This window comes from Pseudomonas sp. R3-52-08, assembly GCF_003851745.1.
Classification (GTDB): domain Bacteria; phylum Pseudomonadota; class Gammaproteobacteria; order Pseudomonadales; family Pseudomonadaceae; genus Aquipseudomonas.
On record NZ_CP027730.1, the window covers coordinates 3019716 to 3135058 of the forward strand.

A 115343-nucleotide genomic window follows, 5' to 3' on the forward strand; every position below is an offset into this window, starting at 1 on the left:
TACCTTCCGCTTCATGAGCGTCGACTGGGACGGCCAGATCCGTATGGACCCGTCTTCCAGCTACGCCATGCAAGGCCTGATCGGCCTGAAGGAGCGCTTTGATGTGGCGTTTGCCTGCGACCCGGACCACGACCGTCACGGCATCGTGACCCCGTCCGGCGGGCTGTTGGCGCCGAATAACTACCTGGCGGTGTCCATCGACTACCTGTTCCAGAACCGTCCTGACTGGCGCGCCGATGCGGCGGTGGGCAAAACCGTGGTCAGCAGTGGCCTGATCGATCGCGTCGCCGCGCGCATCGGTCGTCGTTTGTACGAAGTGCCGGTGGGCTTCAAATGGTTTGCTGACGGTTTGTTTGATGGTTCGCTGGGGTTTGGTGGCGAAGAAAGCGCCGGGGCTTCATTCCTGCGTAAGGACGGTACGGTCTGGAGCACCGACAAGGACGGCCTGATCCCGGCTTTGCTTGCGGCCGAAATGACCTCGCGCAAAGGCCAGGACCCGAGTCAGATCTATCGCGGCCTGACTGACGCCCTCGGCGAACCCTTTGCCATCCGCGTTGATGCCAAGGCCACGCCAGCGCAAAAAGCCCTGCTGGGCAAACTGTCGCCGGAGCAGGTGACGTCCACGCAATTGGCCGGCGAAAGCATCCAGCAGATCCTCAGCCATGCGCCGGGTAACAACCAGGCGATCGGCGGCTTGAAAGTGATGACCGAAAACGGCTGGTTCGCCGCGCGTCCATCGGGCACCGAGGACATCTACAAGATCTATGCCGAGAGCTTTATCGGCGAAGATCACCTCAAGCAGCTGGTGGAAGAGGCTCAAGTACTGGTAGACGGGGCAATCTCCCAGTAATCACGCAACACCCATGTGGGAGGGGGCTTGCCCCCGATAGCGATGTGTCAGTCGATATATTCGATGCTGATCCGCCGCCATCGGGAGCAAGCCCCCTCCCACATTAGAGGCTAACAAGGCTTGAGATCAGGCGAGATCAACCAACACAATCTCGCTGTCTTCAATCGCCGTCACCCGCAACACCTGCTCATCGGCAACCGCCACGCCGTCTCGAGCCTGCGCACGCAAGCCGTTGACTTCAATCGTCCCCGTTGCCGGCACCAGGTACGCCCGGCGGCCGCTGTCCAGCCGATACTCGGCACTTTCCCCGGCCTTCAGATTAGCCGCCACCAGGCGTGCATCGGCACGAATGCGCAGGCTTTGCGTGTCTCCGGCCTTGCCGCTGGCCAGGGTCACGAAGCCTTCGCGCGCACCCTGTGGAAACGGCCTGGCGCCCCAGGAGGGCGGCAGGCCGGCCTCATTCGGGATGATCCAGATCTGAAAGATCTTGGTCGGAGTGGCTTCCAGATTATATTCGCTGTGAGCGATCCCGGTGCCAGCGCTCATCACCTGTACGTCGCCAGCCTCGGTACGGCCCTTGTTGCCCAGGTTGTCGGCATGACTGATCGCGCCTTCACGCACGTAGGTGATGATTTCCATGTCGCGGTGTGCGTGCTGCGGGAAGCCGCTGCCCGGCGCAATGATGTCGTCGTTCCACACCCGCAGGTTGCCCCAGTGCATACGCTCGGGGTCATGGTATTCGGCGAATGAAAAGTGATGATGGGCGTCGAGCCAGCCATGGTGGGCGCCGCCCAGGGTGTTGAAGGGTCGAAGTTCAAGCATGATCGTCTCCTATGGATAGCGCTATGATCCATCAGTGCATGATCGATAAAAAGCGTAAAAAATGCCTGATTCCTATCTGTTTATTTGATGCTTATTTCAGGTATCCACTTTCACTTCATCGCCTAACTGCATGAGATCAAAGCATTTGGCTGGAACTGAGCGGCAATTCCGGCGACCATGGCGCACTGTAAAAACCTAGCTCATCGCAGGAGTCCGCGTGCCGCACCCACAGCCTGATCTGCCCCCTGAACTGCGCCCCCTGGCTGAAATGCCGCTACTGAAACGGCTTGCCGCGCGCCTGTTCGGCCACGGCCTCACGCGTTTGCGCGCTCAGCACCGGTTTTCGTGGTTGCATGGCCAGGCCGACGGTTTTCGCAGCGGGCATGAAGCCGGGGTGGAATATGGTTACCGCGAGGGCAAGGCGGACGGTTTGGAGGAGGGCCGGCAAGTCCTGCTGATCCGCGATTTCCGGTCGGATGAACCCCGTGCGCCAGGCATTGATGACAGCCTGTTCGACGACTGGCGATTGCCGCTTACTGCTGACATAAAAAAGCGCATCAAGGCCGACGTCGCACGTTTGCTGCCGGTGCACGCCCAGCCCAGTGCGGCGCAGTGGAAGATGATCTTCAGCGACACGCCGTCCACTTCGGTGATTGCCGGTGCCGGCGCGGGTAAGTCGACCTCTCTGGTGCTGCGCATCCTGCTGCTCACCCATTACCTGGGCTTCGAGTTGAGTTCGATGACCGTGGTGACGTTTACTCGCGAATCGCGCAAAGACTTCATCCAAAAGCTCATGCACATTCTCAGCTTATGGGGCCAGCCCCTTGACCATAAAGAGGCCCAGGCGGTGGTGCGCACCTTTCACTCACGCATCCTGCCGATGGTGCGCAGCCTGCCGGGCTTTGAGCGACTGCAAGCCTTCGAGAACCTCAGCGCCGGGTTCGAGGATGCCGACAGCAACCCGTTCGACCTGCGCATCAACGACGCCCAGCGCCAGCAGATGAACGCGTGTTACCACCGCTTGCACGGCCGTCATGCGCGTTTTCGCGAGTTGATCGCACCGCTGGCACGCCATGGGCTGCAGCTCAAGGAACTGGAGCGTGATCATCCCGATGTGCAGAAGCGCGTGGCGGTCACGGAATTGGCGGCCAAGCGTGACGAAGAACTCTGTGACGTCATCGAGGACCTGTGGTTTCGTGCCTGCGCCTGGCCCATCAAGGGCATCGAACCGAGCCGGCAAACGTTTGAGATCAATGGCGCGCAGTTTCATTGCCATGGCTATATCCCTGAACTGGACGCCTGGGTAGTGCTGGGCTTCGATTCGCGGGAAAACCCTCAGATCAGCCGGCCAAATGCCAAGCTGTCCGTGCGCGCAGAGTGGGCGGTAAAGCGCACGCTGTTTCAAGCTTTCTGTCGTAAGCCATTGATATGGTTGGAGAGCTACGATTCTTCACGAAGAGTGTTAAGTTGCCTGGCGGGCGATGCCACGGCCGGGCCCGGGTTTGATTACAAGGTCAAGGGCGAGCTTGCCTCGGCGCCGCTCCTCGACAGCTTTGTCATGGCCGCCGGCTTTATCGAGAACCTCGGGTTGGATGTGCCCACCGCCGTCGGCCGGATGAGCTTCGCCAAAGACGATCCGGACCGCTTGTTCTTCGAGGCCCTGGGTATTTTCTGGAAAGCCCTGGAAGACCACTTGCTTGAGCAATCGCCGCCGATCATGACCTACAACCGCATGTTTTCGTTGTTTGGCGAAAACACCCCGGAGAACCTCAAGCTGCTCAGCGACGCGCTGCTGCGGCCGATGTCGCATCTGATGATCGACGAATTCCAGGATGTGTCGCCGCAGATCGTCTCGTGGATCCGCGCCAGCCTGCGTGAAATCCGCAGCCGTGGCCCGGCGATGCACGTTGGTCGCGGGGCGCAGCGTTCATCGTTGCTGTGCGTAGGGGATGACTGGCAGTCCATCTATGGCTGGCGCGGTAGCTCGCCCAAGTACTTCATGGAGTTCAACAAGGAGTTCACCTCGCCGAGCACCACCCGCGTCATGCTGAGTGAGAATTACCGTAGTCACCAACACATCATCGACGCTGCCGAGCACATCGTGCGCAGTGCCCCGGCCATTCCCGGCAAGAAGGCGAAGGCCGCTGGCGAGCCCAGGCCCTTGGTGCCCGTGGTGGTGCTGGAGCGCGACGACGCGGCGTTGGCCCGGCAGTTGATCGAGCACTATCAGCGGGGCGATACAGTATTAATGTTGTATCGAAAAAGCAGCGATAAGCTGTTGATACAAGAGCATATTCAGGCGGTAGTTAATCTGGATTCCAGCTTGCCGTCCCAGGCGCGCAGGCTGAAACAGCTGACCTACCACAGCGCCAAGGGCCTGCAGGCGGATGCGGTGTTTCTACTCGGGGACTGCCAGCACCTGACCAGCTCGCCTTACAAGAACCAGGTCTACCGTATGGCGGGCCTGGGCAAGGATGGCGACAGTGAGGCGTACGACAACGCTCAAAAAGACGAAGTGCTGCGCCTGGCCTACGTCGGCATCACTCGCGCGGTCAGCCACTGTTATTGGTATGTGGAAAAGCCCGAAGGCCAGGCGGTGAATGTGCCAAGGGCATCGGAGCGAGTAGACGGCAAGAAAGTATTTTTCGACGATCAGCGCGGTTAATGTGTGAGGGGGCTTGCCCCCGATGGCGGTGTGCCAGTCGACCTTTCAGTGACTGACCCAACGCTATCGGGGGCAAGCCCCCTCCCACAATTGGATTTCACAGGTCTGCGGATATTGATCAGGCCCGCAACGACAGAGGCGGCACAAAACTCTCAAGCTCAGCCTCCACCGCCTCGATGATGCGCTCCACATCGGCGGCGTTCATCACGGTGGCGCAGGGAATGCCGGCGATCGCGATCAGCGTCTCGCCGCTGGCCCGGTCGAACAGGCGGGCAACCATGCTGCCGGGGGCGTCCATGCTCCCTTCGAAGCCCATCGGATGAAAATGCCAGCGCATCAGCTGACAGGCGTTGGGGAATGTCACTTTGTTCATGTTGCCTACCTTGTTCATTGAGCGCTTCCTTTAGCTCGCGGCAGGGGCCAGGACCTTCACTAGTCATGGCATCGAACCCTCAAAATAGCATTCGTTCGCAAGACGAGGTGTTTTTTTCAGGCCCGTTCGGCGGTTCTTTACCTGACATTGACCTGGATCATGTTCCAAGCCTACGGATTGTCCAGGTCATGCCCCAATGACTGGATAAACAACATCGGCCTGCTGGCGTTGTCGGTGATTCTGTATTGCATCAGTGGCCGGTTGAGTCCGGTCTTTCAGAAATTGTAAGGAGTGGTTATGCGCGCACGTCAATTGGGCATCACCCTGGGGCTGGGCACGCCTGGGAAATGGAATGCGATCACCGATGTGCCCGGCGTCCGCGTCGGCCATGCCACGCTCAACAGCGAGGTCGGCGGCAAGCAGGTACGCACAGGCGTCAGCGTGATCCAGCCGCGCCCTGGCGAAGCACGCCATCAACCCTGTTTTGCCGGGTACCACGTGCTCAACGGCAATGGCGACGCCACCGGCCTTGAGTGGATCCGCGAAGCGGGGCTGTTGACCACGCCGATAGCCGTCACCAACACCCACAGCATCGGCATCGTGCGTGACAGCTTGATCGCTCTTGAGCGTGAGCGCCTGGCTGACCCGGCGGTGTACTGGTGCATGCCGGTGGTGATGGAAACCTATGATGGCTTGCTCAACGACATCTGGGGCCAGCATGTGCGCCCTGAGCATGTGCGTGAAGCTCTGGACAAGGCTGAGTCGGGCCCGGTGCAGGAGGGCGCGGTGGGGGGCGGCACCGGGATGATCTGCCATGAGTTCAAGGGCGGCATCGGCACGGCGTCGCGGCGGTTGCCGGCAGAGCAGGGCGGCTGGACCGTCGGCGTACTGGTGCAGGCCAACCATGGCAAGCGCCAGGAGCTGCGGATCGATGGTTATCCGGTCGGTCGCTACTTGATGCAGATCGCTTCGCCGTTCGCCGACCGCGGCACACCGGGCATGGGCTCCATCGTGGTGATCATTGCCACGGATGCGCCGCTGTTGCCCCATCAGTGCCAGCGCCTGGCGCAGCGCGCCTCCATCGGTATCGCCCGCACCGGCGGCGGCACCGAGGATTCCAGCGGCGACCTGTTCCTGGCCTTCGCCACGGGTAATCAGGACTTGCCGCCCGCCGATTACGGGCGCAAGGATTTGCCGCACAGTACGGTATTGCGCATGGTCAACAACGACCACATCTCCCCGCTGTTCAGCGCCGCCGCCGAGGCGGTGGAGGAGGCGATCATCAATGCCTTGCTGGCCGGAGAGGACATGACCACCCAGGACGGCGTCACGATACCGGGCCTGGCCGGCGAGACGGTATTGGAGGCGCTGCACACATGTGGCTGGCGTAATGTCCCGGTAAAAGGGGACAACGCAGTTTAATGGTGTAAGTAGTGGCTCTTTAATGTTGCCAATGACACCGTGACAATATATTGGATCCCTTATTCAAGTAGGTCGCGCAACTAGCGCGGCTTTACCTGTATTTAATATTTAAATATCGCTGCGCGCTATTCGGTCACCTAAACACAACCGTCCCCAACAAACGCTACGCACGACTTCCTCAAGTTGCATCTGGGGCAGCTTTTCCCTGCTGAAATATGTGTAGACGAAAGATTTCAAATTGTGTCAGTTTTCTTACGCCTTCAAAAGAGGTGAGTGATAGGACTATCCTCGCCCGCGAGGTTCCTATCGAACAAAGACTGATGCACTTGCAAACAAGGAAGTACGTTTATGTCAAAAGTAAAAGACAAGGCTATTGTATCTGCCGCGCAAGCCAGCACTGCTTACTCGCAAATCGATAGCTTCAGCCATTTGTATGACCGTGGCGGCAACCTGACGGTCAATGGCAAACCGTCCTACAGCGTGGACCAGGCAGCCACCCAGCTGTTGCGGGACGGCGCCGCGTACCGGGACTTTGATGGCAACGGCAAGATCGATCTGACCTATACCTTTCTCACCTCGGCATCCTCGAGCACCATGAACAAACATGGCATCTCGGGCTTCAGCCAATTCAACGCCCAGCAGAAAGCGCAGGCCGCACTGGCCATGCAATCCTGGTCGGATGTTGCCAACGTGACCTTTACCGAAAAGGCTTCCGGCGGTGACGCACACATGACCTTCGGCAACTACAGCGGCGGCCAGGATGGCGCGGCGGCTTTCGCCTACCTGCCCGGCACCGGTGCAGGCTACGACGGCACCTCGTGGTACCTGACCAACAACAGCTACACGCCGAACAAGACCCCGGACCTGAACAACTATGGCCGGCAGACCCTGACCCACGAAATCGGCCACACCCTGGGCCTGGCTCACCCTGGCGACTACAACGCCGGGAATGGCAACCCGACCTATAACGACGCGACCTATGGACAGGACACGCGTGGCTATAGCGTCATGAGTTACTGGAGCGAGAGCAACACCAACCAGAACTTCAGCAAAGGCGGGGTCGAGGCTTACGCTTCCGGTCCGCTGATCGACGATATTGCCGCGATCCAGAAGCTCTACGGTGCCAACCTCAATACCCGCGCCGGTGACACGACCTACGGTTTCAACTCCAACACCGGGCGTGATTTCCTCAGCGCCACGTCCAATGCCGACAAGCTGGTGTTCTCGGTATGGGACGGTGGTGGCAATGACACCCTGGACTTCTCCGGCTTCACGCAAAACCAGAAGATCAACCTCAATGCAGCCTCGTTCTCCGATGTCGGCGGCCTGGTGGGCAACGTTTCCATCGCCAAGGGCGTGACGGTCGAGAACGCCTTCGGTGGCGCGGGCAACGACCTGATCATTGGTAACCAGGCCGCCAACCTCATCAAGGGCGGGGCCGGCAACGACCTCATCTACGGTGGCGGCGGTGCGGACCAACTGTGGGGCGGCGCCGGCAGCGACACCTTTGTGTTCGGTGCCGTGTCCGATTCCAAGCCAGGAGCGGCGGACAAGATCTTTGACTTCACCTCAGGTTCCGACAAGATCGACCTGTCCGGTATCACCAAAGGCGCGGGCGTGAGCTTCGTCAACGCGTTTACCGGGCATGCCGGCGACGCGGTGCTGTCCTACGCATCAGGTACTAACCTGGGTACGTTGGCCGTTGACTTCTCCGGGCACGGCGTGGCGGATTTCCTCGTCACCACCGTTGGCCAGGCGGCTGCCAGCGACATCGTGGCGTGATGTAAAGCGCGGCGCTCCGGCGCCGCGTTCCAGGATGGAGCCAGGCAATGCAGCGTTTTTCCAAAGGGGTCACCCTATTGATCGTGTCGGCAGGAGCCCATGCAATGGCGAGCAGTCTTGTTTTACCCACTACCGCACAGTTGGCGGGGCATTGGCAGTTGCACCAGGATGACCAGGTGTGTGCGCTGGACCTGCTCGAGCAGCCCAACAGCCTGGGGGGCGATGTGGCGTGTGCCGCGCAATGGCTGGGCGATAAACCGCTGACGTGGTCGCCGACGCCGGACGGCATCTGGCTGATGAATGCCGAAGGCAGTGGCATTACGCACTTGAATCGCCAGAAGGAAGGCGAATATCAGGCCCGCACTAAATCTGGAGCCATCGTGGTGCTGCAACGTACACCTTAGTTTCAGGTTATAAGCTTATAACTTCATTTATTAGTTGGCCGCCCGCTATTCAGGGGGTAGGGCAACTAGTGCGCGTACTTTGGGTTCATGGAAGATAAGAAGATATGGCCAAGCCCCATACCGTTGCACCCTTGTTCAAGGCGCTGGGTGAATACAAGAGCATCTTGATCAGCGTTGGCTGTTTTACCGCGCTGATTAACCTGTTGATGCTGGTGCCCTCGATTTACATGCTGCAAGTGTACGACCGCGTGCTGTCCTCCCAGAATGAAACCACCCTGGTGATGTTGACGTTGATGGTCGTGGGGTTCTTTGCCTTTATAGGCCTGCTGGAAGTTATCCGCAGTTTTATCGTGATCCGCATCGGCGCCCAGTTGGAGCGGCAGTTCAACTTGCGCGTGTACAAAGCCGCATTCGAACGCAACCTGCAACGCGGCCAGGGGCACGCCGGGCAGTCCTTGGGCGACTTGACCCATATTCGCCAGTTCATTACCGGGCCTGCGTTATTCGCGTTTTTCGATGCGCCGTGGTTTCCCATCTACCTGTTCGTGATTTTCCTGTTCAACCTGTGGCTCGGGGTGTTGGCCACGGCCGGCGCGGTGCTGTTGATCGCACTGGCCTGCCTCAATGAATACCTGACCAAAAAGCCCCTGGGCGAAGCCAGCGGTTATTCCCAACAGTCGACTCAGTTGGCTACCAGCCATTTGCACAATGCCGAAACTATCCAGGCCATGGGCATGCTCGGCGCGCTGCGCCAGCGCTGGTTCGCGGTGCATTCGCAGTTCCTCGGCTTGCAGAACAAGGCCAGCGATACCGGTTCGGTGATCACCTCACTGAGCAAGTCCCTGCGCCTTTGCCTGCAATCCTTGGTGTTGGGCCTCGGTGCGCTGCTGGTGATCAAAGGCGATATGACCGCCGGGATGATGATCGCCGGTTCCATCCTGATGGGCCGGGTACTCAGCCCCATCGACCAGCTGATCGCGGTGTGGAAGCAGTGGAGCTCCGCCAAGCTGGCCTACCAGCGCCTCGACGAGCTGCTGCGCGAATTCCCGCCGCAGGCCGAGCAGATGGCCTTGCCGGCGCCCAACGGCCAGGTCAGCTTCGAGCAGGTCAGCGCCGGCCCGCCGGGTCGGCGCCTGGCGACCCTGCACCACATCAACTTCAACCTCGGCGCCGGTGAAGTGCTGGGCGTGCTCGGCGCCTCGGGTTCCGGTAAATCCACCCTGGCTCGCGTACTGGTAGGCGTGTTGCCGACCCTGGCCGGCACCGTGCGCCTGGACGGCGCGGATATTCACCGCTGGGACCGCGACGACCTCGGCCCGCATATCGGCTACTTGCCCCAGGACATCGAACTGTTCAGCGGCAGCATCGCCGACAACATCGCGCGCTTTCGCCAAGCCGACCCGCAGCTTGTGGTGAAGGCGGCGCAACAGGCCGGGGTGCACGAGTTGATCCTGCGCCTGCCCCAAGGCTACGACACCCTGCTGGGCGACAATGGCGGTGGCCTGTCCGGCGGGCAGAAGCAACGCGTGGCCCTGGCCCGCGCGCTGTATGGCGGCCCGCGCTTGATCGTGCTGGATGAGCCCAACTCCAACCTTGACACCGTCGGCGAAGCCGCGCTGGCCAGCGCCATTGTGCAGATGAAGGCCCAGGGCAGCAGCGTGGTGCTGGTGACGCACCGTTCCTCCGCACTGGCCCAGGCTGACAAGTTGCTGATCCTCAACGAAGGCCAGTTGCAGGCCTTCGGACCCAGCCAGGAAGTGCTGCGCGCGTTGTCCGGGCAGCAAGAGGCACCGAAGGAAAAAACCGGCGTCAGCTTTAGTCGCCAGTATCAGGCCGGAAGGAATCCAGGCGCATGAGCAGCCTTATAGTTGAACAACACGACGCACGTTTCTTCGTCCGCATGGGCTGGCTGCTGACCGTGGTCGGCGCCGGCGGTTTTTTCCTCTGGGCCAGCCTGGCGCCGCTGGACCAAGGCATCCCGGTGCAAGGCACGGTGGTGGTGTCGGGCAAGCGCAAGGCCGTGCAAACCCTCAGCCCCGGCGTGGTCAGCCGGATTCTGGTGCGCGAAGGCGAGGTGGTGAAGCAGGGCCAGCCGCTGTTTCGCCTCGACCAGACCCAGCACCAGGCCGACGTGCAATCGCTGCAAGCCCAGTACCGCATGGCCTGGGCCAGCGCTGCGCGCTGGCAGAGCGAACGTGACAACCTGCCAGGTGTGCGCTTTCCGGCCGAACTGAGCGCCAACCCCGACACGGCCCTGGCGCTGGTGCTCGAAGGCCAACGCCAACTGTTCAGCAGTCGGCGCGAAGCCTTTGCCCGTGAACAGGCCGGCATCCGTGCAAGCATCGATGGCGCCACCTCGCAGTTGGGCGGCATGCGCCGCGCCCGCAGTGACTTGAGCGCCCAGGCGCAATCCCTGCGTGAGCAACTGAGCAACCTGCAACCCCTGGCCGACAATGGCTACATCCCGCGCAACCGCCTGATGGACTATCAGCGCCAGTTGTCCCAGGTGCAGCAGGACCTGGCGCAAAACGCCGGCGAGACTGGCCGCGTCGAGCAGGGCATTGTCGAGTCGCGCCTCAAATTGCAGCAGCACACCGAGGAATATCAGAAGGAAGTGCGCAGCCAACTGGCCGATGCGCAACTGCGCAGTCTGACCCTGGAGCAGCAACTGACCTCCGCCGGGTTCGACCTGCAGCACAGCGAAATCAACGCGCCGGCCGACGGCATCGCGGTCAACCTCAGCGTACACACCGAAGGCGCCGTGGTGCGGGCCGGTGAAACTCTGCTGGAGATCGTGCCCCAAGGCACGCGCCTGGAAGTGGAAGGGCACTTGCCGGTGCACCTGGTGGACAAGGTCGGCACGCACCTGCCGGTGGACATCCTCTTCACCGCCTTCAACCAGAGCCGCACCCCGCGCGTGCCGGGGGAGGTGAGCCTGATTTCCGCCGACCAGATGCTCGATGAAAAGACCGGCGCCCCCTATTACGTGCTGCGCACCACGGTCAGCGAGGCAGCGCTGGAAAAACTCCACGGCCTGGTGATCAAACCGGGCATGCCCGCCGAGATGTTCGTGCGCACCGGCGAGCGCTCGTTGCTCAATTACCTGTTCAAGCCGCTGCTCGATCGCGCCGGCTCCGCGTTGACCGAGGAATGAGCATGAAACCTGTGTTCATCGCCTTGCTCTTCAGCTGTGCCAGCGCGCACGCCGCCATGGGCCCGTTCGATGTGTACGAGCAAGCCCTGCGCAATGACCCGGTGTTCCTCGGCGCGATCAAGGAGCGCGACGCCGGCCTGGAAAATCGCACCATCGGCCGCGCCGGCTTGTTGCCCAGGCTGTCGTACAACTACAACAAGGGCCGCAACAATTCCGAAGCGCACCTGCCCGATGGGCGCGGTGGCAGCTATCGCGACGACCGCAACTACAACAGCTACGGCTCCACCTTCAGCCTGCAACAGCCGCTGTTCGACTACGAAGCCTATGCCAACTACCGCAAGGGCGTGGCCCAGGCGCTGTTTGCCGATGAAAGCTTCCGCGACAAGAGCCAGGCGTTGCTGGTGCGGGTGTTGAGCTACTACACCCAGGCGCTGTTCGCCCAGGACCAGATCGACATCGCCCGTGCCAAGAAGAAAGCCTTCGAGCAACAGTTCCAACAGAACCAGCACCTGTTCCAGCAAGGCGAGGGCACCCGCACCGATATTCTCGAGGCGGAATCGCGTTATGAGCTGGCCACCGCCGAAGAGATCCAGGCCCTGGATGAGCAGGATGCGTCCCTGCGCGAGCTGGGTGCGTTGATTGGCGTGCAAAGCGTCAACATCGACGACCTGGCACCGCTGAACCAGGGCTTCGCCGCGTTCACCCTATCGCCGGCCAACTATGACACCTGGCATGAACTGGCAATCAGCAACAACCCGACGCTCGCCTCCCAGCGCCAGGCCCTGGAAGTGGCGCGCTATGAAGTGGAGCGCAACCGCGCCGGGCATTTGCCCAAGGTCACTGCGTACGCCAGTTCGCGCAAGCAGGAGTCCGACAGCGGCAACACCTATAACCAGCGCTACGACACCAACACCATCGGCGTCGAAGTCAGCGTGCCGCTGTATGCCGGTGGCGGCATCTCGGCGTCCACGCGCCAGGCCAGCCGCGCCATGGAACAGGCCGAGTACGAACTGGAAGGCAAGACTCGCGAAACGCTGATCGAACTGCGCCGCCAGTTCAGCGCTTGCCTGTCCGGGGTGAGCAAGCTGCGCGCCTATCAAAAAGCGCTGACTTCCGCCGAGGCACTGGTGGTGTCGACCAAGCACAGCATCCTCGGCGGCGAGCGGGTCAACCTCGACGCATTGAATGCCGAGCAGCAGCTCTACAGCACCCGCCGCGACCTCGCCCAGGCGCGGTACGACTACCTGATGGCCTGGACCAAATTGCACTATTACGCGGGCAACTTGCGTGACACCGACCTGGCCAAGGTGGATGAGGCCTTCGGCCCGGAGAGAAAACTGTAGGCGTGTGAATAACAATAAACAGGAGTGTACGGATGATCACGGATTCACCACGTTTCAAACCTTTCACCGCAGGCTCATTGCTGCTGTTGTCCGTTGCGGCACAGGCGCAATACGCCGAAACCGGCCAGCCGGGTGATCCCGCCAGCTGGCGTTCCGCCGAGTACCAGAGCGACTGGGGCCTGGGGCGCATGAAGGCGGATGAAGCCTATGCCGCCGGGATCAGCGGCAATGGCGTGAAAATCGGTGCGCTGGACTCGGGTTTCGATACCAATCACCCCGAAGCGGCCAAAGACCGTTTCCACCCGGTCACCGCCAGCGGCACCTACGTCGACGGCAGCGCCTTCAGCACTACCGGCGCGCTCAACCCGAACAACGACTCCCACGGCACCCACGTCACCGGCACCATGGGCGCGGCCCGCGACGGCGTGGGCATGCACGGCGTGGCATATAACGCGCAGGTGTATGTCGGCAACACCAACGCCAACGACAGCTTCCTGTTTGGCCCCACCCCGGACCCCAAGTATTTCAAGGAGGTGTACACCGCCCTGGTGGATTCCGGCGTGCGCGCCATCAACAACAGCTGGGGCAGCCAGCCCAAGGACGTCAGCTACCAGACCCTGGACGACCTGCACGCGGCCTACGCCCAGCACTACAACCGCGGCACCTGGCTGGACGCGGCGGCGGACGTGGCCAAGGCCGGCGTGATCAACGTGTTCAGCGCCGGCAACAGCGGTTACGCGAACGCCAGCGTGCGCTCGGCGTTGCCGTACTTTCAGCCGGAACTGGAAGGCCACTGGCTGGCGGTGTCGGGGCTGGATAAAGCCAACAACCAGAAGTACAACAAGTGCGGCATCGCCAAATACTGGTGTATTTCCACGCCCGGTGCGCTGATTAACAGCACCATCCCGGACGGCGGTTATGGTGTGAAATCCGGCACCTCGATGTCGGCGCCCCATGCCACGGGCGCGTTGGCGCTGGTGATGGAACGCTATCCCTATATGACCAACGAGCAGGCGCTGCAGGTGCTGTTGACCACCGCCACGCAGCTCGACGGTTCGATCACCCAGGCGCCCAACGCCATCGTCGGCTGGGGCGTGCCGGACCTGGGCCGGGCGATGCACGGGCCGGGGCAGTTGCTCGGTGCGATGGACGTGAACCTCGCGGCCGGGCAGGGCGATGTGTGGAGCAATGGTATTTCTGACCAGGCATTGCTCCAGCGTCAGGCAGAAGACCGCGCCGAGCACAGCGCCTGGCAGCAGACCCTGCTCGAGAAGGGCTGGCAAAACGGCGTGGGCGCCACGGCCAGCCAGCAGGACCAGACCGACTACGCCGTTGGCAACGCGCGCGATCAAGCCGCAGCGAATCGCGTGTACGAAGGCAGCCTGATCAAATCCGGCGCGGGTAGCCTGGTGCTCGGCGGCGACAGCACCTATCGCGGCGCGACCACCGTCAACGGCGGCCTGCTGGCCGTGAACGGCTCGTTGACCTCGGCCGTCACCGTCAATAACAGCGCCACCTTGGGCGGTTCCGGGCGTATCGGCGCGCTGTCGGTCAACAACGGCGGGCGTGTCGCGCCGGGCAATTCAGTGGGCACGTTGCAGGTAGCGGGGGATGTGAACCTGGGCGCAGGCTCTACCTACGCGGTCGAACTGACCCCGACCAGCAGCGACCGCATTGTCGCCGGCGGCAAGGCCGTGCTCGGCGGCGGTACAGTGACCCTGGCCCTGGAAAACAGCCCGACGCTATTGAGCCAGAGCCAGGCCCAGAGCCTGATCGGCCGCCAATACTCGATCCTTGAAGCGGCCGGCGGTATCCAGGGCCAGTTCGGCCAAGTGCTGCCGAACTACCTGTTCCTCGGCGGCACCCTCGACTATGCCGCCAACGGCGTGCAACTGGCGGTCGGGCGCAATGACGCCAGCTTTGCCAGCGTCGGCGCCACCCGTAACCAGCGCGCCGTCGCCACGGCCGCCGAGCAATTGGGCGCCGGCAACCCGGTGTATGAAAGCCTGCTGCAGTCGGACTCGGTTGCCACGGCGCAGCAGGGCTTGCAGCAGCTGTCCGGTGAAATCTACCCGGCCGTGGACGCGATGTTGATCAACGACAGCCGCCAACTGCGCGACGCGGTAGGCGAACGTCTGCGGCATGTGCCGGTGGCCGGTGAAAGCAACCTGTGGCTCAAGGCCCTGGGCGCCTGGGGCAAGTCGGACACTCGCAGTGAAACGGCGGGCGCCACCACCTCCATCGGCGGCTTGCTGGCCGGGGTCGACGGCGCACTTGACGAACAGACCCGCATCGGCGTGGTCGCTGGCTACAGCGATAGCTCGTTGAGCCTGGGCGGCGGCACGCATTCATCGGCGTCTATCGACAGCTACCACTTCGGTGCCTATGCCGGGCGCGAGCTGGGCGACTGGCGGGTGAGCGTCGGCGGTGCCTACAGCTGGCATCGCGGCGATGTGAAACGTGACCTGCAATACGGCGAGGTCAGCGGCAAGCAGAAAACCAAGCTGGATGCGCGCACCGCGCAGCTGTTCACCGAAGCCGCCTACCGCATTCACCTGCAGCCGCTGGCACTGGAGCCGTTTGCCAACCTGGCCTACGTGCACCTGGACAGTGAGTCGTTCCACGAAAAAGGCGCCGCAGCGGCCCTGGAACGTGGCAGTGATCGACGTGATGCGGTGCTCGGCACCCTGGGCCTGCGGGCGTTGAAAACCCTGGCGTTGAACGACCACCAGCAGCTTGAGCTGTCGGGCTCCCTGGGCTGGCAACACAGCCTCACCGCCGTCGAATCCGAAGAGCATCTGGCGTTTGTCGCGGGAGGGCCTTCTTTCGCCGTGCGCAGCGCGCCGTTGCTGCGCGATGCGGCCCTGGTGGGCGTGCAGGCGAGCCTGGCGCTGAGCCCGTCGACGCGGGTCAACCTGGATTACAACGGCCAATTGGGTGGACGCGAGAAAACCCAGGGCGTGGGGCTGAGCCTGAACTGGCAGTTCTAGGGGGAACACCGCAGTTCAACTGTGGGAGGGGGCTTGCTCCCGATGGCGGAGTGTCAGCCACCGAATGTACTGACTGATCCACCCTCATCGGGAGCAAGCCCCCTCCCACCTTGGAAGTGGTTCACATACTGGCAACAAGAAAACTAAGGAAGGTCACCGTGAAAAAACGCAAGTCAGGGTTAACTACCGCCATCCCCACCGGCCCGGGCTATCCGCTCAAGGCCTTGAGCAGCGTGCCATACGGCGCGTTGTTGTGTTGCCTGGCAAGCCTGGGGACCGCCCAGGCCGCACCCTATGTGGAAACAGGCAAGCTGGGCGACGCCGCCAGTTGGCGCAGCAATGAGTTCAAGGCCGATTGGGGCCTGGGCGCGGTACATGCCGACACCGCGTATGCGGCGGGCTACACCGGCAAGGGCGTCAAGCTGGGCATCTTCGACCAGCCGGTGTACGCCCAGCACCCGGAATTCGCCAGCCCCAACAAAGTGGTGACGATCGTCACCGAGGGCATCCGCCAATACACCGACCCGTATATCCCGGTGAAGGCCGGTGATGCGTTTCGCTATGACGGCACGCCGTCCCTGGGCTCCAACGGCAAGCTGGGCAACCACGGCACCCATGTCGGCGGCATTGCCGCCGGTAACCGCGACGGCGGGCCGATGCATGGCGTGGCGTTCAACGCGCAGATCATCAGCGCCGAAAACGGTGACCCAGGCCCGGAAGACGGGATCATCCTGGGCAACGACGGCGCGGTGTACAAAGCCGGTTGGGATGCGCTGGTGGCCAGCGGCGCGCGGATCATCAACAACAGCTGGGGCATTGGCATCGGTGACCAGTACGCCAAGGGCGGCCGCGATCCCGCCTTTCCCAACTTCACGGTCAATGAAGCCCAGGCGCAATTCAACACCATTCGGCCGATTCTCGGCACGATTGCCGGTGGCGCCTATCAAGGTGCGATCGACGCCGCGCGCAGCGGTGTGCTGACCATCTTTGCCGCTGGTAACGACTACAACCGCAACAACCCGGATGCGATTTCGGGCCTGGCGTACTTCGTACCCGAGATTGCACCGAACTGGCTGTCGGTGGCGGCCCTGCAGCAGAACCCGGACACCAGCAGTGCCAACCCGTACGTGATCAGCACCTTCTCTTCGCGCTGCGGCTATGCGGCGAGTTTCTGTGTGTCGGCACCGGGCACCAAGATTTTCAGTTCGATCATCAACGGCACCAACCTGGACAACCTCACCACCGACTACGCCAACTTCAACGGCACCTCCATGGCCGCGCCCCACGTGGCCGGCAGTGCGGCGGTGCTGATGGAGCGCTTCCCGTACATGAGTGGCGACCAGATCTCCACGCTGCTCAAGACCACCGCCACCGACCTTGGCGCGCCAGGCATCGATTCGCTGTACGGCTGGGGCATGATTAACCTGGGCAAGGCGGTCAACGGGCCGGGGATGTTCATTACCGCCGAGGATATTCCGGCTGAGTTTCGCATTGACGGCGCCTATGGCACTGGCCAGTTCGTCGCGGACCTGCCGGGCATCGGCGCGGTGGTGGATGCCGGCAAACCGACCCAGCGCGTGTGCAACGACGTGCATTGCGGGCTGGATGTGTGGAGCAACGACATCGCCGGGCATGGTGGCCTGACCAAGCAGGGCATTGGCGCCCTGGTGCTGACCGGCGCCAACACTTACAGCGGCCCGACCCTGGTTAACCAGGGGTTGCTGGCGATCAACGGCTCGGTTACCTCCGACGTGACCGTCAGCCAGAGTGGCATCGTCGGTGGCTCCGGGCGCATCGGCTCGCTGAGCGCAAACAGCGGCGGCACCGTGGCGCCGGGCAACTCCATTGGCACGCTGAACGTGGCGGGCAATGTCACCTTCGAACCGGGCTCGACTTACGCGGTGGAATTGTCGCCCACCAGCAGCGACCGTATCGTTGCCGGCGGCACCGCCACGCTGAACGGCGGCACCGTGACCCTGGCCCTGGAAAACAGCCCGACCCTGTTGAGCGCGACCCAGGCGCAAAGCTTGATCGGCCGCCAGTACAACATTCTGCAAGCCGCCGGTGGCGTCACTGGCAGCTTCGGTGCGGTACTGCCTGACTACCTGTTCATCGGCGGCACCTTGAACTACGCGGCCAATGGTGTGCAGCTGGACGTGGCACGCACCAACAGCTTCGCCAGTGTGGCCGCCACACCGAACCAACGCGCCGTCGCCGCCGCCGCCGAGCAATTGGGCGCGGGCAACGGGGTGTATGAAAGCTTGCTGCTCGCACCGACCGCGGCTTCGGCACAAGGCGCGTTCCAGCAACTGAGCGGCGAAGTCTATCCGGCGTTGGAAACGGCGTTGGTCAATGACAGCCGCTACGTACGCGAAGCGGTAGGCGAGCGCCTGCGCAATGGTGAAATGGGCGCGACCAGCCAGGCCATCGACAGCCGTGGCAATGTGTGGGTCAAGGCGCTGGGTGCATGGGGCAAGACCGACAGTCGCAACGACACTGCGGGCTACACCACGTCTATCGGCGGCATGCTGGCCGGTGTCGACGGTGCCCTCGACGACGCGACACGCATCGGCCTGGTGGCGGGCTACAGCGATACCTCGTTGAACATGGGCAGCGATACCCATAGCCGTGCGTCGGTCGACAGCTACCACTTCGGCGCGTATGCCGGGCATGAAATCGGCGCCTGGCGCCTGAGCGGCGGCGCCACCTACAGCTGGCACCGCGCCGATGTGAAGCGCGACCTGCAATACGGTGACGTCAGCGGCAAGCAAAAAGCCAAGGTCGATGCCCACAGCACCCAGGTGTTCACCGAGGCGGCGTACCGCGTCAACCTGCAACCACTGGCCCTGGAGCCGTTCGCCAACCTGGCCTACGTGCACCTGGACACCGATGGGTTCACCGAGAAGGGCGATGCCGCCGCGCTGAAAAGCGGAGACGACAGCCGCGACCTGGTGCTGAGCACCCTGGGTGTACGCGCCTTGAAAACCTTCAACGTCAACGATCACCAGCAACTGGAAGTGTCCGGCACCCTGGGCTGGCAGCACAACTTGAGCAGCACCGACTCTGAGCAGCACCTGGCGTTTGCCTCGGGTGGCCCTTCGTTCGCGGTGGAAAGCGCGCCGATGGTGCGTGATGCCGCACTGGTCGGTGCGCGGGTGAGCCTGGCGTTGAGCAAGGATGCGCGGGTGAACTTCGATTACAACGGTTTGCTGGCCAGCAAGGAGAAGGTGCACGGCGTCGGTTTGAGCCTGGACTGGGCGTTCTAAGGCTACACACCCCCTGATGGAGTCCGTCAGGGGGTGACAGGTGTTTTCGCTTTCTCTACAAATCCAACAACAGAGAGGCAATATCATGGGTATCTTTGACTATAAAAACCTCGGGACCGAGGGCTCCAAAGCGTTGTTCGCCGATGCGATGGCGATCACGTTGTATTCCTACCACAATCTGGATAACGGCTTCGCCGTGGGGTATCAGCACAATGGCCTGGGCTTGGGCCTGCCGGCCACGCTGGTCGGGGCCTTGCTGGGCAGCACCGATTCCCAGGGGGTGATTCCCGGCCTGCCCTGGAACCCCGATTCGGAAAAAGCCGCCCTCGAAGCGGTGCAACAGGCCGGCTGGACGCCCATCAGCGCCAGCACCCTCGGCTACACCGGCAAGGTTGATGCCCGGGGTACCTTTTTCGGCGAGAAGCCCGGCTACACCACGGCACAGGTCGAGGTGCTGGGCAAGTACGATGACGCGGGCACGTTGCTGGAGATCGGTATCGGTTTTCGCGGCACGTCCGGGCCGCGTGAAAACTTGATCACCGATTCCATCGGCGACCTGGTCAGCGACTTGCTTGCTGCCCTCGGCCCCAAGGACTACGCAAAAAACTACGCTAGCGAAGCCTTCGGCGGCCTGCTCAAGAACGTCGCCGAGTATGCCGGTGCCCACGGCCTGAGCGGCCACGACGTGGTGGTCAGCGGCCACAGCCTGGGAGGGCTTGCGGTCAACAGCATGGCCGACCTGAGCGACAGCAAATGGTCGAGCTTTTACAAGGATTCCAACTACGTGGCCTATGCCTCGCCGACCCAGAGTGCCGGTGACAAGGTGCTGAACGTGGGCTACGAAAATGACCCGGTGTTCCGTGCGCTGGATGGCTACTCCTCCAACCTGTCGTCGTTTGGCGTGCACGACAAGCCCCACGAGTCCAGTACCGATAATATCGTCAGCTTCAACGACCACTACGCGTCGACGCTATGGAACGCGCTGCCGTTTTCCATCCTCAACCTGCCGACCTGGGTGTCGCACTTGCCCACCGGCTATGGCGACGGCATGACGCGCATTCTCGACTCCGGCTTCTACGAGCAGATGACCCGCGACTCCACGGTGATCGTTGCCAACCTGTCCGACCCGGCGCGGGCCACCACCTGGGTGCAAGACCTCAACCGTAACGCCGAAGCGCACCAGGGCAATACCTTCATTATCGGCAGCCACGGCAACGACCTGATCCAGGGCGGCAAGGGCGCGGACTTTATCGAGGGTGGCAAAGGTAACGACACGATTCGCGACAGCAGCGGACATAACACCTTTCTGTTCAGCGGGCAGTTTGGCAATGACCGGGTGATCGGCTATCAGGCGACGGATAAGCTGGTGTTCGACGGGGTAGGGGGCAGCACGGATTATCGTGACCACGCCAAGGTGGTGGGCGGCGATACCGTGATCAGCTTCGGCGCCGACTCGGTGACACTGGTGGGTGTGAGCAGTTTGTCGGGGGAGGGGATCGTGATCGGCTAACTATTGGAACGCGGTCAAAACTGTGGGAGGGGCGGTGCGACGATTCGACTTGCTCCCGATGGCGGTGGGTCAGCTACACATAAGCTGGCTGACAGACCGCCATCGGGAGCAAGCCCCCTCCCACAGTTTTATTGTTCCTTGCGCACCGTCGCCACGTCAGCGGCCTTGATACGGATGCGCTTGCCGGCGATATCGGTGAACTCATAGAAGCCGTCGGCGGTTTTGGCGTTGGGTGTGTCCTTGGTCAAATACTGTGTGCCGTTTTGCAACGTCACCACGGTTTGCGTGGAGCAACCGGCCAATACCAGAAAAGTGAGTGCAACCAGCGGCAGACCCAAATTCTTCATGTTCATTACCCTTACCTTTACCTTGAAAAGCCCCGCAGCGTCTGGCTGCGGGGCATAAATGTTACGCGATCAGCTCCCACATCTGATCGCTTTTTTGCAAAAAGTTGCAGGCGCCATTTATCTATTACCGATTGCAACAATGCGTTTGCGACGGCACTCTGTATGCATAACCAGTAGTTGATTGCTCTGCGCCATGGCCCACCCCCTTGAAGACCCCTTGTATTACCTGCACAACTTCCGCCAAGTGCTGATCGGGTTGCAGCAGCGCTACGCCGATTTGCTCGACCCGGACGAATTGCAGTTCATTCAGCAATTCGACAGGTTGCCGCAAGCGTCCCAGGCGTTATTGGTACGCATGGTCATGCGCAAGGGTGTGCATTTTCGTGGAGCAAAGCTCGATTACCTGGAAATCGGCTGCCCCCATGCGGCCATGCAGCCACTGCTGGCGAGCGGTTGGGTCGATGATCAATGCCTGTTGGGCTTTGATGAACTGTTCGGCTTGCTGCAAAAAGGCGAACTGCTCATGGCCTTCAAGCCCTGGATCGACCAGCCCAGCGCCAGGAAGTCCGACTGGCTGGCGCCATTGGCTGCGCGGTTCAATGAACGCCGCAGCTTTGCCCGTTGGTGCCCCGAACTGCAGGACGTGCTCTACAGCCTCACCGTGATGGAGCTGTGCGACCGCCTGCGCCTGATGTTTTTCGGCAACCTCTACCAGGACTGGTCGGAGTTCGTGCTGGCGGACCTGGGCATTTACACCTATGAGAAGGTGCCGTTCTGCGCCGAGTCCCGTGGGTTGCGCAGCCGCGCCGACGTGGAGGGCTGTGTGTTCCTGCACCAGTGCCAGCAAGCGTTTGAGGCGGGTGAGGCGCTGGAAACGGTGTTGGCCCACATCGCTAGCTTGCACACCGACAACCCCTGGCTGGAAAAACGCCGCGCCAAGTTGCTGTTCCAGATCGGCCAATGCTGTGAACGCAGCGCTGAATTGGGCTTGGCCGAGCAGATCTATCGCGGCTGCAGCTATCCCGGCGCGCGCGCACGATTGATCCGCGTATTGGAACGCCAGGAGGCTTATGCGCCCGCCCTGGCGTTGGCCGTCGCCGCGCAACAGGCGCCGGAAAGCGCCGCCGAGCAGCAACACCTGCTGCGCGTAGTGCCGCGCCTGCGGCGCAAGCTGGGTGAGCCGAAGGTGGCGAAGGCCAAGCCGCGGCCCCTCACGCGCCTGGACCTCGCCTTGGCATTCCCCGAGCCGCTGATGTCGGTGGAATATTGCGTGCAGGCCCATCTGAGCGAGCCGGACGCGCCGGTGCATTATGTGGAAAATGGCCTGATCAATTCACTGTTCGGCCTGCTGTGCTGGGATGTGATTTTTGCGCCGCTGCCGGGCGCGTTTTTCCACCCGTTCCAGCGCGGGCCGGCCGACCTGCACAGCGAAGACTTCCAGCAACGCCGCGCCGCCTTGTTCAGCGCGTGCTTCGAGCAACTGCGCGACGAGCGCTACAAAACCACTATCCGCCAACGCTATGTGGACAAATGGGGGATTCAGTCGCCCTTTGTGTTCTGGAATCTGCTCAGCGAAGAGTTGCTGGAGCAAGCCCTGACGTGCCTGCCTGCCGAACATTTGCGCTACTGGTTCGAGCGGCTGCTGCTGGACATTCGCGCCAACCGCGCCGGGATGCCCGACTTGATCCAGTTCTGGCCGGCGCAAAAAACCTACCGCATGATCGAGGTCAAGGGCCCTGGCGACCGTCTGCAGGACAACCAGCTGCGCTGGCTGGAATTCTGCGGTGAGTACCAGATGCCGGTCACGGTCTGTTATGTGCGCTGGGCAGAGTCCGCTTGAGCTATAGCGTCGCGGTGCGGGCGTTGTGTGAGTTCACGGCCAAGGTCGGAGACCTGGACCTGCGCTTTACCCCATCGCCCAGCGCCCAGGAAGGCATCGTCGGCCATCGCACGGTGGCGTCGCGGCGCAGCGCCCACTATCAGAACGAAGTGGCGCTCGAAGGCGAGTATCAGCAACTCAAGGTACGCGGCAGGGCGGACGGCTATGACCCGGACAGCAATCGCCTCGAAGAAGTAAAAACCTATCGCGGTGACCTCCAGGCCCAGCCGGCCAACCATCGGCAACTGCATTGGGCCCAGGTCAAGGTCTACGGTTGGTTGATGTGCCAGAAGCTCGGGCTCGATGACATCGAACTGGCGCTGGTGTACTTCGATATCGTCGGCGAGGGCGAAACCCTGCTCAAGCAACGCTTTACCGCGCCCGACCTCGAACATTTCTTCAACCAGCAATGCGCGCTGTTCCTGCACTGGGCCCACCAGCAGATGCAGCACCGTGAAGCGCGCAATAGCGCCGCGCAGAGCCTGGCGTTTCCCCACGCCGAGTTTCGCAGCGGCCAGCGCGCGCTGGCCGAATCGGTGTACAAAGCGGTGAGTACCGGCCGCTGCCTGATGGCCCAGGCACCTACCGGCATCGGCAAGACCGTCGGCACGCTGTTTCCGCTGCTCAAGGCCCTGGCACCGCAGCAATTGGACACGGTGTTTTTCCTCACCGCCAAGACGCCTGGGCGCAAGTTGGCGCTGGATGCCGCCCAGGTGCTGTACGACAGCAGCCCCGACTTGCCTTTGCGGGTGCTGGAACTGGTGGCGCGGGACAAGGCGTGCGAGCACCCGGATAAAGCCTGCCACGGCGATTCGTGCCCGCTGGCCAAGGGCTTTTACGACCGTTTGCCCGCCGCGCGCCAGGCGGCGTCCGGGGTTCGCCTGCTTGATCAACGTAATCTGCGCGAAGTGGCGCTGGCCCACAATGTGTGCCCGTATTACCTGAGCCAGGAAATGGCGCGCTGGACCGACGTTGTGGTCGCCGACTACAACTACTATTTCGATTTTGGCGCGATGCTCTTCGGCTTGGCCCAGCTCAATCAATGGCGCGTCGCAGTGCTGGTGGACGAAGCCCATAACCTGGTCGAGCGCGCGCGTTCGATGTACAGCGCGAGCCTCGATCAGTACAGCCTCAAGACCCTGCGCGAGAGTGCGCCCGAGGTGCTGAAAAAGCCCTTGCAGCGCCTGAACCGTGAGTGGAACGCTTTGCACAAGGACCAGCTCGCGCCGTATCTGGCCTACGCGGCCAAACCCGACAAGCTGCTCCAGGCCCTGAGCCTGTGTGCCAGCGCCATGGGCGATTACTTCAACGAGCATCCCGAAGCGCTCAACGGCGACCTGCAAGCCTTCTACTTCGAGGCGCTGCAATTTGCCAAGGTGGCCGAGCTGTTCAATGAGCACTTCATCTTCGATATCAGCAAACGCACATTCAGCGGCAAGCGCAGCAGTTCGACCCTGTGCCTGCGCAACGTGGTGCCGGCCGAATTCATCCGGCCCAGGTTGACCGCCGCGCGCAGCAGCGTGCTGTTTTCCGCAACCCTGAGCCCACGCCACTATTACGCCGACCTGCTCGGGCTGCCGACGGACACCGCCTGGGTCGACGTCGAATCGCCGTTCCAGGCCGAGCAATTGCGGGTGAGCATTGTCGAGCGTATTTCCACACGCTTTGTGCATCGCCAAGCGTCGCTGGAACCCATTGTGGCCTTGATCGCCCGGCAATTTGCCGAGCAACCCGGCAACTACCTGGCGTTTTTCTCAAGCTTCGATTACCTGCAACAAGTGGCGCAGTTGATGGCCGAGCGTCATCCGCAGATTGCGCTGTGGTTGCAGTCGCGGGGCATGGCCGAGGCGCAGCGCCAGGCTTTTCTGGACCAGTTCACCCAGCACAGCCAGGGCATCGGCTTTGCGGTGCTGGGCGGCGCCTTTGGCGAGGGCATCGATTTGCCCGGTGCGCGCCTGATCGGGGCGTTTATCGCCACCTTGGGCTTGCCGCAGCTCAACCCGGTGAATGAACAGATGAAGATTCGCATGGGCGCGATCTTCGGCGCGGGGTATGACTACACCTATTTGTACCCCGGTATCCAGAAAGTCGTGCAGGCGGCGGGGAGGGTGATCCGCAGCCAGCACGACCGCGGGGTGGTGATGTTGATCGATGACCGCTTTGGCGAGGCGCGGGTGCGGCAGTTGTTGCCCAAATGGTGGTCGATTGATACCTAGACCCATTGTGGGAGGGGGCTTGCCCCCGATAGCGGTGGGTCAGCTACACATAAGCTGGCTGATAGACCGCCATCGGGGGCAAGCCCCCTCCCACATTTGCACGGTGTTGGGGCTTAGACCACTTCCAGATAGGAGCTCTGTATCGATCGCGCCAACTCGCGCACGCTGTCGATAAAGTCCGTCAGCCGTGTGTGCAGCCCGTCTTCCAGGATCTCATCGATGCCCGTGTACCTGAGCCGCGCCTCGAACTCCGCCGCCAGGCGCTGCGCGGTGCGCCCGTAGCTGCCGGGCAGGTCGGCGAGGATATGGCTCAGTTCCTCGATGCACGCATGCAGCGAGCGCGGCACATCACTGCGCAGCAGGAGCAACTCCGACACCGAGCGTGCGTTCAAGGCGTTCGGGTACAACTCGGTATACGCCTCGAACGACGATAACGCGCGCAGCAGGGCGCTCCACTGGTAATAACCGCGTGCCGACAGGTCGCTGACTTCTTCGGACTCTTCACCAAACATCTCATAACGCGCATCCAGCAGGCGCAGGGTGTTATCCGCGCGCTCGACAAAGGTGCCCAGGCGAATGAATCGATAGGCGTCATTGCGCATGATGGTGCCGGAGGTGGCGCCGCGAAACAGGTGCGAGCGTTGCTTGACCCAGTCACAGAAGTGGCTGATGCCGTGTCGCGCCAGGCCGCCAGCGGCGATGCTGCGCATTTCCAGCCAGGTGGCGTTGAGGTTTTCCCACATGTCGGCGGTGATGCGTCCGCGTACCGCATGGGCGTTGCTCCGGGCGGCGCGCAGGCAGTTGTAGATGCTCGCCGGGTTTTCTTCATCCAGGGCGAAGAAATGCAGCATGCGTTCGGCGTCCAGTTGCGTGTGGCGCTCCAGGTAACTGTCCAGGGTGCCGCTGCTTAGCAGTGACATCGCCAGTTCATCCAGCCCATCGCTGCGCCCGGCCTGGGGCATCAACGACAGCGAATAGCTGACTTCCAGCATGCGCGCCAGGTTCTCGGCGCGTTCCAGGTAGCGGGACATCCAGTACAAGTCTGCGGCGGTTCTACTCAACATACTCAGCCCTCCACCACCCAGGTGTCCTTGGTTCCGCCGCCTTGCGACGAGTTGACGATCAGCGAGCCTTCACGCAATGCCACGCGCGTCAGGCCACCGGGCACCAGGCGCGTTTCCTTGCCCGACAGCACAAAGGGGCGCAGGTCGATATGCCGTGGCGCGATGCCGTTTTCGACAAAGGTCGGGCAGGTCGACAGGCTCAGGGTCGGCTGTGCAATGTAGGCGTGGGGCCGGGCCTTGATGCGCTGTCGGAAGTCCTCGATCTCGGCGGCGCTGGACGCCGGGCCGACCAGCATGCCGTAGCCGCCGGAGCCCTGGGTTTCCTTGACCACCAGGTGCTCAAGGTTGGCCAGTACATGGGACAGCTCCTCCGGCTTGCGGCACTGGAAGGTCGGCACGTTTTGCAGCACCGGCTCTTCATCCAGGTAGAAGCGGATCATGGCCGGGACATAGGGGTAGATCGACTTGTCATCCGCCACGCCGGTGCCGATGGCGTTGGCCAGCACCACGTTGCCGGCGCAATACGCCGCGACCAGGCCGGGCACGCCGAGCATCGAGTCGGGATTGAACGCCTCGGGGTCGAGGAACGCGTCGTCAATGCGCCGGTAAATCACGTCCACCGCCTTGGGGCCGTCGGTGGTGCGCATGAACACCTTGAGGTCGTGGACGAACAGGTCGGCGCCTTCCACCAGCTCCACCCCCATCTCCCGGGCGAGGAAGGCGTGTTCGAAAAACGCGCTGTTGAAGCGGCCCGGCGTCAGCACCACCACGTTGGGGTTGTCCAGGCGGCTCGAGCTTTTCAGGGTCTTGAGCAGCAGGTTGGGGTAATGGTCCACCGGCGCAATACGCTGCTTGGCGAACACTTCCGGGAACAGGCGCATCATCATCTTGCGGTCTTCGAGCATGTAGCTCACGCCGCTGGGAGTGCGCAGGTTGTCTTCGAGCACGTAGTAGGTGCCGTCGCCGTCGCGCACCAGGTCCACCCCGGAAATATGCGAATAGATGCCCCGGTGCAGGTCGAGGCCGACCATTGCCTGTTGATAGCCCTCGTTGCCCAGCACCTGGTCGGCCGGGATGATCCCGGCCTTGATGATGCGCTGGTCGTGGTAGATGTCGGCGAGGAACATGTTCAGCGCGTTGACCCGCTGGATGCAGCCACGCTCGATCACGCTCCATTCGCTGGCGGGGATGCTGCGCGGGATGATATCGAAGGGGATCAGGCGCTCGGTGTCCTGTTCGTCGCCATAGAGGGTGAAGGTGATCCCGGCGCGGTGGAATAGCAAATCGGCTTCGCGGCGTCGCTGGGCCAGCAGTTCCGGCGGCGTGTTGGCCAGCCAGCGGGAGAAATCCTGGTAGTGCGCGCGGCAAACGCCTTGCGCGTCATTCATTTCGTCAAAGAAAGATCGAGCCATTCCAGTACCTTGTCAGTGCCGAGGGGAGCGCGGGGGGCACTGCCGCTTTTAAACGCATTTTTTATGAGCCCGTGGTCGAGGGTGCCAACGGGCCTGGTCCTTACTTTCTTATGGGGTCGGCTCTGGGTCGGGGGGTAACGAATGCTCCTGAATGTGGGCAGATGAATGGTTTAAGCAAGGCGTGTGCCGGAACCGCTGAGACACGCTGATTCTCCCGCTGGAGTGCGCAGCTCGTTCTTTTGCAGGACCATTGCCGCCCGGCGCAAGCAAGCGCCCGCGCCACAACGCTTCAATTTGGTGCGCGACAAACTTGAACTTCACCCAGGCGCGCTTCTTCTAATAAGCCTTGAAACCTTGTGGAGCCCTTCGTCGTGCCCAGAATCATTTCGCCCAATACCCCGGAAGCGGCCCTGACCGACCACAGCGAGCACAACGCCAAGATCTTCGGTTCGCCCAAGGACCGTCTCGACTTCTATCGTCGCGAGATCCAGTACGAAACCAGCATCCTGGCCAACCGCACCGACGCCTACCTCACCGCCCAGTCATTTCTGGTCATTGCCTTCGTCTCCGGGATGGGCAATCTCAACCCGGAGTGGGGCAAGCTGTTCACCCTGCTGGTGCCGGCCATTCTCGCCGCGCTGGGGATCCTCAGCTCACTCAACGCCTGGCCGGGCATACGCGCCGCCTACGAGATCATCGATCACTGGCACTACAAGCAAAGCGAGCTGCTGCGCAGTGAACCGGTGATGGGCATGGCCTACGATGACTCGCCGTTGTTTTCCGAAATGGAGTCGACCCACAAGGGCTATCGCAAATCGCTGCTGTTTTCCATGCGCGCGCCTTGGCTATTCATGGGGTTCTGGCTGGTATTGGGCATCTACGCCTTCTACATCCAGGTCGACAACCCGTTGCGATGAGCAATCGTACGGAACTTCATCCAGTAACGCGGCGCCTTAGCATTACGGGGTATAGATTCCCCACAGGCCTGTAAGAGGTGTGCCATGACGACAAACAACGATCCCCAAACCAGTAACCGCAACGACCCAGCGATCGACGGTGGCGAGCCGGCCCCCAGCACTGGCGCCGATGCGCCCAAAGATCCAGCGCCGGCAAGCGACCCAAAGGCCAAGGAAAACGACTACAGTCCAGACTTCAAGCCTGAGCCGCTCGAGCCCAAGCCTGAAACCGATGCTGATATCGATACCCAAGGCGGTTAGAGGAGACAGTTATGTCAAAAGAACTGGATGAAGAACTCAACGATCCTGGAAATGAAGACCCAGGTTCGTTGATGGACGATGCCGAAGTGCCGCTCAACGACTTGGATGAAGCGGCGGACGTCGGCAACACCGAGGAGCAGGACTGATCCGATGGCTGCCAAGGGGGCTCGAGCTTGCAGCAAACGTCTTGCTCGGGCTGCCCACCGGCCTGCGCCCGTTGTGATTACAGCGGCCAGGCGTCACGTTTTTTGCACGGCACGGCGCTCGTACCACGCCAGCATCGGCTGAGTGCTCAGGCCATGCACGACAATGCTCAAGGCTATCACCGACACCGTAAGGTCCACGGCTACCGCGCTGCTGGTGCCGATCAGGCCGTGATTGAGGGCATAGAACAGGTAGAAGATACTGCCGATCCCGCGAATACCGAACCAGCCCATCAAGCCGCGTTGGCGAAGATCGATCAGGCGTCCCCAGGGCATCGCCAATACGCTCAGCGGCCGGATCACGCAGAACAACAACGCCGCTATCGGCAGGGCGCGCCAATCCCAATGACTGGCAAGCACGATCCCCAGCACCGTCACCAGGAACACTTCCATCGAACGCTCCACCAGCCCGCCGAACGCGAGCATGTCGCCCATCATGACCCCGGCGGCAATTTGCGTGTCCTCCAGCGCGCTGACATCGCCGTGCAAGGCTTTTTCCGGCGCCACTTCCAGATGCCCGACCACGGGTTGGGCCAGGTGCTCGGACGGTGTCTGCGCTTTGCCGCTGGATTTGAATTCGGCCTGGCGCAACCCCAGCCCGGCGGCGAATACCGCCAGGAAGCCATAGCCACCCACGGCTTGCGCCGCCACGTAGGCCAAGGCAATCAGGGCCAGGGTCAGGTAATCGTTGGGCGACAGGGTGCTGTCGGCATTGGCGATGCGCATGCGCAAGGTCACACGCCCGATGCCCCGGCCCATCCAGTAGCCAATCAACAAGCCGGCCGGCACCGCCCACAGCAGGTTCTTCAGTACCCAGCTACCCAGCCAGTCACCGTCGAAGCCGCCGTGCTGCATGAACAGCAGCGCGAAAATCACAAAGGGAAAAGCCGTGCCATCGTTCAGCCCGGCTTCACCGGACAAGCCGAAACGCAGGGGGTCATCGTCCTGGGCATTGTTGACCTGGACCAGGCCGGCCAGCACCGGGTCAGTCGGTGCGAGCATGGCGCCGACCAGCAATGACGCGCCCCATGACAACGCCAACAGATAGTGCAACGCCAGGCACACGCCGAAGATGGTCAATAGCATCACCGGCCCGGCCATGCCGAAGGCGATACGCCAGGTGCGATGCTTGAGGGGCAGGCGCAGTTTCAAGCCGCTGACGAACAGTGAAAACAGCACCGCAACTTCAGTCAGGTGCTCCATCCAGCGGGCCGAGCCCTTGATGTCCAGGTGCAGCAGGTTAGCGCCCATCGGGCCGATGGCGACCCCCAGCAACAGGCACACCGCCGAGGTAGTCACCGGCATCCAGCGCAGGTAGGAGGAGGTGAGGGCCAATATCAGCAAAATAGCCCCGAGTACGGCCATCCATAAAATAAACGTCATCAAGCGTGCATCCGGCCGTGGTCTATGCAGGTTGGAGAGGCATGGCCGGACACAGGTTCAATGTGGTTTGACGCTTGCTAGCCGCAGTATCAAGAGCGCTGGAGTCATCGGTCAACGCGCGGGTACCAGGCGCTCCAGCAGCAGACGCTCCAGGGTGGAAGCCGGCAATGGTCGGCTGAACAGGTAGCCCTGGATCTGGTCACACCCGGCCTCCTTCAAAAACGCCAACTGCTCCTGGGTTTCCACGCCTTCGGCCACCACCCGCAGGTTCAGGCTGTGGGCCAGTTCGATGATGGTGCGGGTGATGGCCGCATCCTGTGGGTTGGTGGTGACTTCGCGGATGAACGCGATGTCGATCTTCAGGGTGTCGATGGGAAAACGGCGCAGATACGCCAGGCTTGAATAGCCGGTGCCGAAGTCATCGATGGAGATTTTCACGCCCATGGCGCGCAGGCGCTGCAGGCTGGCGATGGTGCGCTGAGTGTTCTCCATCAGCGAGCTTTCGGTCAGTTCGACCTCCAGGTAATGGGCCTGAACCCCGGTCCTGGCCAGGGTATGGGCGATATCGGCAATTAGGTCGCCTTCGATCAATTGGTGACCCGAGACATTCACCGACACCTCCACTGCGCCGATAACGCCGCGTTGCCAGGTCGCGATCTGTCGGCACACGCTGTCGATCACCCAGCGCCCGACAATCACGATCAAGCCAATGCTCTCCAGTATGGGAATGAACACCGCTGGAGACACTGGCCCATAGCCTGGGCGCTCCCAGCGCAGCAACGCCTCCAGGGCGCATATCTGGCCACCGGCCAACTCGATCTTGGGCTGGTAGTGCAGGGTGAAATCCTGTTGCTCAACCGCCAGGCGCAAGTCCTTTTCCAGGTCCTGGCGCGCCAGGTCGTGCACGCTCATGCCGGTGGTCTGATCGGTTTGCCGCTGCAGTTGCTGCTCGAGCAACAGGCTATGGTTTTTCAACTGGTCGCCACGGGCCTTGAGCCGCAGCAGGTTGCGCACCCGCAGCCATAACTCGACGCGCTCCACCGGCTTGCTGAGGAACTCCTCGGCGCCGGTTTCCAGGCCACTGACGCGGGCGCTGGACTCGCTCAGGGCCGAGAGCATGATGATCGGGATGCTGGCCGTGGTTTCATCACCCTTCAAATGGCTGGCCACTTCGTAGCCGTCCATGCCCGGCATCATGATGTCCAGCAGGATCAGGTCCGGCGGCTGTTGCGCCACCAACAGCAGGGCTTCTTCACCGCTGGCGGCGCTCAGGGTCTGGTAGCCCTCATGCTGCAGCAGGGTTTCCAGCAGCTTGCGAACCTGGGGTTCGTCGTCAACGATCAACAGCGTGGCGGGTTGGCTGGCCATGGAGAGGGCTCATGTGAGGGGGTTGATAGTCTTTTGCAGCAAGCTGTCGATCACCTGGTACAGCTCTTTGTAGCGCAGCGGTTTGATGATGTAGGCATCGCAACCGGCCAGTCGGGTTTTTTCGCGGTCCTCCTTCATCGCCATCGCGGTCAGGGCGATCACCGGGATATGGGCGGTGATGGGGTCTTGCTTGAGCAGAGACGTGGCGGCCAGGCCGTCCATGCCCGGCAGTTGGATGTCCATCAGGATCAGGGCCGGTTGTTTTTCCCGGGCCAGGGTCAGGCCGATTTCGGCATCGGCGGCCCACAGCACCGTGTGCCCAGCGTTGATCAGCAGCAGGCGGGCCAGGCGCATGTTCGCCTCGTTGTCTTCGACGATCAGGATGTCGGCCATGACGCCTCCGGGGCACGATGCAATGGCAGCCACACTACGAAGCGGGCGCCCAGGCCCACGCGACTGGCCACAGCGACGCTGCCGCCGTGCAGGTCGGTCAGTTGCTTGACCATCGCCAGCCCCAGGCCCGTGCCTTCAAACTTGCGCGCCAGGCTGCTGTCGATCTGGCTGAAGGCCTTGAACAGCTTGCTCATGTCGTCTTCGGCGATACCGATGCCGGCGTCGCTCACGCTCAGTTCCAGAAACCGCTGGTGCGCGCTGGGTTGCAGGGCGAAGCCATGGGCCGGCCAATCCCCCGGCACCTGGCCGACCTGGGCGCGGCTGACTTCGCGCACCGCCAGGGTCACGCGGCCGCCGTGCTCACTGAACTTCACCGCATTGGCCAGCAGGTTGTAGATGATCTGCTTGGTCTTGCGCAGGTCCAGCGCCAGCACGCCGAAATCCGTCGCACATTCGAGCTTCAACTCGATGCGCTGCAGCGCGGCCTTTTCCCGCACGATCAGCAAGCTGTTGGCCAGCAACCCGTCGAGCGCCACGGCTTCCAGCTCCAGGTCCATCATCCCGGCCTCGACCTTGGACAGGTCGAGAATGTCGTTGATCAGCGACAGCAAGTGCTGCCCGCTGGTGAAAATATCGCCGATGTATTCGCGCTGCACTTCGCTCATATCGCCCACCAGGCCATCCTTGAGCGCTTCGGAAAAGCCGATCACCGCGTTCAGCGGCGTGCGCAACTCGTGGGACATGGTCGCAAGGAACTCGGACTTCATGTGGCTGGCGTGCTCCAGCTCCAGGTTCTTTTCTTCCAGCGCGCGCTCGAAGCCTTTGCGTTCGGCTTCCTCCTGCTTGCGTGCGGTGTTGTCGGTACCGATCAGCAGGTAGCCAATGATGGTGTCATGGCGGTTGCGCAAGGCGGTCACCGAGACCATGGCCGACAGGCGACTGCCGTCCTTGCGGATATAGGTCAGTTCATAAATGTCCTCGATGCCACGGGAAGCCTTGAACACCAGGGCTTCGAAGCCCGGTGTGATCGGCGTGTCGAGTTCCAGGCTGAGGGCCGCGGCGCGGGTGATCAGTTCGGCAGGGTCGGAGATGTCGGCGGGGGTGATGCGGTTGAGCACATCGGCAGCGGCGTAGCCGAGCATGCGTTCGGCGCCGACATTGAAAATCTGGATCACGCCTTTTTCGTCAGTGGCGATGCTGGAGAAATACGCGCTGTTGAAGATCGCATCCTGCAGCGCACCGGTCTTGAGCAAGGTTTTCTGGCGTTTGAACTCAACGATCTTTTCAGCGCGTGATTGGGGCGGGTCGGGTAGAGGGGTGTCCATTGCCAAGCATTCCGTGAACTTCAGGCCTGCCATCGGCAGAGCACGATGGCGTGGAGCATGCTCATTGACGATCGCGCGAACGCGACGCGCAGGAGATGCGTTCTTGGGACAATAGCAGAAAACATGGCGTTTTGATGGCTACGCCATCCATTTGACGCGTAAAAGCCGGCGCTACAGGGCTTTGCGTATTTTTTGGCTGGATGAAACGTTTCATCAGGCAAATAAATGCGCACGCAAGCGCTTGCGTAAGCAAATGTATCTGGACTAGAGTCGGCAGCACTCGACAACAAAAACAATAAATCCAGGAGCTCATCCATGAGCCTTGAACCCTTGCTTGAGATGCAGGGCATCAGCAAAACCTTCAACGGTTTGCGCGTGCTCAAAAGCGTCGGCCTGAAGGTCTACCCCGGCGAAATCCACGCTTTGATGGGGGAGAACGGTGCCGGCAAATCCACGCTGATGAAAATTCTCTCCGGCGCCTATCAAGCCGACCCTGGCGGCGAAATCCGCATCGATGGCCAGCCCGTCGCGACCTTCACGCCTGCTACCGCAAAAGCCCTCGGCATCGCCGTGATCTACCAGGAATTGAGCCTGTGCCCGAACCTGAGCGTGGCCGAGAACATCTACCTGGGCCGCGAGCTGCGGCGTGGCTGGACCATCGACCGCAAGGGCATGCAGGACGGCTGCGTCGAGGTGTTGCAACGCCTGGGCGCCGAGTTCAAACCCTCAACGCCGGTCAGCAGCCTGTCGATTGCCGAGCGTCAACTGGTGGAAATCGCCCGTGCCCTGCATGCCCACGCCAGGATCCTGGTGATGGACGAGCCGACCACGCCGCTGTCCTCCCGCGAGACCGACCGCCTGTTTGCGCTGATCAAACAACTGCGCGGCCAGGGCTTGGCGATCATATACATCAGCCACCGCATGGCCGAGATCTACGAGTTGTCGGACCGTGTGTCGGTGCTGCGCGACGGCCAGTACATCGGCGAACTGAGCCGCGATGCGTTGTCGGCCGAAGTGCTGGTGAAAATGATGGTGGGCCGCGACCTCTCCGGCTTTTACAAGAAAGAACACGCCGCCTATAACCCTGGCAATGTGGTGATGCGCGTGCGTGACATGGCCGACGGCAAACGCGTGCGCCAGTGCAGCTTCGACCTGCATGCCGGCGAAGTGCTGGGCATCGCCGGGCTGGTCGGGGCAGGGCGCACGGAGCTGGCGCGACTGATCTTCGCCGCCGACCCACGCACCAGCGGCACCCTCGAAGTGGTCGGCAAGCACGTCACCCAATTGCGCACCCCGGCCGATGCGATCCGCGCCGGCGTGGTGTACCTCACCGAGGACCGCAAGGCCCAGGGCCTGTTCCTCGACATGAGCGTGGCCGACAACATCAATGTGTGCGCCTGTGTGCCGGATGCCCACGCCGGCGGTGTGCTGGATCGCAGCCATGGCGCACAGCGCGCCAACGACGCGATCAAGGCGCTGTCGATCCGCGTGGCGTCGGGCAAGGTCAATGTGGGCGCGCTGTCCGGTGGCAACCAGCAAAAGGTGTTGCTGGCGCGGCTGCTGGAGGTCAAGCCCCATGTGCTCATCCTGGATGAGCCCACCCGTGGCGTGGACATCGGCTCCAAATCCGAGATCTACCGCATCATCAATCAATTGGCCCAGGCGGGTGTCGGCATCGTGGTGATCTCCAGCGAGCTGCCGGAAATCATCGGCACCTGCGATCGTGTGCTGGTCATGCGCGAAGGCCAGTTGGTGGCTGAAGTCGGCGGGGCCTCCGGTCACGTCATCTCCCAGGAACGTATTATCGACCTCGCCACCGGTGGCGATCAGGTGGTGGTCAATGGCTGAATCGAATATCGCAACACCAACGACGGGCAAGGCTGAACGCGTACGCGAGCTGATGCGCACGGTGGGCATGTTGCCGGTGCTGGTGCTGCTACTGGTGGGCTTTGCCCTGGCCAGCGAAAACTTCCTGACGATGCAGAACCTGTCGATCATCACGCAGCAGGCCTCAGTGAATGTGGTGTTGGCGGCCGGCATGACGTTCGTGATTCTCACGGCGGGTATCGACCTGTCCGTTGGCGCGATCCTCGCGGCGTCGGCGGTGGTCGCCCTGCAGGCGTCGATGTCGCCGCAGTTCGGCATGTTCGGGATTGCCGCCGGTATTGGCTTCGGCCTGTTGCTGGGCCTGGTCAACGGCGGATTGATCGCGTTCATGCGCCTGCCGCCGTTTATCGTCACCCTCGGCGCGCTGACCGCCATGCGTGGCCTGGCGCGCTTGCTGGCCGATGACAAGACGGTATTCAACCCCGACTTGCCGTTTGCCTTTATCGGCAACGACTCGATCCTCGGCGTGCCGTGGCTGGTGGTCATCGCCGTGGCCGTGGTGGCGCTGTCGTGGTTCATTCTGCGCCGCACGGTGATGGGCGTGCAGATCTACTCGGTGGGCGGCAACCCGGAAGCCGCGCGGCTGTCGGGAATCAAAGTGTGGAAAGTGCTGTTGTTCGTCTACGCCATGTCCGGCGCCCTGGCCGGGCTTGGCGCGGTGATGAGCGCCTCGCGCCTGTTCGCCGCCAATGGCTTGCAATTGGGCCAGTCCTACGAGCTGGATGCGATCGCGGCGGTGATCCTCGGCGGCACCAGTTTCACCGGCGGCGTCGGCACCATCGGCGGCACGCTGATCGGCGCACTGATCATCGCGGTGCTCACCAATGGCCTGGTGCTGCTGGGGGTATCGGATATCTGGCAGTACATCATCAAGGGCATCGTGATCATCGGCGCGGTGGCGCTGGATCGCTATCGCCAGTCCGGCGCCCGAACCTGAGTTCACTCCTACAACAATCACAAGAGAGACCGCCATGAACGTCAAACGTATCTTCCCCGTCATTGCCTTGGCTGCCCTGATGTCCCAGGCCGTGCAGGCCCGCGAACTCAAGGCGCTGGGCATCAGCATGGGCTCTTTGGGCAACCCGTATTTCGTGACCCTGGCCGACGGCGCCACGGCGCAGGCGAAGGCACTCAACCCCAACGTCAAGGTGACGTCGGTGTCGGCTGACTATGATTTGAGCAAGCAGTTCTCGCAGATCGACAACTTCATCTCGTCCAAGGTCGACCTGATCCTGATCAACGCCGTCGACCCGTCCGCCATGGCCTCGGCGATCAAGAAAGCCCGCGACGCCGGCATTGTGGTGGTGGCGGTGGATGTGGACGCCAAGGGTGTGAACGCCACGGTGCAGACCGACAACGTCGAAGCCGGCAAGCTGGCCTGCCAGTACCTGGTGGACAAGCTGTCGGGCAAAGGCAATGTGATCATCCAGAACGGCCCGCAAGTGACCGCCGTGACCGACCGCGTCAAAGGCTGCAAGGCCGCACTGGCCACCGCGCCGGATATCAAGCTGCTGTCCGATGACCAGGACGCCAAGGGCTCGCGCGAAGGCGGCCTGAACGCGATGCAGGGTTACCTGACACGCTTCCCGAAAATCGACGGCCTGTTCGCGATCAACGACCCGCAAGCCATCGGCAGCGACCTGGCGGCCAAGCAGCTCAAGCGCAGCGGCATCATCATTACCTCGGTGGACGGCGCACCGGATATCGAGAATGCGCTCAAGACCGACACACAGATCCAGGCCTCCGCCAGCCAGGACCCGTGGGCCATGGCCCAGACCGCGGTGAACGTCGGCAATGACCTGCTCAATGACAAAGCCCCGGCCGAAGCGGTGACCCTGCTCACGCCCAAACTCATCACCCGCGACAACGTCGGCACTTACAGCGGCTGGTCGAGCAAGCACTGATTGACTCAAGGGGAGCGCGCCGTGGTCACCATGGACGACGTGGCAAGCAGGGCCGGCGTGTCGCCGTCAACCGTGTCCCACGTGTTGAACGGCACCCGCAAGGTCAGTCCGGCCACGGTGCAGGCGGTACAGCGTGCAATCCGGGAGCTGGGCTATATCCCCAACACCCTGGCGCGCGCGCTGGCCCGTTCCACCACCAACACCATTGGCGTGGCGATCTCGGCGCTGTCCAACCATTATTTCAGCGAGACGGTGCACGCGATTGAAACCGAGTGCGCCCGGCACGGCTACATGATGCTGTTTGTCGACACCCACGACGACCCGGAGCAGGAATTACGCGTGGTCACCGCGCTGCATCACCGGCGGGTCGACGGGATTGTGCTGGCGCCGTCGAACGGCTCGCTGGCGCTGGACTACCTGCGCGCCAATGAGCTGCCTGCGGTGCTGGTCGATCGCATGATGAGCGAGCAGTTCGATCAGGTCGGGGTGGAGAATAGCCAGGCCAGCCAGGCGTTGATCGAGCACCTGATCGCCCACGGGCACCGGCGCATCGGCTTTATCGCCGGGCGTGCGGGCTTCAGCACCACCGATGAGCGGGTGGCGGGCTACCAGGCCGCGTTGCAGGCGGCGGGGCTGGCGTTCGATCCACGGTTGCTGGTCAACGGCGGCTCCAATACCGAGCCGGCCCGCCAGGCCACCCGGCAGTTGCTGAGCCTGGCCGAACCGCCGACCGCCATCATGGCCGGCAATAACCTGATGACCCTCGGCGCCATGCACGCCCTGCGTGATGCACAGATCGAAGTGCCGGGGCACATGGCGTTGGTCGGCTTCGATGATTTCGAATGGGCGGACTTTTTCGTGCCGCGCCTGACCTTGATCGCACAGCCGGTCCAGCAACTCGGCGCCCGCGCGGTCGAGCTGTTGCTGCAACGCATGGCGACCCCCACTGCACCCAAGCACAGCGTGCGCCTGGCGCCACGCCTGCAGGTGCGTAATTCCTGTGGCTGTGATTGATCGGACCCACCCCGTATGAACCGTCCTGTTTCCCTTGGTATTGACCTTGGCACCTCCGAACTCAAAGCCATCCTGATGGACCTCGACGGCAGCGTGCTGGCCCGCGCGGGCGTGCACTTGAGTGTGTCGCGCCGCCATGGCGGCTGGTCCGAGCAGGCGCCCGAAGACTGGTGGCAGGCCTGCCTGCAGGCACTGGATTCACTGCGCACCCATGAGGCGTTTGCCCGCGTGGCCTGTATCGGCCTGTCGGGGCAGATGCACGGCGCGGTATTGCTGGGGGCCGACAACCGCGTGTTGTACCCGGCAATCCTGTGGGACGACTCCCGCGCGGTTTCGCAGGCAGAGCAACTGGGCGCCGGCTATGCCGAAATCACCGGCAGCTTGCCGATGGCCGGGTTGACCGCGCCAAAACTACTCTGGCTGCAACAGCACGAGCCCGAGGTGTTCAAGGCGATTGATTGCGTGCTGTCGCCCAAGGATTACCTGCGCTTGCGCCTGTGCGGGGAGCGGATCAGCGAGATGTCGGACGCCGCCGGCACCCTGTGGCTGGACGTGGCGCGGCGTGAATGGTTTACCCCGATGCTGCGCGCCACCGGCCTGACGCCTGCGCACATGCCCCGGCTGGTGGAGGGCGGTGCGGCGAGTGCGCGTGTCACGGCCGCTGGCTTGGGCTTGTCGCCGCAGGTGGTGATCGCCGGGGGCGGCGGCGATAACCCGGCAGCGGCCGTCGGGATCGGCGCTATCGATGCCGGTGACGGGTTTATCACCCTGGGCACCAGCGCGGCGATTGTCGCGATTACCGCTCACGCCGCCGGCAACCCGGCCAGTGCGGTGCACAGCTTCTGCCATGCACTGCCCGAGCGCTGGTACACCATGGGCGCCATGCTGGCCGGCGCCAGTTGCTTGCGCTGGGTAACGCGCCTGACGGGCACGGCGGATGAACAAACGCTGTTGGAGCAGGTGCAGGCGCAACTGCCAATCGAACACGCGGTGCCGCTGTCCACCCCGTTGTTTCTGCCGTACCTGGCGGGTGAGCGTACGCCGCATAACGACCCCTTGCTGCGCGGCGGCTTCATGGGGCTTGGCCATGACTGCGCACCGGCGATGCTTGGCTATGCGGTGATGGAAGGCGTGGGTTTTGGCTTGCTCGACGCCTGGCGCGCGGTGCAGTCGACCGGGGCTGAGGTCAAATCCTTCGCGCTCGTCGGCGGAGGGGCGCGCAGTGAGTATTGGGCGCAACTGCTGGCGAATATTCTGCAGCGGGAGGTTTTTACCCTGCATGGCAGCGAACTGAGCGCGTGCATCGGGGCGGCGAAATTGGGGTTCATGGCCATCGGGGAGGGCGCTGATTTGCTGGCGGCGGGGATGCCGGTGAAGGCGCGGTATGTACCTGACGAGGGGGTGCAGCCAGTGTTGGCGGCGCGGTATGGCAAATTCAAGGGGTTGCTTGCTGCAGCCAAAGCCCTCCGGGATTGAACAGGATCATTCCCACGCTCTCGCGTGGGAACGATCAGTGTTCTGCGTGCTGTCAGTCGGTCAACGGCGGCAAGCGCCGTTTCACCGGGGTTTTTTTGACGATGGCGGTGTTGGTTTCGGCATACCCATTAATCCGGTCGAGCAGGCTGTCCAGGTGGTCCATGGTGCGCACATGCAGGCGGGCGATGAAGCAGTCTTCGCCGGTGACTTTATCGCATTCGGTGAATTCGGGGATCGCCTGGATCTGCCGTTCCACTTCCTGCAACTTGCCGGGCAGCGGACGGATGCGCACGATGGCTTGCAGCAGATAGCCAAAGTGTTTGGGATCGATATCGACGGTGTAGTGGGTCAACACGCCGCGCTCCTCCAGGCGGCGCAAGCGCTCGCCGACGCTTGGCGAAGACAGCCCGGTGATGCCGGCCAGGGCTTTGAGGGACAGACGCGAATCATCCATCAAGGCGGCGATCAGTTGCTGGTCGATGGTGTCAATCATGGTATTCGCCTAATAAGAAAAGGTAACTTGAGGTTTTGGCCTTTTTTAGTCGCTGGAGCGGCTGTCGGGCAGCTTGCCATAATTGCGCCTCACTTGAGGAGCATCAATCATGGATACAGCTGTCCGTCGCGGAACCTGGGAAATGATCGCCGCCATGCTGATCTCCGGCACCATCGGCTGGTTTGTGCTGGTGTCGGGCGTATCGGTGATCGAAGTGGTGTTCTGGCGCTGCGTGATCGGCGCGCTGGCGCTGCTGCTGGTGTGTGCATTGCTCGGCTACCTCAGGCTGGACTTGCTCAGTTGGGCCAAGTTCGGGCTGGCGGTACTCAGCGGTGTGGCCATCGTCGGCAACTGGCTGCTGCTGTTCGAATCCTACTCGCGTGCGTCAATCGCCATCAGTACGGCGGTGTACAACGTGCAACCGTTTCTATTGGTGATGCTGGCGGCGCTGTTTCTCGGTGAGAAAATCACCCTGCAGAAGATGGCTTGGTTGAGCGTGGCGTTCTTGGGCATGCTGGCAATCGTCACGGCCCATGGTCAACAACCGGCTGGCGAGGACTATTTGACCGGCATCGCGCTGGCCCTGGGCGCGGCGTTGTTGTATGCGATTGCAGCGCTGATCATCAAGCAACTCAAGCAAGTGCCGCCGCATTTGATGGCGTTGATCCAGGTGACTACCGGCGCGGTATTGCTGGCGCCGCTGGTGCCTTGGGACCACTTGCCCGCGTCGACCGATGCCTGGGCGGCACTCGCCACCCTCGGCCTGGTGCACACGGGGTTGATGTATGTGTTGTTGTACGGGGCGATACAGAAGCTGCCGACTGCGATGACCGGCGCCTTGTCGTTCATTTACCCGATTGCGGCGATTTTCGTCGACTGGATCGCCTTCGGGCATCGCCTTGGATGGCTGCAATGGTTGGGCGTGGCGGCGATTCTGCTGGCGGCGGCGGGGTTGCAGCGGGGCTGGTGGTGGCCCCGTAACCTCGGTAGGAGCGAGGGGGACGCCTAGTTCTTGCTCGCGAAGAACGCTAACGATAACGCAGCCCATCGAGTAAACACGCGGCGTTCTCAGGTTTTTCGCGAGCAAGCTCGCTCCTACAGAGGGTCAGTGTGTGCCCTGGAAAATGATGTTCTCGGGGTTGAAATGCTCCACGGCGCTGCCCGGCTGCGGCAATCCGAGGATGTGCCCCTTGATCTTGCCGACCACGTGCATTTCGCACGGTTTGCAGTCGAACTTCAGCGTCAGTACCTCATCGCCATGGATCAACTGCATCGGCGCCACCTTGGTTTTCACCCCCGTCACGCCCTTGGCCTGTTTAGGGCACAGGTTGAACGAGAAACGCAGGCAGTGCTTGGTGATCATCACCGGCACTTCGCCGGTTTCTTCGTGAGCCTCGAAGGCGGCATCGATCAGCTTCACACCGTGACGGTGGTAAAAGTCGCGGGCCTTCTGGTTGTAGACGTTGGCCAGGAACGACAGGTGCGCGTCCGGGTACACCGGCGGCGGCGTGGTCTCGGCCTTGCGTCCACCGCGCGGATGCGCGGCGACGCGAGCGACGGTCAGCGCTTCGATCACTTCACGGCGTAGCGCCTTGAGCTGCGAGTTGGGAATGAAGAACGCGTGCGGCGCGTCCAGTTCGATGCGGGTGGCGTGGTACTCGGTAGTACCGAGCTGGCCCAGCAGGTCGCGCAGGGTATCCAGGGCCTGTTCCGGCTTGTTGGCCACGCCAAACGGGCCGGGCAGGGTGACGCTGGCGCTGATGCCTTCTTCGCTGGTGGCGGTGATTTGCAACTGTTCTTCACGCAGGCGCGCCACCCACGCCAGGCCGATACGGCGCTCGGCCGAGGTCTTGAGCAGCGCCTGTTGCCAGTTATGGTCCAGATTGCGGTTCAACGGGTGATTCGGGCGCAGCTGGTGCAGGCCCGCCGGCATTTCGTTCGGTTCGACGCGGTAGCGATAGCGCTTCTCGCCGTCTTCCTCGAATTCGCCCTTGGGCTCGGCGATGTTGGCGCGGAACCCCACCACTTCACGCTTGACCAGTACATTGAGGCCGTCGCCGTTGGACAGCGGCTCATGGGTGACCACCTGCAAGTCGCGCTTGCCGGCTTTTTCCACCACACCCACCGGCAGGCCGGTGAAGGTCGGGGTGTCGAAGGCGCCGATATCGATCTTGCGGTCGCTGACAAAGTAGTCGGTACTGCCACGGTGGAAAGTTTTTTCCGGGTCGGGCAGGAAGAAGTGCGCGGTACGCCCGCTGGAAGCGCGGGCCAGGTCCGGGCGGTCTTCGAGGATTTCGTCGAGGCGCTGGCGGTAGTAGGCGGTGATGTTCTTCACATAGCCCATGTCCTTGTAGCGGCCTTCGATCTTGAACGAACGCACGCCGGCTTCGACCAGTGCGCGCAGGTTGGCGCTCTGGTTGTTGTCTTTCATCGACAGCAGGTGCTTTTCAAAGGCGACGACGCGGCCCTGATCATCTTTCAAGGTATACGGCAGGCGGCACGCCTGGGAGCAATCGCCACGGTTGGCGCTGCGGCCGTTCTGTGCGTGGGAAATATTGCACTGCCCGGAGAACGCCACGCACAAGGCGCCATGGATGAAGAACTCGATGGCGGCATCGGTCTCGTCGGCGATGGCGCGGATCTCTTGCAGGTTCAGCTCGCGCGCCAGTACCAACTGGGAGAAACCGGCCTGGTCGAGAAACTTGGCGCGGCCCAGGGTGCGAATATCGGTCTGGGTGCTGGCGTGCAGCTCGATGGGCGGAATATCCAGCTCCATCACGCCCAGGTCTTGCACGATCAAGGCATCGACACCGGCGTCGTAGAGCTGGTGGATCAACTTGCGCGCCGGCTCCAGCTCGTTGTCATGCAAGATGGTGTTGATGGTGGTGAAGACGCGAGCGTGGTAACGGCGGGCGAATTCCACCAGTTGCGCGATATCGCTCACCTCGTTACAGGCATTGTGACGGGCGCCGAAGCTCGGCCCACCGATATAAATGGCGTCGGCGCCATGCAGGATAGCCTCGCGTGCGATGGCCACATCGCGGGCAGGGCTGAGCAATTCCAGGTGATGCTTGGGCAAGGACATAGTTTTTTTAGTCAGGCTTGTCACGGTCGAGGCGGGCATTGTAGCTGCGAAAAGTCTTACCGGCATCTACCACAGGGCTGTCGGGCTCATGGACCTGCCGCTGATGGCGGTGGGTCAGTCACTCATGTACTTGGTGACACTGCCTCATCGGGGGCAAGCCCCCTCCCACAGTTTTGACCGAGTTCGGCATCCAGGCCCGGTTGGCTCCAAGACCTTTCGCTGTGTTTACCCAAAGCGGTCGGTATGCGCCGAGCCAATGTGGGAGGGGGCTTGCCCCCGATGGCGGTGGGTCAGTTACACATGCACTTGCTGACACTGCCCCATCGGGAGCAAGCCCCCTCCCACAGTTTTGACCCAGTCAGGCCTTGGCCGCCATCGCCGTTACTTCAACACGCATGCCTTCTACAGCCAACGCGGCAACACCCACCGCCGCCCGTACCGGCCATGGCTTGGCGAAAAAGCGTTTGTAGACTTCGTTGAACGCGGCGCGGTCCGCCATGTCGGTCAGGTAGATGGTCAGGTGCATGACCCGGTCCATGGAACTGCCGGCTTTTTCCAGCGCGACTTTCAGCGCTTGCAGGGTGCATTCGCTTTGCAGCGTGATATCGCCCAGTTCCAGGCTGCCGTCGGCGCGGGTTGGAATCTGGGTAGAGACCAAAATGCCGTTGAAGCCGATCACGTCGGAAGAGATCGAATCGGCATCCGGGTCGGGTGTGAAGGTCAGGTCGTGGTTGGCCATGGGCGCCTCGTGTTGGCAGGAACGAAAAGGCGCCATGGTCCCTGAAAAAACCACCTGGGGCAAACCAGGGGTTTACTCTTTCACGTCCATGAACTCCTCAGCCCACGCCACATAGCTCTCCGGCAATGTGTAGGTGTGGGTCAGCTCGGTCGCGCTGAGGTTCGAGGTGCTGTGGGTCAACTGCCGTTGCGCGCGCAGGCTGTCGTAAGTGGCCTTGATCGCGGCGAAGTAGGCGCCATGCCCGGCCACCACGATGCGCACGCCCAGGCTCGCCAGGCGCTCGCTGTCGTGCAGTTGGGGGTTGCCATAGGTCACCAGCATCAGCGGCACCGTGAGGTTTTCGGCGATTTTTTCCAGGTGGTCGAAGTCTTTGACGCCGACCATGCAGATTCCGTCGGCGCCGGCCTTTTCATAGGCCTGGGTGCGCGCAATCACGTCTTCGGTGGGCAATACGCCGGCGTTGGTGCGCGCGATGATCGACAGTTCAGGATCGACACGCGCCTCCAGAGCCGCCTTGACCTTGCCGATGCCTTCTTCGACGGAGATCAGGTCCGTGGATTTACGCCCGAATTGCGCAGGCAGCAGGGTATCTTCAATGGTCAGCGCCGCGACGCCAGCGCGTTCCAGCTCTTCAACCGTACGCATCACGTTCAGGGCATTGCCGTAGCCGTGGTCGGCGTCTGCAATGAACGGCAACTGTGCGACGCGGCCGATGCGGGTGGCCTGTTCGACGAACTCACTCAGGGTAATCAACGCGAAATCGGGTGCCGCCAGTACCTGCAGGGAAGCGACGGAGCCGCCGAGAATACCCACCTCAAAACCCAGGTCGGCCGCGATACGGGCGGACATGGGGTCGAAAACCGAGGCGGTTTCAACACAGATGGGCGTGGCAAGCAGTTCGCGGAAGTGACGGCGCAGCGCTGAGTGAGAAATCTTGGGCATGTTCTTTCCTGGCTTTGGTCATCGTCAAGTGACGATCAATGTCTATTCGTGGTCGCGTGAGATTACCACGCAGACGGGCAGGGGTTGATGACGTTTGAAGGCGCACGATGCGTCTTGCGCGGCGATGCGCGAATAAAATGCAATATGTGCATTTTTAGTGAATTACGTTATGCAATATAAATATTTTACATGTCTTTCTTATAACCTCATCGTAATGCCCCTTACGACTATCGCCGAGACCGCACGCGCGGATCGACTTGACGTGCCTCCCATGGCATCTGGAGACGAACGTGCGTTACCTGTCAAAACTGGCGACCGGCATGGCCGCCGCATTGATCTGCCTCACCGCCCATGCGCAAACGCTGGTAGTGGGCGATCAAAGCTATAACGCCCAAGCCGCGATGGAAGCGGCGGGGGTGCTTGAGGATCTTCCCTACACCCTTGAATGGAAGCAGTTCACGGCCGGATCGCCGGTGGCCGAAGCGCTCAACGTCGGCAGCCTGGATATCGGCCTGCTCGGCGACGCGCCGGTGTTGTTCCTGGGCGCATTGGGCGCGCCGATCAAGGTGATCGCCGTCAGCCGACAAAACCTGGCGGGCGTGGCGATTCTGGTCAAGCAGGATTCGCCGATCCACAGCCTGGCGGACCTGGCGGGCAAACGTGCAGCCATCTGGAAAGGTTCCTGGAGCCAGCAACTGCTGCTGAACGCACTGGATAACGCCGGCGTTGCCCGCGACGCGCTGCAGTTGCGTTACCTCAGCGCACTGGATGCGTCCCATGCGCTGGAAGGCGGCTCGGTCGATGTCATCGCCACCTGGGAGCCTTATGTGACCCAGCAGGAACGCCAAGGTGCACGGGTACTCGCGACGGCCGAGGGGTTGATTCCCGCCCAGAGTTTTATCGCCGCCAACGCCACGGCGGTCGACGACAAACGCGCGTCCATCAACGACTTTCTCCAGCGCCTGAAAAAAGCCCGTGACTGGGCACGCCAGAGCCCGGCCAACACCAACGCTTACGCTGACGCATGGGCCAAACGCACCCGCGCCGACGCTGAAATCGCCCGCGCCTGGTTTGCCAGGGCACGCACCACGGTCGAACCGCTGACGGCCCAGGCACCGGTCGAGGCGCAAAAGACCGTGGACTTCTTCGCCAGCGAAGGCCTGATCAAGGCTTACCCGGCCGCCAGCCTGTTCGACCCGTCATTCGCTGCGGCCCTGCAGCCCGCCGTCGCCCAGGCACAGCCCTGAATACACCAAGGAATCTCTCTGACATGACCAAACGACAGCTCAAACTGGGCGCCTTGACCATGGGTTGCGGTGGGCCGGGCCGCCACAACCTGTGGCTCGACCCGCAATTGCCGGCCGACGCCAGCGTGAACATCGACTGGTACATCGATATCGCGCGCCAGGCCGAGGCGGCGTTGTTCGACTTGATCTTTATCGTCGACAGCCAGTTCATCACCCCGGGCTCGCCTTCCCATTACCTCAATCGCCTCGAGCCGCTGACGCTGTTGTCGGCGCTGGCCGTGAGCACGCGGCATATCGGCCTGGTCGGTACGCTGACCTCCTCCTACAACGCGCCGTATAACGTTGCGCGGCGCCTGGCTTCCCTGGATCTGATCAGCAAAGGCCGCGCCGGCTGGAACGTGGTGACCAGCGGCGATGCCGGTACCGCCGGCAATTACAGCCTTGATGAGCATTATGACTACACCACGCGCTACAGCCGCGCCGCCGAACACGTCCAGGTGGTGCAAGGGCTGTGGAACTCCTATGAGGACGACGCCTTCGTGCGCGACCGCGCCACCGGCCAGTTTCTCGACCCGAGCAAACTGCATAGCCTGAATCATCAGGGCGAACACTTTGCGGTGGCCGGCCCGCTGAACATCCAGCGCTCACCCCAGGGGCAGCCGGTGATCTTCCAGGCCGGGGATTCAGAGCAAGGCCGCGACCTGGGCGCCGCCACCGCCGACGTCATCTTCACCCATGCCGCCAGCATCGAGCAGGGCCAGGCGTTTTACCGGGATATAAAGGGCAGGGCGCTGCAACGCGGACGCGATCCGGAGCAGGTATTGATCATGCCTGGCGCGGAAATCTATGTGGGCGACACCGATGCCCACGCCCGCGAAATCGAGCAGCATTATCATCAGGTCGACCATAGTTTCGCGCTTGCGCTGAAAGAATTCGGGCGTAATTTCGGCTGGCATGACTTCAGCCAGTACGACCTGGATGCGCCATTTCCTCAAGAAAGCCTGGAGGCTGCGCGCAGCAGCTTTTTCACTGCGGCCAAACGCATCGCCGATCAGGCCCGCGAGAAGGGTTTCAGCCTGCGCCAGGCCGTCGAGTTTGGTCGCCAATTGCGTCCGGGAGCCTTCACCGGCACGGCTGACACGGTGGCGCAAAAAATGGCGGATTGGCTGCACGCCCGCGCCGTGGATGGTTTCAACATCTACATCGGGCACCCGGAGCAGTTCACTCGCTTTACCCGAGAAGTCATACCGTTGCTGCAGGAACGCGGTGTTTACCGGACCGCGTATGAAGGGAGTACGTTACGCGAGCGCCTGGGGCTGGAAATTCCGCAGTTTGCACGGCGTTAAGCCGCTGCCCTCGTTTGACCTGACCGCCGTGCGGATCAAGGGATGCATCCGCCGGCGCGCTATGCCTATAGTTCACTCACCCCACAGCGCACTCAACGGCGCTGTGCAAACCAGCCGAAGACTGAGGTGAGCCTGATGAACCGTGAATTCAGCCGCGCATTGTCCGATCCCCACCAAGTGGACGCCGAGTACTTCGAGTACAGCAAGGCCGCCAACCCCATCAGTGCCAATCTCATACCGCGCATTCCCTACCACAGTTTTCCTGCCGCGCTGTATGACAGCGGCCCTTCACGCGTCGTCCCGCTGGACCTCAGCGACGCCCTGGGCTGCGAAGGCCCGGCCACAGCTCCCGGATTGTGCGCCAACTTTATGCGACTCAACCGTGGCGACACGCTGACCGTGCAACCCAACGCGACCTCCCAGGTGTTCTACGTGATCGCCGGGGAGGGCAGCGTGGTGCAGGCCGAGCATGAGATTCAATGGTCCAAAGGCTGCTTTATCGCGCTGCCGGGTTTGCAGGCGGCGCACTTCAGTGCCAGCGCGGATGCGCGCCTTTACTACGTGCACGATGAACCGTTGCTGCGCTACCTCGGGGTGGTACCCAGTGCAGATCGCTTCACACCAACGCTGTACCCCGCAGCGCTGGCCAACGCCAAGCTGCGCGAAGCGGCGGATGACCCGCGTGCCCAGGACCGCAGCCGCATCAGTATCCTGCTGGGCAATCGCAACTTTCCCCAAACGCGCACCGTCACCCACGTACTGTGGGCGATGTACGGCATTCTGCCGGCCGGATCGGTGCAAAAGCCCCACCGGCACCAGTCGATTGCCCTGGATTTCATCATTGACTGCCCGCCAGGCTGCTACTCCCTGGTCGGCACCGAGCTGGACACGGATGGGCAGATCCGCAATCCGGTACGGGTCGACTGGTCGCCCGGCCTGGCGTTCGTGACGCCGCCTGGGTATTGGCATGCGCACTTCAATGAATCCGACACCGAGGCGTTCCTCATCCCGATCCAGGACGCGGGGCTGCAAACCTACCTGCGTGCGTTGGATATTCGCTTCAGTTGATAAAACAACGCCCCAATGTGGATTGCACGATCAGGGTGAAATAGGATCGCTCGCCGGGAAGGTTTCTTCGATGGCCTCGTCAAGCTGGCTATCGCTGACAGCGCGGTCCTGCACCTTTACATGCGACTCGCAATGGCATTCGGCACTGGGGCATGCCTGACCGCGTGGGTGCAGGTCGGCGCAGGCCTGGCTGCAGTAGGCTTTACCGTCGCGTTGATAGCGCGCAGCATCGGTCACCTGGCAACTGCAGCCTGGGCAGGCGCATGGCAAATCCGGGGTGGCGTGGTTCATGAGTCCTCCAATTGTCAGTCATGGTTGAAGAGTCCACACCTAGTTTGATAAGCCGAAATCCAAGAGTTTAAAAAAACACAGGGTAGGGGTGATGAGCGGCGCGTGTGCGGGTGTGAGACAAGAAAACGAACCCTGCGCTGCCTCGTGCGTCTATGGTGATAACAACGATCACACAGACACGAGGAGGTTTACCCATGAACGATTACCCAGCGGGCGACACCGATTCAGAAGCGCGCAACCGTTCGATCGGTAATGCCATAGGCCTGGCCGCCGATGAAGTCGAGTTGTGGGTGGCTTCGGTGGAAGAAGACGGCAGCGGCATGGGCTATGTGCTGACGTTTTCCGCGGACACGCCCAGCGAAATCCTCGCCAAGGTCGAGGGGCTGGGCGCTGACCGCACGATCAATATCGGTCCGATCGATTGAATCTTGCAAGTTCGCGGGCCATTTACGGCTGCTGGTGACGAGGTAATGCGATTTCAGGTCACTGTAGGAGCGAGCTTGCTCGCGAAAAAATCGGGGCCCCCGCGTTTATCCAGAATGAACGCATTGCCTGGGCGTTTTTCGCGAGCAAGGGCTAGCCGCCCGCCTCGCTCCTACAAAAAGCCTTGACTGACCAACACGATGCGCGCCATGGAGCAGGTCAAATGATTCGCCCGCTGTTCGTTTCGCTGGACGGGCCCAAGGGCACCGGCAAGACCACGCTGCTGGAGGCTGTTACCTCAGCATTGAGGGCAGACGGCAAAAAGGTGATCCGACTGTGCGAAAAAAAGAGCGATCCGCATCGGGGTGAAACCATGGCGCTGGTCAACCAGCTCGTCAGGCATCCCAGCCCGGCACTGGAGTTGGCGGTGTGTGAGCGATTTGCTGATAGCCGTGGCTGGATTTCCCGGCATGTACTGCCCAAACAGCCTTCTGACAGCATCATCCTGATTGACCGCTGGTACCCGTCTGACGCGGCGTTTCGGCGCCTGATTCCGTTCGCGCAGATTCTAAAGTTGAACATCGAGCGAGGCGTACAGGTGCCAGACCTGCATGTCGGGGTAGTCACCGATGCTGAAACGTCATGGGCGAGGGCGGCGGCACGAACACGTGGGCTGGGCAGTACGGTGCTGCACTCCCTGGAAGAACAGGTGGCCTGCACGCTGGGGTTTGAGCGAGCGGTTGCCGATCACGGATGGGTGCGATGCCGTAACGAGGGAACGATCGAGGACGCCACGGCGCAGGTGGTTGCTGAGATCTATGGCGTGCTGAGTGGGCGCTAGCAGTTCCGTATCGCAGTGTATCTACAGGCCCTGCGGATACTTGCGGATTCAATAGACCGCTTTACCGACACATCCGCGATACCTGCAGGCGGTTCAATTGGCTCCAGCGAGGGACACCCCCTCGGCCAATTGAGCAGGTAGCGCCATGTTCTTGATCGCCTTTCTCGGCGGCATCGTCACGGTACTCAGCCCGTGCATTCTTCCCGTCGTGCCGTTTTTATTCGCCCGTGCTGACCGCTCGCCAGCGTCAGTGGTGTGGACCCTGCTTGGCCTGGCGCTGACCTTTGCCCTTGTGTCCAGCCTCGCCGTGGTCAGCAGTGACTGGGTGGTGACCGCCAACGGCATTGGTCGCCAGCTCGCCCTGGTGGTGCTGGTTCTGTTCGCCCTGTCGTTGCTTTCCGCCAAAGTCGGTAACGGGTTGATGCGGCCGTTGACGGCACTGGGTAATCGCCTCGATCCCGCCACGCGCAGATTGTCGGGGCCCGGAGCATCGCTGCTGATCGGGGTCGCAACCGGATTGCTCTGGGCACCGTGCGCGGGGCCCATCCTCGGAATCATCCTGACCGGCGCAATGCTTCAAGGCCCGAGCGCGCACACCAGCCTGCTGCTGTTGGCCTACGGCTTGGGCAGTGGCGTCTCGTTGGGCGTGCTGATCTTCGCGGGCCGAGGCCTGGTGTCTCGGTTGAAGTTGTCGCTGCCCGTGATTGCCTGGCTGCGACGCGGCACAGGGCTGGCCGCGCTGGTGGTTGCGGGGCTGATCGCCAGTGGCTCACAGAGCCAATTACTCGCCGGCACTTCATCCCAGGGCGCTGCCAAGCTGGAGCAGTCGCTGCTGAGCGGTGTGCCCAAAGTCACTGATTACCTGGTGGACAGCGTCAAGGCCGCGACCACACCTGACCTGAGTGCTAAGGGTGAAATGCCGTCCCTGTCGGGCGCCGTCCAGTGGCTGAATTCACCCGAACTGAGCAAGGAGTCGTTGCGAGGCAAAGTGGTGCTGGTGGACTTCTGGACGTTCGACTGCATCAATTGCCAGCGCAGCATTCCGTATGTGAACGAGTGGGCAAAGAAGTACGAGAAGGAAGGGCTGGTTGTCATCGGCGTGCACACCCCGGAGTATCCCTTTGAAAGGGTGATAGACAACGTGCGCAAAAACGTAGCGAAGCTGGGCCTCAACTACCCGATCGCGATCGACAATAACTATGCGATCTGGCGCGCATTCGACAATCAATACTGGCCCGCCCACTACCTCGTCGACGCCGAAGGCAAGATCCGCTACACCCACTTCGGCGAAGGCAGCTATGACACTCAGGAAAAAGTGATCCAGCAGTTGCTGGCGGAGGCGAACCCTCAGCGGTGAACACCAAGCTTTTTTAAAACTCGATACGCTCGCTGTGTTTGATTAGCTTTTCACCGCCGCAAGTCGTTGAGATTGCGGGCCAGACGATGAATAGCCCGACCACAGACGTCTATGCTCGCTTCCCAGACGTTTTTCAATCGAATTTTGCTTCCCGCAGGAAAGACCTACGATCCTCGTTCTGCTCGGCCTTCAGCATCAACTCCGCGCCCACGAGTTTGCCAGGTTGACTCCTTCCCAATACAGTCATCGGGTCCTCGAACCCGTTGACATAGCCCAAGGCGAACGCTCCGCACTGATAGCCCATAAGACGAAGCAATTCGTCCGGCAGCGTACGGGCAATTTCCAGCGGACAGGACAGAAACTGGTTCTCCTCTTGCCGAAGCCAGCCCAGCGCATAAGTCAGGTTGATGGCCGACCGGACTTGGTTAGAACGATTGGCTCCGCCGCCGTGGTACACCTTTCCGTCGTAAACGAGCACTGATCCTTTTTCCATCTCCGCAGGGAGGCTGGCTGCAATTTCAAACTCAACGCTGCGCCCCGCTCGGTGACTGCCGGGTACGACGCGTGTGGCGCCCATCTTCTCGGAGTAGTCGGTCATGGCCCATAGGGTGTTGCATTGCGCATGATAGTCGCTGGGAAAGGGGAACATATCCCAGGCTACCTCGTCTTGATGCAGTGTCTGTGCTCTTGCACCCGGATGAATGGATACGATCTGAGTGCAATGGATCTGAAACGTCGTAGCGTGGGAGAGAAAGCGCCGTGTGGTCTCAAGAATAGTAGGATTGAGGATCAACTCACGCGCCCCTATGGATCGCGCAATCAGCCCGCCGGTGCGTTTGGTCCGTCTGCCGAGAATGCCGTCGGACCCGAATGACGTCACCGCCGTATAGGGTTCGAGTTCTTCGGCGATGCGATCCATAGAGGTTCCGGGCACGAGTTTATCAATGATGGCGTAGCCGTGCTCGCGCAAACACTGCTCCACTTCTGATGCGGAAACGGTGTTGGGAAGGTGAATCAGCGACATAGAAAATACTCCGAGGCGGGTTGTTTTCCGTTGGGCGAGCCTTTGCCGGTGCCGTGCCGTGCAGTTGCTGCGCCGTAGCACTCATGGCCTGTCAGGTTTCGTAAAGTCGATCAGCGCCAATCGATATAGATCCAGAATTCGAGCGCCCATCGCGGATGGGGCATAACGTTGCTCAACGTAGGCACGCAACCGAGCCGGATCGATACTTTGCGCATGGCGTCCAGCTAGCACCGCCTTGACTTTTGCAATCAGAGCGAGCGTATCCTCTGGTGCGATCAGCAGGTCGGGAGTTATACCGCGCAGAATTTCCGAAAGGCCGCCAACGTCGAAAGCCGCTACCGGAACGCCGGTAGCCAGTGCTTCAATGCTGGCCCCCCCGAACTCCTCATACGCTGACGGCATCACGATCAGCCGGCAGGCCGCTATCGCCAGGGTTACTTCATGATGGGGGATGAAGCCCGTAATCGTCACCCAGTCCTGCAGTCCGGCCTTCTTAACGGAGTGTCGCAGCCGGTCCCGCTGTGTCCCGTCGCCAACGATCAGCAACTCGCACTCTTGCTCTCGAAGCGCCTGAGCGAGCGGGATGAGATGGTGCCATCCCTTTTCTTTTGCGATACGGCCGACAAAGCCCACCGTTTGCCGCCGCAGATTATGACGTTCGCGAAACGCAGTTACGATTTCTCGCTGGGGCGGCGCGAATTGCGTGGTGTCGACCACGTCAGGAACAACCTCGATATGACGCGCATTGTGGGTGAGTTGTGATGCGGTTCGTTGGGTTAGGGTGACTACCGCGAAGGCCGTGCCCACGGCTTTGCGTTCTAGCCACCGGGCCATACGATGCTGAAGCATATCCAGCCAGGAATGCGGTGTGTAAACCGCAAGACGAGAGCAATGCACCGTCAGGATCAATGGGCATCGTAGCAATCGAGGCGCTAAACAGGCGACCAGCAGCGCGGGAATTTGTCCGTCGAGATGCGTATGAATTACATCGAAATCATGCTTACGCCTTTTTTGGAGCAGCGCAAACAGTGTTGCCACCGCCCACGACTGCGTTAAACCTATCAAACCGCTGAATTCGGACCGTATCCGCGGCATAGGTAGTAGCATGCGCTCGACCCACAGAAGCGGAAGCAGCTGTCGCATCTTAGGCAGTCCGGGGAAACCGATAGTCATGACATGTTGATGGACACCTTGCTGAGCAAGCCAAACTGCTTGGCGCCAAGTCTGAATCTGCATGCCACCTACCGAGTCGTACGCCGCAGGCCAGGAGTCAGTATCCGGATGATGGAAAAAAGGCGTTAGCTTCAAGACTTTCATACGAATCAGGCCCTTGCTAAATGAATTAAGGTCGAGCGGTTCAAGAGTGCAGGAGGGGCAAGCGAGCGATATGTGCGCCCGTCACGATTGCCCGGTGAGACGCGTAAGCAATACATCGTCCGACGTCCTTGGCCCCCGCCAGGAATCAGAGTGGTTCAGATCACGTATCGGTCAGGTGACGATGTTGTCTGTAAGCTTCGCGTACAGCGCATGCATCAACGTCTCGATGGAGAAGGATCGCTCGACCGAGATCAACATACCGGTCTGGATATCGAGCGTTGCTTCCAACCGGCTGAAGACCTGCTCCCAGTCGCGTGTATTCAATTTGACCCACTCGAGGGTCGCAACCTCTTTGTGAGACGCACCGGTCACATTGCAGATTGTGTGAATGACGAGTTGGCGAATGAAGTGGGGAGTCATGAGTGTGGTCGCTTTATGATGATTTTCAGTTAGCAACAGGCTATAGCGCTAGCGACGCGCTCGAACGACCCGTCGCATCGCGGGCGATCTGGCGAGCAATTCTCAATGCATTGGCCTGGATCGTCAGAGTAGGATTCACTCCGCCGGGGTAGGGCATGTAGCTCCCATCCGCAACGTAGACATTATCCAGCGAATGGAGCTTGCCATCACGATCCACTACGGACGTTCGGGGGTCGTCACCTGCGCGGCAGGTGCCGTGTAGGTGAGTACTGCCCATTGCGAAGTTGGAGGCTTCATGTTGGATATTTCGCGCTCCTGCGGCTTCGAGCCAGTCGGCTGAGCGCTCCACCATATAAGCCAAGCGTGTCAGATCCTTTCGATCCGTCGTGTAGTCGATCATCAACCGTGGAAAGCCCCATGAGTCTGTACTGCTTGCTAGACGGATCCGATTCCCGAGAGACGGATGGTCAGCGAGAATGGTTTCCACACGTAGCACCAAACAATCACCCTGTAGACGACTCAAGTCGTCGTGCTTGGCCTCGTAGATCAACCCGCCGACTCCGGTCGGACAGCGCTCGTCCAGATAGTGGTCAAGCGTGCAAACTGTCGAGAACGGCCCCCGATAACCTATCGGGTGATCGTCAATTTGCTGCCGATTTGTATGCACCACGCCCTGCGAATATTCGCTGAGTTTCATGCAAAGACCCCGACCCACCATATCGTAGTCATTGCCAAGCCCTCTTGGCGCATGAGGCGTAATCGAGCGGAGCAGTAGCGCCGCTGTTTGAATTGCATTGCAGGCCAGTACAAAACGATGCCCACGGATTGAACGAACCTGACCAGTTACGGTGTCCATGCACCGCACCGCGCTGGCACGATTGCGCTGTTCCTGCGTTAGTGCGATGGCTTTCACGCCCGTCAGCAGTAGCAGGTTGGGCATATCGGCCAAGGGAACGAGTAAGGAGTTCACCACATCGCGCTTGGCGCCGCGCGTGCATTGTGTCGAGATACATAAGGAGCAGAGGTCGCACCGGCTGCGGTCGATCGCTACAGGTGTCGGGCGGGGGGACAGGCCGAGCCGGAGCGCACCTTCCCACAAATGTTCCGCAGGCAGGCTCAGCGTATTTGGAGCCTGTCTTCGCCTACACTCAAACCCAGCGTGGTCGATGGATAGAATCGACTCTATCTCGTTGTAAAAAGGGGCCAGATCGGAAGCGCCGATGGGCCATTTCACCGGTAATCCCTCGACACGGATGAGCTCGCTGGGATCGAAATCGAATTCGGTATACCGAAACGAGGCTCCGCCGTAGAAAACCGTGCCACCACCAAGATTGCGCGTGCTCCATGGCCATCCCTGTAGATTCCATCCTTGCGTGGAATTTCCAGCCAGTGCGTGCTCTGCCTGTGCGTCAACGTCTGCATTGTTCGCACTGACCTTAAGTCTGGCGCCTTCCTCCAGCAAAAGAGTGCGAAGTCCTGCTCGAACGAAGGTGTCTGCAGCAACCGCACCAGCGGCCCCACTCCCAATGATGACCACGTCAAAAGGATCATCTAACAGGGTGTTTGACCGCAGCCCATGTATATGGGACGTACCGAGTGGACGGTCTTCGACGTGCTGCTTTAATGAAGAAGTCATCGTTATGGGTAGTCCTCTGACGGTGTCACATGGAAACGCTCAGAAAGTAATAAAGGTATCTCGTATTCCTGCCGAATCAATGATTCGATATCTACAAAGTTGCAGCGCACAATAGGCAGTCTATGGAGGAGCACTGTACTCGGACCACCAGTAAAGACCCTGAAGAAACCACTCTATTCCGGCGAAGTTAAATCAATCTAGCAGAGAAATCGAAAGTAGAGAATTGCAATTTACAGTTTTTACTGCGCATAGGAAGGCGGCGTAATATCTTTCCTGTGGCGCCGTAAGAGTCTTCGTACGTATAGCTTAAGTTTTAATCGTTTAAATATGTAACTTGGTGCATCTAGTTGTTGACGCTGTAGTGATCTTGAGAGTATTGATGTTTCAAGTGTTCTTTATTTGTTCGGTCGGTACACATGAGTGAAGAACAAATAGGCTTGGTTTTTCTTATGTGTGACGCCCCCCCCGCATGGGTGCAATTGTTGAGTCGGCGCTTTGTGATCCATATGTTTTGTGGATCGGCAATGCAGAGGCTGATGGCTGTGTTGACTAGCGCGATGGCGACGACGCCAGGTTGTTAACAACGCTCTTGTATACCGGAGAGAGAGTCTTATGCGTAACCTGCGACTTCAATTCGAAAATGAGTGCTATCCGGTATGGATTGGCGTTCGATGCGTAGATGAAATCATGTCGAATCTGCGTGAGCTTAGCGCATCGAGTTATCACATGATTACCGATAGTACCGTCAGTCAGTTGCATGCTGGCGTATTGTACGAGCGGCTTTCGGCTCAAGCTGTTGCCAGCCTTTGGGTCGTCGGCAATGGAGAGTCATGCAAGTGCTTGGGAACTGTCGAGAATCTTGCTCAAAAGATGGTACAAGACGGTATTGACCGGAGCAGCGTCATCGTCGCCGTGGGTGGCGGGGTAATCGGGAATCTCGCGGGATTAATAGCCGCATTGCTGTTTCGTGGCATTCGCCTCGTGCATGTGCCGACGACATTGATTGCAGCGGCAGATTCAGTCGCCTCGCTCAAGCAAGCAGTGAATCTTTCTCTAGGTAAAAATCTTTTGGGGTGTTTTCACAAACCCACGGCTGTTCTGATTGATATTAACTTCCTGCGCACGTTACCGGCGACGCAAATTAGGTCCGGAATGTACGAGATCATCAAGAATGCATTGACCGTGGCCACCGAGAACATCCCTCTGCTCGAAAAGGGATTGAAGCCGGACGCAAACTATTCCGATACGGAATTCATGGCTATTGTCGAAGCAGGTTTGTTTGCAAAACAAAAGGTGATGAAAGACGACAAACGCGAGCGGAAAGAGGCCCTTGTGTTTGAGTATGGCCATACGGTCGGCCACGCAATCGAACTCGCAGCGGAGGGTCGAGTGCCACATGGAGAAGCCGTCGGCCTAGGAATGATCGTGGCGGCAGAAGTTGCCAGCCGTCTAGGGCGGCTGAGCGAAGCAGACCGGAGTCTTCATTATCAGCTACTCAGACGTAACGGACTGACGGTTCGGTTGCCCGTCGGGGTTACTGTCGCCGCATTGATGGCCCTGCTGCGCACGGACAATAAGCGAGGTTATCTCAGCGCTCGTACTGACCAGGTCGTCATGATCCTGCTGGATGGTCTGGGGGTTCCAGCCGGGCCGGTTGGCAGACCACTGATGCTGGTCGACGCCTCGCTAATTCAGTCTTGCATTGAGGATTGTCTAACGGGGATCAAAGAGATCGCCGTCGAGGGAGGTTTTCAGTGACAAGTGCGCTTTTCATGCGCTGGCCAATGTGGGCCATCCGATCTCTAACTGCGTCGGTGTTTCGCGCTCGGCGCGACCACGGATCTCGGTACGTGCAATAACTATGACAGACCTTCTTGTAAGCCGGCCTACCCCGTTGGGCGCTGCGGGACTCATGCGCATCGATATTGGGCGAGTACTGAGTTACCTGCGTGCCGCGGCCGCTCCTGGAAATCTGGATCAATATCTGATGGCCTGTGCCTGCGTGCAATTCTGGGCCGACCTGCTCGCGGTGGGAAAACTAGACGGCGTACTCGTCGATACCAATATGGATGAACTCGGAGAGCAACTTCGCCGCGCCGAATGCGAGGCCGATCGCGCCGCACAGGCGATGCTGGGGCGAATAGCGGCTGCGTCCGAAGACATCGATCACCTCGCACTTGCGTGTGTCGCACTCCATGAAAACTCATCGCCCGATTCCCTGAGCAAAGTGCTCCACTTGCCGATGCCGGAGTGCTGCGGCTACGACCTTGCTGATCTCGAGTTGATTGCCGGCGATGTCGACCGATTGATCGCGCAGGTGCGCCTTGATCGGGCCTTCCTGATTGTCGGGATCCGCACTGGTGGAACATATCTTGCTCCGCTCTGGAAGGCAGTTCTGAGCGGATTAGGTATCGCTGATGTGCATTGGTGTACGGTGCGGCCGCGAGAAGGATGCGTGACATTTGATGGCTTAGAAACTGTTCGAGCCTGGTTGGAGTACCACTCCGTCCCTGTGATCGTGGTGGTGGATGATCGCCCGGATACAGGGGCGACAATGGAGCGCGTAGCGGCGCAGTTGCGCAAGCCCGGCGTCGATCTATGGTTTTCGAGCGTCGGAGAGCTATGGCACGGCCCGACGACGCATCCGATGCCGCCACACCCACAGGCTTACGTGCTGCCCGATTCGCGTGCACCACGGCTTTGGGAATGCTTGCTACCCGATGGACAACCTGAATTCATCGCACGACTGCGGGAAACATCGGGCATACCTTCGATCCCCGCCCAGGCGCGCCTGCACTTCCGTTGCCCGCAAGGTGAGGTGCGTTACGGGCAAAGTTGCGCCTGGCTTCCGTGGAACGACCCTCGGGTTCTAAACGGCCATCGGCCTTTGGTGAACCCGCGCAAGACGCCGATCGAAATTCTCGGACCTGATGGTGAGGTGCTGTTACATCTGCGTTTCATCGGTGAAGGCTTGTTCGGTCGTGCGGAGTTCGAGCGCGTGCGGAAGATGGGCACCACGGCCGCAGCCTGGTTAGTTGACGGTTATGCCATTACGGTCGACATCGGGCCCACGCGATCATTTCAAGAGGAGTTTCATATCGCGAACCGGCCGAGACGAGCCGACTTATTGCTTCAAGCGGCGAACTGGCTGACTGTCCCTGCACAGCAAACCATTGCCCATACATACCATAGCCCGGTGGTAATGGACCTTGATCCGCGCTGGTCGGCAATGGCAGATACTATGCAAGAGCGCTGCGGTTGCGATCCGCTGCAGGAGATATCTGAGCCACTAAGCGCGTTTCTAGCGGAGCCGGTACCTTGGCCGGGACAGGCGGGCACAGTGTTCCGTTCGTCCCTGCGTTATAGCAGTGGCGGTTGGCATTGGCAGGTTGACCAACACGGACGGCTTCATCGTTTTCAACTGGAAGCGAACTGGGGCGACGTCAGCTTTCCCGAGTTGGAATTGGCAGCTTTCATTCTCGAAAATCACTTGTCGATCGAAGACGCCGGGCAGCTCGCATCACTGTGCGGTCTCGCTTGGTTGAGCGTCCGGGAGAGCTTGTCATTAGCTGCGCTGATGATCATCGAGTCTAGGGTACGCAGCGTGAGAATACCCAGCGACAGTGGACGTATTACCTTCTACGAAGACTTCCATAAATTGATCAGGACAACCTCCGAGTTGGCCGAAATCAGCAAACCTTCCTGGAAATGACATGGACAGACCTGACCACATCGTCACCGACATCTATACCGCACAGCCCAGGCTGCGCGCCGTCAGTTCCAGGGGCGCCACGGTGACGCTCTCGGACGGCAAGCAGTATATCGACCTGATGAATGGCAAAGGCAGCGTCACGCTTGGGCACCACCACCCAGCAGTGAATTCAGCGATTACGCGCCATTTACACAGCGGACTAGCATCGGCGACCTGCTGGAGCAACCTGCATGAGGCGATCACCAACCGGATCATCGACGACGTCGGATTGAACGGAGCACGACTTGCCCTGTTCAGCACGGGGACGGAAGCCTGTCGGGCCGCCGTTCAGGTTGCACGGGAATTCACGGGCAAGCACGTCATAGCGAGTGCGGGTTATCACGGCTGGGGTGAGTACTGGGACAGCAGCGACTACTTGCTGGAAGCCAATGCGAGTGGAGTTATTGACTTCTACTTTGTGCCGGAACTGCTGGAGCAGGTGCTCGAACGGCATCGCGGACAAACGGCCTTGGTGATCTTGTCGCCCGACTACGTCCACTTGCAACCGGATACACTTCGTCGGCTGGCGCAGATCGCTCGATATGAGGGGGTGCTGCTGTGCTGCGATGATGTCAAGCAAGGATACCGCTCGGTGCGCGCCTCCCGATTTTCAGGGGCGGTCGGCTTCCAGGCCGATCTGTACACATTTGCCAAAGGATTGGCGAATGGTCACCGGCTTTCGTGCCTGGTGGGCCGATCCGATGTGATGGCCGCGGCGAAGGAATTTACCTATACCGCCTATTTTGACACGATCCCGATCGTGGCGGCGTTGGCCACACTGGACTACATGGACAGCCATGACGGTTACCAGCGATTGGTTCAATGTGGAGCCACCCTGGCTGCGGAAATGCGCAATATTGTGCGACGGATGGAGCTGCCCATCGAGATATACGGCGATGGTCCACTGCTGCAAATCGTGGGCGCCACTGAGGCATTGGATCAGGCCCTGTACGCGAATTGCGCCATGGCGGGCCTACTTCTATACGAAGGGGACAATCAGGCTGTCTCACTCGCGACCGGCGACGTGCTTGACGAACTGCTCGAACGTTTCGAGAAAGCGCTTACTGCCACTTCGCAACGGTTCCGAAAAGGCGGCCCCGCGTCGATCAGCCCGCAGCGGCGCTTCCAAGCAGCTTTTCGCATGATGGACGGAGCCAACGATATCGTTCCTGCCGAGGAAGCGATTCGTTGGATCAAGGAGCAGCGATGAGCCCGTCATCCCTGGAGTCGATGATGGGCAAGCGCATCCTGCTGCTATCACCTCATGCGGATGATGTTGCCTACTCGATAGGAGGCATCGTTGCGCGGCTTTCCAAACGAGTGGATCTCAGTCTCATGACAATCTTCGGCTACAGCGGATGGGCACTGCCGCAGGCTTCGTGCGAGAAGTCCGCAGATGCGATATCGGCAGAGCGGGAGCGCGAGGATCGTGCGTATTGTGCGCGACGGCGGATCGATTACGACCTTCTGTTGTGTCCGGATAGCTTTGTGATGGGATATGACGAAGTGACGGAACTTAGCATTGCCGCCACCGATGATCCCAGGACCGACGACGTCGTGAACATGATCCGTAACGCTGTGGCGTGTCGGTTGCCTGAAGTCGTGCTTGCTCCGTGCGGCCTTGGCGGGCATGTCGATCATCAGATCGTACGAATTGCCGCAGATGCGCTGCATCACATCGAAGTCCTTTACTACGAAGACGTTCCCTACAGCTCAAGCTTGAAGCTCCCAAAACTCGAAAGACAGCTTGCCGTTCAAGGCCTAACACCCGTCATGGCGGTCGACATCGAAGCAGTATTAGAAAGCAAATGCAAAGACATGTGGGGCTACCGTTCGCAAACCAGCGCATCCACCATCTCTGAGATGCTGCTACATGCTGGCCGTGTCGGCACAGGCACCACACGATATGCGGAGCGCCTGTGGCGTCGCTTAAATTGAATCCGCTTTAGCGAAAGAATTGATCTGGAAAAACCGCTGGCCTGACCCCGTGGCTGTCATGGGCAGACCGATTAACCCTGATTAACGGAGGCATCCATGTTGGAAACGCTAGCAATTTACGGAGGGGCTGCGGTCCACGATGGGAATTGGCCAAATTGGCCCCAGAGCAATGAGAACACTCAACGTAATGTTAATGCTGTGCTAGGCAGCCACCGGTGGTCCATCAGTGGTCAATACCGTGGGGGACCGTCTTGGGAAGAGCGTTTCGCACAGGCGTTTGCCGTTTACACTGGCGCTGGATATTGCGTGCCGTCCGCGACTGGTTCCACCAGCTTGAGCATGGCCTTGGAGGCCTGCGAGGTCGGGGCGTACGACGAGGTGATAGTGCCGGGCATGAGTTGGGTTGCATCAGCGTCCGCAGTACTCGGAGTCAATGCTATTCCCGTCCTGACCGACGTGGAGCCCGAGACCGGCTGCCTTGATCCAGTGGCACTTGAGCGCGCAATCACATCGCGCACACGAGCCATCACTGTGGTCCATCTTGGATCGGCGGTCGCCAACCTGGATCGCTTGGTGGCGATCGCCCAGGCGCACTCCATTCCATTGATTGAAGATTGCGCCCAAGCACATGGCGCCCGGTATGCCGGTCGGCATGTTGGTTGCTTCGGCGCGGCGGGCACCTTTTCTATGCAGCACAGTAAGCTGCTGACGAGCGGAGAGGGTGGGGCGGTGATTACTAACAACGAGAGCCTCGCACGCCGCCTGGCGCATCTGAGGGCCGACGGCCGAACGCTCTCCGAGCAGCCTCCTGGAATAGACGAAATGGCGCTGATTGAGACGGCGGAGGTCATGGGTAACAACCACTGCCTCTCGGAGTTTCATGCCGCGATCTTGGTGGCGCAACTCGAGGCCTTGGACGAGCAACTGGCACATAGGCGTCGTAATGCCGCTGTTCTGGACAGCTTTCTGGTTTCTCTTGGATTCCTGCCACAGGCTACCGCCCCTTGCACCACGGAACGGGCGCACTACACCTACGTTGTGCGGTTGCCTCAGTCAATTGTGGAGACGCAGGGCGCTGCGCGGTTCGCTGCGGCCTTATCCGCGGAAATCAGGTTGCCCTGCAAGACGATGTACGGCGCACTTAACCAGAATCGCCTCTATAACCCTTCCTCGCGACATCGGTTCGAACTGGGCAAGGCATTTACCGATGCCGTAGATCCATCCCGTTATCAATTGCCTATAGCGCAAGAGTTTTCCAGGTCCTGCATCGCTTTGCCTCATCGCATGCTATTGGCCGATACGAGCGCGATAGAGCATGTGGCCGCCGCTTTCGAAAAGGTAGCCAGGTTGATTAACAATCGGCGCGCTTAAGCGGACGCGCAAACGGCGTATTAATCGCGTTGTCTTGGTATGGCAAAGCATTGCCCGACATGCAGTAGGGCGTGTGGCATCAGTCGCGGGGAGGATAAATTTTGCTTGGTTTCTTTGAAAAACTGCTCTACCCGTTCCCTTCCTCCGAGCCATCGCCGCTGCCTCGGGGATTCTTCGCCTTTCTTTGGGCCTGCACACAGGGTGTACGCGGCAAGATCGCGGCCATGGCGGCACTCACGATGATAATGTCTGCCTTAGAAGTGATGCTGATTGCCATGCTCGGACACATCGTCGACTGGCTCAGCGTCCAGGTGCCGTCGCGCCTGTGGGCCGAGCGCGGCGAGACATTGCTATGGCTAGTCGCCGTGATGGTGGCCAGCATCGCCATAGTGGCGCTGCAGACTGTCGTCAAGCATCAGGCCCTCACCGTGAACTTGCCCATGCGGCTGCGGTGGAACTTCCACAGGCTGATGCTGGGGCAGAGCATGGCCTTCTATCAGAATGAGTTCGCGGGCCGTATCACGGCAAAGGTGATGCAAACCTCACTTGCAGTGCGCGAAACCATTTTCGTGCTGGCCGACGTCACGGTCACTATGAGTGTATACGTAACGACAATGATCATCCTGGCTGGCATGCTCGATGCGCAACTGGTATGGCCCTTTGTGAGCTGGCTCTTCCTTTACGTCGCGGCGTTGTTCTATTTCGTGCCTCACCTTGGCAAGTTCGGCAAGGAGCAGGCCGACGCGCGCGCGCTCTTGACGGGGCGTGTAACCGACGCCTACACCAACATTGCCACTGTCAAACTGTTCTCTCACACGCAACGCGAAGCAGGGTTCGCGCGCGAGGCCATGCGCGAATTCATGCGCACCGGCTACGGCGAGATGCGGCTAGTGAGCGCCTTTGAGATCGTCAACTATCTCCTGAGTATTGGGCTCACGATTGGCGCGACGGGCACCGCGTTGTGGCTGTGGTCGCAAGGCGCGGTAGGAGTGGGTGCCGTTGCAGCCGGCACCGCTATGGCATTGCGACTGCAGGGTATGTCGCAGTGGCTCATGTGGGAAATGACTAGTTTATTTGAGAACGTCGGCATAGTGCAGGACGGCATGAAGACGCTGTCGATCCCACCTTCCGTTCTCGAGGCGCCTGACGCCGTCGAGTTAGCAGTAACGCATGGTGAGGTACGATTCGAACGAGTGAGCTTCCGCTACGCCGAAACCGGTCGCCGCGTAATCGACGATCTGGAGCTCACGGTCAGGCCTGGCGAAAAAATTGGTCTGGTCGGCCGCTCGGGGGCTGGTAAGTCAACGCTATTGAACTTGCTGCTGCGCTTCCATGATCTGGAATGCGGTCGCATCCTGATCGATGGGCAGAACATCGCACACGCTAAGCAGGATTCGTTGCGCACCCAAATCGGCATGGTTACGCAGGACATCTCGCTGCTGCATCGGTCAGTAGCCGAGAATATTTCCTACGGAAGACCCGATGCAACGCTGGCACAGATAGAAGCGGCGGCGCGGCGCGCAGAGGCTCACACGTTTATCCAAAATCTCGGCGATGCGGGCGAGCACCACGGTTACGAGGCGCATGTAGGCGAGCGCGGCGTCAATCTCTCAGGCGGACAACGTCAGCGTATCGCCATTGCGCGTGTGATGCTGAAGGACGCACCCATCCTGCTGCTCGACGAGGCGACCAGTGCACTTGATTCTGAGGTCGAAGCCGTTATCCAGCAAAGCCTTTACCGGTTAATGGCAGGCAAGACCGTGATCGCGATCGCGCATCGACTCTCCACCATCGCGGCGATGGACCGCTTGATCGTGCTTGATGAGGGATGTGTTGTCGAACAGGGCGACCATACGGCGTTACTCGCGCAAGGAGGTCTTTACGCGAAGTTGTGGGCTCATCAGAGCGGCGGGTTCCTGGGCGACCCGAAATGAAAGTGCGCGGCCCATTGAAGACACGCCGACACCGACAGCATAGCGAGGTTGATATCCCAGATGCTGGTCCCTCTGCGTGCTTTACCACCCCGTTCACCGAATCTTGAGTACTAAACCATGCCTACAAACGAAGAACCGATCCACGCACCCAAGGTGGATCGACTGTTGCGCATTCGGAGGATGGAAACCCTGGGGAATCTTGTCCTGCCAGTCTTTCCGATCACCCCATTGCCGACCGCAGTGCCGGGCAACCTGGCACAGGCGGATGACGCGGTATCGATTTACGCGGCCGCTTTTGAGAGGGCTTTTCCGCAGTTGATGCGGAGCGTGGAGGACGTCTGTGGCCCAGCGCCCTGGATCGTGCGTAGCGCAGGTAACGAGGACCTGACGAATCACGTCAATGCCGGCGGCTACGAAAGCCTGATATGTCCCGAGCCACAAGCGTTGATACAGTGCATTGCCGCTGTGGCCATGAGTGGATCGACCGAGCATGCACGACGCCAGCTTGCGCTCTCGGGGTGTAACGATCATGGCGGGGCAATTCCATGCTTTGTGCAGCCGCTGCTGAAGATTGATGTCTCCCGCGATGTCGGTCACGATCATTCGCCGTATCTGGACACGGCAGTTCTTGATCACATGGAAGCGGTCTGTAACGAGCTGATGCAGACGTTTGACTTCATAGCGATCGATTGTGAATGGGGCCTCGAGACGACGCTTGGTTTTGTGTCCGTGACCACCGTCATGCCGAGAAATCCACAACTGATGAACGTCGCGCATACGATTGGTTTCGGTTTTGCGAGCGCTCAGAATACCGGCTCGCGGGCGACGGCTTTGGTCCTGCGTCCGGCCTGCTCAGACCTTAGGCTATGGCGCGGACGCCATCTGCGCGAGACGACGGTGCTACAGATGCATCTGCTGCAGGCGCGGCCGGCGCATGCTGACGATGCATTTCGCGATCGTTATATGTTGACCGATGTATGCCGTGAAGCGTTGATCGGGCGCTACGATGTCGTGGAAGCAAGCTTGTTAACGCTGGGTGCCCAATCCTCGGGCCGCGCACTGGTGGCACCTGATCTTATGGGCGCTTGGCGCCGGTATCTTGCGCTCGGTCCAGGGGAGCAGGCCGACCTCGCGGTGGTGATAGTCGACGAGGGCAGTGCGGAGGAACACGCAGGTATCATGTTTCGCCAGCAGGAAATTACCTGCGTCAGGATGGACACACGACGCATGCCAGCCGGAGCCGACTGCGTTGTATTTGATCGCGGCGCCTGCATTCTCGGCGACCGGACGATGCTGCGATCAATTCAGAGTGAGCTGCGCCGAGAGTTGGTGTTGCCTGACGACTGTGCCCTTATCTTCACCGGTGAAGTGCTGGTACCTGGCGGCGAGCTGACGCGAGACTGCATCGATGTCCTCGCCCAGTTGCGTCGCCTGCCGGTCGCGCGTGAAGTCAAGGAGCAGCTGTTCGCACGTAGCGAACAGCCGATGCCGGCGAGGTGGATGCACCGCGCCAATGGCGTAGTGGAGTCACCCTCTTTGCTCGCGGCAATCGGGCGGTCAAAGCACCCACGGTATGTCGGCGAATGCTGTGCACTTACTGAATTTGCGAGAGACTACCAACGTGCCGTCCAAGTGCCACAGGATGCGCCGCCGCGCGAATTGCGCACACTGTACGCGCTGTCGTCCGTGACGCGCACGTTGGTCGCGAGTGGTGACCTTCGAATCGTCATGGCACTGCTCGACTGTGAGGTGGCGGCGTCCTGGGTACCGTCGCAAACGTTGTGCCGCCTGCTCGATTCGGCAACTGTGCAATTGACGGCGCTTCGACGCGACAACGCTGTGTTGGTTCTTGAAAGCGTATCCTTCGTCAGGACGGAGTGCGCGCAACTGCCGGTTTACGTGCTGGAAGACGCCGTCTCTTACCTCGACGCATTAGCGCACGCTCTTGAAGACGGCTTGTTTGCCGACACGATGATATCCATACGTTCATTGGAGTTGCCGATCGCAAGTGTAATCCTGCTTATGCGCCAGGCTCTCGATAATCCTACTGTCGTTGAACCGGTGGACGCATTCCAGCAATCAGTAGCGTTGTTTAGAGGCATTGTGTCGGGTGGCGATGCGACGGCAAGGCTTCCTCAGCAACTCAACGATACTTATTTGACGCTCCGGGGCACGCTGCACGAGGCAGGTCTGGAAAACGTCGCCGAGCAAATCAGAGGATCGCTGGTCGAAACGTACGACGCCTCATTGAAAGGGCTACTAGGGCGCGCGGTGGAGGAGGGCGACGCTAGCAGCTATCGCCGCTACCTCAACGTGATGCAATGCTGGATCGAATTCCTGAGCATCGGATTGCTGTCTGAACGCGATGTCGTGGTGCTTCAGTGCTTTCAAACTTGGCTGCTTCAGTGGACTGATGAGGCGATCCCTGAGTCATTCGAGATACAGGATCGTAACTGGCAGTTCGAGTTTGACGCCATTGTGGTTTCCCGCGAGACTGCGCAGCGGTACGAAAATCCGCACGTTCTACACAATCTGCTTCACCAATACTCCCTAGCGGGACTACGGCTTGATACGCTGGGGCTACCAAGACGCGTACAAGCGCTCGAACAGTTTTGCTCAACGTTTAGCAGTCGCTCGACGAAGGTACTGCGTTTCGAGCGAGAGTTGCTCGAGATCCAGATTCCGATGGGAACGCACAAGGCGAGCTACGTGTTCACGCCGAGGCAGATTTCGGTGGAGTGGACGGAGCCGCCTGATTGCCCCGAAGACGAAATCGCGCGGATCCTGGCGTTTGAGATATTCCTGGATCGATTCCGCACTTGGATGTTCCCAGCAATGACGATCCGGCGTGAGCAAGTGCTGGGCACCTGGACACTGTTCATCCGCCTCAATGCGCAAGGATCAGATCCCTGGGATTACGAGCATTTATGGCGCTTTGTGGTCGCCACGCGTTTGCTATTCGACGCCTCTTACGATTTTTCGTATGTCGCCAACGAAGCCGTCGACGCTTTCGCCGAACATTTCGACGGTTTGGAATGGAAGGAGATATTCACCACCCTAATACGGCATCGGGCGGTACTTGAGGACGCGTCACAGTACGTTGCCTTGCATGCCCTGCCGATGTCGTCGACGGTCGCCGCTATAGCGCAGAGCCGGGTCGTTCGTGGTCTGCTCTTACGTTGTCAACGCAGGGGGTTCGCTTATTGCTTGGGCTTAATTGACGGGTATGCACGTTGGCTAAATGTGGAGGCCAAGAACGATGGGCGGTGGTACGAACGCTATGAGTCGCTTCGGCAGGCCAGCCTTTTCCTGGCGGCCAAGTGGCCAAGCAAAGCACTTTCGGAGCTCGCTGGGCGGGTCGTCTTCAATATCGGCGACGACCTGATTGCGGCCTGCCTGTTCAAACGCTCGGACCTGGCGGATGACCTCCGGCAAATCGTGGCGGCGAGATCGCCAACGCTGTCGGGAATGCTGGGGATGATCGTGCGGCATGCCCCCGAAATTGCTGTAGCGGGCCGAGGTGCATCGGCCCTCGCTGAGCAACTGGTCGGCACTGGAATTCGGTTTCGCCGCGCTAAACATTTTCTGGTCGCTCGATTCGGCGACCGTCTTGATCAGGACCTGTTAGCAGCTCTACTACGGGACTTGGATGCGGTTCCATGGGGATATACCGCCGCCGCTGAGCAGGCCATCCTGACGCAGCTATTGATTCGCGGGCCTGTCTGTCGATTTGAACTGGAAAAAGGCATCGACTGGACGACGTTGGATTCGTGGCCGACTGTTATGCAGAGGCGTCCCGCCTACTTAGGGCCGACCGTGTATTGACTTATTGCGCTGACCCGAGAGCCTCGGTGGCAGTGTCAACTCCACACACAGACCGCCGCCATCCCGGTTCACCAAGCGCAGGGCGCCTTGCAGGGTAAGCGCCAGTTGTTGCGAAATCGCCAAGCCCAGCCCTGTGCCACCGGTTTCCCGGTTTCGCGAATTCTCCACGCGATAAAAAGGTTTCAGCACTTCGGGCAATTGGTGGTCAGGTATGCCGGGGCCACGGTCCAGCACTTGAATCAGCAGCCCACCGTCCGGCTGGCGCTGCGCGATGATTTGCACCTCTGACCCGAACTTCAAAGCGTTGTCCACAAGGTTCACCAACACTCTGCGAAGCGCGTGGGGGCGGGTATCGATGGCTGCGCCGCCGTCAGCTTTTAACGCCACTTGCTTGCCGGTATCGAGGTAGTCAAAGACCAGGCTTTCCAGAAAGGAATCGACATCCACGCGCCGGCTTGGCTCATTGGAACCCGCCATGCTCCGCGCGTAGGCCACGCCTTCCTGGACCAGGTGCTGCATTTCCTCCAGGTCGTTGCAGAGCTTGTCCTTTTCCACCGAATCGTCCATGAACTCCGCGCGAAGCTTCATCCGTGTGATCGGGGTTTGCAGGTCGTGGGAAATCGCTGCCAACAGCTGCATGCGTTCCTTGACGTAATTCGCAATGCGCTCCTGCAGGGTATTGAATGCCACGGCCGCGTAGACCACTTCGATTGGCCCTTCCTCCTTGAGCGGTTCGCCCTGGCCATTCGGATCCAGGCCGTCTACCGCCTGGGAAAGCCGCGTCAGTGGCCGTATGACCGTGCGTACGGCGAGCCAGGTGCAGACGAACAGCAGCAACAGTTGCGCAACCAGAACTGCCGGTAACCACGGTGATAGCGGCATCACCAAGGGTCGTACATCAATCGTCAGGGGGCTGCCGTCCTTGAGGCGCAAGTGGGCCTGATAATGAGGGCGCGCATCGGCAATATCGCTGAAGCTCAATGGGTAGTCCCGGCCCAGCGTGGCTTGCATGGAGCGCACGGAGACGGGAGCGCTGGTCATGTCCATTGGCGTGCCCGGCTGGCCCTCATCAAGTTCGTATCGGTAGTTGGGGTGTTCCAGGCGCGGCAACCAGGCCTCACGCTCATTGGCCGGTAACCGCTCCAGTATCGCCAGTGAGGTGGTCAGGTCTTGTTCGAAATTGTCCAGCATCAACATCTTGGCGCTTTGGTAGCGCTCATAGAACTGCAGCCCGAATGACAATCCATGGGCCACCGCCAGGCTCACCAGGAAGATCAGTGTCAACCGCGAGGCCAACGTGCGCGGCCAACGCGTCATGGTCATGGCTGTGCTCCTGACACTTGCACCGCGTAGGTAAAGACATAGCCCTCGCTGCGAACAGTCTTGATGTAGGCAGGATCGCGGGCGTCGTCCTGCAGCCGGTGGCGCAACCGGCTGACGAGCAAGTCAATCGATCGGTCGAAGAGGTCGGCGTCCCGGCCCTGGGTGAGGTTGAGCAACTGATCGCGGTTCAGCACGCGCTGGGGGTGATCGAGGAAGACGCGCAGCAAGCGATACTCCCCGCCACTTAACGTCACGATGGTGCCTTCGCTGTCCAGCAGGTGTCGAGCCGTGGTGTCCAGCCGCCATTTGCCGAATGCGAGCAGCCGGCCTGCTTCGGTGACGATCAGGTTGGGCGGCAACATGCGGGTGCGGCGGAGCACGGCGTTGATTCGCGCCAGTAACTCCCGGGCGACAAAGGGCTTGGCCAGGTAATCGTCGGCGCCCATCTCCAGGCCGATGATTCGATCCGTATCGTCATTGCGCGCGGTCAGCATCAGAATCGGTGTGGCCTTATGCTTGCCTGCGCGCAGTTCCCGACACAGCACCAGCCCATCGTCTCCGGGCATCATGATGTCCATCACAATCAAGTCGACCGGCGTGGACGCCAGAAAGGCACGCATCTGGCGACCGTCCGCCACTACCGTCGTGCGCAGCCCGTTTTTCTGAAGATAATTCCCCACCAGCTCTCTGATCTCGCGGTCATCGTCGACGATGAGGATGTGATCTACGTGCTCCACTTGACTCACCTTTATCCCTGTTTAACGGCGTTGAAGAAGGTGGCGTCGAGTATATCCAGGTGACGCTTTCCAGCTGATAAAACTTTTGCACCAGACTCGCCTGGGTGGGTTTGTATCGTTGTGTATCTGCGCCGCAGCCAGATACACAGTGATTCGTTCAAGGCGGTTGGTGACACATACCGGATACCTGCGGGGCGTTAAATGAACCCATCGAGAAGGCGCAGCCCCTCTCCAACTGATGGCTCATCTAACGCTCGGAGATCTCGTTATGCCCTGGAAAAACCCCGCGAGGATGGGCGTGTTTGGTTTGGCCCTGGTCGCAGGCAGCGGCGGTGCCTGGGCCGCCGAAGCGTCAGTTGCCAGTTCGGCCACGATCCAACCCGAATCGATCCGGACTTACCGAATTCATGTCGATGAAGCTCAACTGACCGATCTCAAACAGCGCATCGCCGCGACCCGCTGGCCAGATAAAGAGACGGTCAATGACGTCTCCCAAGGCGTGCAGCTGGCCCAGGTTCAGGCGTTGGTGAAGTATTGGGGCAACGGCTATGACTGGCGTAAGGCCGAAGCGAAGCTCAATGCGCTGCCTGAATTCATCACCACCATTGACGGCGTGGATATTCAGTTCATCCATGTCCGCTCGCGCAACCCGAATGCAATGCCGCTGCTCCTGACACACGGATGGCCGGGCTCGCAGTTCGAGTTCCTGAAGACCATCGGCCCGCTGACCGACCCTGTGGCTTACGGCGGTAAGGTCGAAGATTCGTTCGACGTGATCATTCCCTCGATCCCCGGTCACGGCTTTTCCGGCAAGCCCACTGAATTGGGCTGGGGGCCGGATCGCGTCGCGAAGGCGTGGGATGTGCTCATGAAGCGTCTCGGATACTCCCGCTATGTTTCCCAGGGTGGTGATCACGGCTCGGTGATATCGGATGCGCTGGGTCGCCTGAATCCGCCGGGTCTGTTGGGCATTCACTTGAACATGCCGGCCACCATCCCGCCTGAGTTGGTCAAGCCGATCAACAGTGGCGACCCGGCACCTGTCGGGCTCAGCGAGCCTGAACGGAGGGCGTTTGAGTCCCTGAGTAGCTTCTTCGGTCGCAACGCGGCATACGGCGCAATGATGGTGACCCGCCCGCAGACCATCGGCTACCTGCTGGCCGACTCGCCCACCGGTACGGCGGCGTGGATGTATGAAAAGTTCGCCGCCTGGACCGACAGTGACGGTCAGCCTGAGCGGGTACTCAGCCGTGACGAGATGCTGGACGACATCAGCCTGTATTGGCTGACGAACGTCGGCGCATCGTCATCGCGTTTTTACTGGGAAAACAACAACAACAATTTCAGCGCCGCCGCGCAGAAAACTACAAGCATCAAGGTGCCGGTGGCGATCACGGTCTTCCCCCACGAAATCTATCAGGCACCCAAAAGCTGGGCGCAACGCGCTTATCCCTCACTGGCCTACTACAACCAGGTTAACAAGGGCGGCCACTTCGCTTCCTGGGAACAACCGCAACTATTCAGCGAAGAATTGCGTGAGGCCTTCCGGCCACTGCGCGCCAAGCTCGGCGTAACGAAGACCGCTCAGTAACGCCTACCCAACCCTGTCAATACACCGGGCCGTTATGCGGCGGCTCGCTACGGAGAAACATCATGGAGATGACCTTGCTGAACAACCAGAATAAATCCGGCCGCCTGCAGGGTTTTGCCCCCTCGCTACTGGCAGCAGCGTTGCTGCAATTCGGCGCCGTGGCGGCAGGGTTTGCCCAGGCCAGCGCTGCTGACGTACCGGCCTCCACGGTGGCCGCTATTACGCCGGGCGCTCACACTTCGCTGGGTGACCTCAAGCATGTGAAAGCGGGTCTGCTGGACGTTTCCTACGCGGAACTCGGCCCCGCCGATGGCCCGGTGGTTATTTTGCTGCACGGCTGGCCCTACGATATCAACGCCTTCGCTGATGTCGCGCCGGCTTTGGCGGACAAGGGCTATCGGGTGTTGATCCCGTCTGCCCGTGGGTATGGCGACACGCATTTTCTCTCGGCCAAAACCGTTCGCAATGGGCAACCCGCTGCGCTGGCCACCGACCTGATCGACTTCATGGACGCACTGAAAATCAACAAAGCCGTGCTGGGTGGATTCGACTGGGGCGCCCGCACTGCCGATATCGTTGCCGCACTATGGCCGGAGCGCGTGAAAGCCCTGGTGGCGGTCAGTGGTTACCTGATCGGCAGCCAGGAAGCGGGCAAAGTCCCACTGCCACCCGCCGCCGAGTTGCAGTGGTGGTACCAGTTCTACTTCGCAACCGAGCGCGGGCGTCTGGGCTACGAGAAAAACACCCATGACTTCGCCAAGCTCATCTGGAAGCTGGCGTCGCCAAAGTGGAATTTCGACGACGCCACGTTTGACCGCAGCGCGGCATCCCTGCAAAACCCGGATCACGTGGCCGTGTCGATGTTCAACTACCGCTGGCGCTTGGACCTGATCAAAGGCGAGCCCAAGTACGACGCGATCGAGAAGAAGCTGGCGGCATTCCCTTCCATCAGCGTGCCGACCATCACGATGGAAGGCGACGCGAACGGTGCGCCCCATCCACCGGCTGAAGCGTATGCAAAACGATTCACCGGCAAGTATGAGTACCGCCTTATCAGCGGTGGAATAGGCCACAACCTGCCTCAGGAAGCGCCGCAGGCTTTCGCCCAGGCGGTGATTGACGCCGATCATCTCTGACAGGGAGCGTCACCATGAAACTCATGCATCTGTCCGGGGCTGTTGCAGCGCTTGCGCTCACCGTCGCTGGCGTCGCAGCGGGCGATTCCGCTGGCGGTGACGCTTCGCCGATCTACGGCGTGAAGATTCCCGAAGGCTATCGCCAGTGGCCGCTGATTGCGCCAGCGCAGGAAGCCGCGCCCTTGGATGAACTGCGCGCCGTGGTCGGCAATAACCTGGCAATCAAGGCCTACCAGGATTCAGCGCTGCCGTTTCCCGATGGCACGGTGCTGGTGAAACTGGCGTGGAAGCACGTCCAATCACCCGAGTTCGAGCCCGCCTCAATACCCGGTGCGGCCACCACGGTTCAAGTCATGGTGAAGGATTCGAAGCAGTACGCGGCGACCGGTGGTTGGGGCTTTGGGCGTTTTATCAACGGCAAAGCGGTCGACCAGGCTCAGCACGAGACGTGTTTTGCCTGCCATCAAGCGCGCGTCAAAAACCATGATTTCGTGTTCACCCGGTACGCCCCATAACCCCAAGTTCAAGGAGTTCTCCATGAAGAAAATCATTGCCTCGCTGGCAGTCGCTGCCTCTGTGTTGGTCGGTGCTGACGCGTTCGCGCAGACTGTGAAGCCGACGGTCGTGCTTGTTCACGGCGCCTTCGCCGACGCCTCGAGCTGGAACGGCGTGGTCAATATCCTCGAAAAGGATGGCTACACCGTTGTCGCCGCGGCAAACCCGTTGCGCAGTGTGAAAAGTGATGCCGCATCCGTCGCCTCGCTGATCGCGAGTATCAAGTCGCCCGTTGTGCTGGTGGGGCATTCCTACGGCGGCAACGTCATCAGCGAAGCGGCCAATGACCAGGCCAACGTCAAGGCGCTGGTCTACGTGAGTGCGTTCGCTCCCGACACCGGCGAAACGGTCGCCGGCCTGGCTGGCAAGTTTCCCGGCAGCACCTTGGGGCCGACCCTCGCGGCACCGGTGCCGTTGAGTGAGGGTGGCAAGGATCTGTACATTCAGCAGGACAAATTCCACGCGCAATTCGCCGCTGACGTGCCCGCGGCTGAAGCGGCAGTGATGGCCGCCACCCAGCGTCCGGTCACCGAAGCCGCGCTGCATGAGCCGTTTGCCACGCCAGCGTGGAAGCACATTCCAAGCTGGGCTATCTACGGCGACAAGGACAAGAACATTCCGCCCCAGGCACTGGCCTTCATGGCCAAGCGAGCGGAGGCTAAAGCCGTGGAGGTGGTGAAGGGCGCCTCCCATGTGGTGATGGTTTCAAACCCGGCGCCCGTTGCACGCTTGATCGAAAGAGCCGCGACGGCGAAATGAGCGCCCTATAAAGCCCCCAAGGTGAAGCCTATGTACACCCTCAGCACGAGCTATATAGACGGCACATTTGTCCCGGTTCGGGGCACGGAGAGCTTGCCGATTATTTCTCCCACGACCGAGAACGTCCTCGGGACGGTCACGCTGGCAAACCGCGAAGATGCGGTGCTGGCCATCGAAGCAGCCGCGCGGGCCCAACGTTTATTCGCCAGAAGTCCTAAGACGCAGCGGATTGACATGCTCAGAGCGCTGCAAGCTGCGGTATTAAGGAACGCCGATAGCATTCGCGACTCTGCCATTGAAGAGTACGGCGGGGTCTACTCGCGTACTCAATGGGTAAGCCAGTACGTCTCGCAGAGCTTTGCGAATGCTATCCAGACGCTTGAAGACTACCCTCTGGTGCGAACAATCGGCGCGGCGCGGGTATCAATGGAGCCGGTGGGTGTCGCAGCGCTGATTGTGCCGTGGAACAGTGTCGCCGGAACCGTCTGCAGCAAATTGGCCTCGGCTATCGCCGCAGGTTGTACCTCTGTGATCAAGCCCAGCGAGCTCAGCCCCCTCCAGACACAGGTGATTACCGAGGCGCTTCACAGCGCGGGGTTACCGGATGGACTGTTCAATGTCTTGCTGGGCAGAGGGCACGACGTTGGAGATGAACTGAGCACCAACCCGACGGTTGCGAAGATTTCATTCACGGGCTCTACCCCAACCGGCAAGTTGATTGCGCGTGCAGGCCTCGACAGCCTGAAGCGGGTGAGCCTGTCGTTGACCGGCAAGTGCACCTCGATTCTGCTGGAGGATGCAGATTTGGCGAGTGCCATCCCGATGATCGTGAATGCCGCGTTCATGAACAACGGCCAGGCCTGTGTCGCTGGCTCGCGACTCCTGGTGCCGAGCCAGCGGGCAGACGAGGTCGTTGCTGCCGTGAAGGCCTGTGTTGATGGGTTGGTGGTGGGCGATCCATGGCGTCCCGATACCAGCCTGGGGCCGCTGGCCAGTGCAGCGCAGTTTGATCGAGTCCAGCATTTCATCCGCCAGGGCTTGGAACAGGGGGCCCGACTCGTCGCTGGCGGGGCAGGGCGCCCGGACGGCATCGACAGAGGCTACTTTGTCAAACCAACGGTATTTGCCGATGTGACGAGTTCAATGGCGATCGCGCAGGAAGAGATATTCGGGCCGGTGCTGTCAATCATGACCTACGACTCCGAGGAACAGGCTGTCGAGATTGCCAATGACACCATTTACGGACTGCAGGCCTATATCTTCGGTAAAGATCTCGACCGCGCCAAGCGTATGGCCTCCCAGCTTGAGGCTGGCACCGTCTTGATCAATCGTGCCACTCCAGAATTACTCGCACCCTTTGGCGGAGTGAAGCAGTCGGGGATAGGCAGAGAGTTTGGCGTGCATGGCCTGGAAGCGTTTCTTGAGGCTAAATCGGTGGTGGTGGGTTAGGCGTCAGCGTTATGTCTCCTAGCTAACGACAAATGGGGATGTCAGTGAAACGGTCACAGCGCTGCGAGCGAGGACAACTCGACCTTGTGGCGGGCGAACGCACCCCAATGCCGATCAGTTAAGCGAAAGTGGTTCATTGTAGGAGCGAGCCTTAACTGGCGGGCGCCAGGGCTTGCCTGCGTTGGGGCGGAGAAATAACTCCAAAACCAGGCGCTGCAATCGCGCAGCGCCCACCCATAAATCAGGGCTGCAAACGCCGCACCCTCCAGCCCGTATCGCTGCGGTCATAGCGCAATCGCTCATGCAACCGCTCCTGCCCATTCCCCCAGAACTCCAGCGATTCAAGCCGCAACTCGAACACGCAATACCCCTCGGGACGCGGCAGCGGGCCTTGCGCCTCGGCCAGCTGCCTGGCGGCGTTGCGCATGGCTTGCACATCCTGCAGTTCTTCACTCTGGTGCGATACCGATGACATCGGGTGCGTCGCATACGGGCGCTTGAGCCACGCTTCATCGGCCTTGGCATCTGGCAGGCGCACGGCCTGGCCATTGAGGATGATCTGCTGACTGGTCTCGCGCCAATACAGCACACCCGACGCCCACGGGTTGTCGGTCAGTTCACGGCCTTTCTGGCTGCCAGCATGGGTGCTGAACAACAGCCCGGCGTCGCTGATTTCACTGATGACCACGATCCGCGTGGAGGGCCGGCCCTGGCGGTCGGCGGTGGCCAGCGCCAGGGCCTTGGGTTCGCGGATGCCCACGCGGCGGGCACGCTCCAGCCAGTTGTGCAGCACGCTCATGGGGTCGGCGGGCAGTGTCTGATATTCGCGGAAGGGCGCATCCAGTGTGCCGGTGAGGGATTCCGACATGCCTTTACCCAGCAGCGGCTTGCCTTGCAGTGAAAGATTCATAACACGATGCTCCCGCGTCCGAACGTGACGCCATGACCGGATACTTCGACTCGCGTCAGTTGATCGGCGCGGCCCTCGGCTTTGGCGAACATCAGTGAAGGGCGGCCGATTTCCACGCCCTGCAAAATCTCCACGGGTTGGCCGAACGCTATCTGGCCATGGCGCGCCAGGTGAATCGCCAACGGCCCGGCAGCAGAACCGGTGGCTGCATCCTCGACCACGCCGTAGGCCGGCGAGAACATCCGGCTGCGCCAATGCCGTCCCGCGCCGGCGAAACAGTTGATGGCCATGTCGTGGAAGCTGGACAGCGCACGGTGATCGGGATGCAGGGCCGACAAGGCTGCAATGCTCGGCAGGCCGACGAACACATGGCGCGGGCCGTTGTGATAAATCTCGATGGGAAAGGTCGACTCGCTGATGCCCAGCGCCTCGAGCAATTCGGCGTCGCGGCCCAGGGCCGTCCAGGTCGGGATCGGCTGGTCCATGCTGGCGGCGATCACGCTGCCGTTCTGGCGCTCGAGTTCAAAAGCGATGGTGCCCATTTCGGTTTCCAGGTACAGCCGGTGATTGTCGGTGTGCGCACCCAGGGCAATGGCCGTACCCAGCAACGGGTGGCCGGCGAAGGGCAGTTCGTTGACCGGGGTGAAAATCCGGATCAGCGCATCCCCACCATTACGTGGCTTGAGCACGAAGGTAGTCTCCGACAGGTTCATTTCTCGGGCGATGCGTTGCATCTGCGGGGCCGGCAAGTCGTCGGCGTCAAAGAACACCGCGACCGGATTGCCTTCCAGCGGCACGCTGGCAAAGGCGTCGATGATGACGTAGTTGTGCATGGTTATCTCCCGGCGGCCGAAACGGTGCTGTCGACAGGTGCGTGGATGAGGGCGTGCCGCAGCAGGTCGGCGATGATGCGCGGGCCTTCCTGGGTCAGCAGCGACTCGGCATGAAACTGCATGGAGGCAAACGACGGCCCGCGCAGGGCATGGACCTCGCCGGTCTCGCTGTCGCGGCTGATCTCGACCGTGCCGATGCCGTCGATGTCCAGGCGATCACTGGAGCTTTGGGCCGCGAATGTGTTGTAGAAACCCACCCGTTCGGCGTTGCCGAACAGGTCAATCTGTTTTTGCACGCCCTGGTTGGGAATGGCCTTGCGTTGCAATTGCAGGCCCAGGCACAGGCTCAGCACCTGATGACTCAGGCACACCGCCAGGAACGGCCGCTGCTGGCTGAGCAAGGAACGGATGGCCACGTGCAGATGGTCGATTTTCGGCAGTTGAACATCGCTCGGGTTGCCAGGGCCAGGGCCCATGATCACCAGGTCGTAACCGTCAAAACTGTACTCGTCGCTGAAGCTGCACACCGTCACCACCAGGCCCAGCGCCCGCAGCTGTTTGGCGATCATCGAGGTGAAGGTGTCTTCGGCGTCGACGATCAGCACATGTCGCCCGCTGAAGTCGGCCTGGGTTTGTTGGCGCTGCTGGCTGTCCATCAACCAGAAATCCGAGACGTAGGCATTGCGGCTGGCCAATGCTGCGCGCACCTGCAGATGGCCACCGAAGCGCGAAGGTGCCTGGTTTTTCAGTGCGGCGATCAGGCCGGCGGCCTTGGCCCGGCTTTCAGCAGCTTCGGTCAGAGGCTCGGAGTGGCGCACGATGGTCGAACCCACGCTGATGCGTACCTGCCCGCTGTTATCGATGTCGGCGGTGCGAATCAGGATCGCCGAGTCCAGGGAGCGTCCGCCTTTACCATCGCTGCCGATCAGCGCGGCCATGCCGCTGTAGTACGCCCGGCCTTGCGGCTCATAGCGCTGGATCACCCGGCAGGCGCTTTCCAGCGGGCTGCCGGTAACCGTCGGGGCGAACAGGGTTTCGTGCAGGATCTCGCGCACATCGCGGCGGGTCTTGCCTTCGATGAAGTACTCGGTGTGGGCCAGGTGCGTCATTTCCTTGAGGTAAGGACCGAGCACGTGTCCGCCGTCTTCACAGATGCGCGCCATCATTTTCAGCTCTTCGTCGACCACCATGTACAGCTCATCGGCCTCCTTGCGGTCGGCCAGGAAGTCCATGACGTCGGTCAGGCTGGGTCCGGCGGGAGGGTAGCGATAGGTGCCGCTGATGGGGTTCATCACCGCGAGCCCGTCCTTGACGCTGATGTGGCGCTCGGGGGACGCGCCGACAAAGGTGCGACTGCCGGTGTGAATGATGAATGTCCAATAAACGCCTTTTTCCCGCTCCAGCAGATGACGAAAGAACGACAGCGCACTGGCCGGGCCGTACTCACTGATCTCGGCCAGAAAGGTGCGCTTGATCACGAAGTTGGCGCCTTCGCCGGAGCCGATTTCGTTGGCGATCACTTGGCTGACAATGTCGGCATAGGTGGCGTCGCTGAGGTCGAAGCGTTCGTTGTTCAATTGAATCGGCACGTTGGGCAGCAACGCCAGCAACTGCTCAATGCCGATGGACTGCTGCTCGGTGATGTTCATCGCCAGCAACGGTGACCCATCGTCCACCGCCTCGAAGCCGCGTTCGGCAATCTGGCGGTAGGGAATCAGCGTCAGTACATCCAGGCGCGGGGCACCGATCGACGGGGCAGGCAAGTCGATATCGGCCAGTACCTGCGGCTGCGACATCTCGCCGATCAGCACGTTCAGCAGCCCGGGACCGCTGGATTCCGGACGATACAAGAGTGCAAACGGTTCGGGCGTCGGTTGCAGGATGCGTTCCATGAGGCGGGCGGCGGCTTGGCTCATAGCACCACCTCGTCGGTGGTGACGACCATGGCGCAACGGCTGGCGGCGTATTCCATGGCCATCCAGTGATGCTCCTTGCTGAAGTCGGCGATCGCGTCGGCAACGAGGAAGGGTTGGATGTCGTTGGAGTAGGCATCCACGCTGGAAATCAGTACCCCGACATGCGCATACACCCCGCACAGGATCAACTGATCGCGCTCGCCGGCGTGCATGCGTTGCAGCAAGTCGGAATTGAAGAAGGCGCTGTAGCGCCACTTGGTCAGCAGCCAGTCACCCGGTTGGGGCGTGAGGGCGTCGACCACCTCGCGGTCGGCCGGACTGGCCTGCATGCCTGGGCCCCAGAAATCCTTGAGCAGCCCGCGTTGCTCCGCGTTCATGCTGCCCGGTTGGGCGGTGTAGGCCACTGGCACGTCGTTGTCGGCGGCCCACTGGCGAATGCGCGCGGCATTGCTTACGACCTCTTCACGCAGGGCCTGGGGCAAGGGCCGCAGGAAGTAGCGCTGCATGTCATGCACCAACAGCACGGCGCGCTCGGGGTCGATACGCCACTGCGCGAGGTTGGAGGGCAGGTCGCGGGAGGTGGGCAGGGCGTAAGGGACGATCGATGGAATGCCGGTCATGGCGACAAACTCCAGTCAGAGGGAACCAAGGGTGGAGGAGGGCAGGTTTGCCAGGCCATCACCGCAGCAATGGCTTGCCTGGGGTTCAGGCGCGGGTCGCACAGGCTTGTGTAGTGGCTGGCAACCTGGTTCAGGCCGGCGGCATCGGAGGCGCACTCGCTGACGTCATCCGGGGTGGTTTCCAGGTGCAGTCCGCCGGCCACGCCACCAGCGGAGATCACGGCATGTTTGAAGGCGGTGATTTCCTCGGTGATGGTCTGCACCATGCGGGTCTTGTTGCCGCAGGGCGCGACGATGGTGTTGCCGTGCATCGGGTCGCTGAGCCAGATGATCTGGTGGCCGGCACGGCGCACCGCTTCAACCAGCGGTGGCAGGCGGTCGGCGACCTTGTGGGCGCCCATGCGGGCGATCAGCGTCAGCCGGCCGGGCTCGCGCCTGGGGTCCAGGCGCGAGCACAGGCTCAGCAGCTGGTCCTGGGTGATGTCCGGGCCGACCTTGCAGGCCACCGGGTTGAGCACTTCGCTGAGCAAGGCTACGTGAGCGCCGGTCAACTGGCGGGTACGCTCGCCAATCCACGGCCAGTGGGTTGAGCCGAGAAATACCCGGCCCTGCTCGTCCTGGCGCACTTGCGGCAGTTCGTAGTCGAGCACCAGCATTTCGTGGCTGGTCCAGGCGGGAGAACCGCTGAGCGACTCCTTGCCGGCCGGGTCCTTCCACCCCAGATGCTGCATGATGTCCTGCGCGGCGCGATAGCCGCGCACCAGGCGTTGCGCATCATGCTGGCGATGGCCGCTGACTGCCTCGCGACCGTTGACCATGTCACCGCGATACACCGGCAACTCGACATCGCCGATGCGTTCGCTGTGGTTGGAACGCGGCTTGGCAAACTGCCCGGCAATCCGCCCCACCCGCACCACCGGTTGCTGGGTTACCAGCCGGAACGCACCAGCCAGGATGTCCAGCACCGCGGCTTTGCGCGTCACATGGCTGGGCGCGCTTTCATCCATGTCCTCGGCGCAGTCGCCGCACTGGATGATCATCGCTTCGCCAGCCGCGACCCTCGCCAGGGTGGCACGCAGGACCAGAATGTCTTCGACGCGAATCAGTGACGCGCTGTCCCTGAGGTAGGCCTGCGCGTCATGCAATTGTGAGGGTTCGCTCCATTGAGGCTGCTGGAACGCTTCACAATTTAGAACCCGTTTCAGTAAGTCTTCCATGATGCGATCACTCTCCCAAAGGATTAAGTAGGGATGCCTTCACGCTTGATGTGCGGTACCGCAATACCCAAGGCGCGCAGTTGTTGAAAGACGTTCATGAATTCACGATTGCGTTTTACTTTGCCGTCCTCCAGTTCGAAAGAGTGCAGGAAGTGATTCTCGTAATAACCTTCCGGGTAACCCGGAAAGAGAATCTTGCCGTGACCATCGCACTCGACCCAAATATGGTTAGGGTCATCGGTTTCAAACACCTTGACGTTGTACCATTCCCAATCCGGGAAGCACTTGAGTGACCAAACAGCGTGTTCGGCCAATTTGGCTTTGCCACTGATTACAATCGGGGCGCCGGTATCCGTGGTCCATAAGCCGCCGGAACCGTCTTCAGTGAATAGTTCATGACGACGCAGGCGACCCTGGCCTTTGGTGCGCATGTATTGCTCGACCGTGGCGCGGTTCTTGCGACGTAGTTCAGTGTCATTAGTTGTCAGTTGTTGTGCTGCGCTAGTAGACATGCTCAATCTCCAATGGATAAAGGGCTTATGAGGCGGGGATCCCTTCACGCTTGATGCTTGGAATCGGGATGCCCAAGGCGCGAAGTTGTTCGAAGGGGTTCATGAATTCACGGTTTTGCGTGATCTTGCCGTTGTCCAGCTCGAAGGAATGGATGTAATGGTTTTCGCAATACCCCTCCGGGTAACCGGGCACCAGGGACTTGCCACGGCCGTCACTTTCCACCCAGAAATGGTTGGGATTGTCGGTTTCAAACACCCGGACGTTGTGCCATTGCCAGTCTGGAAAGCACTTGTCCAGCCACACGCCGAGGGCGGCGAGTTTCGCGTGGCCTTTAAACACAAGGGGCTCACCGGTTTCGGTGTTCCAGGAGCCGCCGCTGCCATCCGGCGTGAACAGCTCATGCCGGCGCAGGCGATCTGCGCCGTTAGTGCGCATGTACTGTTCAACCGTGGCGCGATTTTTTTGGCGAAGTTCGAGCTGATCATTAAAACCGCCAGTGATAAGCGAAGCAGGCATGGGCAGCGTTCTCCTTAGTTGATTAAGGTTTAAAAAATCAAGTAAATATTTAGTTAATTACGCATGGCCGTATCTAACAGTTGTTTTAACTGTCGTGCCTTCGCGGCTGTTCCGAGCGGTGTTGTTTATACACCCGCATTTCCGGGGCTTGGAACTACCAGATCTTGTAGTGGCTCAAGCCTGAGTGGTGCGGTGCGGGCTGTCGGATAGGTTGTTGCAGTATTATGAATGGGCAGGTTCATTCGTCGGCCGAGAAACAGTGGCCTATGGCTAGTTAGTTGGGTTAGTCATAAGAAATCTAGTGCTAGTGCGAAGCAGTCTATGGCGCTGGGATTTTGTGTTTGACATGAGTTCAGGTTGGTTTAGTCTCATATCTCCTTTGGAGCTTTATAGGTGTTCAAAATGGAATTAGGACAGCTGTTGGGATGGGATGCTTATTTTTACAGTATCTTTGCGCAAACCATGAACATGGAGGAATTCACGGCGGTTTCATTGAGGGTCTTGCGTGAACTGCGGTTTGATTTCTTTGCTTATGGCATGTGCAGTGTGACGCCGTTCATGCGGCCCAGAACCCATATGTACAGCAATTATCCCGAAGACTGGATACAGCGCTATCAGGCAGCTAACTACGCAACGATCGACCCTACGGTGAAACACAGCAAAGTCTCGTCGGCCCCTATTTTGTGGAGCAATGAGCTGTTCCGGGGCTGCCCGCAGCTGTGGTCTGAAGCCAACGATTCGAATCTACGCCACGGCCTGGCACAGCCCTCGTTCAACACCCAGGGGCGTGTCGGGGTGTTGAGCCTGGCACGCAAGGACAACGTCATCAGTCTTCAGGAGTTCGAAGCATTGAAGCCGGTGACCAAAGCGTTTGCCGCGGCGGCCCTGGCGAAGATTTCCGAGTTGGAAAGCGACGTTCGTGCGTTCAACACCGATGTGGAGTTCAGCGAGCGGGAATGTGATGTGTTGCGCTGGACCGCAGACGGCAAGACCTCGGAAGAAATTGGCGTGATCATGGGTGTGTGCACCGACACCGTGAATTACCATCACCGCAATATCCAACGCAAACTCGGTGCCAGCAACCGCGTGCAGGCCGTGTCTTACGCGGTCGCGCTGGGCTATATCTGAGGTTCATCGACTGCGCCGAGTCGTCCAGCAGGACGACTCGGCCGGTATCATGCGGTCTCTTCCAGAAACGCCCCGGACGTGAAGGCTGAAGGCATGCGCGCACCACGGTGGTGTTCACGGTGAGCCGAGAGTTTGATCGCGAGGATTTTTTCGTCCTGGTGCAGGGTGACCGGCCCCAGGCGTTCGTAGTTGACCCCATTGATTTTGTAATAGCGCTCCATCGTGCTGTTGACGATGCCGACGATGGCATCGGCGCCTGCCAAGCGAGCGGTCTTGAGACTTTTCCAGAACAAGGGCATGGCCAATTGCGGTTCGCGGGTGGTGAAACGTGTCATTTCCCAGATGGCGGTATGCTTGGGCGGTGTGCCTGCGCAGGTATGGCTGAAGACGCCCTCCAGCAGGTTGGGGAATATTGTGGGTATCAGGCGGGCGCAGCCTACAATGCAATGATGCTCGTTGAACGCCAGGAGGTAGCGGGCGTGCTCCGTGTCGTATTGGTCCCACTCACAACCGGCCTGATGCGGCTGGATGGGCAATCGCCATCCAAGTTTCTCGACGAATTGTTCGTGCCGAAAGCGACCTAACATGAGTTTGAGCTCGTCACTCATTTCGCTCAGCGTATGCTCTTCCATGTGCATGACAGGATGTTCCTTGGGGAGGGGGCAAGTGCGGGTTTTTATAGAGGACTTGTAGAGGCTTGGCACCTACAAGATCTTGTAGTGGGCTCTATGCGCCATTTTTACTGAACTACCGAAACCCATAATGATCTAGCGTCCATTGCAGGCTCAGAAAAGATCTTTGCGGGTGAAATGAGATTTATCTGAAGTGGAACGCCGTCTCAGGCAGAGTAGGCCCCAAGACGGTGAAAACAGATGCGTTCCAATCAGGTGTTTGAGGAATGAACGATGTTGAATTTTGATGAGCGCCCCAGAGACGCGCGCGAGCCCAGCGAGTACGAGAAGCTGGTCGCGATGGGAACTCAAACGCTCGATGCCATTCCCGGGGCTATCTATCTCTGTGACCACAACGGGTGGCTCGTCCGATTCAACAGCGAAGCGGTCGAGCTGTGGGGCAGGACGCCGGCGCTGGGGGAGGGCGCAGACCGCTTCTGCGGTTCGTATCGCCTTTATTCCACAGATGGCACGCCGTTGGCCGTTGACGAATGCCCGATGGCCTCGACCCTCAAGGCGGGCCAGTGCGCGCGTAACCAGGAAGTCTTGATCGAGCGCCCTGACGGATCGCGATTTGTGGCACTCATGAGTATCCGCACGCTGAGAGACCGGGAGGGACACATCCAGGGCGCAATCAACTGCTTTCAGGATGTCTCGACGCACCACGCCATCGCCGAGGAGCTGCGACGCAAAAGCTGCGACCTTGAGGACTTTTTCGAAAACAGCGCCGTGGGCCTTCATATCGTCAGCGGCGAAGGCATTATTCTGCGGGCCAACAAAGCCGAGTTGTCGCTGCTGGGCTATTCAGCGGACGAGTACATCGGCCGTCACATCACCGAATTCCATGTGGATGAGCCGGTTATCGGTGACATCCTCACCAAGCTTGGCAGCGGCGATTGCCTGAACAGCTATCCGGCGCGCCTTAAAGCCAAGAACGGCACCATCAAGCATGTCGCGATTACCTCCAATGGGCGCTTTGAAAACGGCAAATTCTTCAATACCCGTTGTTTCACTATCGACGTGACCCGCGTGCACGACGCCGAAACCGAGCGCCAGGAGAGCGATGACCGCTTGGCGGCGACTTACGAGGCGGCGACCATCGGCATTGCGGAAGCAGGGGAGGACGGTCGCCTGCTGCGGGTGAACGATGCCCTGTGCACCATGCTCGGTCGGTCTCGCGAACAACTGCTGGCGATGACCTTCCTGGACTACACCCATCCAGACAGTGTCGAGCAGGACGCGGCGTTATACGCACGGCAGGTGGCGGGCGAACTGGACAATTACGTGTTGCGCAAACGTGCCGTAAAGCTCGATGGCCAGCCGATCTATCTGGATATTCACAGCTCATCGGTAAGGGCTGCCGATGGCAGGTTCCGCTACGGCGTGCGGGTCATCCAGGACGTGACGCTGGCCCGAGAGATGGAACACCGCGTGCGCGAAAGCGAGCGACACATGCGCAACCTGCTGGAGGCGCTGCCGGCGGCCGTCTACACCACCGACGCCGAAGGGCGCATCAACTTCTATAACGGCGCGGCCGTCGAGTTGTCGGGGCGCACACCGCAACTGGGCGACCTGTGGTGCGTCACCTGGAAACTGTTCAACACCGATGGCACGTATCTGCCTCACGACCAATGCCCCATGGCCGTGGCGCTCAGGGAAAATCGGCCGGTGCGGGGCGTCGAGGCCATTGCGGAACGCCCGGACGGCACTCGCGTGTCCTTTGCGCCGTATCCGACCCCTTTGCACGATGCCGACGGAAACCTGATCGGTGCGATCAACATGCTCGTGGACATTACTGAGCGAAAGCAGGCAGAAGACCGACAGAAAAACCTGATCGATGAACTCAATCACAGGGTCAAGAACACCCTGGCCACGGTCCAGTCTCTGGCGGCGCAAACAGCGCGCAGCGCGCGGGACGCCAACGAAGGCTATGTCCGCTTCGAAGCCCGGCTGCTCGCACTGTCGCGTGCCCACGACCTGCTGACGAAGCGGCATTGGGGCCACACTCCACTGAGCGTGCTCGCCCATGAAGTGCTAATGCCGGTATTCGGCGATGAACCTGGGCGCATCATGATCGCCGGTGATGCCATTGATGTGGACACCCGCGTCGCCCTGAGCCTCACCATGACCCTCAATGAGCTGGCAATCAACGCCCTGAAATACGGTTCGATGTCGAACGAGACCGGGACACTTTACGTGAACTGGAGCGTTCAACCCCAACCGGACGGCGCGCTACTCACCCTGGACTGGCGCGAGGAGGGCGGCCCTGCGGTGATCACGCCAGAGCGCAAAGGGTTGGGTTCGCGTTTGATGCAGCGCTGCATCGAGCGTGATCTAGACGGTTCTTTTGAACTCGACTATGCCCATGAGGGCGTTCATTGCCGCTTCTCGTTCATGGTCGTTGAGAACACACCATGACCGTGTTCCCAGGGATCAGGGTGCTGCTGGTTGAAGACGAGGGCGCCATCGCGATGTTGATCGAGGAAATGCTCGAAGGCATGGGATGCACGGTAGTCGCCTCCGTGGCCCGACTCGCGAAGGCACTCGAAAAGGCCAGTGTGCTCGACGTCGACCTGGCGATTCTGGACGTGAACCTGGCGGGAGAACGCGTGTTTCCGGTTGCCAGTGTTTTGCGTGCACGCCACATTCCGTTTTTATTCAGCACGGGGTATGGAGCCAGCGGTTTGCCGGAAGAGTTTGCTGACTGCCCGGTTTTGCATAAGCCGTTCGCGGAAAAGGATCTTCGGTTGAAGATGGCGCTGACGTTGAATGAGGCGTGATCAGAGCGCGGTTTATTGACGTCAAATCATAATTGTGTAGGACGCCATTCAGTTGCCCGATTGTCCGCCGATACCTATTCAAGTCGTATCCGTTGGCGGTAAACCGAGGGTCAGTCCATGTTCAATAAAACTATAAAAGATGAACTGGAGGCCAGGAAGGCTGAAGTAGTGGGTTACAAGGGATTGTTCGAAGCACTGGGCCGCTCTATGGCGGTGGTCGAGTTCGATCTGGACGGCAAAGTGCTGCGAGCCAACGATAATTTTCTCGCCACCATGGGCTATAGCGCCGACCAATTGCTTGGTAAGTCGCATCGAGACTTCTGCCCCCCTGCGTTAACTCGCAGCGCGGATTACAGCCAGTTTTGGGCGCAATTGCGTGCCGGTACATTCGTGTCGGGGACTTTCCAGCGAATTAACGCGATGGGGCAGAATGTCTGGCTTGAAGCCAGTTACAACCCGGTGCTCGACGAGCGCGGCCAAGTGAACAGGATCGTCAAGTATGCATTGGACGTGACTGAAAAAGTCGCTCAAGAAGCGCTGGCGCAGGGCAAGCTGGCCGCGCTGGATCGCGCCATGGCTGTAATTGAGTTTGACCTCACGGGCAATATCCTCTCGGCCAACGACAACTTTCTACACACCATGGGCTACGGCCTGAACGAGCTCAAGGGTAAGCACCACCGGCTGTTTTGCGAGCCAAGCTTGGTCAATAGCAGCGAATACAGCGACTTCTGGCGTCGATTGAATGCCGGCGAGTTTTTCAGCGGTCAGTTCAAACGTATCGGCAAAAACGGACGGGTAGTCTGGCTGGAAGCGACCTATAACCCGGTGTATGACGCTGACGGCAAATTATCGAAGATCGTCAAGTTCGCCAGTGATATCACCGCGCGCATCGAGCGCTTTGAAGAGGACTCGCGCGGCGCTTCCCGGGCGTACCATATTTCCGCCGAGACCGAGAAAGTCGCCGAACAGGGCGCCCAAGTCATCCAGGAAACAGCCAGAGAGATGCGCCAGATAGCCGAAAACATTGGCGCGTCGGCGCGGCTGGTCGGTCAGTTAGGTGACCGTTCCGAACAGATCACGGCCATCGTCAATACTATTCGTGGTATCGCTGATCAGACCAACCTGCTGGCCCTCAACGCCGCCATTGAAGCCGCTCGAGCGGGCGATCAGGGCCGAGGCTTTGCGGTAGTGGCCGACGAAGTCCGGCAACTGGCAGGGCGCACCAGCCGCTCGACTGCGGAAATTGCCGAAATGATCGGCAAGATCCTTTCCGAAACCCGTGATGCCGTCGCCAGCATGAACGCTACTCAAGAGGGTGCGCAACGCGGCGTAGGCCTGGCCGATCAGGCTGGCTCGGTGATATTGCAGATTCGCAGCGGCACCAGCGACGCCGTCGCGGCGGTGAGCATGTTCGCCTCCAAACTCGACGAGTCGGAAGTGATTCCCAAAACTGCGGTCGGTTGGGTCGGGTAAGAGGTTAGAGCAGGTGTGCGCTTAAATTGTAGGGGTACGGATCAGGCCCATTCATGCGGGCGCAAAAAACGGTTAAGGACATTTTTAGTTATCATCACAGTGTAGAGATCATCCACTATGAGGCCGTGCACCCATTCACAGGTAGCAGCCGTAAAAACCTGTCCTTTTCCTTTATTGAAATGAACAATCATACCGGTACCGCGACTGTGCTGACGGACGCTTTCCTCGGAAAGCTGAGGCGCCAATAAAGATGCACGGTACTGGGCGTCGCGGTCGTCAAGCATGAACGAATAGGCATCTTCACCACGGCCATTTTCGGCAGAAGTAGCCCAGCCCATTGCCAAGATTTTCAGCCCTTGAGGAGCACCATCAGTGCCCAGTGGTTCAGGCAGGCCTTCAACAAAGCTGTAGTCGAGCCCGTCCACTTCATAACCGAAAATGCTCGCCTCATCGCCAAACATATCCGCATAAGAAAGGCCCGTTCCTGCAAAACACCAATGTTCAGGCCTGAACACTTGGTATCCACGGGGACTGCGCCGAGCCATGCCTCCAAAGCTTGCATAGATGCCTCGAAGTCCATTTACACCAAACGTGCTGGCGCCCGGAGAGTTCACCATAGGGTCTTCCCATGCGCTGGTCAGCCGCGCCGGATCGGTGCGAGCGAAGGGGTCAAGCGTGCGAGCATCGTATTTGTACGCGACTTGCCGCTTATGGTCATCTTCCAGCCGGATCTGCCACATGAAGTTGCCGGCGAAGCGGGCGACGTTTCCGCCGCGTTCGACAAAGGCATCCACGTGGTCGCGCATTTCCCGGGTCCAGTACTCGTCGTGCCCGACAAAAACAGCGCAAGCATAGCCCTCAAGGGCGTCGGGCTCTCGATGCAGATCTTCCTGGGTAATGATGTCGACCGAGTAGCCTTGCTCTTCTGCCCAGATCACGAACGGACGCTCGTAGGAGGCCCATCCGGCGAGTGCATAGTATTTACTGAAACCATGCAGCGAAGCCCATTCGATGAATTCGTAGCGTGCAGGCCCCGGTTTATGCGGGCGTCTGGCGTTAATCGAACGCGGTGCATCCGCTGGCAGCCAGACTTGTCCACGCGCCCAGGGACGCTGAGTTGACAGTAGGGGTGAGCGCCCTCGCGTCGTGTCCGGATGTATGCCGAAATAGTGGTTCGCGCCGCCCCAGTCGTTGTACGCCGTCCAGGTAGAAGTTGCGGCTACCAGTACTAAAGAGTCTGAGTGCTTTTGAATCGCCTTCACGAAAAACAGATGGTGCCCGAGGACGACACCTGCCGCATTCACAACTTCGACTACATAGGCGCCCGCCTGGGTGCCTCCGGCAATTGTCCATTGCGATAAGACCGGCCAGTTGCATCCACGCTCATAAGCCCGGTCGGGCAGGGGATGGAAGCGAGTATTGAGGAGGGTTGTTTCGTGCACAGTCCGCGCTACAGCGCCATCGCGGTAGATCCTCAGGGCGACTTGATCGGTGTTTGAGGAGACGTGTAACAGCACTGTGTCTCCTGGCAGATAAGAGTGGCGATCGCAGTAGCACCAAGCCGCTGCAGGCCCGTTCTCTGTCGGGACTTCTACCCAGGTTTCGCGAGCGCCCTGGCGCGATGCTGAAGTCTGACTGACAGTGATGTCGGTGCCGGCTTGCTTGACAGATGTCGGGAGCGTCTTTATCGCTGTCATGGTATTTACTCGCGAACTGCAATGAGTGATCGAATGGCTGTGCCCATACCGTTAGATGAATTTAAGCTCGGGTGTTGCGCTTATGTCAACTAATGATATATTGAGTCACCAGATGATACGATATTGAGCAGTTTCGCATTTATATGGAGCAATTTCATGGTAGATACAGCAGCCAACCCCCTGTCCAAAGTGCGCGCGGTGGAGCGCGCGATGACGATCCTGCGCGCGTTTGGGCCTAACGCGCTGCGTCTGTCGCTGGCAGAGCTGACTCGACTCACGGAGTTGGACAAGGCAACCACGCGTCGCCTGTTACACACCCTTGCAGGCGGCGACTTCATCGAGTTCGACGATGCCACCAAGACCTACGCCCTTGGCCCGGGTGTGCTGCTTCTCATGCCGGGCGTGCAATATGGCAACGACCTGCGCGCCATTGCGGCTCCAGCCCTCACGCGTCTGTCAGAAAAAACAGGCGCGACCGCTTTTCTCTGGACTTACTTCGATGGTTCGGCCCTATGTCTGGACAGAGTGAACTCGCCTGATTTGCACATCCACACGCGCTGGTCCGGCATTGGTACTCGGGTTTCGTTGAACCATAGCGGCGGTCCCAGGGTGCTACTTGCTTACCTTTCAGCCGAGGAGCGCGCGAAAGTCCTGAGCGGTCCGCTGGAGCGTCCGACCGAGCTCTCAACGGTTGATCCGGTCGCGCTGGAATCAGCGGCGGCAGACATCAGGCAGCGGGGATGGGAGTTTGCGGTTAATGACTTTACGCTTGGTATGTCAGGGCTTGGGGCGCCCATCTTGGATCACAAGGGAGACTTGGTTGCCAGCGTCAGCATTGCGACCCTGACCCCGCAGTTTGCGATGAGCAATGGTCAACCGGAACATCTTCCTCTAGTCCTGAAGGCCGCAGCCGAGATCGCTGCGAGCCTGCGGCGAGATTGATCTTCCTGCAATGAAATTCCGGATCGAAATCCAGGCGGATACCGCATGTCGAACAGATCATCCAATGAGCAACGCCGCGAGCTTGGGATCTTCCTGTCCAGCCGCCGGGCGCGTCTGACCCCGGCTGACTTCGGCCTGCCGCCAGGGCCCCGGAGGACCCCAGGGCTTCGTAGAGAAGAGGTGGCATTGCTCGCCGGGGTCAGTGTCAGCTGGTACACATGGCTTGAACAGGGACGCGATATCAAGCCCTCGACCGCAGCACTGCAACGGCTGTCGAGAGTGTTCAATCTCGACAACGTGGAGTCTGCGCATTTACTGGCTTTGGGAGCACGCACAGCGCGCCCGGTCTCGCTGAGCGGCGAGGTAAGCACCGGTCTGAAATTGCTGGTTCGCGAGATGGATCCGATACCGGCTTATGTTCGCAACACACGGTTGGACATCCTCGCCTGGAATGACGCCATCGCTCAATTGTTTGTCGATTATGGATCGCTGCAACCTGACGAGCGCAATACGTTGCGCCTTTTATTCCTCTATCAGCCTTACCGCACGCTGATCCTGGACTGGGAGAACATGGCGCGAGGCATGATCTCGACCTTCCGTGCAGCCCGTGCTCAGGCCGATGACAAGGCGCCTTTCGATAGTCTGGTGAATGAACTCAATGCCCTGAGCCCCGAGTTCCGCGACTGGTGGCCGGATACGGATGTGAAGGGGTTCGATGAAGGCTGTAAACGCCTCTTGCATCCCAAGGCAGGGCATATCGAGTTTACGTACATAGCGCTGACCCCGCATGGCCGCCCGGATCTTTCGCTGGTGACTTATATCCCGCGGCCCGTTGACTGTGAGTCTCGGTCATAGGTTCACAAGGCACCTTCTTGGGGCCGCATGTGTTGCATAAGCTCTACGGCTTGGGCAGAGCGCTCCGCAACGGGCAAGACGATCGGCTCGGCCGGCGTACGGACATTAACAATGTGCCGCGACCGAAAGCTGAAAGAGTCGGACCGCCGGATCCTGCCTTTATCAACCCAGCCTGGAAAGAGCACATCCTATGTATACACCCGATAAAAGCCCGGTTTTTCAACCTGTCACCTTAGCTGGTCTACACCTGAAAAACCGTATTGTCATGGCCCCGATGACACGCAGCAGATCTGACGATGATGGGGTCCCTGCGCACTACGCTGCCGACTATTATTCGCAGCGCGCCGGGGCCGGCCTGATCATCACCGAAGCGACGAATATTTCCGCTCAGGCCCGTGGTTATCCACGAACACCGGGTATCTGGTGCGACACGCAAGTGGCCGCCTGGAAACGCATCACCGATGCAGTGCATCGCCAGGATGGGAAGATTTTCCTGCAACTGTGGCACACCGGTCGCATGTCGCATCCCGATATGCAGGGTGGCGAACTTCCGGTGGCACCTTCGGCCGTGAAGCCGGCTGGCCAGATCCGGGTACACGATGGAATGAAGGATTTTGTCACCCCGCGGGCCTTGATGGCCGACGAGATAGGACTGATCGTGGAGGACTATCGTCGCGCCGCAGTGAATGCGAAAATAGCAGGCTTTGACGGTGTCGAGGTGCATTGTGCGAACAATTACTTGCTGGAGCAATTCATCCGTGACAGTACCAACCAACGCACTGACCAATATGGGGGCACGCTTGATAATCGCTTGAAGTTTCCTCTGGAGGTCATCAACGCGGTGATCGGGGTATGGGGAGCGGATCGCGTCGGTGTCCGAATTTCTCCTATTACCACGACGCCGGGTGACACCCCGCTTGATAGCGACACGATGAACACGTACGGCACTTTTCTGGACGAGTTATCCACTCTGGGATTGCTTTACGTCCACGACATTGAAGGCATCACGCAAATGAGTCGCGAGGAGTCTGGTGGGGTGAGCTTTGAACAGTTGCGCAAGCGTTTTCAGGGCGCCTACATAGCCAACAATCAGTACACGCTGGCCTTGGCCGAACGAGCCTTGTCCCAGGGCAATACCGACCTGGTCAGTCTGGGGCGGCCGTTCATCGCCAATCCCGACCTCGTCGACAGACTCCGCGCCGGCGCGCCACTGGCAGAAGCTCCCAAGGAGTATTGGTATGGCGGTGACGCTACCGGGTATTCGGATTGGCCTGGCATGCGATAGGCCATCAACGCTCGAGGATCGCGCCAGCGATCCTCGTCCGGCGATCAATCAGCAGATTCGCCCGTGCGTGGAGGCAATGCCCAGGCGGACCTGATCCCGGACTTCATGCAGAGGCTTGCGCTCGCAAAGGCCAGACGGCGCCACGAGACAGAAAGCGCTCGGTAAACATCTCTTCATAAGATAATGCGGCAATCAGAACGTTCTCATCGGCCCCCCGTGCACCAATGAACTGCAGTCCGACTGGCAAGCCCATACGTGTGCGGCCGCAGGGGGCGGAGCAGGCGGGTTGCTGGCTGAGGTTAATGGGAAAGGTGAATGAGGCCCACTCGATCCAACTCGTATAGCCGAGGGCGACGGGGACATCGGCTCCCGCTTCAAACGGCGCGATGGCGACCGTCGGCGATACCACAAGGTCATATTGGGCTAGAAGCGCATCCATCTTCGCGCCATAGTGTGCCCTTGCCACTTGCGATCTTGCATGGTCCACCGCACTGAGTTCCCGCCCAAGCGCAGCCGCCGCAAGGAGGCCGGGGTCACATTGGGCCTGCGCGTTTTCGTCGATCCCGGCGATTCGCGCCGCGGCCCCCACATACCAATGACTTTTGAACATCTCTGGCAAGGCGTCCTGGTCCGGAAGGCGAATCGGTTCTACGACTGCACCCGCCTGGGCCAGCGCATTGATTGTGGAACGTACGATTGCGGCGACTTCATGATCCACAGGCCCGACGCAGGGCATTTCCCAATACCCGATCTTCACGCCCTTCCAGTCGAATGGGCGGGCACGGATGCCTGAAAAGGCCGTCGGTGGTTGGCTCCAGTCGCGCAAGCTGCGGCCGCTGAGGATGTCGAGCATGACTATCACGTCGCCGACGGTTCTGGCCATTGGCGCAACGTGGGCCAGGGTTCCAAACGTACTGGCGGGGTGCGACGGTACGCGGCCAAACGTGGGCTTGTGTCCAACCACGCCGCAAAAAGAGGCGGGAATGCGGATTGATCCTCCACCATCGGTGCCGAGATGGAGCACGCCCGCTCCCGTTGCCGCTGCAATCGCGGCGCCTCCTGAAGAACCGCCCGCGGTCTTGGATGGATTCCAGGGGTTGCGTGAAATGCCGTTGCGCGGGCTGTCCGTCACTCCCTTCCATCCAAACTCAGGCGTGGTCGTCAAGCCTAGAATGACCGCGCCAGCAGCTCGCAACCGTTGAACTGAAGGCGCATCCGCCATGGCGGACGAACGGCCAGCAGAAAGACTGCCATAGCGAACATCCAGGCCTTCGCACGCGATGAGGTCTTTGACCGTGATCGGTATCCCATCGATGGCAGACAGTTGCTGCCCACGACCCCAGCGTACTTGCGCTGCTTTCGCCGCCGTCAGTGCACCGTCGTGATCAATGACCGTAAATGCGTTAAGCGTAGAATTGATGCTTTCAGCTCGCGCCAGGCACGCCGCTGTGACCTCGACCGGGGATACGTCTGCGCTGGCAAACGCGGCACAGAGATCGCTCGCTGACGCCTCGCACAGCTCAGACAGGGGTTGCGAGAAATTTCTCATAGGTCTTCAACTATTCCAGCCAAAAGCGCCACGCCGTGAGCGAAGCGCAGTGCGGGTTTCAGGTTTAACGGGCTGCGTCGCGGTGGGTATTCGCTGCGGGCAGGGAGGGCGTTGCGAGGTTTGCCGATACGTTACTGGCATCAATTTCGCTGAGGTCGACGCCGGCCGTTTCGCGGATCAGAAATCCTGCGGCAACCGCAACAAGTCCCAGGCTCATGACGTAGTAGCTATAGACATGTTCCAAGCCAATGCCCGCCAGGTAAGTATTGAGGTAAGGGGCGGTACCACCGAACACGGCAACCGAGACCGACGAGACGAAACCTACGCCCTGGGCGCGTGCCTGGGTTGGTACTTGTTCCGACAACACCGCTGGGAAAATCGAGGCAATCAGTGACCACGCGCCGAGACCGATCACCTGCGCCCAAAACAGCGTATGGGGTTCGGTAGTGACCATGATGGAGATCGGATACGTCAACAACACCACCAGAATGCCCCACGCGACAATCACCGGTTTGCGGCCGATCCGGTCCGATAACATTCCGCAGATCGGTAACCAGATCGCACAAAGAATCATGGCAAACAGACTGGCGCGATAGGCGCCCACGGGGTCCATGCCCCGAGTGATGGCAGTCGCCGGGGCGAAAGTTACCCAGGTGTAATAGGTCAGATTGGCTGAGCAGTTGAGCATCACCAGATTACGTGCAATACGGAAAAGTTCGCCCCGTGACAATTTTCGACTGACTTGGGATTTCTCTTCCTGCGCTGTAAAGACGTGCGACTCCTCAACATTGCGACGCATGAAAAGTACATAGATACCGAGCACTCCGCCGATCCCGAAACCGATACGCCAGCCATAATCATTCATCGCGTCTGGGCCGAGCATTGACGTTAACGCAGCCGCAACGATCGTCGCGGCGATGACGCCAACAATGACACCCAGATAAATCGAACTGGACCATAGACCGCGATGCTCTTTGGGAGCTATTTCAGCGACATAGGTGTACGACACCCCTGTCTCGCCGCCGTGGGCAATCCCTTGCAACAGCCGAAAGAACATCAGTGCAATTGAAGCGAGCAAACCGATATCGCCGTAACTTGGAATCAGGGCGATGCCAATGCTGCTCAGTGCCAGAAGCGACATGGTGATCAGCATGATCTTCTGTCGCCCCAGTCGGTCTGCCAGTCGGCCGAATATCAGCCCACCCACCGGCCGCGCAAAAAAACCGACTGCAAACACCGCAAGCGTCGAAAGCATGGCAGAGCGCGCATCGGTTTTATCAAAAAGATTTCGGGCCAGATACACCGAAAACGTCGCATAGAGCGTCCAGTCGAACCATTCAAGCGCATTGCCAAGCCCTACAGCGCGTAAGGATCTGATGCGCCCGCGATAGGGATTCAAATCAACCATGCCTGTTCTCCAAAATTGTTTTTATCAGGAACGGCGACCAGGCTCGTCTGGTCGCCAGTTCATTAGAGGAGTAAATGCTTGTGGTGTCAATGCATGATTCATCGTGTCATTAGATGATACGATCAAGCTTTAGAAGCCCATTTCTGGTAGTTACGCCGGGGACGCGGAGTGGGTATAAATATCGGGATACGAGCTCACCCTATTGGGTGATCTCGATGACTGCGCAGCTGTGGGACCATCCTGGTAGTTATTTGACCGAGTCTTCGCCATGGACGACGACCGGCTTTCTTCTGCGCAATCTTAGCGTGGCTTGACTGCGGCAGAAACCAAGCCACGGTCGTTCAAGTTGTCGAGCAGGGCGCGATAACCCATCTGCCATGCGGGAGCGCGGTCACTGGTGGTGACCCGGTTGACCAGTGTGCCGAACTTGGCGCTGCTGATGGCTACCAGATCACCCTCTTTATGGGTAAAGCCTGCGCCGGGCAGGTCGCGGTCCTGCTTGGGCGCAAACAGGGTGCCGAGAAACAGCACAAAGCCGTCCGGGTACTGATGATTCTCGTTAAGTGTTTGAGCAACCAGGTCCAACGGGTCGCGGCTGATCTGGTTCATGGAACTGCTGCCGTCCATGACGAAACCATCCTCGCCGACCACACGCAGTGCGACTTCTGCCGAGCGCACGTCTTCAATGCTGAAGGATTCATCGAACAGCCGGATAAAAGGCCCCAGCGCGGTCGACGCATTGTTGTCCTTGGCTTTGGACAGCAACAACGCGCTGCGTCCTTCGAAATCGCGAAGGTTGACGTCATTGCCCAGCGTAGCACCCTGGACCTTGCCGCGACTGGAAACCGCCAAAACCACTTCAGGCTCGGGGTTGTTCCAACCGGATTTGGGGTGGATGCCCACGTGTGATCCGTAACCCACCGCTGACAAAGGCTGGGCCTTGGTGAATATCTCCGCATCCGGGCCAATCCCCACTTCGAGATACTGCGACCACATGCCTTGGCTGATCAGCACTTCCTTGAGCGCGGCGGCCTGGGAAGAGCCCGGTACGATTTCTCCGAGGTCAGCACCGATGCTCTCAACTAGTGTTGCGCGAATGCTGTCGGCCTTGGCCGGATCGCCCTTGGCCTGCTCTTCGACCACTCGCTCAAGCATGCTGGTGGCGAAGGTAACGCCGGCCGCTTTCACAGCTTGCAAGTCGATCGGAGCCAACAGCCAAGGCCGTGTTTCGTCGCGAATGGATGCATCACTGTTGGTCAGTAATGCGTCAAAGCTGATCAATGGCTCCTCCAGCGATAAGCTGCGCAAGTAGGTCACGGGATCATCCAGCTCAAGCAGCGCCGAAACGGTCGCCACCCGAGCACTGATGTCATAGACCTGCGCGTCTCTGAGCAACACGACGGCGGGCCCTGCAGCGACACCGGGCACCCAGGCGCGGCTGATCCAGGTGCCTTGCGCCAGGTCCTGAGCCGGTACGTTCAACGCCGACAATGTCGTTACAGCGGATGGTTGGGACATGGGCATTACCTTCTGTAAAAGGACAAATCAATGGGAATGGCGTGGATCGCCGCTGCGTGCGATGACACGCAGGTGCAGGGTCGCAGGCTCCAGGCAGCCACCGGTCGAGAGCTGGCCAACCTGCTGTCGGTAGATTTCCTGCCACGGCGTCTGCGAGGCTGGGATGGATGGCTTGAACGCCGCTTGTCGGCGTGCTATTTCGCTTTCATCCACCAGCAGGTCGACCCGGCGCGCATTGAGGTCGACGCGCAGACGGTCATTGGTTTGCAGCAAACCTATGCCGCCGCCCACGGCGGCTTCAGGCGACATGTTGAGAATCGAGGGGCTGGCCGAAGTCCCGCTCTGACGTCCATCACCCAGGCAGGGTAGGGAGTCGACGCCGCGTTTGATCAGCGCTGCGGGCGGCGCCATGTTGACCACTTCGGCGCTGCCCGGATAACCCACGGTGCCGCAGCCCCGGATGACCAGAATGCAGCGTTCGTCGATGTCCAGCGCAGGGTCGTTGATTCGGGCTTGATAGTCCTCCGGGCCTTCGAAAACGATGGCGCGGGCTTCGAAACTGTCCTCTGCACCAGGCTCGGACAGGTAGGTTTTACGAAATGCTTCTCCCACCACCGACATCTTCATGATGGCGCTGTCGAAAAAGTTGCCGCTCAACACGATAAACCCGGCGCGTTGGATCAAGGGGTCTTCATACGCATGGATCACATCCGTATCGCTGGCGGCGCTGTTGCTGACGATCTCGCCAATGGTCCTGCCCGACACCGTGGCGCACGCTTCATGCAACCGGCCGGCATTCTTCAGTTCATGCATTACCGCAGGCACACCGCCGGCGCGGTGGAAGCCTTCGCCGAGGTATCTGCCGGCCGGCATGCAATTGACCAGCAAAGGCACGTCTTCGCCGACGCGTTGCCAGTCTTCCAGGCTTAAGTCGATGCCGGTGTGCCGCGCGATAGCGATGAGGTGCGGCGGGCAATTGGTCGAGGCACCCAGTGCCGACGCCACGGCGATGGCGTTCTCGAAGGCGTCGCGGGTCATGATGTGCGAAGGCCGGATATCCTGACGCACCATGTCGACAATGCGCTTGCCCGTGGCATAGGCCATCTGACCGCGCTCACGATAGGCCGCCGGAATACTCGCGCAACCCGGCAGCGACATGCCCAGCGCTTCGGCCAGCGCATTCATCGACAGCGCAGTGCCCATGGTGTTGCAATGACCGATCGAGGGGGAGGCCGCGGTGGTCATCTCCATGAAGCCTTCGTAGTCGATTTCACCGCTGGCCAGCAGGTTGCGCGCATGCCACAGCACGGTGCCGGAGCCAATCAACTGGCCCTTGTGGTGCCCGTCGAGCATGGGGCCGCCCGACAATACGATCGCGGGGATATCCACCGTCGCCGCCGCCATGAGGCAGGCCGGCGTGGTCTTGTCGCAGCCCGTAGTCAGCACCACGCCATCCAGCGGGTAGCCGTGCAGAATCTCGACCAGGCCGAGGTAAGCCAGGTTGCGATCCAGTGCCGCAGTGGGACGCCGGGTTTGTTCGGCCATCGGGTGCACGGGGAACTCCATCGGAATCCCCCCGGCATCGCGAATGCCCGCCTTGGTGCGCTGCGACAGTTCGAGGTGGTGGCGGTTGCACGGCGCAAGATCGCTACCGGTCTGGGCGATACCGATGATGGGGCGGCCCGATTGCAACTCCTCGCGCGTCATACCGTAATTCATGAAGCGTTCAACGTAGAGCGCGGTCATGTCGGCATGACTGGGATCGTCAAACCATTGTTGACTTCGCAGAGGCTGAGGAGTGTTTTCAGGCATGGTTTTATCTCTTGTTGTAAGCAAATCGATAGAAGTGAACACCCGCAGGGCGGTGAAGAAGTCAGCATCGCCACGTGTTCGAATGCCTTGATGTTACCGGTAACATCGTTTTTGTAAAGGCCCAATCGATACTCGAGCGGGCGCTTTCCTCAGGGTGTAACGAGCAGAGGTAGGCCAGTGGGTGCCTATGTATAATCAGCGCCCATCCGTGTTAGTGGCGTTGATTCCCAGGGTCCGCCGGTCATTTTCAGGAAAACAGGACGTTCATGAGTTACGAGGATTCAGGCAAAACCAACCCGCCGCCGCGTATGGCCGATGTCGCCAGGCTGGCCGGTGTTTCGAAGATGACGGTTTCCCGGGTCCTGGCCGGTCGCGATGTGTCGGAGCGCACGCAGAAGCTCGTCCATGAAGCGATTGAAACACTCGGCTATTTGCCTGATGCCTCTGCAGGGACGCTGGCCACCGGGCGCTCCGAATTCATCGTGGCGTTGGTGCCTTCCTTGGCCAGCTCCAACTTTGCCGACACCGTGCGCGGCCTGAATGACGCCGTCAGCGAACACGGCCTGTGCCTGCTGCTGGGGGACACGGATTACCACTTGGAGCAAGAGGCCTTGCTGGTGCGTACGCTGCTGCGGCATCGGCCGGTGGGGGTGATGTTGACGGGCAGCGCGCATCTGGACGAAACCCGCAGGCTGCTGCGCCAGGCGCAAGTGCCGGTTGTCGAGACATGGGACACTCCAGACGATCCTATCGAGCAATCGGTCGGGTTCAGCAACGTCGCCGCGGCGGCGGCACTTTACGAGCATCTGTACCAGCAAGGTTATCGGCGCATAGGCTACATCGGCGGGGCGTCGGTACTCGACCACCGTGGGCAGCAACGTCAGCAAGGCTACCTTCAGGCCGTCGCGGCGTCGGGGGCAGGGGAGCCGAGGGTGATGGAGTATGGCGAGTCGCCCATCACCATGAGCCATGGCGGGGAGTCGGTGAAGCGGCTGCTGGAAAAGTGGCCCGACACCGAGGCGGTGATGTGCGTCAGTGACCTGTCGGCGTTCGGAGCGATCATGGAGTGCCATCGACAAGGACGCCGCGTGCCCGAGGACATCGCGGTCGCAGGGTTCGGTGATTTCGAAGTCTCACGCTACTGCACGCCGTCCATCACCACCGTCTCGGTCGATCCTTATCGAATCGGCCGGCGCGCCGGTGAATTGCTGGTGGCCAGCGCGGCTGCGCAACGCCTTGGGCGGCCCCGCCCGCAGGTGTCCGATGTCGTCGAATTCAAAATCATAGCACGCGAAAGCAGCTGAATTTTTTAATCGGGCCCGCTTGCGCTGCCTCGAAATTAATGGCTAAACTGGAAATGTTACCGGTAACAGTCCACTTGCAGATTCCTTTTCCTGTCGATTGACTCAAATCAGCCCAGGGAACTCTAGGTCGCAAGCCAAAATAAAAACAATCGGCATGACGACATGCCTTGAGGTCTACAGATGGAATCAGTTTCTCAGCGTTCTCTCGAAAGAGAGGGCTCGGCGGCGCTTACCTCCGAGGACCGCACTTACCGCAAAGTCATCCTGCGTATCCTGCCAATCCTGCTGTTTTGCTACATGGCGGCGTACCTGGACAGGGTGAATATCGGCTTTGCCAAGCTGGACATGCTTAACGATCTGCAATTCAGCAACACCGTCTACGCACTGGGCGCGAGCATTTTCTTCTGGGGTTATTTCCTCTTCGAAGTCCCCAGCAATCTATTGCTGCATCGCTTTGGCGCGCGCCTCTGGATCGCCCGCATCATGATCAGTTGGGGCATTGTCTCCATGGCGGTGGCGTTCACAGTACCGCTGGCCAGGTTCTTTCACATCGAATCGGAAACCATGTTTTACGTGCTGCGCTTTCTGCTGGGGATATGCGAAGCCGGCTTTTTTCCAGGGGTGATTCTCTACCTCAACTACTGGTTTCCGACGCACCGGCAGAGCCGGGTGATGGCGGGCTTCCTGATGGCCATGCCGATCAGCCTGACGTTGGGCGGGGTTTTGTCCGGCTGGTTGATGGGGGCGATGCAGGGTGTCCACGGCATGGCCGGCTGGCAGTGGATGCTCATTATCGAAGGCATTCCATCGCTGATCATGGCCGTTGTCGTGGTGACGTTGCTGGTCGATAAGATCGACAACGCCAAGTGGCTGACGAGCGCCGAAAAGAACATGCTCAAAAACAACCTCGATCGGGAAAACACCACCAAGGCGTCGAGCCTTCGGGATGTGATCTTCAATGGTCGAGTGTGGTTGTTGGTGTTGATCCTGCTGACGTTCAACACCGGCTTTTACGGGCTGGCATTTTGGATGCCGACGATCATCAAGTCCACGGGGGTGTCCAATACCCTGCACATCGGTTTGCTGACGGCGATCCCGTACTCCATTGCCATTGTGGCCATGACCCTGAATGCCTGGCACTCCAACAAAACCGGCGAACGCCGACTGCATGCGGCCATTCCAGCGTTCATCGGTGGGGTAGGGCTGATTTTCAGCGCGGTCTTTGCCCATAACCTGCCAGTGTCGATTTTCTTCCTCAGCATCTCCGCATCAGGGTTACTGAGCCTGATGCCGATTTTCTGGACTTTGCCGGGTACGGTTTTATCGGGTGTGGCAGCTGCGGCCGGCATCGGCATGATCAACGCGATCGGCAATCTCTCCGGGTCCACCGGGTCCATGATCACGGCCATGGCGGAAACGCTGACAGGCGACATAAACAACGGCACCTATGTGTTAGGTGGCTGCCTGCTCATCAGCTGTGTGCTGATCCTGTTGATTCCCAAATCGATGCTTTCCAAACGCATCGAGAGCTGATTGACGGTCGATTGCGCATCGCCATTCGGACGGCAGCACGGTGCACCTGCATTGGTGGGACAACGCTGAGGATCGAGGCTCGGCGGTGATGGAGATCTTTCGCCTTGAAGGTGACCACATCGTCAAGCACTGGGACGTGATGCAGCCCATCCTTGCCGACCCGACCAACGCCAACACGATGTTCTGATCCTGAACGGCAGCATAGATTTTTACTTCTCTGAAATTTCGATTTTCACTTCCGGGAACCGTGGAGGGTTGATTGGAATATGCCTGTCTTGATCCAGGATTTAACAAGTGGGCGATGTCAGATGTTCATAAGACGCTCCCCAGCGCACTGCACTTGGCTCAATAGCTCAAAACGAATGCGATTGTTCATCGAGTTATGTTCATGGACGAGATTTTCCGCTCGTCTGGTCGATCCGAACTAGCGAATTCGAACCGTGAAGATTGAACTGGCGCGGCATCACTTTGTAGAAGGTGGCGTCAGTGACCTGATTGAAATTCGCGAAGGCGATGCACTTGACAGCCTTGCCAGCAACCTGCCGCGGACGGTCGATCTGTTGCTGCTCGATGGCGCCAAGGCGTTGTATGGCGACGTATTGAGTCTGGTTGAAAAACACCTGCGCCCCGGTGCACTGGTGATCGCCGACAACACTGACTATTGCCCGGAATACCTGGCTCACGTGCGCTCGCCGCAGAACGGTTATCTCAGCGTGCCGTTCGGCGATGACATCGAAGTATCGATGCGTCTGGGCTGAGTCATCACCTCGCCGGGCCTCGGGCGGCGACCCGGCGTCGCCTCAGCGCGAACGATCAGATCGCTGCCCTGGCGGGGCGGACAGCCTCAACCAGTTGAAGGTAGTTGCCCAGCATCGCCAGGCCTTGCTGGGTCATCACTGACTCGGGATGAAACTGCACGCCATAGATCGGAAATTCCCGGTGCCTCAGCGCCATGATCTCTCCCGGGTTGCCGTCGTCATCCAGCGCATGTGCCGTTGCGATCAACGGGTCGGGCAGGGTGCCTGCCACCAACGAGTGATACCGGGCGACTTGCAATCCGTCGGGCAGGCCGTTGAACAAGTCGCGACTGTCGTGACGGATACGCGACACTTTCCCATGCAGGACCTGGCGGGCCCTGCGCACCTCACCGCCAAAAGCGGCGGTTATACACTGATGACCCAGGCAGATGCCCAGGATCGGCAAGCGGCCCGCAAAGTGCTGGATGGCTGCAAGAGAAATGCCCGCTTCGGCCGGAGAGCAAGGCCCGGGCGAGATAATCAGCGATTGCGGGGCCAGGTCTTCGATTTCTGCCAGGGTGATTTCATCGTTACGACGCACTTCAATATCAGCCCCGAGCATTCCCAGGTATTGCACGACGTTGTAGGTGAAAGAGTCGTAATTATCGATCATTAAATGCATACGCCACCTCCTGGTGTTGTGCGAGTGCTTCACACCGCCCGGCTGCAACCCGGATCAACTGACTTTTCTCCATGGTTTCCTGCCACTCGCGTTCGGCGACCGAGTCCTGCACCACGCCGGCACCAGCCTGAACATAGAGGCGAGCGTCGTGCAGCAGGGCGGTTCGGATCGCAATCGCCAGGTCGGCCCGGCCGTTCCAGTCCAGGTACCCGATGGCCCCGCCATAGACTCCGCGAGAATGCGGTTCCAGTTCGGCAATGATCTCAAGCGCCCGCACTTTCGACGCCCCGCTCAGGGTGCCAGCCGGGAAAATGCTTTTGAGCAGCTCCAGGCCACTGACATGGTCAGGTATCTGGCCGGTCACCGTCGAAACGATGTGCATGACATGGGAAAACAGTTCCACATTCAGCAATTGGGTCACGTGCACGCTGCCCACGCTGGCCAAGCGGCCGAGGTCATTACGCGACAGATCGACGAGCATCATGTGCTCGGCAATTTCCTTCGGATCAGCGAGCAACTCCTCCTTCAGGCGATGGTCTTCGGCCACCGCATTGCCCCGGCGACGCGTGCCTGCCATGGGCCGGGTCGTGACCGTTTGCGCTTCCTGTCGAAACAACATTTCGGGTGATGCGCCGACCACCTGGCAGTCGCTAAGGTTGAGCAGGTAGCGGTAGGGCGTGTCACATAAGTCATACAGGGAGCGATAAAACGCGACGGCGTCTTCCTCGAAAGGAAGGCTCATGCGTTGGGATAAAACGACCTGCATCACATCGCCTGCAGCGATGTAGTCCTTGATACGTGCCACGGCCTCAACGAACGCCGGCTGCGGGAAGGCCGACTGAGCGCCAAGCGGAGTCACTTCAGTCAATTGCACGCAAGGCGCGGGCGCAACGAGCAGTGGACGCAAATGCGCAACCATCCGGTTCAGCCGATCCAGCCCGTGCTGATAATCACCCAGCGCCTTCGGGCATTCATGCACGATGCAAAAGGCCAGACGCTTGTGATGGTCCAGCACGATCAGGTCGGTGCTGATCAATTGCAGTACGTCAGGGAGATCAAAACCTGAGGGTTTGCGCGGGACTCGACGCAGACGAGGCTCGATCAGGCGAGTCGTTTCGAAACCGAAATAGCCGAAGAATCCTCCGCTGAATGGCGGAAGACCTGGGCAGGACGGGATACGAAAGTCCTTTTGTACCCGAGCCAGTTCTGCCAGCGGATCGCCGCATTCAGTCCTGATGGACAGTTCGCCGTCGCGATAAAGGCGCAGGCCCCCTTCATCAAGCTCGATACGCTGACTGCAAGGCAGGCCGATCACCGAGTACGTCTGCTCGAACACACCTTCCTGGTAATGCCCGGTTTCAAACAGGTAGTCCTGCCCGCAGTTGGCTAGTACCTCGTACAGTGAAATGGCTTCGACTCCGGGCGGCAACAGCAAGCTCTGCCAAATCGGGACATGGGAATAACCCGCTTCGCCGTAGGCAAAAAAGTCTTCCAGACTCAACATACTCGTGTCTCCTGTGAATCACGCCGCAACCGATCGCCCCTGACGAGGAGGGGCAGGGGATGAACTTACTTCAGGGGGGTATCGACAAACGCCGGCAGTTGTTCGACGCGATCAGCGTAAGTGGCAAGCGCCGTGTAGCTTTCGACATTCACCAGGCTGGAAACCCTGAACTGCGTGAAACGCCAGGCGGCGGCCACAGTGACATCGGCCTGCGATATCTGCTCGGTGGCGAGCCACAGACTGGCGCAGCCGGCAGCCTCTTCCAGAAGTAGCAGCGCGGCATGCAATTGCTCGGTCACGCGAGTCATCCAGGGTTCGTAGTGATACTCGACTGGCTTGTTGTGCTCGTATTCAAGTTGCACAGCCTTTTCGCAGACTGCGAGGCCAAGTCCAATCAGCGAAAGCACTTTTTTATGCTGACCCGGATCCTTCGGCATCAAACTACGGCCTGGTTCGACCATGGATTCCAGATAATCAATGATCATTGAGGAATCCATGATCGTTTCGCCGTTATCGCAAATCAGTGTGGGGGCTTTGACAACCGGATTGATGGTTCGGAATTCATCCGCGTTGCGAAACACCGAGATCTGTTTGTGTTCGTGCCCCAGACCCATCAAACGCATTGAAATCGCCACGCGCCGAACATAGGGTGAACCCATCATGCCAACCAGTTTCATCGTTTTCTCCAAGGTGCCAATCGTCCGTTTATCTAACTTTCACTCGGTGTGTTGCCGGTAAAAAGAGTGCGACCTACACGTGCACAAGTGACGGGAGTCGCTATGTATCCATTTTCGAAAACGAGACTGCTGATTTGTAAAATAACGAGGCTCGTTCTGAAACCGTTTCGATATCGCCGGTGGTAAAGAATCTGTTGTTCCCTGTTCTTTTGGTAGAAAGATGAGGGTTTCTCCTGAGGTGCTCAATCAGACCCCGGGCGCAAGTATCGGGTTGGGAAACAATTCGCGTTGAAGCCGGCAGTTCCGCCCGCCATAGATGCTCAACGATCGGATAGTGTGTGCATCCCAGTACGCAGACATCCGGTTTTTTCGAAGTGGCGCTTAGAAGTGCATCTACGTGTTTACGGATCTCCGCACGCAGAACTTCCTCGCAAGCGTCCTGTTCAATGAGTAACGCAAGACCATGACAGATCTGTTGATAAACTTTTATATGGGGCCGTCTGCTATTGATTTCGACGCCAAAGGCATTGGATTGCACCGTGTGTTGAGTTGCGAAAACAGCGACGCTCTCCACACAGGGATCATCTATGACATCGAACGCCTGGCTTACCGGTGTGCCTGCGATCTCTTCGGCGACAGGGACAATGACGCCAATCACTTGCCGATTCGGATACCTCTCTGGGAGCCAGGTTTCCCGCAGTTTGCGCAGGCTGGTGGCCACTGCCGTATTACAAGCGATGACGACCAGTGTGCAGCCGTGCTTGAACAGCCGGGCCACAGCGGCTTGCGTCAGATCAAAGATATGCTCGGATGAATTATTGCCATAGGGCGCATTGCCGTGATCACCCAGATAGACAAACTCTTCATTGGGTAGCGCGGATTCAAACGCGCGCATCACTGTTAACCCACCGCTACCGAAGTCAAATACGCCAATCAATTTACACCTCACTGAAATGCTTGTGATACCAAGCCGTTGGCCTAAATTGTTGTCGCAATGGCAGTCGCGACACCGATATACAGAACGCCCGTCACAACACTCATCTGGCGCTTGGTCCGAAAGACTTTTGCCGCATGCCGAGCCATCAGCATGTACATGGCGTACACCGATGTGGAAATGAAGATTGCCGTCGTCACCAGTGCAATGCACTGCGGGAGGTATGGCAGCGCCTTGTTGATGAACGTCGGGAATAAAATGACATTGGTCAGAATGCCTTTGGGATTTGTGAATGAAACAATTACGGCGCCGGTGAACATTTGCAAAGGCGTGCGCTTGCTGGAAGTTGCAACCAATACTTGAGAATGGGAACGCAATGACTTCAGCGCAAGATAGAGCAGGTAGGCAACGCCGATCCATTTGAGCCAGAACAAAATGCCAGGGTGCTCGCTGACCAGTATCCCGAGCCCCGAAAGAACAATAACGGCGTGCCCACCGCTTGCCAGTCCGAAACCAATGGCGCCCGGAAAAGATTCCTTGAAGCCATGATCAAGTGCCTGCGCCATGGAAAAAGCAACGTTCGGGCCTGGAAGAATCGCGGCCGAAAGGAAGACGATGCAAAACAAAATCCAAAGTTGAAAGTCCATGTTGCGCTATCCCTACACACGTGCCGAATTCAAATGATTTCGTACTGGATGAAGTTGTTATTAGAGTCCTGATGCCCGATCACTCAATGATTCAGGCAGGCGATCCTATCCATTCTGGAAGAAACGCCTTGATCCAGGTTTCAACTGCCGAGTCATGTCGGTGCCAACCGGCAAGATGTTCACTGGCAGGCCTTGCACCCGGCGCTTTGAGTCGTTCGGTACCACGCGTGACCCAGCCGTCGATCGTCTCGTAGGTCACTTCGGGGTGAAATTGCAACGCGTAGGCGTTGGTTCCGTATCGGTAGGCTTGCACTGGGAAAGTCGAGCCTTCGGCGAGTTGCGTTGCGCCGTTGGGCAAATCGAAACCTTCGCTATGCCATTGATAGACATGGTCCGGAAAGGGTGTGCTTGCCTCAGCGGTTATCTCGTGAGCAGCCGCGAGCGGCGTGATCGGATAATAGCCGGCCTCGATGGCGCCGTTGTCGAGCTGGTACACCCGGGAGCCCAAGTGTCGGGTCAGCATTTGCCCGCCCAGACACAGACCCAGTATCGGTTTCCCTTCTTTCAACGGTCTGGCAAGCCAGTCGATTTCTTCACGAACATACGCGTCATTGTCATTGGCGCTCATCGGGCCGCCGAAAATGATCACGCCTTCATGTTCCGACATGTTCTTCGGAAGTGGATCACCAAATCTCGGCTTGCGGATATCAAGTTCGAACCCCGATTGGTGCAGCAGGTGGCCGACACGGCCAGGCGTCGAGTGTTCCTGATGCAGAACAATCAGGACCTTGCGTATTTGATCCATTGCACAACTCCATTCATTCAGATGATCAGGCTGGATCCGGGTTTCGGTTCAGAGTGACCCCGTAAATGGAGGATTGCCGACCCACAGTTCTGCGAAGTTCTGTGCCGCCGGGCCCGAACCGAGAATGCGATCAAGCTCGGCCGTCTGAAGTCGCCGATGGAAATCAGCGTTGTCGTCGTAGCGATGCAGCAGCATGGCCATGAAGTGGGAAAACTGAACATCTCTCCACACTTGCTTCAACGCGATGTCGGAATAAGACAGCAGCAGGTCATCCTTGTCGTGGGCGTAAAACCGTTCAAAGGCCTGAGCAAGGATGTTCGCGTCGGAGACGGCGAGGTTAAGCCCCTTGGCGGCAGACGGCGGCACGATGTGGGCGGCATCCCCCGCAAGAAAGAGCCGTCCTTTTTGCATCTTCTCCGCAACAAAGCTTCTGAGTTGCACGAGGCTTTTTTCGATGATGGCGCCGCCGTTGACTTTCTCCGGCCTACCTTCGATGCGCGACTGCAGAAGATCCCAGATTTGCGAACCCGACCAATCATTCGGATCTTCGTTCTGAGCACACTGCAGATAAATTCGGGAAACACTGCGGGAGCGCATGGTGAACAACGCCAGCCCGGTTTCGTGAGGGGCGAAGATGACGTCCTCTGAAATGGGCGACATTTCGGCGAGGATCGCCAGCCAGGCAAAAGGGTAGGTGTGCGAGTGACAGGTCAGCGCGTTAGCAATATGAGGACGGCAAATACCATGGAAACCATCGCAGCCGACAACAAAGTCGCATTCCAGCGTCTGTTGTGTGCCGTCTTGAATGAAGGAAACGGAAGGGGTGCTTCCATCGGTGCCGTGAACCTGAACATCGACAATCATCGTTTCTTTGTAATGACGTCACTCATGTATTGATGCAAGTCACGCAGATCATTCACGCTCCAGGCATGTGGCGGTATCTTCACGCCATTCTCTCGCAACGTTTTTGGAATCAGGCTTCCACTGGGGCGAAGTATTATTGAGGACACAATCACGCCCGGATAATCATTGAGACGCTTCTTGAACGCAGCCGTTGTAAGGTCTGGCGTTGGTGGATTGCTTTTATTGGCCAGCGGCCCTGTTCCCTTGATGTCGGGGCCGTGACACACGGCGCATCGCTGTACAAAAAGGGCTTTTCCGTTGGCGTTGTCGGCAAAGGAAAGTGATGTCTGAAGCAGCGATAAAAATCCTAGTAAACCGATAAGTGATCTTTTCATTTTTCTGTGGCCTTGTTGATCCATCAAGTCGCAAGCGACACCGCCATGCACCGCGCTATCTCTGTGGCCAGAAGTCGCAAATGTACCGATGTTGATTCATGAGGCCGATAAAATTCGTCGCGCGCTTCAGAAAAAGAAACGAGCGGCGCGTCGTTACGCATATGTTTGAACGTCATGCCGTAAAGGCTTTATTTGATTTGAGTACTCGTCAACCGACGAGGGACGACTTCATGCCGAGGACGTAATAACGCCAATCATTGATGCGGCATCGAACAGAGGCTGAAAGTGTACGAAGTGCCCGGGAGGGAAAGGCAAGCGAAAGAGAAGATGGATTTATAACAGTGATATGAAACATGCCAATCCCTTGAGCGTTATTGTGATTATTACAATGAGTACTATCCTCACTCATGGGCGTTACGATCACATTTGTTTCTGGATATGTCAATATCAAAAATCAAATTGACAATATTGCTTTCAACGCTTCCCTGACTAGGGCGTTCGAACCCGCAGTTGACGTTGCCAGTCACGGACAGCGATACGTCCAACGAGTCTCCAGTCTGATCGAAGCCATTGATTCCTCTATCCATTGCCCAACAATAAAGCCTTCGAAATCCTACCAGTACTGTCCTCGTTTTTTTGATCTCTTCGAGAGCAGTGATTAGTTGATGTGTAGCCCAAGGAAGTCCGGCCGCGAGATTTGTACCAGGTAAAAATCGAAGGGTATCCGCGAACATTGCCGCAGTTCGAGGTGCATATTTCTCAAGTGCATAAGCCATAAAGCCTTTGCCTATTTCGATTAGCTCTGAATTCAACTGGATCGCAGTCCAATCGATTTTCATTGCTAGTCCACCGTCATACCAGGTCCACACCTTCAGTTGAGTATCGACATATCGTGGTTGGTCATTAGTGCGAGTTCGAATCGCAACGTAAGCGGGGCCCTTGAACACATAAGCTGGCAAAGAGGAGGGTGGTGACGCGTGTTCTTGATCGGCTGATTTGGTCACGGCGAACCTCCTTAACTGTCTAGTCGACTCCAGGCTGCCGAGGTGCGCTGGGCGTTATGGAGGTTGGCCGACTCGGCTAGATAACGACCTGCGTAGCGGCGTGGCATCGTCGAGGTCTCAGACCAACCGCAGACTCGCCGGAGTTCGTCCGTGGCCCGCTCGAGGTCACGCCCACGCTTTTCGACCAGGTAAGCCAAAAACCGGTCTGCAAATGTGTGGCGAAAGTCATGCGCAGAAAGTGTAGGCAACAACCCTGGATCAGCCAGTTCAATGGTCAGAAACAGCCGATCAAGAACGTTAGACAACGCGCGGATCGATAGCGGGCGGCCACGATCCGAGATGAACAAATAGCGATAGAGCAATTTCATCGGTTTACCGTCACGCAGAGGGCGCCGGTCGCTTTGGATATAGCGCTCGTAGACCTCATACAACTGTGCGGAGATGCCTACGGTCCGTCCATGTGTTTTGAGCGCAGGCTCTTCAACGCGCGGGTCGCGGGGATCATGTTCGCGATCATTGATGCTGACATAGGCGTGCTGAGAACCTTTTAGGCAGCTCATGAACATTTATGACATGGCCTGTCGTTTAACATAATATACATTATGCGTACCTATAGATATTCCATACAGGGCGTCTCCCAGGTACATTTCATACCCCAGCCACATCCCCTCAGGATTCTTCCTCATGCATGAAGCAGCCCATCAGATCATCGATCTTTACGAACGTCATGCTCAAACATGGGATCAAGTTCGTTCACGGCGCCTCGTTGAACAATGCTGGCTGGATCGTTTCCGCCAGGCCATACCGGTTGCGGCTGGTCACGTCCTCGACGTTGGCTGTGGTTGCGCCGAACCCATGGCAGCTTATTTGATCAACGCGGGTCACGCTGTATCTGGCGTTGATTCTTCCACGGCGATGATCACCTTGTGTCGGCAACGTTTCCCGCAGCACGCCTGGCATGTGGCCGACATGCGCCAGTTGGCGCTGAATCAGCGTTACGCTGGCATTCTGGCGTGGGACAGTTTCTTTCACCTGACGCCTGATGATCAGCGTCGAATGTTCCCGATTTTCCAGGCCCATGCCCAGCCTGGTGCCGCAATGATGTTTACCAGTGGCACGGCACATGGCATTGCGCTGGGCAGCTTTGAGGGCGAAACGCTTTATCATGCCAGCCTGGACCATGGTGAATATAATGCGCTGCTCAATGCCCACGGTTTCAGCGTCGTTGAGCAAATAACAGAAGATCCGGAATGTGGCGGGCATACGATCTGGCTGGCTGTTTTCGGCTGAAATCGACCTGTTGCCCTGCCCGTTTATATAGATATATCGTATAACTCAACTAAATGACTATTTAGTATAGTTATATCTACCGATCACTAATCAGCAAAGAATCTTTAATAACCACCCGCCGCCGTCATCGCTCCGCCCACGATCGCAATTCCTGAACTACTGCCCAAACGTGTCGCCCCGGCTTCAATCATCTTTAAAGCCGTCGGATAATCGCGCACACCGCCGGACGCCTTTACACCAACCCCTGCGCCCACGGTCTGGCGCATCAGTGCCACATCTTCGACTGTCGCGCCGCTTCGGCTGAAGCCGGTGGAGGTCTTGACGAACGCCACACCCAAGTCGCGGCAGATTTCGCAGGCCTGGACCTTCTGCTTGTCGTCGAGCAGACAGGTTTCCAGTATGACCTTCAACGGCACGGCGCCGCAGGCCTTGTGGACCAGGGCGATGTCTTCGCGCACGGCGTCCAGCAGCCCGTCTTTCAACCATCCGATATTGAGCACCATATCGATCTCCCCTGCCCCGGCGGCAATTGCCCGTTGGGCTTCGAAAGCCTTGGTGTCACTCAGGCCGGCCCCCAATGGAAAGCCCACAACAGCACAAATCACTACGCTTTTGTCTATCAGGCATGACGCGGCGTAAGGTACTTGACCCGAGTTCAGGCATACGGAGTAAAAGCCGTGTTCACGGGCCTCTTCGCACAAGGTTCGGATCTGCTCACGGGAGGCGTCGGGAGCCAGCAGGGTGTGATCGATGTACTTGGCCAATGCTGCGGGTGGAAGATTGTTCATTTAACGATCCCTTGCCTGTATGTTGCCAATGATTGTGGCGCGCGCGTCACAGTGCGCATATAAAATAGTTACAATAACAACATTTAATGTTACTTATTTAACAACAACAATCAACCCCCTGGAATACTCGTGGACAGTAGAAAAGCCGAGCGACTGAAGCTCATTCAACAAGCCTTGCAGGACCAGAATGCCATTCACTTGAAGGAAATGGCCGCGCTGCTGGAGGTTTCCGAAATGACCCTACGCCGCGATCTCAACCACTTCAGCGATCATTTGCGCCTGCTGGGCGGCTACATCACGCGAGTCGGCAACGAGGCCGGCGATTATCGCGTGGCGGAGCAGGACACGCGTCACGTTGAGGAAAAACGCCGCATCGGAAAGCTCGCTGCCCAGTTGATCCAGGCCGGTGACACGGTATTTTTTGACTGCGGCACCACCTCGCCTTTTGTGGTTGATTTCATTCCCGATGCGCTGGAGTTCACGGCGGTGTGCAGTTCGCTGAACGTGCTGCTCAAACTGCAGAACAAGCCCAATTGCCACATCGTGTTGTGCGGTGGCACCTTTCACCGCAAGAACCAGGTTTTTGAAAGCCGCGCCGAAAGCAGCATCCTCGACAGCGTGCGCCTGACATGGGCCTTTGTGACCGCCGCCGGCGTCAGCCAGGAATTCGGCGTGACGTGCTTCAACTTCAACGAAGTCGAGGTCAAGCAAAAGGTCATACGCCAGGCCCAGCAGCGCGTGCTGCTCGCCGATTTCAGCAAGTTCGACACGGTGCGCACCGCTCACTTCGCCGCCCTGGAAGACTTTCATTACGTGGTCAGCGACAAGAAAATCCCCCGTGGCTACAAGGAAGTCATCCAGGCCAACGGCACGCAATTGCTGGTCTAACCCAACAGCTTCCGCCGCTCCTGCGCACTCAAGTAACCGGTGGTGACACTGAACGAAGCGCTGGCTCCAGCCGCCAGCACACGCACGTGACCTTTGGCTTTCTCGGCGTTATAGCCCTCGGGTTCACAGGTGGACGGCAGGACGAACGCCGCCACTTGCTGATCCGGCGTGTACAAGATCCAACGCGCGGCGTGCTCAAACTGTTCGGGACGGTAACGGGTGTAAAACGCCGCGCCATTGGGATGATCGAGTAGAAAATGCGCCTGGCCCGCGGCGTCAGTGGCAACACCATCAAGGAAAAACACGATCTCGGGGTCGTACAGTGACGGCTGTTCAAGGCAGGCCAACTGAGTCGGGTGCTCGGCCAGTCGGGCCATGTAGGCGCTCCAGGCTGGCGTCGGCTTGACGTGGTCCGGCACGCTGGTACGCAGGCGCAGGCGTTGCACGCCCAACGGTTCGACAAACCGCGCACCGGTCACAAACGCGTAGTTCATGTGGGCCATGTACATCAGGTCCATGGGCTTTCCGGCAAGGTTCGTCACGTCCATATTGATATCGAACAAGGCCGAATCGGCGCGCAATGTGACGCTGGGGCAAGCCAGGTAACGATCGCCGAACCCCTTGGCGTACTGATACGAGCCGCCCAGGCGCAAAAAGCCCTCGCCCACTTCCAGCCAGGCCGTGTCCAGGGGCGCGCAGGGCATTTCGCCGTGCAAGGCGTGCGTGTCGTCCGGCGTCGGGCAACCATTGCGCAGCAGGCCACTGTGAAACATGAAGCAGCCATAGGTGTCGATGACCGTCGGGCTGGGCCGAGGTTGCTCGAACAGGTTGTTCATAGTCAGGTTGCAACCGTCGAACTCGGCTGACCAGATCATCTGTCCTTGATAAGGCAGTACCACCAGCTTGCCACGGCTGTTCTCCAGGCTCAGGGCCAACACACCGGACGCATAGGTCCAGGCACTGACCTTGAATGCAGGGGATTGCAGAAGGATCTTTTCCTGCTCGCCAAACACCGCTCGGTACAGTGGGATACGTGTATTCATGAGGCCACCGCCCCGGTGGCGCCCGCCGGTAAGGTGCCGGGTTGGCGCATGCACTTGAGCGCATACATCACGATCACGATAAAGCACAGTAACGGCACGCTGTAAGCCAGCTGCATGTTGCCGCCGCTGGCGTCGGACAGCAGGCCCTGGAAGATCGGGATCACCCCGCCGCCTACAATGCTCATCACCAGCAATGAGCCACCGACACCGGTGTCTTCACCCAGGCCATCGATGGTCAGGCCGTAGATGGTCGGCCAGCAGGGGCCGAGGAAAATGCTCACGCCGACTGCTGCATACACCGCCGAAATGTTCGGCACCAGAATGGTATAGGCCAGCAGCACGATACACAGCACGCCGTA

At 59.8% G+C, this 115343-nt stretch carries 96 protein-coding genes and 4 pseudogenes (2 of these 100 cut by a window edge); 54 read left to right on the plus strand and 46 right to left on the minus strand.

The features are described from left to right. Nucleotides 1–850: the 3' portion of a phosphoglucomutase (alpha-D-glucose-1,6-bisphosphate-dependent) gene (gene pgm / locus C4J91_RS13775; protein ID WP_124362831.1), read on the plus strand. It extends 794 nt beyond the left edge of the window; the window shows 850 of its 1644 coding nt (coding positions 795–1644); its start codon lies beyond the left edge, outside the window; it ends in the stop codon at nt 848–850. A gap of 126 nt (nt 851–976) precedes the next feature. Here pgm and C4J91_RS13780 read toward each other — a convergent pair whose 3' ends face one another. Continuing rightward, entirely contained in the window at nt 977–1672 is a 696-nt protein-coding gene (locus C4J91_RS13780) for a pirin family protein (RefSeq protein WP_124362832.1), read from the minus strand. A gap of 217 nt (nt 1673–1889) precedes the next feature. Between C4J91_RS13780 and C4J91_RS13785 the strand changes: the two genes are divergently transcribed. Then, nucleotides 1890–4337 carry a UvrD-helicase domain-containing protein gene (locus C4J91_RS13785; RefSeq protein ID WP_124362833.1) on the plus strand — a complete coding sequence of 816 codons (2448 nt, stop codon included), beginning with the start codon at nt 1890–1892 and terminating at the stop codon, nt 4335–4337. 118 nt (nt 4338–4455) lie between these two features. Here the strand turns inward: C4J91_RS13785 and C4J91_RS13790 are convergent, their stop codons facing one another. Further along, nucleotides 4456–4728: a DUF1652 domain-containing protein gene (locus C4J91_RS13790; protein WP_124362834.1), complete on the minus strand. Its 273-nt coding sequence runs from the start codon at nt 4726–4728 to the stop codon at nt 4456–4458. A gap of 279 nt (nt 4729–5007) precedes the next feature. Here C4J91_RS13790 and C4J91_RS13795 point away from each other — a divergent pair, with 279 nt between their 5' ends. From C4J91_RS13795 to C4J91_RS13835, 9 genes are all read left to right on the plus strand, one after another. Next, nucleotides 5008–6132, plus strand: coding sequence for a P1 family peptidase (locus C4J91_RS13795; RefSeq protein ID WP_124362835.1), 1125 nt, complete (start codon nt 5008–5010; stop codon nt 6130–6132). Between the two features lie 348 nt (nt 6133–6480). Continuing rightward, the gene (locus C4J91_RS13800) at nt 6481–7914 is read left to right on the plus strand and encodes a serralysin family metalloprotease (RefSeq protein WP_124362836.1); all 1434 of its coding nucleotides are present in this window, start codon (nt 6481–6483) and stop codon (nt 7912–7914) included. A gap of 47 nt (nt 7915–7961) precedes the next feature. Next, nucleotides 7962–8318: a protease inhibitor Inh/omp19 family protein gene (locus C4J91_RS13805; protein ID WP_124362837.1), complete on the plus strand. Its 357-nt coding sequence runs from the start codon at nt 7962–7964 to the stop codon at nt 8316–8318. 104 nt (nt 8319–8422) lie between these two features. Next, on the plus strand, nt 8423–10174 hold the full coding sequence (locus C4J91_RS13810) for a type I secretion system permease/ATPase (protein WP_124362838.1): 1752 nt from the start codon (nt 8423–8425) through the stop codon (nt 10172–10174). Next, on the plus strand, nt 10171–11472 hold the full coding sequence (locus C4J91_RS13815) for an HlyD family type I secretion periplasmic adaptor subunit (RefSeq protein ID WP_124362839.1): 1302 nt from the start codon (nt 10171–10173) through the stop codon (nt 11470–11472). Before C4J91_RS13810 ends, C4J91_RS13815 begins: the two co-directional genes overlap by 4 nt. A gap of 2 nt (nt 11473–11474) precedes the next feature. Continuing rightward, a complete protein-coding gene (locus tag C4J91_RS13820) occupies nt 11475–12815 on the plus strand; it encodes a TolC family outer membrane protein (RefSeq protein WP_124362840.1) in 1341 nt (446 codons plus the stop codon). Between the two features lie 32 nt (nt 12816–12847). Continuing rightward, entirely contained in the window at nt 12848–15805 is a 2958-nt protein-coding gene (locus tag C4J91_RS13825) for an autotransporter serine protease (RefSeq protein WP_124362841.1), read from the plus strand. Nucleotides 15806–15963: 158 nt separating this feature from the next. Beyond that, nucleotides 15964–19071 (plus strand): autotransporter serine protease, encoded by a 3108-nt coding sequence (locus C4J91_RS13830; RefSeq protein ID WP_124362842.1) that lies wholly within the window; start codon nt 15964–15966, stop codon nt 19069–19071. Nucleotides 19072–19156: 85 nt separating this feature from the next. After that, nucleotides 19157–20581, plus strand: coding sequence for a lipase (locus C4J91_RS13835; protein ID WP_124362843.1), 1425 nt, complete (start codon nt 19157–19159; stop codon nt 20579–20581). Between the two features lie 128 nt (nt 20582–20709). On the opposite strand, the gene C4J91_RS13840 is transcribed toward C4J91_RS13835, so the two are convergent. Then, nucleotides 20710–20934: a YgdI/YgdR family lipoprotein gene (locus tag C4J91_RS13840; protein ID WP_124362844.1), complete on the minus strand. Its 225-nt coding sequence runs from the start codon at nt 20932–20934 to the stop codon at nt 20710–20712. 187 nt (nt 20935–21121) lie between these two features. Here C4J91_RS13840 and C4J91_RS13845 point away from each other — a divergent pair, with 187 nt between their 5' ends. Both C4J91_RS13845 and C4J91_RS13850 read left to right on the plus strand, forming a co-directional pair. Further along, nucleotides 21122–22768 carry a VRR-NUC domain-containing protein gene (locus C4J91_RS13845; RefSeq protein WP_124362845.1) on the plus strand — a complete coding sequence of 549 codons (1647 nt, stop codon included), beginning with the start codon at nt 21122–21124 and terminating at the stop codon, nt 22766–22768. Then, nucleotides 22765–25023 carry an ATP-dependent DNA helicase gene (locus tag C4J91_RS13850; protein ID WP_124362846.1) on the plus strand — a complete coding sequence of 753 codons (2259 nt, stop codon included), beginning with the start codon at nt 22765–22767 and terminating at the stop codon, nt 25021–25023. The genes C4J91_RS13845 and C4J91_RS13850 overlap by 4 nt, the downstream gene beginning before the upstream one ends. A 113-nt stretch (nt 25024–25136) precedes the next feature. Here C4J91_RS13850 and C4J91_RS13855 read toward each other — a convergent pair whose 3' ends face one another. Both C4J91_RS13855 and C4J91_RS13860 read right to left on the minus strand, forming a co-directional pair. After that, a complete protein-coding gene (locus C4J91_RS13855; protein WP_124362847.1) occupies nt 25137–26087 on the minus strand; it encodes an alpha-E domain-containing protein in 951 nt (316 codons plus the stop codon). A gap of 2 nt (nt 26088–26089) precedes the next feature. Beyond that, a complete protein-coding gene (locus C4J91_RS13860; RefSeq protein WP_124362848.1) occupies nt 26090–27499 on the minus strand; it encodes a circularly permuted type 2 ATP-grasp protein in 1410 nt (469 codons plus the stop codon). A 371-nt stretch (nt 27500–27870) separates the two neighbouring features. On the opposite strand from C4J91_RS13860, the gene C4J91_RS13865 reads away from it, so the two are divergent. From C4J91_RS13865 to C4J91_RS27800, 3 genes are all read left to right on the plus strand, one after another. Then, nucleotides 27871–28416 carry a hypothetical protein gene (locus tag C4J91_RS13865; RefSeq protein ID WP_124362849.1) on the plus strand — a complete coding sequence of 182 codons (546 nt, stop codon included), beginning with the start codon at nt 27871–27873 and terminating at the stop codon, nt 28414–28416. Between the two features lie 84 nt (nt 28417–28500). Further along, nucleotides 28501–28716, plus strand: a complete 216-nt coding sequence (locus C4J91_RS13870) for a hypothetical protein (protein WP_124362850.1) — start codon at nt 28501–28503, stop codon at nt 28714–28716. Nucleotides 28717–28727: 11 nt separating this feature from the next. Beyond that, entirely contained in the window at nt 28728–28862 is a 135-nt protein-coding gene (locus tag C4J91_RS27800) for a hypothetical protein (protein ID WP_256658857.1), read from the plus strand. A gap of 93 nt (nt 28863–28955) precedes the next feature. Here the strand turns inward: C4J91_RS27800 and C4J91_RS13875 are convergent, their stop codons facing one another. The 4 genes from C4J91_RS13875 to C4J91_RS13890 all read right to left on the minus strand — a co-directional run bounded on the left by C4J91_RS13875 (nt 28956) and on the right by C4J91_RS13890 (nt 33388). After that, the gene (locus C4J91_RS13875; RefSeq protein ID WP_124362851.1) at nt 28956–30302 is read right to left on the minus strand and encodes a sodium:proton antiporter; all 1347 of its coding nucleotides are present in this window, start codon (nt 30300–30302) and stop codon (nt 28956–28958) included. A gap of 111 nt (nt 30303–30413) precedes the next feature. Further along, nucleotides 30414–31670 (minus strand): EAL domain-containing response regulator, encoded by a 1257-nt coding sequence (locus C4J91_RS13880; RefSeq protein ID WP_124362852.1) that lies wholly within the window; start codon nt 31668–31670, stop codon nt 30414–30416. A gap of 9 nt (nt 31671–31679) precedes the next feature. Then, complete coding sequence (locus tag C4J91_RS13885; protein WP_124362853.1) at nt 31680–32063, minus strand: response regulator; 384 nt, start codon at nt 32061–32063, stop codon at nt 31680–31682. Next, the gene (locus C4J91_RS13890; protein WP_124362854.1) at nt 32048–33388 is read right to left on the minus strand and encodes a HAMP domain-containing sensor histidine kinase; all 1341 of its coding nucleotides are present in this window, start codon (nt 33386–33388) and stop codon (nt 32048–32050) included. The genes C4J91_RS13885 and C4J91_RS13890 overlap by 16 nt, the downstream gene beginning before the upstream one ends. Before the next feature lie 315 nt (nt 33389–33703). Between C4J91_RS13890 and C4J91_RS13895 the strand changes: the two genes are divergently transcribed. Genes C4J91_RS13895 through xylB form a run of 5 tightly spaced genes read left to right on the plus strand, consistent with a single transcriptional unit; the run spans nt 33704 to nt 39669 of the window. After that, nucleotides 33704–35236, plus strand: a complete 1533-nt coding sequence (locus C4J91_RS13895; RefSeq protein WP_124362855.1) for a sugar ABC transporter ATP-binding protein — start codon at nt 33704–33706, stop codon at nt 35234–35236. Beyond that, nucleotides 35229–36212 (plus strand): ribose ABC transporter permease, encoded by a 984-nt coding sequence (locus C4J91_RS13900; RefSeq protein WP_124362856.1) that lies wholly within the window; start codon nt 35229–35231, stop codon nt 36210–36212. The genes C4J91_RS13895 and C4J91_RS13900 overlap by 8 nt, the downstream gene beginning before the upstream one ends. A gap of 34 nt (nt 36213–36246) precedes the next feature. Continuing rightward, a complete protein-coding gene (locus C4J91_RS13905; protein WP_124362857.1) occupies nt 36247–37179 on the plus strand; it encodes an ABC transporter substrate-binding protein in 933 nt (310 codons plus the stop codon). A gap of 21 nt (nt 37180–37200) precedes the next feature. Then, complete coding sequence (locus C4J91_RS13910) at nt 37201–38193, plus strand: LacI family DNA-binding transcriptional regulator (protein ID WP_124362858.1); 993 nt, start codon at nt 37201–37203, stop codon at nt 38191–38193. A 15-nt stretch (nt 38194–38208) separates the two neighbouring features. Further along, the gene (gene xylB / locus C4J91_RS13915; protein ID WP_124362859.1) at nt 38209–39669 is read left to right on the plus strand and encodes a xylulokinase; all 1461 of its coding nucleotides are present in this window, start codon (nt 38209–38211) and stop codon (nt 39667–39669) included. A 52-nt stretch (nt 39670–39721) separates the two neighbouring features. Here the strand turns inward: xylB and C4J91_RS13920 are convergent, their stop codons facing one another. Beyond that, on the minus strand, nt 39722–40162 hold the full coding sequence (locus C4J91_RS13920) for an Lrp/AsnC family transcriptional regulator (protein WP_124362860.1): 441 nt from the start codon (nt 40160–40162) through the stop codon (nt 39722–39724). A gap of 109 nt (nt 40163–40271) precedes the next feature. Between C4J91_RS13920 and C4J91_RS13925 the strand changes: the two genes are divergently transcribed. Then, a complete protein-coding gene (locus C4J91_RS13925; RefSeq protein WP_124362861.1) occupies nt 40272–41171 on the plus strand; it encodes a DMT family transporter in 900 nt (299 codons plus the stop codon). Between the two features lie 96 nt (nt 41172–41267). On the opposite strand, the gene C4J91_RS13930 is transcribed toward C4J91_RS13925, so the two are convergent. The 3 genes from C4J91_RS13930 to C4J91_RS13940 all read right to left on the minus strand — a co-directional run bounded on the left by C4J91_RS13930 (nt 41268) and on the right by C4J91_RS13940 (nt 44928). Further along, nucleotides 41268–43247 (minus strand): U32 family peptidase, encoded by a 1980-nt coding sequence (locus tag C4J91_RS13930; protein ID WP_124362862.1) that lies wholly within the window; start codon nt 43245–43247, stop codon nt 41268–41270. 358 nt (nt 43248–43605) lie between these two features. Further along, nucleotides 43606–43986, minus strand: coding sequence for a RidA family protein (locus C4J91_RS13935; protein ID WP_124362863.1), 381 nt, complete (start codon nt 43984–43986; stop codon nt 43606–43608). A gap of 72 nt (nt 43987–44058) precedes the next feature. Beyond that, the gene (locus tag C4J91_RS13940) at nt 44059–44928 is read right to left on the minus strand and encodes an oxaloacetate decarboxylase (protein WP_124362864.1); all 870 of its coding nucleotides are present in this window, start codon (nt 44926–44928) and stop codon (nt 44059–44061) included. 290 nt (nt 44929–45218) lie between these two features. On the opposite strand from C4J91_RS13940, the gene C4J91_RS13945 reads away from it, so the two are divergent. The 3 genes from C4J91_RS13945 to C4J91_RS13955 all read left to right on the plus strand — a co-directional run bounded on the left by C4J91_RS13945 (nt 45219) and on the right by C4J91_RS13955 (nt 48589). Beyond that, nucleotides 45219–46175, plus strand: coding sequence for an ABC transporter substrate-binding protein (locus C4J91_RS13945; protein ID WP_124362865.1), 957 nt, complete (start codon nt 45219–45221; stop codon nt 46173–46175). A gap of 23 nt (nt 46176–46198) precedes the next feature. After that, the gene (locus C4J91_RS13950; protein ID WP_124362866.1) at nt 46199–47521 is read left to right on the plus strand and encodes an LLM class flavin-dependent oxidoreductase; all 1323 of its coding nucleotides are present in this window, start codon (nt 46199–46201) and stop codon (nt 47519–47521) included. Nucleotides 47522–47656: 135 nt separating this feature from the next. Next, a complete protein-coding gene (locus C4J91_RS13955; protein ID WP_124362867.1) occupies nt 47657–48589 on the plus strand; it encodes a cupin in 933 nt (310 codons plus the stop codon). Nucleotides 48590–48619: 30 nt separating this feature from the next. On the opposite strand, the gene C4J91_RS13960 is transcribed toward C4J91_RS13955, so the two are convergent. Then, entirely contained in the window at nt 48620–48880 is a 261-nt protein-coding gene (locus tag C4J91_RS13960) for a metallothionein (protein ID WP_177412827.1), read from the minus strand. 194 nt (nt 48881–49074) lie between these two features. Here C4J91_RS13960 and C4J91_RS13965 point away from each other — a divergent pair, with 194 nt between their 5' ends. The 3 genes from C4J91_RS13965 (at nt 49075) to C4J91_RS13975 (ending at nt 51501) form a co-directional block, all read left to right on the plus strand. Then, nucleotides 49075–49305 (plus strand): DUF317 domain-containing protein, encoded by a 231-nt coding sequence (locus C4J91_RS13965; protein WP_124362868.1) that lies wholly within the window; start codon nt 49075–49077, stop codon nt 49303–49305. Between the two features lie 221 nt (nt 49306–49526). Then, complete coding sequence (locus C4J91_RS13970) at nt 49527–50144, plus strand: dTMP kinase (RefSeq protein ID WP_124362869.1); 618 nt, start codon at nt 49527–49529, stop codon at nt 50142–50144. A gap of 145 nt (nt 50145–50289) precedes the next feature. Then, nucleotides 50290–51501 (plus strand): cytochrome c biogenesis protein DipZ, encoded by a 1212-nt coding sequence (locus tag C4J91_RS13975; protein WP_124362870.1) that lies wholly within the window; start codon nt 50290–50292, stop codon nt 51499–51501. A 133-nt stretch (nt 51502–51634) separates the two neighbouring features. Here the strand turns inward: C4J91_RS13975 and C4J91_RS13980 are convergent, their stop codons facing one another. From C4J91_RS13980 to C4J91_RS13995, 4 genes are all read right to left on the minus strand, one after another. Then, on the minus strand, nt 51635–52525 hold the full coding sequence (locus C4J91_RS13980) for a phytanoyl-CoA dioxygenase family protein (RefSeq protein ID WP_124362871.1): 891 nt from the start codon (nt 52523–52525) through the stop codon (nt 51635–51637). An 81-nt stretch (nt 52526–52606) separates the two neighbouring features. Continuing rightward, nucleotides 52607–53842: a glycosyltransferase gene (locus C4J91_RS13985; RefSeq protein ID WP_124362872.1), complete on the minus strand. Its 1236-nt coding sequence runs from the start codon at nt 53840–53842 to the stop codon at nt 52607–52609. A 171-nt stretch (nt 53843–54013) separates the two neighbouring features. Next, entirely contained in the window at nt 54014–54262 is a 249-nt protein-coding gene (locus C4J91_RS13990) for a DUF6137 domain-containing protein (RefSeq protein ID WP_124362873.1), read from the minus strand. A gap of 40 nt (nt 54263–54302) precedes the next feature. Then, on the minus strand, nt 54303–55898 hold the full coding sequence (locus C4J91_RS13995) for a GMC oxidoreductase (protein ID WP_124362874.1): 1596 nt from the start codon (nt 55896–55898) through the stop codon (nt 54303–54305). Between the two features lie 612 nt (nt 55899–56510). On the opposite strand from C4J91_RS13995, the gene C4J91_RS14000 reads away from it, so the two are divergent. From C4J91_RS14000 to C4J91_RS14030, 7 genes are all read left to right on the plus strand, one after another. Beyond that, a complete protein-coding gene (locus C4J91_RS14000; protein ID WP_124362875.1) occupies nt 56511–57656 on the plus strand; it encodes a 2-deoxy-scyllo-inosose synthase in 1146 nt (381 codons plus the stop codon). 154 nt (nt 57657–57810) lie between these two features. Then, nucleotides 57811–59610 carry a hypothetical protein gene (locus tag C4J91_RS14005; RefSeq protein ID WP_124362876.1) on the plus strand — a complete coding sequence of 600 codons (1800 nt, stop codon included), beginning with the start codon at nt 57811–57813 and terminating at the stop codon, nt 59608–59610. A gap of 1 nt (nt 59611) precedes the next feature. After that, entirely contained in the window at nt 59612–60859 is a 1248-nt protein-coding gene (locus C4J91_RS14010; RefSeq protein ID WP_124362877.1) for an aminotransferase class III-fold pyridoxal phosphate-dependent enzyme, read from the plus strand. Continuing rightward, entirely contained in the window at nt 60856–61587 is a 732-nt protein-coding gene (locus tag C4J91_RS14015; protein WP_124362878.1) for a PIG-L deacetylase family protein, read from the plus strand. The genes C4J91_RS14010 and C4J91_RS14015 overlap by 4 nt, the downstream gene beginning before the upstream one ends. 96 nt (nt 61588–61683) lie before the next feature. Continuing rightward, on the plus strand, nt 61684–62958 hold the full coding sequence (locus C4J91_RS14020; protein WP_124362879.1) for a DegT/DnrJ/EryC1/StrS family aminotransferase: 1275 nt from the start codon (nt 61684–61686) through the stop codon (nt 62956–62958). A gap of 101 nt (nt 62959–63059) precedes the next feature. After that, entirely contained in the window at nt 63060–64892 is a 1833-nt protein-coding gene (locus C4J91_RS14025; protein ID WP_124362880.1) for an ABC transporter ATP-binding protein, read from the plus strand. A gap of 117 nt (nt 64893–65009) precedes the next feature. Next, nucleotides 65010–68717 (plus strand): hypothetical protein, encoded by a 3708-nt coding sequence (locus C4J91_RS14030; protein WP_124362881.1) that lies wholly within the window; start codon nt 65010–65012, stop codon nt 68715–68717. Here the strand turns inward: C4J91_RS14030 and C4J91_RS14035 are convergent. Then, nucleotides 68697–70040: a HAMP domain-containing sensor histidine kinase gene (locus tag C4J91_RS14035; protein WP_124362882.1), complete on the minus strand. Its 1344-nt coding sequence runs from the start codon at nt 70038–70040 to the stop codon at nt 68697–68699. The two genes, C4J91_RS14030 and C4J91_RS14035, sit on opposite strands and share 21 nt — an antisense overlap. Then, nucleotides 70037–70777, minus strand: coding sequence for a response regulator (locus tag C4J91_RS14040; RefSeq protein WP_124362883.1), 741 nt, complete (start codon nt 70775–70777; stop codon nt 70037–70039). The genes C4J91_RS14035 and C4J91_RS14040 overlap by 4 nt, the downstream gene beginning before the upstream one ends. A gap of 268 nt (nt 70778–71045) precedes the next feature. Here C4J91_RS14040 and C4J91_RS14045 point away from each other — a divergent pair, with 268 nt between their 5' ends. From C4J91_RS14045 to C4J91_RS14065, 5 genes are all read left to right on the plus strand, one after another. Then, on the plus strand, nt 71046–72368 hold the full coding sequence (locus tag C4J91_RS14045; RefSeq protein WP_256681578.1) for an epoxide hydrolase family protein: 1323 nt from the start codon (nt 71046–71048) through the stop codon (nt 72366–72368). Between the two features lie 62 nt (nt 72369–72430). Then, nucleotides 72431–73504 carry an alpha/beta fold hydrolase gene (locus tag C4J91_RS14050; protein ID WP_124362885.1) on the plus strand — a complete coding sequence of 358 codons (1074 nt, stop codon included), beginning with the start codon at nt 72431–72433 and terminating at the stop codon, nt 73502–73504. Between the two features lie 14 nt (nt 73505–73518). Further along, complete coding sequence (locus tag C4J91_RS14055) at nt 73519–74019, plus strand: cytochrome P460 family protein (RefSeq protein ID WP_124362886.1); 501 nt, start codon at nt 73519–73521, stop codon at nt 74017–74019. A 22-nt stretch (nt 74020–74041) separates the two neighbouring features. Then, a complete protein-coding gene (locus tag C4J91_RS14060) occupies nt 74042–74818 on the plus strand; it encodes an alpha/beta fold hydrolase (RefSeq protein WP_124362887.1) in 777 nt (258 codons plus the stop codon). Between the two features lie 30 nt (nt 74819–74848). Continuing rightward, nucleotides 74849–76267 carry an aldehyde dehydrogenase family protein gene (locus C4J91_RS14065; RefSeq protein ID WP_124362888.1) on the plus strand — a complete coding sequence of 473 codons (1419 nt, stop codon included), beginning with the start codon at nt 74849–74851 and terminating at the stop codon, nt 76265–76267. A 241-nt stretch (nt 76268–76508) separates the two neighbouring features. Here C4J91_RS14065 and phzG read toward each other — a convergent pair whose 3' ends face one another. Genes phzG through C4J91_RS14100 form a run of 7 tightly spaced genes read right to left on the minus strand, consistent with a single transcriptional unit; the run spans nt 76509 to nt 82792 of the window. Next, a complete protein-coding gene (gene phzG / locus C4J91_RS14070) occupies nt 76509–77177 on the minus strand; it encodes a phenazine biosynthesis FMN-dependent oxidase PhzG (RefSeq protein ID WP_124362889.1) in 669 nt (222 codons plus the stop codon). Continuing rightward, complete coding sequence (locus tag C4J91_RS14075) at nt 77174–78010, minus strand: PhzF family phenazine biosynthesis protein (RefSeq protein ID WP_124362890.1); 837 nt, start codon at nt 78008–78010, stop codon at nt 77174–77176. Before C4J91_RS14075 ends, phzG begins: the two co-directional genes overlap by 4 nt. 2 nt (nt 78011–78012) lie before the next feature. Beyond that, complete coding sequence (locus C4J91_RS14080) at nt 78013–79902, minus strand: anthranilate synthase family protein (protein WP_372238314.1); 1890 nt, start codon at nt 79900–79902, stop codon at nt 78013–78015. Between the two features lie 20 nt (nt 79903–79922). Further along, complete coding sequence (locus C4J91_RS14085) at nt 79923–80546, minus strand: isochorismatase family protein (protein ID WP_124362892.1); 624 nt, start codon at nt 80544–80546, stop codon at nt 79923–79925. Further along, a complete protein-coding gene (locus C4J91_RS14090; RefSeq protein WP_124362893.1) occupies nt 80543–81763 on the minus strand; it encodes a 3-deoxy-7-phosphoheptulonate synthase in 1221 nt (406 codons plus the stop codon). The genes C4J91_RS14085 and C4J91_RS14090 overlap by 4 nt, the downstream gene beginning before the upstream one ends. Before the next feature lie 23 nt (nt 81764–81786). Further along, complete coding sequence (locus C4J91_RS14095) at nt 81787–82275, minus strand: PhzA/PhzB family protein (protein ID WP_124362894.1); 489 nt, start codon at nt 82273–82275, stop codon at nt 81787–81789. A gap of 25 nt (nt 82276–82300) precedes the next feature. After that, nucleotides 82301–82792, minus strand: a complete 492-nt coding sequence (locus C4J91_RS14100) for a PhzA/PhzB family protein (protein ID WP_124362895.1) — start codon at nt 82790–82792, stop codon at nt 82301–82303. 402 nt (nt 82793–83194) lie between these two features. Here C4J91_RS14100 and C4J91_RS14105 point away from each other — a divergent pair, with 402 nt between their 5' ends. Further along, nucleotides 83195–83920: an autoinducer binding domain-containing protein gene (locus tag C4J91_RS14105; protein ID WP_124365155.1), complete on the plus strand. Its 726-nt coding sequence runs from the start codon at nt 83195–83197 to the stop codon at nt 83918–83920. A 47-nt stretch (nt 83921–83967) separates the two neighbouring features. On the opposite strand, the gene C4J91_RS14110 is transcribed toward C4J91_RS14105, so the two are convergent. Further along, complete coding sequence (locus C4J91_RS14110) at nt 83968–84558, minus strand: acyl-homoserine-lactone synthase (protein ID WP_124362896.1); 591 nt, start codon at nt 84556–84558, stop codon at nt 83968–83970. A gap of 267 nt (nt 84559–84825) precedes the next feature. Here C4J91_RS14110 and C4J91_RS14115 point away from each other — a divergent pair, with 267 nt between their 5' ends. From C4J91_RS14115 to C4J91_RS28170, 4 genes and pseudogenes are all read left to right on the plus strand, one after another. Then, nucleotides 84826–87009 (plus strand): PAS domain S-box protein, encoded by a 2184-nt coding sequence (locus C4J91_RS14115; RefSeq protein ID WP_124362897.1) that lies wholly within the window; start codon nt 84826–84828, stop codon nt 87007–87009. Further along, nucleotides 87006–87371: a response regulator gene (locus tag C4J91_RS14120; protein ID WP_124362898.1), complete on the plus strand. Its 366-nt coding sequence runs from the start codon at nt 87006–87008 to the stop codon at nt 87369–87371. The genes C4J91_RS14115 and C4J91_RS14120 overlap by 4 nt, the downstream gene beginning before the upstream one ends. 207 nt (nt 87372–87578) lie before the next feature. Then, nucleotides 87579–88208: pseudogene (locus C4J91_RS28165) on the plus strand (PAS domain-containing protein); the annotation flags it as partial. A gap of 159 nt (nt 88209–88367) precedes the next feature. Next, nucleotides 88368–88844 (plus strand): annotated as a pseudogene (locus C4J91_RS28170) (methyl-accepting chemotaxis protein); the annotation flags it as partial. 41 nt (nt 88845–88885) lie between these two features. Here the strand turns inward: C4J91_RS28170 and C4J91_RS14130 are convergent. After that, nucleotides 88886–90361: a N,N-dimethylformamidase beta subunit family domain-containing protein gene (locus C4J91_RS14130; protein WP_124362900.1), complete on the minus strand. Its 1476-nt coding sequence runs from the start codon at nt 90359–90361 to the stop codon at nt 88886–88888. Between the two features lie 336 nt (nt 90362–90697). On the opposite strand from C4J91_RS14130, the gene C4J91_RS14135 reads away from it, so the two are divergent. The 3 genes from C4J91_RS14135 to C4J91_RS14145 all read left to right on the plus strand — a co-directional run bounded on the left by C4J91_RS14135 (nt 90698) and on the right by C4J91_RS14145 (nt 93623). Beyond that, entirely contained in the window at nt 90698–91483 is a 786-nt protein-coding gene (locus C4J91_RS14135) for an IclR family transcriptional regulator (RefSeq protein ID WP_124362901.1), read from the plus strand. A 45-nt stretch (nt 91484–91528) separates the two neighbouring features. Then, entirely contained in the window at nt 91529–92338 is an 810-nt protein-coding gene (locus C4J91_RS14140) for a helix-turn-helix transcriptional regulator (protein ID WP_124362902.1), read from the plus strand. A 190-nt stretch (nt 92339–92528) separates the two neighbouring features. Further along, nucleotides 92529–93623, plus strand: a complete 1095-nt coding sequence (locus C4J91_RS14145) for an alkene reductase (RefSeq protein WP_124362903.1) — start codon at nt 92529–92531, stop codon at nt 93621–93623. 103 nt (nt 93624–93726) lie between these two features. Here the strand turns inward: C4J91_RS14145 and C4J91_RS14150 are convergent, their stop codons facing one another. From C4J91_RS14150 to C4J91_RS14165, 4 genes are all read right to left on the minus strand, one after another. Then, nucleotides 93727–95172, minus strand: a complete 1446-nt coding sequence (locus tag C4J91_RS14150) for an amidase (RefSeq protein ID WP_124362904.1) — start codon at nt 95170–95172, stop codon at nt 93727–93729. A gap of 64 nt (nt 95173–95236) precedes the next feature. Continuing rightward, entirely contained in the window at nt 95237–96580 is a 1344-nt protein-coding gene (locus tag C4J91_RS14155; RefSeq protein ID WP_124362905.1) for an MFS transporter, read from the minus strand. Between the two features lie 300 nt (nt 96581–96880). Next, nucleotides 96881–98098 carry a fumarylacetoacetate hydrolase family protein gene (locus tag C4J91_RS14160; protein ID WP_124362906.1) on the minus strand — a complete coding sequence of 406 codons (1218 nt, stop codon included), beginning with the start codon at nt 98096–98098 and terminating at the stop codon, nt 96881–96883. 27 nt (nt 98099–98125) lie between these two features. Beyond that, nucleotides 98126–99910 (minus strand): IlvD/Edd family dehydratase, encoded by a 1785-nt coding sequence (locus tag C4J91_RS14165; protein WP_124362907.1) that lies wholly within the window; start codon nt 99908–99910, stop codon nt 98126–98128. Nucleotides 99911–100176: 266 nt separating this feature from the next. Here C4J91_RS14165 and C4J91_RS14170 point away from each other — a divergent pair, with 266 nt between their 5' ends. The 4 genes and pseudogenes from C4J91_RS14170 to C4J91_RS14180 all read left to right on the plus strand — a co-directional run. After that, nucleotides 100177–101214: a LacI family DNA-binding transcriptional regulator gene (locus tag C4J91_RS14170; RefSeq protein ID WP_124362908.1), complete on the plus strand. Its 1038-nt coding sequence runs from the start codon at nt 100177–100179 to the stop codon at nt 101212–101214. A 180-nt stretch (nt 101215–101394) separates the two neighbouring features. Next, the gene (locus C4J91_RS14175) at nt 101395–102747 is read left to right on the plus strand and encodes an MFS transporter (protein WP_124362909.1); all 1353 of its coding nucleotides are present in this window, start codon (nt 101395–101397) and stop codon (nt 102745–102747) included. A 40-nt stretch (nt 102748–102787) separates the two neighbouring features. Continuing rightward, the gene (locus tag C4J91_RS27570) at nt 102788–102934 is read left to right on the plus strand and encodes a hypothetical protein (RefSeq protein ID WP_164484541.1); all 147 of its coding nucleotides are present in this window, start codon (nt 102788–102790) and stop codon (nt 102932–102934) included. A gap of 239 nt (nt 102935–103173) precedes the next feature. Continuing rightward, nucleotides 103174–103505 (plus strand): annotated as a pseudogene (locus tag C4J91_RS14180) (O-methyltransferase); the annotation flags it as partial. A gap of 55 nt (nt 103506–103560) precedes the next feature. On the opposite strand, the gene C4J91_RS14185 reads toward C4J91_RS14180, so the two are convergent. From C4J91_RS14185 to C4J91_RS14230, 10 genes and pseudogenes are all read right to left on the minus strand, one after another. Then, nucleotides 103561–104166: an aminodeoxychorismate/anthranilate synthase component II gene (locus C4J91_RS14185; protein ID WP_124362910.1), complete on the minus strand. Its 606-nt coding sequence runs from the start codon at nt 104164–104166 to the stop codon at nt 103561–103563. After that, nucleotides 104147–105670 (minus strand): anthranilate synthase component I family protein, encoded by a 1524-nt coding sequence (locus C4J91_RS14190; RefSeq protein WP_124362911.1) that lies wholly within the window; start codon nt 105668–105670, stop codon nt 104147–104149. The genes C4J91_RS14185 and C4J91_RS14190 overlap by 20 nt, the downstream gene beginning before the upstream one ends. 65 nt (nt 105671–105735) lie before the next feature. Beyond that, entirely contained in the window at nt 105736–106347 is a 612-nt protein-coding gene (locus C4J91_RS14195) for a glutathione S-transferase family protein (protein WP_124362912.1), read from the minus strand. 100 nt (nt 106348–106447) lie between these two features. Next, nucleotides 106448–107284, minus strand: coding sequence for a glutamate racemase (locus C4J91_RS14200; RefSeq protein WP_124362913.1), 837 nt, complete (start codon nt 107282–107284; stop codon nt 106448–106450). A gap of 41 nt (nt 107285–107325) precedes the next feature. After that, nucleotides 107326–107928, minus strand: a complete 603-nt coding sequence (locus C4J91_RS14205; protein WP_124362914.1) for a LysE family translocator — start codon at nt 107926–107928, stop codon at nt 107326–107328. A gap of 91 nt (nt 107929–108019) precedes the next feature. Further along, on the minus strand, nt 108020–108733 hold the full coding sequence (locus C4J91_RS14210) for a glutamine amidotransferase (RefSeq protein WP_124362915.1): 714 nt from the start codon (nt 108731–108733) through the stop codon (nt 108020–108022). Between the two features lie 48 nt (nt 108734–108781). Beyond that, the gene (locus C4J91_RS14215) at nt 108782–109597 is read right to left on the minus strand and encodes an FAD-dependent monooxygenase (RefSeq protein WP_256681580.1); all 816 of its coding nucleotides are present in this window, start codon (nt 109595–109597) and stop codon (nt 108782–108784) included. After that, complete coding sequence (locus C4J91_RS14220; RefSeq protein ID WP_124365156.1) at nt 109594–109971, minus strand: c-type cytochrome; 378 nt, start codon at nt 109969–109971, stop codon at nt 109594–109596. The genes C4J91_RS14215 and C4J91_RS14220 overlap by 4 nt, the downstream gene beginning before the upstream one ends. A gap of 401 nt (nt 109972–110372) precedes the next feature. Further along, complete coding sequence (locus tag C4J91_RS14225; RefSeq protein WP_256681581.1) at nt 110373–110975, minus strand: hypothetical protein; 603 nt, start codon at nt 110973–110975, stop codon at nt 110373–110375. Between the two features lie 11 nt (nt 110976–110986). Then, a pseudogene (locus C4J91_RS14230) lies at nt 110987–111523 on the minus strand (site-specific integrase); the annotation flags it as partial. 136 nt (nt 111524–111659) lie between these two features. On the opposite strand from C4J91_RS14230, the gene C4J91_RS14235 reads away from it, so the two are divergent. After that, entirely contained in the window at nt 111660–112265 is a 606-nt protein-coding gene (locus C4J91_RS14235) for a class I SAM-dependent methyltransferase (protein ID WP_124362916.1), read from the plus strand. 104 nt (nt 112266–112369) lie between these two features. Here C4J91_RS14235 and deoC read toward each other — a convergent pair whose 3' ends face one another. Continuing rightward, entirely contained in the window at nt 112370–113053 is a 684-nt protein-coding gene (gene deoC / locus C4J91_RS14240) for a deoxyribose-phosphate aldolase (protein ID WP_124362917.1), read from the minus strand. A 129-nt stretch (nt 113054–113182) separates the two neighbouring features. Between deoC and deoR the strand changes: the two genes are divergently transcribed. Then, nucleotides 113183–113941 carry a DNA-binding transcriptional repressor DeoR gene (deoR, locus tag C4J91_RS14245; RefSeq protein WP_124362918.1) on the plus strand — a complete coding sequence of 253 codons (759 nt, stop codon included), beginning with the start codon at nt 113183–113185 and terminating at the stop codon, nt 113939–113941. Here the strand turns inward: deoR and C4J91_RS14250 are convergent. Both C4J91_RS14250 and fucP read right to left on the minus strand, forming a co-directional pair. Continuing rightward, complete coding sequence (locus tag C4J91_RS14250; protein WP_124362919.1) at nt 113938–114984, minus strand: aldose 1-epimerase family protein; 1047 nt, start codon at nt 114982–114984, stop codon at nt 113938–113940. The two genes, deoR and C4J91_RS14250, sit on opposite strands and share 4 nt — an antisense overlap. After that, nucleotides 114981–115343 carry the final stretch of an L-fucose:H+ symporter permease gene (fucP, locus tag C4J91_RS14255; RefSeq protein ID WP_124362920.1) on the minus strand. It continues 969 nt past the right edge of the window, so only the last 363 of its 1332 coding nucleotides appear in the window; its start codon lies beyond the right edge, outside the window; it ends in the stop codon at nt 114981–114983. The genes C4J91_RS14250 and fucP overlap by 4 nt, the downstream gene beginning before the upstream one ends.

Excerpts from the sequence above, each read along its gene's own strand:
- C4J91_RS13905 (WP_124362857.1), top strand. The coding sequence starts at position 36,247 with ATGAACGTCAAACGTATCTTCCCCGTCATTGCCTTGGCTGCCCTGATG.
- C4J91_RS14210 (WP_124362915.1), bottom strand. The coding sequence starts at position 108,733 with ATGGATCAAATACGCAAGGTCCTGATTGTTCTGCATCAGGAACACTCG.
- C4J91_RS13835 (WP_124362843.1), top strand. The coding sequence starts at position 19,157 with ATGGGTATCTTTGACTATAAAAACCTCGGGACCGAGGGCTCCAAAGCG.
- C4J91_RS14110 (WP_124362896.1), bottom strand. The coding sequence starts at position 84,558 with ATGCACATGGAAGAGCATACGCTGAGCGAAATGAGTGACGAGCTCAAA.
- C4J91_RS14160 (WP_124362906.1), bottom strand. The coding sequence starts at position 98,098 with ATGTCCCAACCATCCGCTGTAACGACATTGTCGGCGTTGAACGTACCG.
- C4J91_RS14205 (WP_124362914.1), bottom strand. The coding sequence starts at position 107,928 with ATGGACTTTCAACTTTGGATTTTGTTTTGCATCGTCTTCCTTTCGGCC.
- C4J91_RS14005 (WP_124362876.1), top strand. The coding sequence starts at position 57,811 with ATGCGCATCGATATTGGGCGAGTACTGAGTTACCTGCGTGCCGCGGCC.
- C4J91_RS14045 (WP_256681578.1), top strand. The coding sequence starts at position 71,046 with ATGCCCTGGAAAAACCCCGCGAGGATGGGCGTGTTTGGTTTGGCCCTG.
- C4J91_RS13840 (WP_124362844.1), bottom strand. The coding sequence starts at position 20,934 with ATGAACATGAAGAATTTGGGTCTGCCGCTGGTTGCACTCACTTTTCTG.
- C4J91_RS13925 (WP_124362861.1), top strand. The coding sequence starts at position 40,272 with ATGGATACAGCTGTCCGTCGCGGAACCTGGGAAATGATCGCCGCCATG.
- C4J91_RS13815 (WP_124362839.1), top strand. The coding sequence starts at position 10,171 with ATGAGCAGCCTTATAGTTGAACAACACGACGCACGTTTCTTCGTCCGC.
- C4J91_RS13980 (WP_124362871.1), bottom strand. The coding sequence starts at position 52,525 with ATGTCGCTGATTCACCTTCCCAACACCGTTTCCGCATCAGAAGTGGAG.
- C4J91_RS13885 (WP_124362853.1), bottom strand. The coding sequence starts at position 32,063 with ATGGCCGACATCCTGATCGTCGAAGACAACGAGGCGAACATGCGCCTG.
- C4J91_RS13900 (WP_124362856.1), top strand. The coding sequence starts at position 35,229 with ATGGCTGAATCGAATATCGCAACACCAACGACGGGCAAGGCTGAACGC.
- C4J91_RS14215 (WP_256681580.1), bottom strand. The coding sequence starts at position 109,597 with ATGATTGTCGATGTTCAGGTTCACGGCACCGATGGAAGCACCCCTTCC.
- xylB (WP_124362859.1), top strand. The coding sequence starts at position 38,209 with ATGAACCGTCCTGTTTCCCTTGGTATTGACCTTGGCACCTCCGAACTC.
- C4J91_RS14090 (WP_124362893.1), bottom strand. The coding sequence starts at position 81,763 with ATGGAAGACTTACTGAAACGGGTTCTAAATTGTGAAGCGTTCCAGCAG.
- C4J91_RS14035 (WP_124362882.1), bottom strand. The coding sequence starts at position 70,040 with ATGACCATGACGCGTTGGCCGCGCACGTTGGCCTCGCGGTTGACACTG.
- C4J91_RS14175 (WP_124362909.1), top strand. The coding sequence starts at position 101,395 with ATGGAATCAGTTTCTCAGCGTTCTCTCGAAAGAGAGGGCTCGGCGGCG.
- C4J91_RS14185 (WP_124362910.1), bottom strand. The coding sequence starts at position 104,166 with ATGCATTTAATGATCGATAATTACGACTCTTTCACCTACAACGTCGTG.
- C4J91_RS14165 (WP_124362907.1), bottom strand. The coding sequence starts at position 99,910 with ATGCCTGAAAACACTCCTCAGCCTCTGCGAAGTCAACAATGGTTTGAC.
- C4J91_RS14100 (WP_124362895.1), bottom strand. The coding sequence starts at position 82,792 with ATGCCTGCTTCGCTTATCACTGGCGGTTTTAATGATCAGCTCGAACTT.
- C4J91_RS14015 (WP_124362878.1), top strand. The coding sequence starts at position 60,856 with ATGAGCCCGTCATCCCTGGAGTCGATGATGGGCAAGCGCATCCTGCTG.
- C4J91_RS14235 (WP_124362916.1), top strand. The coding sequence starts at position 111,660 with ATGCATGAAGCAGCCCATCAGATCATCGATCTTTACGAACGTCATGCT.
- C4J91_RS14150 (WP_124362904.1), bottom strand. The coding sequence starts at position 95,172 with ATGAGAAATTTCTCGCAACCCCTGTCTGAGCTGTGCGAGGCGTCAGCG.
- C4J91_RS14080 (WP_372238314.1), bottom strand. The coding sequence starts at position 79,902 with ATGGAACGCATCCTGCAACCGACGCCCGAACCGTTTGCACTCTTGTAT.
- C4J91_RS14085 (WP_124362892.1), bottom strand. The coding sequence starts at position 80,546 with ATGACCGGCATTCCATCGATCGTCCCTTACGCCCTGCCCACCTCCCGC.
- C4J91_RS14145 (WP_124362903.1), top strand. The coding sequence starts at position 92,529 with ATGTATACACCCGATAAAAGCCCGGTTTTTCAACCTGTCACCTTAGCT.
- C4J91_RS13965 (WP_124362868.1), top strand. The coding sequence starts at position 49,075 with ATGAACGATTACCCAGCGGGCGACACCGATTCAGAAGCGCGCAACCGT.
- C4J91_RS13930 (WP_124362862.1), bottom strand. The coding sequence starts at position 43,247 with ATGTCCTTGCCCAAGCATCACCTGGAATTGCTCAGCCCTGCCCGCGAT.
- C4J91_RS14140 (WP_124362902.1), top strand. The coding sequence starts at position 91,529 with ATGTCGAACAGATCATCCAATGAGCAACGCCGCGAGCTTGGGATCTTC.
- C4J91_RS14170 (WP_124362908.1), top strand. The coding sequence starts at position 100,177 with ATGAGTTACGAGGATTCAGGCAAAACCAACCCGCCGCCGCGTATGGCC.
- C4J91_RS13810 (WP_124362838.1), top strand. The coding sequence starts at position 8,423 with ATGGCCAAGCCCCATACCGTTGCACCCTTGTTCAAGGCGCTGGGTGAA.
- C4J91_RS14115 (WP_124362897.1), top strand. The coding sequence starts at position 84,826 with ATGTTGAATTTTGATGAGCGCCCCAGAGACGCGCGCGAGCCCAGCGAG.
- C4J91_RS13800 (WP_124362836.1), top strand. The coding sequence starts at position 6,481 with ATGTCAAAAGTAAAAGACAAGGCTATTGTATCTGCCGCGCAAGCCAGC.
- C4J91_RS13955 (WP_124362867.1), top strand. The coding sequence starts at position 47,657 with ATGAACCGTGAATTCAGCCGCGCATTGTCCGATCCCCACCAAGTGGAC.
- C4J91_RS14155 (WP_124362905.1), bottom strand. The coding sequence starts at position 96,580 with ATGGTTGATTTGAATCCCTATCGCGGGCGCATCAGATCCTTACGCGCT.
- C4J91_RS13995 (WP_124362874.1), bottom strand. The coding sequence starts at position 55,898 with ATGACTTCTTCATTAAAGCAGCACGTCGAAGACCGTCCACTCGGTACG.
- C4J91_RS14030 (WP_124362881.1), top strand. The coding sequence starts at position 65,010 with ATGCCTACAAACGAAGAACCGATCCACGCACCCAAGGTGGATCGACTG.
- C4J91_RS14020 (WP_124362879.1), top strand. The coding sequence starts at position 61,684 with ATGTTGGAAACGCTAGCAATTTACGGAGGGGCTGCGGTCCACGATGGG.
- C4J91_RS13920 (WP_124362860.1), bottom strand. The coding sequence starts at position 40,162 with ATGATTGACACCATCGACCAGCAACTGATCGCCGCCTTGATGGATGAT.
- C4J91_RS13970 (WP_124362869.1), top strand. The coding sequence starts at position 49,527 with ATGATTCGCCCGCTGTTCGTTTCGCTGGACGGGCCCAAGGGCACCGGC.
- C4J91_RS14095 (WP_124362894.1), bottom strand. The coding sequence starts at position 82,275 with ATGTCTACTAGCGCAGCACAACAACTGACAACTAATGACACTGAACTA.
- C4J91_RS13855 (WP_124362847.1), bottom strand. The coding sequence starts at position 26,087 with ATGTTGAGTAGAACCGCCGCAGACTTGTACTGGATGTCCCGCTACCTG.
- phzG (WP_124362889.1), bottom strand. The coding sequence starts at position 77,177 with ATGAATCTTTCACTGCAAGGCAAGCCGCTGCTGGGTAAAGGCATGTCG.
- C4J91_RS14060 (WP_124362887.1), top strand. The coding sequence starts at position 74,042 with ATGAAGAAAATCATTGCCTCGCTGGCAGTCGCTGCCTCTGTGTTGGTC.
- C4J91_RS13940 (WP_124362864.1), bottom strand. The coding sequence starts at position 44,928 with ATGCCCAAGATTTCTCACTCAGCGCTGCGCCGTCACTTCCGCGAACTG.
- C4J91_RS13860 (WP_124362848.1), bottom strand. The coding sequence starts at position 27,499 with ATGGCTCGATCTTTCTTTGACGAAATGAATGACGCGCAAGGCGTTTGC.
- C4J91_RS13780 (WP_124362832.1), bottom strand. The coding sequence starts at position 1,672 with ATGCTTGAACTTCGACCCTTCAACACCCTGGGCGGCGCCCACCATGGC.
- C4J91_RS13990 (WP_124362873.1), bottom strand. The coding sequence starts at position 54,262 with ATGACTCCCCACTTCATTCGCCAACTCGTCATTCACACAATCTGCAAT.
- C4J91_RS14220 (WP_124365156.1), bottom strand. The coding sequence starts at position 109,971 with ATGAAAAGATCACTTATCGGTTTACTAGGATTTTTATCGCTGCTTCAG.
- C4J91_RS14010 (WP_124362877.1), top strand. The coding sequence starts at position 59,612 with ATGGACAGACCTGACCACATCGTCACCGACATCTATACCGCACAGCCC.
- C4J91_RS13975 (WP_124362870.1), top strand. The coding sequence starts at position 50,290 with ATGTTCTTGATCGCCTTTCTCGGCGGCATCGTCACGGTACTCAGCCCG.
- C4J91_RS13950 (WP_124362866.1), top strand. The coding sequence starts at position 46,199 with ATGACCAAACGACAGCTCAAACTGGGCGCCTTGACCATGGGTTGCGGT.
- C4J91_RS13960 (WP_177412827.1), bottom strand. The coding sequence starts at position 48,880 with ATGAACCACGCCACCCCGGATTTGCCATGCGCCTGCCCAGGCTGCAGT.
- C4J91_RS14000 (WP_124362875.1), top strand. The coding sequence starts at position 56,511 with ATGCGTAACCTGCGACTTCAATTCGAAAATGAGTGCTATCCGGTATGG.
- C4J91_RS13890 (WP_124362854.1), bottom strand. The coding sequence starts at position 33,388 with ATGGACACCCCTCTACCCGACCCGCCCCAATCACGCGCTGAAAAGATC.
- C4J91_RS13820 (WP_124362840.1), top strand. The coding sequence starts at position 11,475 with ATGAAACCTGTGTTCATCGCCTTGCTCTTCAGCTGTGCCAGCGCGCAC.
- C4J91_RS14075 (WP_124362890.1), bottom strand. The coding sequence starts at position 78,010 with ATGCACAACTACGTCATCATCGACGCCTTTGCCAGCGTGCCGCTGGAA.
- C4J91_RS13935 (WP_124362863.1), bottom strand. The coding sequence starts at position 43,986 with ATGGCCAACCACGACCTGACCTTCACACCCGACCCGGATGCCGATTCG.
- C4J91_RS14135 (WP_124362901.1), top strand. The coding sequence starts at position 90,698 with ATGGTAGATACAGCAGCCAACCCCCTGTCCAAAGTGCGCGCGGTGGAG.
- C4J91_RS14050 (WP_124362885.1), top strand. The coding sequence starts at position 72,431 with ATGGAGATGACCTTGCTGAACAACCAGAATAAATCCGGCCGCCTGCAG.
- C4J91_RS14190 (WP_124362911.1), bottom strand. The coding sequence starts at position 105,670 with ATGTTGAGTCTGGAAGACTTTTTTGCCTACGGCGAAGCGGGTTATTCC.
- C4J91_RS27800 (WP_256658857.1), top strand. The coding sequence starts at position 28,728 with ATGTCAAAAGAACTGGATGAAGAACTCAACGATCCTGGAAATGAAGAC.
- C4J91_RS13805 (WP_124362837.1), top strand. The coding sequence starts at position 7,962 with ATGCAGCGTTTTTCCAAAGGGGTCACCCTATTGATCGTGTCGGCAGGA.
- C4J91_RS14065 (WP_124362888.1), top strand. The coding sequence starts at position 74,849 with ATGTACACCCTCAGCACGAGCTATATAGACGGCACATTTGTCCCGGTT.
- deoC (WP_124362917.1), bottom strand. The coding sequence starts at position 113,053 with ATGAACAATCTTCCACCCGCAGCATTGGCCAAGTACATCGATCACACC.
- C4J91_RS14105 (WP_124365155.1), top strand. The coding sequence starts at position 83,195 with ATGGAATTAGGACAGCTGTTGGGATGGGATGCTTATTTTTACAGTATC.
- C4J91_RS13845 (WP_124362845.1), top strand. The coding sequence starts at position 21,122 with ATGGCCCACCCCCTTGAAGACCCCTTGTATTACCTGCACAACTTCCGC.
- C4J91_RS14120 (WP_124362898.1), top strand. The coding sequence starts at position 87,006 with ATGACCGTGTTCCCAGGGATCAGGGTGCTGCTGGTTGAAGACGAGGGC.
- C4J91_RS13870 (WP_124362850.1), top strand. The coding sequence starts at position 28,501 with ATGACGACAAACAACGATCCCCAAACCAGTAACCGCAACGACCCAGCG.
- C4J91_RS13825 (WP_124362841.1), top strand. The coding sequence starts at position 12,848 with ATGATCACGGATTCACCACGTTTCAAACCTTTCACCGCAGGCTCATTG.
- C4J91_RS14055 (WP_124362886.1), top strand. The coding sequence starts at position 73,519 with ATGAAACTCATGCATCTGTCCGGGGCTGTTGCAGCGCTTGCGCTCACC.
- C4J91_RS13795 (WP_124362835.1), top strand. The coding sequence starts at position 5,008 with ATGCGCGCACGTCAATTGGGCATCACCCTGGGGCTGGGCACGCCTGGG.
- C4J91_RS14250 (WP_124362919.1), bottom strand. The coding sequence starts at position 114,984 with ATGAATACACGTATCCCACTGTACCGAGCGGTGTTTGGCGAGCAGGAA.
- C4J91_RS13875 (WP_124362851.1), bottom strand. The coding sequence starts at position 30,302 with ATGACGTTTATTTTATGGATGGCCGTACTCGGGGCTATTTTGCTGATA.
- C4J91_RS13985 (WP_124362872.1), bottom strand. The coding sequence starts at position 53,842 with ATGAAAGTCTTGAAGCTAACGCCTTTTTTCCATCATCCGGATACTGAC.
- C4J91_RS13790 (WP_124362834.1), bottom strand. The coding sequence starts at position 4,728 with ATGAACAAGGTAGGCAACATGAACAAAGTGACATTCCCCAACGCCTGT.
- C4J91_RS13880 (WP_124362852.1), bottom strand. The coding sequence starts at position 31,670 with ATGGCCAGCCAACCCGCCACGCTGTTGATCGTTGACGACGAACCCCAG.
- C4J91_RS14195 (WP_124362912.1), bottom strand. The coding sequence starts at position 106,347 with ATGAAACTGGTTGGCATGATGGGTTCACCCTATGTTCGGCGCGTGGCG.
- C4J91_RS13895 (WP_124362855.1), top strand. The coding sequence starts at position 33,704 with ATGAGCCTTGAACCCTTGCTTGAGATGCAGGGCATCAGCAAAACCTTC.